This is a genomic window from Aliiglaciecola sp. M165, assembly GCF_007197995.1.
In the GTDB taxonomy this organism is placed as follows: domain Bacteria; phylum Pseudomonadota; class Gammaproteobacteria; order Enterobacterales; family Alteromonadaceae; genus Aliiglaciecola.
Genome location: NZ_VKKH01000010.1, coordinates 1 through 81,451, shown reverse-complemented (window position 1 = coordinate 81,451; position 81,451 = coordinate 1). Strand labels below are relative to the sequence as shown.

The 81,451-nt window shown below is 42.9% G+C and carries 73 protein-coding genes and 1 tRNA gene; 39 read left to right on the top strand and 35 right to left on the bottom strand.

The features are described 5' to 3' along the window. Positions 1-494 precede the first annotated feature (494 nt). Positions 495-938 carry an RNA-binding protein gene (locus tag FM019_RS20080; RefSeq protein WP_143837889.1) on the top strand — a complete coding sequence of 148 codons (444 nt, stop codon included), beginning with the start codon at positions 495-497 and terminating at the stop codon, positions 936-938. 198 nt (positions 939-1,136) lie between these two features. Here the strand turns inward: FM019_RS20080 and FM019_RS20075 are convergent, their stop codons facing one another. Next, on the bottom strand, positions 1,137-5,135 hold the full coding sequence (locus tag FM019_RS20075; RefSeq protein WP_143837888.1) for a hybrid sensor histidine kinase/response regulator transcription factor: 3,999 nt from the start codon (positions 5,133-5,135) through the stop codon (positions 1,137-1,139). A gap of 79 nt (positions 5,136-5,214) precedes the next feature. Here FM019_RS20075 and FM019_RS20880 point away from each other — a divergent pair, with 79 nt between their 5' ends. Beyond that, positions 5,215-5,379 (top strand): hypothetical protein, encoded by a 165-nt coding sequence (locus FM019_RS20880; RefSeq protein ID WP_185969359.1) that lies wholly within the window; start codon positions 5,215-5,217, stop codon positions 5,377-5,379. 619 nt (positions 5,380-5,998) lie between these two features. Here FM019_RS20880 and hslU read toward each other — a convergent pair. The 4 genes from hslU to priA all read right to left on the bottom strand — a co-directional run bounded on the left by hslU (position 5,999) and on the right by priA (position 10,923). After that, positions 5,999-7,327, bottom strand: coding sequence for an HslU--HslV peptidase ATPase subunit (gene hslU, locus FM019_RS20070; RefSeq protein ID WP_143837887.1), 1,329 nt, complete (start codon positions 7,325-7,327; stop codon positions 5,999-6,001). Positions 7,328-7,383: 56 nt separating this feature from the next. Beyond that, entirely contained in the window at positions 7,384-7,908 is a 525-nt protein-coding gene (gene hslV / locus FM019_RS20065; RefSeq protein WP_143837886.1) for an ATP-dependent protease subunit HslV, read from the bottom strand. A gap of 118 nt (positions 7,909-8,026) precedes the next feature. Further along, on the bottom strand, positions 8,027-8,590 hold the full coding sequence (locus FM019_RS20060) for an SPOR domain-containing protein (protein WP_143837885.1): 564 nt from the start codon (positions 8,588-8,590) through the stop codon (positions 8,027-8,029). A gap of 158 nt (positions 8,591-8,748) precedes the next feature. Then, positions 8,749-10,923 (bottom strand): primosomal protein N', encoded by a 2,175-nt coding sequence (priA, locus tag FM019_RS20055; protein ID WP_143837884.1) that lies wholly within the window; start codon positions 10,921-10,923, stop codon positions 8,749-8,751. Positions 10,924-11,125: 202 nt separating this feature from the next. Here priA and rpmE point away from each other — a divergent pair, with 202 nt between their 5' ends. The 3 genes from rpmE to FM019_RS20040 all read left to right on the top strand — a co-directional run bounded on the left by rpmE (position 11,126) and on the right by FM019_RS20040 (position 13,416). Then, on the top strand, positions 11,126-11,338 hold the full coding sequence (gene rpmE, locus FM019_RS20050; protein ID WP_143837883.1) for a 50S ribosomal protein L31: 213 nt from the start codon (positions 11,126-11,128) through the stop codon (positions 11,336-11,338). A 265-nt stretch (positions 11,339-11,603) separates the two neighbouring features. Further along, on the top strand, positions 11,604-12,851 hold the full coding sequence (locus FM019_RS20045) for a malic enzyme-like NAD(P)-binding protein (RefSeq protein WP_143837882.1): 1,248 nt from the start codon (positions 11,604-11,606) through the stop codon (positions 12,849-12,851). A gap of 55 nt (positions 12,852-12,906) precedes the next feature. Continuing rightward, positions 12,907-13,416 (top strand): GNAT family N-acetyltransferase, encoded by a 510-nt coding sequence (locus FM019_RS20040; RefSeq protein ID WP_143837881.1) that lies wholly within the window; start codon positions 12,907-12,909, stop codon positions 13,414-13,416. Here the strand turns inward: FM019_RS20040 and FM019_RS20035 are convergent. Then, on the bottom strand, positions 13,413-14,588 hold the full coding sequence (locus tag FM019_RS20035; RefSeq protein WP_143837880.1) for a hydroxymethylglutaryl-CoA reductase: 1,176 nt from the start codon (positions 14,586-14,588) through the stop codon (positions 13,413-13,415). The genes FM019_RS20040 and FM019_RS20035 overlap by 4 nt on opposite strands. Before the next feature lie 238 nt (positions 14,589-14,826). Beyond that, positions 14,827-15,144, bottom strand: coding sequence for a met regulon transcriptional regulator MetJ (gene metJ, locus FM019_RS20030; RefSeq protein WP_143837879.1), 318 nt, complete (start codon positions 15,142-15,144; stop codon positions 14,827-14,829). A 144-nt stretch (positions 15,145-15,288) separates the two neighbouring features. Between metJ and metF the strand changes: the two genes are divergently transcribed. Together metF and FM019_RS20020 are read left to right on the top strand one after the other, a co-directional pair. Then, entirely contained in the window at positions 15,289-16,179 is an 891-nt protein-coding gene (gene metF / locus FM019_RS20025) for a methylenetetrahydrofolate reductase (RefSeq protein ID WP_143837878.1), read from the top strand. 40 nt (positions 16,180-16,219) lie between these two features. Continuing rightward, positions 16,220-17,110 (top strand): virulence factor BrkB family protein, encoded by an 891-nt coding sequence (locus tag FM019_RS20020; RefSeq protein WP_143837877.1) that lies wholly within the window; start codon positions 16,220-16,222, stop codon positions 17,108-17,110. Between the two features lie 97 nt (positions 17,111-17,207). On the opposite strand, the gene FM019_RS20015 is transcribed toward FM019_RS20020, so the two are convergent. Next, entirely contained in the window at positions 17,208-17,843 is a 636-nt protein-coding gene (locus FM019_RS20015; RefSeq protein WP_143837876.1) for a DUF2959 domain-containing protein, read from the bottom strand. A 2-nt stretch (positions 17,844-17,845) separates the two neighbouring features. Beyond that, the gene (locus FM019_RS20010; protein ID WP_143837875.1) at positions 17,846-18,067 is read right to left on the bottom strand and encodes a hypothetical protein; all 222 of its coding nucleotides are present in this window, start codon (positions 18,065-18,067) and stop codon (positions 17,846-17,848) included. Positions 18,068-18,167: 100 nt separating this feature from the next. Between FM019_RS20010 and pip the strand changes: the two genes are divergently transcribed. The 3 genes from pip (at position 18,168) to FM019_RS19995 (ending at position 20,636) form a co-directional block, all read left to right on the top strand. Further along, positions 18,168-19,139 (top strand): prolyl aminopeptidase, encoded by a 972-nt coding sequence (gene pip / locus FM019_RS20005; protein WP_143837874.1) that lies wholly within the window; start codon positions 18,168-18,170, stop codon positions 19,137-19,139. Next, positions 19,136-19,576, top strand: coding sequence for a D-aminoacyl-tRNA deacylase (gene dtd / locus FM019_RS20000; RefSeq protein WP_143837873.1), 441 nt, complete (start codon positions 19,136-19,138; stop codon positions 19,574-19,576). The genes pip and dtd overlap by 4 nt, the downstream gene beginning before the upstream one ends. A gap of 142 nt (positions 19,577-19,718) precedes the next feature. Then, entirely contained in the window at positions 19,719-20,636 is a 918-nt protein-coding gene (locus FM019_RS19995) for a bifunctional GNAT family N-acetyltransferase/hotdog fold thioesterase (protein ID WP_143837872.1), read from the top strand. 71 nt (positions 20,637-20,707) lie between these two features. Here FM019_RS19995 and rpoH read toward each other — a convergent pair whose 3' ends face one another. Next, the gene (gene rpoH, locus FM019_RS19990; protein WP_143837871.1) at positions 20,708-21,562 is read right to left on the bottom strand and encodes an RNA polymerase sigma factor RpoH; all 855 of its coding nucleotides are present in this window, start codon (positions 21,560-21,562) and stop codon (positions 20,708-20,710) included. A gap of 227 nt (positions 21,563-21,789) precedes the next feature. Between rpoH and FM019_RS19985 the strand changes: the two genes are divergently transcribed. Beyond that, entirely contained in the window at positions 21,790-23,010 is a 1,221-nt protein-coding gene (locus FM019_RS19985) for an EAL and HDOD domain-containing protein (RefSeq protein ID WP_143837870.1), read from the top strand. A 62-nt stretch (positions 23,011-23,072) separates the two neighbouring features. Next, complete coding sequence (locus FM019_RS19980) at positions 23,073-24,314, top strand: EAL and HDOD domain-containing protein (RefSeq protein ID WP_143837869.1); 1,242 nt, start codon at positions 23,073-23,075, stop codon at positions 24,312-24,314. A 31-nt stretch (positions 24,315-24,345) separates the two neighbouring features. Here the strand turns inward: FM019_RS19980 and ftsX are convergent, their stop codons facing one another. From ftsX to ftsY, 3 genes are read right to left on the bottom strand one after another with little or no spacing between them, the layout of a single operon-like run. Then, complete coding sequence (ftsX, locus tag FM019_RS19975; RefSeq protein WP_143837868.1) at positions 24,346-25,326, bottom strand: permease-like cell division protein FtsX; 981 nt, start codon at positions 25,324-25,326, stop codon at positions 24,346-24,348. After that, on the bottom strand, positions 25,323-26,030 hold the full coding sequence (ftsE, locus tag FM019_RS19970; RefSeq protein WP_143837867.1) for a cell division ATP-binding protein FtsE: 708 nt from the start codon (positions 26,028-26,030) through the stop codon (positions 25,323-25,325). The genes ftsX and ftsE overlap by 4 nt, the downstream gene beginning before the upstream one ends. A 25-nt stretch (positions 26,031-26,055) precedes the next feature. Further along, on the bottom strand, positions 26,056-27,390 hold the full coding sequence (ftsY, locus tag FM019_RS19965; protein WP_143837866.1) for a signal recognition particle-docking protein FtsY: 1,335 nt from the start codon (positions 27,388-27,390) through the stop codon (positions 26,056-26,058). Positions 27,391-27,536: 146 nt separating this feature from the next. Here ftsY and rsmD point away from each other — a divergent pair, with 146 nt between their 5' ends. From rsmD to FM019_RS19930, 7 genes are all read left to right on the top strand, one after another. Next, entirely contained in the window at positions 27,537-28,124 is a 588-nt protein-coding gene (gene rsmD / locus FM019_RS19960; protein WP_143837865.1) for a 16S rRNA (guanine(966)-N(2))-methyltransferase RsmD, read from the top strand. A gap of 200 nt (positions 28,125-28,324) precedes the next feature. Next, the gene (locus tag FM019_RS19955; RefSeq protein ID WP_143837864.1) at positions 28,325-31,114 is read left to right on the top strand and encodes a monovalent cation/H+ antiporter subunit A; all 2,790 of its coding nucleotides are present in this window, start codon (positions 28,325-28,327) and stop codon (positions 31,112-31,114) included. Then, positions 31,114-31,479, top strand: a complete 366-nt coding sequence (locus FM019_RS19950) for a Na+/H+ antiporter subunit C (RefSeq protein ID WP_143837863.1) — start codon at positions 31,114-31,116, stop codon at positions 31,477-31,479. The genes FM019_RS19955 and FM019_RS19950 overlap by 1 nt, the downstream gene beginning before the upstream one ends. Then, positions 31,476-32,999 (top strand): monovalent cation/H+ antiporter subunit D, encoded by a 1,524-nt coding sequence (locus FM019_RS19945; protein ID WP_143837862.1) that lies wholly within the window; start codon positions 31,476-31,478, stop codon positions 32,997-32,999. The genes FM019_RS19950 and FM019_RS19945 overlap by 4 nt, the downstream gene beginning before the upstream one ends. Next, positions 32,999-33,499 carry a Na+/H+ antiporter subunit E gene (locus FM019_RS19940; protein WP_143837861.1) on the top strand — a complete coding sequence of 167 codons (501 nt, stop codon included), beginning with the start codon at positions 32,999-33,001 and terminating at the stop codon, positions 33,497-33,499. Before FM019_RS19945 ends, FM019_RS19940 begins: the two co-directional genes overlap by 1 nt. Beyond that, positions 33,493-33,762: a K+/H+ antiporter subunit F gene (locus tag FM019_RS19935; RefSeq protein ID WP_143837860.1), complete on the top strand. Its 270-nt coding sequence runs from the start codon at positions 33,493-33,495 to the stop codon at positions 33,760-33,762. Before FM019_RS19940 ends, FM019_RS19935 begins: the two co-directional genes overlap by 7 nt. 8 nt (positions 33,763-33,770) lie before the next feature. Continuing rightward, on the top strand, positions 33,771-34,157 hold the full coding sequence (locus tag FM019_RS19930; protein WP_143837859.1) for a Na+/H+ antiporter subunit G: 387 nt from the start codon (positions 33,771-33,773) through the stop codon (positions 34,155-34,157). A gap of 60 nt (positions 34,158-34,217) precedes the next feature. Here FM019_RS19930 and FM019_RS19925 read toward each other — a convergent pair whose 3' ends face one another. The 4 genes from FM019_RS19925 to purE all read right to left on the bottom strand — a co-directional run bounded on the left by FM019_RS19925 (position 34,218) and on the right by purE (position 36,777). Further along, positions 34,218-34,706 carry a GNAT family N-acetyltransferase gene (locus FM019_RS19925; protein ID WP_143837858.1) on the bottom strand — a complete coding sequence of 163 codons (489 nt, stop codon included), beginning with the start codon at positions 34,704-34,706 and terminating at the stop codon, positions 34,218-34,220. A 185-nt stretch (positions 34,707-34,891) separates the two neighbouring features. Then, positions 34,892-34,967: transfer RNA gene (locus FM019_RS19920), tRNA-Thr, on the bottom strand. Between the two features lie 179 nt (positions 34,968-35,146). Then, positions 35,147-36,289: a 5-(carboxyamino)imidazole ribonucleotide synthase gene (locus FM019_RS19915; RefSeq protein ID WP_143837857.1), complete on the bottom strand. Its 1,143-nt coding sequence runs from the start codon at positions 36,287-36,289 to the stop codon at positions 35,147-35,149. Then, a complete protein-coding gene (gene purE / locus FM019_RS19910) occupies positions 36,286-36,777 on the bottom strand; it encodes a 5-(carboxyamino)imidazole ribonucleotide mutase (RefSeq protein WP_143837856.1) in 492 nt (163 codons plus the stop codon). Before purE ends, FM019_RS19915 begins: the two co-directional genes overlap by 4 nt. A 269-nt stretch (positions 36,778-37,046) precedes the next feature. On the opposite strand from purE, the gene FM019_RS19905 reads away from it, so the two are divergent. After that, the gene (locus FM019_RS19905; RefSeq protein WP_143837855.1) at positions 37,047-37,934 is read left to right on the top strand and encodes a LysR family transcriptional regulator; all 888 of its coding nucleotides are present in this window, start codon (positions 37,047-37,049) and stop codon (positions 37,932-37,934) included. Between the two features lie 25 nt (positions 37,935-37,959). Here the strand turns inward: FM019_RS19905 and FM019_RS19900 are convergent, their stop codons facing one another. The 4 genes from FM019_RS19900 to trxA form a co-directional block, all read right to left on the bottom strand. Further along, entirely contained in the window at positions 37,960-40,725 is a 2,766-nt protein-coding gene (locus FM019_RS19900; RefSeq protein WP_143837854.1) for a response regulator, read from the bottom strand. A 9-nt stretch (positions 40,726-40,734) separates the two neighbouring features. Beyond that, positions 40,735-42,024 (bottom strand): amidohydrolase, encoded by a 1,290-nt coding sequence (locus FM019_RS19895; protein WP_143837853.1) that lies wholly within the window; start codon positions 42,022-42,024, stop codon positions 40,735-40,737. Positions 42,025-42,180: 156 nt separating this feature from the next. Continuing rightward, a complete protein-coding gene (gene rho, locus FM019_RS19890) occupies positions 42,181-43,446 on the bottom strand; it encodes a transcription termination factor Rho (protein WP_143837852.1) in 1,266 nt (421 codons plus the stop codon). A 308-nt stretch (positions 43,447-43,754) separates the two neighbouring features. Next, positions 43,755-44,081, bottom strand: a complete 327-nt coding sequence (trxA, locus tag FM019_RS19885) for a thioredoxin TrxA (protein ID WP_143837851.1) — start codon at positions 44,079-44,081, stop codon at positions 43,755-43,757. 99 nt (positions 44,082-44,180) lie between these two features. Between trxA and rhlB the strand changes: the two genes are divergently transcribed. Together rhlB and FM019_RS19875 are read left to right on the top strand one after the other, a co-directional pair. Further along, entirely contained in the window at positions 44,181-45,440 is a 1,260-nt protein-coding gene (gene rhlB / locus FM019_RS19880; protein ID WP_143837850.1) for an ATP-dependent RNA helicase RhlB, read from the top strand. Then, positions 45,440-46,951 carry a guanosine-5'-triphosphate,3'-diphosphate pyrophosphatase gene (locus tag FM019_RS19875; RefSeq protein WP_143837849.1) on the top strand — a complete coding sequence of 504 codons (1,512 nt, stop codon included), beginning with the start codon at positions 45,440-45,442 and terminating at the stop codon, positions 46,949-46,951. Before rhlB ends, FM019_RS19875 begins: the two co-directional genes overlap by 1 nt. A 61-nt stretch (positions 46,952-47,012) precedes the next feature. Here the strand turns inward: FM019_RS19875 and FM019_RS19870 are convergent, their stop codons facing one another. Next, positions 47,013-47,858 carry a thioredoxin family protein gene (locus FM019_RS19870; RefSeq protein ID WP_143837848.1) on the bottom strand — a complete coding sequence of 282 codons (846 nt, stop codon included), beginning with the start codon at positions 47,856-47,858 and terminating at the stop codon, positions 47,013-47,015. A 193-nt stretch (positions 47,859-48,051) separates the two neighbouring features. Here FM019_RS19870 and FM019_RS19865 point away from each other — a divergent pair, with 193 nt between their 5' ends. The 6 genes from FM019_RS19865 to FM019_RS19840 all read left to right on the top strand — a co-directional run bounded on the left by FM019_RS19865 (position 48,052) and on the right by FM019_RS19840 (position 54,033). Continuing rightward, a complete protein-coding gene (locus tag FM019_RS19865; RefSeq protein ID WP_143837847.1) occupies positions 48,052-48,360 on the top strand; it encodes a DUF962 domain-containing protein in 309 nt (102 codons plus the stop codon). A gap of 580 nt (positions 48,361-48,940) precedes the next feature. Continuing rightward, positions 48,941-50,197: an HlyD family secretion protein gene (locus FM019_RS19860; RefSeq protein ID WP_185969358.1), complete on the top strand. Its 1,257-nt coding sequence runs from the start codon at positions 48,941-48,943 to the stop codon at positions 50,195-50,197. Next, positions 50,194-52,377: a peptidase domain-containing ABC transporter gene (locus tag FM019_RS19855; RefSeq protein WP_143837845.1), complete on the top strand. Its 2,184-nt coding sequence runs from the start codon at positions 50,194-50,196 to the stop codon at positions 52,375-52,377. Before FM019_RS19860 ends, FM019_RS19855 begins: the two co-directional genes overlap by 4 nt. A gap of 11 nt (positions 52,378-52,388) precedes the next feature. Beyond that, positions 52,389-52,610, top strand: a complete 222-nt coding sequence (locus FM019_RS19850; protein WP_143837844.1) for a helix-turn-helix domain-containing protein — start codon at positions 52,389-52,391, stop codon at positions 52,608-52,610. A 139-nt stretch (positions 52,611-52,749) separates the two neighbouring features. After that, positions 52,750-52,932 carry a hypothetical protein gene (locus FM019_RS19845; RefSeq protein WP_143837843.1) on the top strand — a complete coding sequence of 61 codons (183 nt, stop codon included), beginning with the start codon at positions 52,750-52,752 and terminating at the stop codon, positions 52,930-52,932. Between the two features lie 201 nt (positions 52,933-53,133). Then, the gene (locus tag FM019_RS19840) at positions 53,134-54,033 is read left to right on the top strand and encodes a RimK family alpha-L-glutamate ligase (RefSeq protein ID WP_143837842.1); all 900 of its coding nucleotides are present in this window, start codon (positions 53,134-53,136) and stop codon (positions 54,031-54,033) included. A gap of 79 nt (positions 54,034-54,112) precedes the next feature. Here FM019_RS19840 and FM019_RS19835 read toward each other — a convergent pair whose 3' ends face one another. Continuing rightward, a complete protein-coding gene (locus tag FM019_RS19835; protein ID WP_143837841.1) occupies positions 54,113-54,742 on the bottom strand; it encodes a hypothetical protein in 630 nt (209 codons plus the stop codon). 300 nt (positions 54,743-55,042) lie between these two features. On the opposite strand from FM019_RS19835, the gene FM019_RS19830 reads away from it, so the two are divergent. The 4 genes from FM019_RS19830 to FM019_RS19815 all read left to right on the top strand — a co-directional run bounded on the left by FM019_RS19830 (position 55,043) and on the right by FM019_RS19815 (position 61,538). After that, entirely contained in the window at positions 55,043-58,387 is a 3,345-nt protein-coding gene (locus FM019_RS19830; protein ID WP_143837840.1) for an amidohydrolase family protein, read from the top strand. 195 nt (positions 58,388-58,582) lie between these two features. Continuing rightward, a complete protein-coding gene (locus tag FM019_RS19825; RefSeq protein ID WP_143837839.1) occupies positions 58,583-59,911 on the top strand; it encodes an NCS2 family permease in 1,329 nt (442 codons plus the stop codon). Between the two features lie 230 nt (positions 59,912-60,141). Beyond that, entirely contained in the window at positions 60,142-61,083 is a 942-nt protein-coding gene (locus tag FM019_RS19820; RefSeq protein WP_143837838.1) for an SPFH domain-containing protein, read from the top strand. Continuing rightward, positions 61,083-61,538: an NfeD family protein gene (locus tag FM019_RS19815; RefSeq protein WP_143837837.1), complete on the top strand. Its 456-nt coding sequence runs from the start codon at positions 61,083-61,085 to the stop codon at positions 61,536-61,538. The genes FM019_RS19820 and FM019_RS19815 overlap by 1 nt, the downstream gene beginning before the upstream one ends. A gap of 44 nt (positions 61,539-61,582) precedes the next feature. Here the strand turns inward: FM019_RS19815 and FM019_RS19810 are convergent, their stop codons facing one another. After that, positions 61,583-63,127, bottom strand: a complete 1,545-nt coding sequence (locus tag FM019_RS19810) for a hydroxymethylglutaryl-CoA reductase (RefSeq protein ID WP_143837836.1) — start codon at positions 63,125-63,127, stop codon at positions 61,583-61,585. 219 nt (positions 63,128-63,346) lie between these two features. Between FM019_RS19810 and FM019_RS19805 the strand changes: the two genes are divergently transcribed. From FM019_RS19805 to FM019_RS19790, 4 genes are all read left to right on the top strand, one after another. Next, complete coding sequence (locus FM019_RS19805) at positions 63,347-64,363, top strand: GGDEF domain-containing protein (protein ID WP_143837835.1); 1,017 nt, start codon at positions 63,347-63,349, stop codon at positions 64,361-64,363. A 238-nt stretch (positions 64,364-64,601) separates the two neighbouring features. Continuing rightward, positions 64,602-65,366: a PEP-CTERM sorting domain-containing protein gene (locus FM019_RS19800; RefSeq protein WP_143837890.1), complete on the top strand. Its 765-nt coding sequence runs from the start codon at positions 64,602-64,604 to the stop codon at positions 65,364-65,366. A 217-nt stretch (positions 65,367-65,583) separates the two neighbouring features. Continuing rightward, entirely contained in the window at positions 65,584-67,665 is a 2,082-nt protein-coding gene (gene fusA, locus FM019_RS19795) for an elongation factor G (protein WP_143837834.1), read from the top strand. A gap of 117 nt (positions 67,666-67,782) precedes the next feature. Beyond that, positions 67,783-68,721: a carbon-nitrogen hydrolase family protein gene (locus FM019_RS19790; RefSeq protein WP_143837833.1), complete on the top strand. Its 939-nt coding sequence runs from the start codon at positions 67,783-67,785 to the stop codon at positions 68,719-68,721. On the opposite strand, the gene FM019_RS19785 is transcribed toward FM019_RS19790, so the two are convergent. Continuing rightward, on the bottom strand, positions 68,718-69,764 hold the full coding sequence (locus FM019_RS19785; protein WP_143837832.1) for an aldo/keto reductase: 1,047 nt from the start codon (positions 69,762-69,764) through the stop codon (positions 68,718-68,720). The two genes, FM019_RS19790 and FM019_RS19785, sit on opposite strands and share 4 nt — an antisense overlap. An 18-nt stretch (positions 69,765-69,782) precedes the next feature. After that, positions 69,783-70,466: a type 1 glutamine amidotransferase domain-containing protein gene (locus FM019_RS19780; protein ID WP_143837831.1), complete on the bottom strand. Its 684-nt coding sequence runs from the start codon at positions 70,464-70,466 to the stop codon at positions 69,783-69,785. A gap of 98 nt (positions 70,467-70,564) precedes the next feature. On the opposite strand from FM019_RS19780, the gene FM019_RS19775 reads away from it, so the two are divergent. Then, positions 70,565-71,485, top strand: a complete 921-nt coding sequence (locus FM019_RS19775; RefSeq protein ID WP_143837830.1) for a LysR family transcriptional regulator — start codon at positions 70,565-70,567, stop codon at positions 71,483-71,485. Positions 71,486-71,498: 13 nt separating this feature from the next. On the opposite strand, the gene FM019_RS19770 is transcribed toward FM019_RS19775, so the two are convergent. Continuing rightward, entirely contained in the window at positions 71,499-72,149 is a 651-nt protein-coding gene (locus FM019_RS19770; protein ID WP_143837829.1) for a hypothetical protein, read from the bottom strand. Positions 72,150-72,185: 36 nt separating this feature from the next. Further along, positions 72,186-72,311: a hypothetical protein gene (locus tag FM019_RS21055; RefSeq protein WP_260681684.1), complete on the bottom strand. Its 126-nt coding sequence runs from the start codon at positions 72,309-72,311 to the stop codon at positions 72,186-72,188. 181 nt (positions 72,312-72,492) lie between these two features. Between FM019_RS21055 and FM019_RS19765 the strand changes: the two genes are divergently transcribed. Next, positions 72,493-72,693: a hypothetical protein gene (locus tag FM019_RS19765; protein WP_143837828.1), complete on the top strand. Its 201-nt coding sequence runs from the start codon at positions 72,493-72,495 to the stop codon at positions 72,691-72,693. A 55-nt stretch (positions 72,694-72,748) separates the two neighbouring features. Here the strand turns inward: FM019_RS19765 and FM019_RS19760 are convergent, their stop codons facing one another. Then, entirely contained in the window at positions 72,749-74,158 is a 1,410-nt protein-coding gene (locus FM019_RS19760) for an MATE family efflux transporter (protein ID WP_143837827.1), read from the bottom strand. A 354-nt stretch (positions 74,159-74,512) separates the two neighbouring features. Beyond that, entirely contained in the window at positions 74,513-75,565 is a 1,053-nt protein-coding gene (locus FM019_RS19755) for an aldo/keto reductase (RefSeq protein ID WP_143837826.1), read from the bottom strand. Positions 75,566-75,655: 90 nt separating this feature from the next. On the opposite strand from FM019_RS19755, the gene rluF reads away from it, so the two are divergent. Then, a complete protein-coding gene (gene rluF, locus FM019_RS19750; RefSeq protein ID WP_143837825.1) occupies positions 75,656-76,411 on the top strand; it encodes a 23S rRNA pseudouridine(2604) synthase RluF in 756 nt (251 codons plus the stop codon). Here rluF and FM019_RS19745 read toward each other — a convergent pair. From FM019_RS19745 to tuf, 5 genes are all read right to left on the bottom strand, one after another. Next, positions 76,408-77,196 (bottom strand): DUF4097 family beta strand repeat-containing protein, encoded by a 789-nt coding sequence (locus FM019_RS19745; protein ID WP_185969357.1) that lies wholly within the window; start codon positions 77,194-77,196, stop codon positions 76,408-76,410. The genes rluF and FM019_RS19745 overlap by 4 nt on opposite strands. A 79-nt stretch (positions 77,197-77,275) precedes the next feature. Then, positions 77,276-78,274: a hypothetical protein gene (locus FM019_RS19740; protein WP_143837823.1), complete on the bottom strand. Its 999-nt coding sequence runs from the start codon at positions 78,272-78,274 to the stop codon at positions 77,276-77,278. A gap of 187 nt (positions 78,275-78,461) precedes the next feature. Next, positions 78,462-78,947: a hypothetical protein gene (locus tag FM019_RS20930; protein ID WP_221934402.1), complete on the bottom strand. Its 486-nt coding sequence runs from the start codon at positions 78,945-78,947 to the stop codon at positions 78,462-78,464. A 323-nt stretch (positions 78,948-79,270) separates the two neighbouring features. Beyond that, positions 79,271-80,062 (bottom strand): DUF6671 family protein, encoded by a 792-nt coding sequence (locus tag FM019_RS19730; RefSeq protein WP_143837821.1) that lies wholly within the window; start codon positions 80,060-80,062, stop codon positions 79,271-79,273. 535 nt (positions 80,063-80,597) lie between these two features. Continuing rightward, positions 80,598-81,451: elongation factor Tu (gene tuf, locus FM019_RS19725; protein WP_143837820.1), on the bottom strand; the 854-nt coding region annotated here is incomplete at its 5' end.

Genomic DNA, 81,451 nt, shown 5'->3' with positions numbered 1-81,451 from the left:
TTTTTGAGGCGACGTTTGCGCAAGGTGACTGTCATAACATGACGTCGGTTGCGACAAACTTGGTTTTCACCTTTGCTTGATTTGGCCTAAGCCTCTCTCAAGCGGGACGCGAATTCTACACGCCCCTTGGATGTTGTCAATCATTTTGTGCTGTTTATTTGAAACTTTTTTCAAATCACCAACTGGCTGCATCCCGCTTCACACTTGCTTTACAGCAATGTCACAAAATGCTCATCTGAGCTTTTTGTGAATGAGTGTTCTTGTAAGAACTCCCTGAAGCGAGCGCGCATTCTACAGACCCTCTTTCTAAGATCAAGACTTTAATTAAAAAAATTGTTTAAGTGGTTATTATTTACACTAACTGCTGCTAATTGCCGCGACTTTTTGCTTATCGACAGCTATATGTATTATGAAAGTTGGATAAAATGGTTTTTATGAGTAACATAGCTGCGAATTTTTTCCTTAATAACAACAATTATACAAAAGGCAGTTTCATGAAATCCCTATCTTTTCTAAATGTCGTATTCGCACTCGCTATTGCAGTTATTGCATACTTCGCATTACCCGACGACTTTATCCCTGTTCAACTAGCATTTATTTTTGGTTTACTTATTGGTGCAGCCGTCATTCCACAACTCTCCAAAATTATCGCTGACACCCCTAAAGAATCACTCGTCTCCAAAGGCACGACAACATTATATGTTGGCAACCTTCCTTATAAGGTAAATGAACAGGCTGTATCTGATCATTTTTCAGTATATGGAAAAGTTGATTCTGTAAGGCTGATGAAAGACAGACGCACAGGTAAACGCAAGGGATATGGATTTGTTGAAGTTGATGGAAAAAGTGCGGACAAAATGATCAAAAAACTCAACGATACCGAGTTTCAAGAGCGCACGTTAAAAGTCCGATTGGCAAAAGAGAAGACTGAAGAGTAACGTCAAGCTTTTTTGCTTTATTATAGGATGGTTTTAATTAAAACCATCCTACTTTACTAAATTGCAACCACATCCTAATTACAAAGTCTCTTCCAGAGCTTCACAAATTAGCGATGGACATAAGAACGCAGCAAATCGCTGTAACTAATAACTACACAGTCTTTAAACCAAATAGAAGTGAATCCTTTTAAAAAGAGACTATTTACTTGGTTTTAAACTGTCCGAGTACTTTTCTAAAAACAGACTTGGCGACATTCCGTATTCCTCTTTGAATCGATTGCTGAAATAAGAAGGAGTAGCAAAGCCTGTCTCATAAGCGACAACGGAAATTGCTTTACCTGACTTAATTTCCGTTATCGCTTTACCCATTCTGAACTTTCGCAACAACTCGTTAAAACTGTAATTTGTCAATGCATTTAGTTTACGGTTAAGTTGCCTTTCACTCACAGCAAGCGCAGATGAAGCGTCTTTCCTAGAGACCGTCTCTTTTGAGTAGTTAGTTTCCAACCAACTGATAAACTTTTGGAAAAAACGTTTGTCTCTATCTGAGTGAAAGTTAGAGCTATTCAACCGAAAAATTTGATTTGTATTTTCGTCCGTATCTGTTTGCCCAAATTTCTGCGCAATACTTTTCCTTATCAGCAACAAATTGGCAATCCTAACTCTCAACGCTTTGGCATTAAAAGGTTTAGTCATGAATTCGTCAACCTGATGCTCCCAGCCAATCAATTTTGTGTTGTTATCTCCTTTCGCGGTCAACATAACGATTGGTATATGAGACGTGATTTCATTGGAACGGATCTTATCTGTAAATTCGAATCCATCACAGTTAGGCATCATTAGGTCAGTTATAATTAGATCGGGCACACATTCCATTGCTTTTTCAAACGCCTCAAAACCGTCCTTTGCACTGATACAATTATAACTTGGACTTAACACTCTGAATAAAAGACTCCTCATATCCTGATGATCTTCAACCAACAAAACTGTTGGCAGCTCGCCAGTATTCAGAATACAAGCGGCCTCTTCTTCAAAAAACGAATTAATGTCATTAGCAAGTTTCGTGGTAGGTTCACTAACAATTTCATCATCGACCTCTGATGCAGCTACGATAGGGATTACAATGCGAAACGTTGTGCCCACTTCTTCTGTACTTTCTACAGAAATTTCCCCGCCATTTGATCTTACTAGCTCTTGCACTACCGCTAAACCTAAACCAGAGCCGTTGTTTTCGGGCATATTGTCTAAACGGGTAAAACGATCAAATATCGTTTTTACGTATTCGCTTTTTATGCCAATTCCTTCATCCCTTACTTCTAAACAAAATTCACTATGAGTATTGCTAGCGTTAATATAAACGCTTTTGTTTGCCTGCGTATATTTGTAAGCATTTAATAGGAGGTTTGACAAAATCTTTTCCAGCGAATCTGAAACTAGCACCGCATGGCACGTAATTGTATTGTTTAAATGGAGCGATAAGTTTTTTATTTGTACCAGAGGTTGAAATGAAGTGACAATTACATCAATTGATTGCTTTATGTCGTAAGGTATTTTTTTGTTTAGCGTTTGGGCATCAGCACTTGATAGCTCTAATATTTGCTCTACAATTGTCATTAATCTTTGGGAATTTCTTTTTATTACCACCAGCTCTTGTTTGGCTTTGCCTGGAAGATCCATTTCATCTAAGTTATCGATAGGCCCAGAGATTAACGTTAGTGGTGTTTTTAGTTCATGTGAAGCATTGGCATACAGTTTTTCCTTCTGATTTAATAATCTTGCCAATTTGTTTTGACTTTTGGCTAAATCAACAGTGTTATCCGCTACGGTTTTCTCTAACCGTTTATTTAGTTTTTTCAGTTTGTAGGTTCTATATTTCGCGCCAAAAAATAATAGTATTGCTGTTCCCAATATATATAGGCTATACGCTTGCCAAGTCTGCCAAAAAGGTGGCATAACTCTTATCTTTAATGATGAAATTGGTTGTTCTGCTTTACTTTTAGGATCAAAAATCCTCAATTGAAAGCGATAGTCCCCAGTGGGGAGGGTAGAAAATGTAGCTGTATTTTCATGTGGTTTGGCGTCAGTCCATTGGTCATCTAAGCCTAACAACCTGTATTGATAACCAAGAATTTTTCTGTCAACAAAGTTGTCTGCCGCAAAAGTAATATTAAATAAAAACTCATCAGCTAAAAACTCCACAGGTCGATCATGCTTTACTGAATCCAACAATTTGTTTGTACTATGCTGCAACCCATGGAAATCTCTGCTTCGAACAGACAATTCAACAAAAATAGCTTTTGTTGTTTGTTCTAACCTCTTGTTCAAAAAAGCGTTTGCAAGTTTGGTATTGATTATATAATTTTTAGTATCACCTGCGACAAGGATTCGATCATTCGTTAATTTGATAGAAGCTGTAATTTCAAAATCTATATCTCTGATACCCTCCTCCTCTCCAACTTGGATAGACTGTGAACTATAGTGATCATAACGAACTAATCCGTTATTAGTCATAACCCAGAGGTAACCATCAGTATCTTCAACTAGATCCCTAACATGGCGAGAGTCAGCCGTATATTTGGGATCAATAAACAAGGTCGTTTTCAAGTTCTCATCATAGTACCCCAACCCTCCACCGTCAGTGCATATCCACAAAACACCTTTTGAGTCTTCTATCAAACAGTTCTGAATAAACCCTGAACTTTCACTTAACTTTATAGCTTCGGTTGCTCTTAGTTCGAATAGTCCTTTGTACCTCGAGGTGAAAAAGATTCTTTTTTCTTTATTTTTTAAAACAGAATCTACATGAATATCTGCCAAAATTTTTGTTGCTGCATTGTCTCCTGCAATAAACAATCCGGGATCTTTGCCACCAGCAATTCCAAAAACGATTTCAGTATCACGATCACCTACTACATCCGAAATGATTCCTTCATTGAATGTATATAACTCATCGATCTTTGAATCATCCAATTTGAATCTGTAAAGACCTTGATTTTCGATTCCAACTAACAATTCGTTGGAATTTGTATCGTGATGCAAAGCAGTATTGACTCCAAGACTATCAATTGATGAGGTAACAGTATTTGTTTCTAGATCAACGATGGATAAGTTTCGATTGTGCGCAATTAATAATTTTCCATTATTTTTTAAAAAACTACTTTGAATATTTAGCGAATGTGCATTTTTGGAAAGCAACTCCTCTGTATTTAAAGAAAACGCATTAAAAGTTGTTAATCCAACCAGCGGAGCATAGAAAACTATAGAGTTATTTTTAGTTTTAACAAGAGAGTAGACTTCTTCAATCTTAGTGTTTTGAATTTTAGAAATAGAGTTAAGCGGAATAAAAGTATCAGATTTAGTTTTATAGATATAAAACCGATCGGAAAATACTAGAAGGTCATGCTGACTATATTCTGCAATTATTGAAAATACTGAACTTCCTTCTGGATTTTCAATCTTGCTTACCGAACCACGCTCCTTTTTATACAGTCCGTTATTAGTCGTAAACCATATAGTGCTTTCGGAATCAAGAAAAAAGGTATGAATACTGTAGGACAAAAATTTATCGCCAAACAAATCTGTCTTATTGATAATCTCATTTTTAAGCTGAAAGAGGTCTCGAGAATTGTCTAAAAACCAGATATCACCATTATCTGCAATTTGGATATGGGAAATGTGTTTGAATTTTTCACCTTGAAAGTCTTCAAAATTAGAGATTTCAAAAGTATCGATATTTATTTTAGAGATTGCGTCAGCACAATTAATCGCTATAGTTTTTTGTCTTATAGCAATATCAAAGCAATGTTCTGAGAATAGTCCTGTATCGATACCGATACGTTCAATTTTCATTGAGAGTGGATTGAATACTGTAATTCCATTTCCAAAAGTAGTAACCCACACTCTGCCATATTGATCTTCTACTACACCCTCAATATCTAATTTTTCAGCAGTAAAGAATTCAGGAGGGAAAGCTACAACCTCATTTCCTCTTAATTGATAAAGCCCATTTTCTCCTGCCAACCAGAGAGAACTCTCACCTTGATAAATGGAATATATTAGGCCCGTAGATTTGGTTCCAATTTTATTGATCGATGTCGCAGAAAAGGTTGAGTTGCAACAAACAAAAAGGAAAAAAATAACAACTATTTTTTTGATAAAACCTTCAAAAAGTCCCGATATCAATATTTTTTGACCCATTTATTACAATCCTTTTTACTTGAGTGAGGTTAAAATAAGCGTCCCTGTTCGCGATAATAAGAATACACTGAGAAAAATTATGAAAGCAGAAAAAAACGCAAAATACAAAAAAACTGTACCAATGAAGGTACTTTTAGAGAATGACCTCATATTGGTAGCTGGAGGGCATGATATTCGCCCCGTAGAAGAGGTAGTTCCATTTTATGTTGATCCGATAAAACGAAAGCCAAAAATTAAAAAGTAAAACAATTCAAAAATCCGAATGACAATGTTTGCTATGCGGACGTGCTGGGTCACTTTGTTTATTGCTTCTTTAAAAAATCGATTTAAATTAGTAGACTGAAACAATTAACAATATAAGGGCTTCAACTTTACATATTGTCTTGTCAGATTTTCGGATAGTAAACTATGCTTTTAGTTAAACCTTTAGGTAGGTGAACTTTTTTATTGTCCTTTTAACCGATTCGGCGCTGCAACAAACGGGAGCAAGAAAAATATCTCAGTCAACTCATGGTTTCATGAGATGTTAGCGCGCCGCCCCTTAACAGCATCAAGTCACAAAAAATCTAGCTGCCGTTTTAAATGATTATTCAAATAAGCCTAAAAACGGCCGTATTTTTTATGTTTTGTTGTTTTCTTGCGCGGTCCCCCCGTCTTATATATGAATTTTCAAATTTTAATAGTGGAATAAATATCATTACTGGAATACTCGTGACTTAAAAATGCAACGCTCTATTGGCCAATGGATGATAGTTGAAAACGAATTGATGTGGGCGAATTCAATCTCGATTTATCCAAAGTAACATGAATTAAAAAAGCGCGCAGCCAAGGCAAACGCGCTTTGCTATTACACAGCTTTATAGCTACAAAATAAATCGGCTAAGATCTTCGTTGTCGACGAGTTTTTCCAAATGATCGTTGACGTAGGTCGCGTCTATCAGGATTTTTTCGCCGTGTTTTTCCGATGCATCGAAAGAGATGTCTTCCATCAAACGCTCCATCACTGTGTGCAGTCGGCGTGCGCCAATGTTTTCGGTTTTTTCGTTAACCTGCCAGGCGGCTTCGGCGATGCGGCGGATGCCATCTTCGGTGAAGCTTACGCTGACCCCTTCGGTGGCTAGCAAAGCAATGTATTGCTCTGTAAGTGACGCGTTGGGTTCGGTTAAGATGCGCACAAAGTCTTCTACGCTTAGGGCTGACAACTCAACACGAATAGGCAAACGGCCTTGCAATTCAGGGATCAGATCCGATGGTTTGCTCATTTGGAACGCACCCGATGCCACAAACAAAATATGGTCGGTTTTGATCATGCCGTGTTTGGTCGAAACGGTAGAGCCTTCTACCAATGGCAGTAAGTCTCGTTGCACGCCTTCACGCGACACATCAGCAGAACCTGTGCCTTCGCGCTTACAGATTTTGTCAATTTCATCGATAAACACAATGCCGTTTTGTTCTGCGTTGTAGAGTGCTTTTTCTTTTAGCTCTTCTTGATTGACCAGGCGCGAAGCTTCTTCTTCAACCAAAAGCTTGAAAGCGTCTTTGATTTTCAGTTTTTTCTTTTTCTTTTGCGAGCCAGATAAGTTTTGAAACATGCCTTGCAGCTGATTGGTCATCTCTTCCATGCCTGGAGGGGCCATGATTTCAACGCCTACTTGTGGCAAGGCCACATCAATTTCGATTTCTTTGTCATCAAGTTGGCCTTCGCGAAGCTTTTTGCGAAACGCCTGACGAGTGCCTTTGTTGTCAGCTTCTTCTTTTTCACCCCAGACGTTCTCTGGAGGTGGTAAAAGCGCATCAAGAATGCGTTCTTCAGCGGCTTCTTCGGCGCGGTATTTTACTTTTTCGGTTTCTTGTTCTTTGGTCATTTTCACCGAGATGTCTGCCAGATCACGAATGATCGACTCAACTTCCTTGCCCACGTAACCCACTTCGGTAAATTTAGTGGCTTCAACCTTGATAAAAGGTGCGTTAGCAAGCTTGGCCAAACGGCGGGCGATTTCAGTTTTACCTACCCCCGTAGGGCCGATCATTAAGATGTTTTTAGGCGTCACTTCCTGACGAAGTTCTGGTTGCAGTTGCATGCGACGCCAACGGTTGCGCAGTGCAATTGACACCGCGCGCTTTGCATCTTGTTGACCAATGATGTGACTGTCCAGCTCGTGGACAATTTCTCTAGGAGTCATTTCTGACATGTTTAACCCTTATGAATTAGAGACATCACGCCTTAAGGCATGATGTGGAAAATGAATTAATAATCGAGCGTTTCAACTGTCTGGCTATGGTTGGTGAATACACAGATGTCACCAGCAATGGTGAGACTTTTTTCTGCGATCTCTTGTGCACCTAGCTCTGTATTGGCAAGCAGTGCGGTGGCTGCCGCCTGTGCAAATGGGCCACCAGAACCAATGGCAATAAGGTCTTGTTCTGGTTGAACTACGTCGCCATTCCCGGTGATGATCAAAGAAGCGGTATGATCCGCGACGGCTAACAAGGCTTCGAGTTTGCGTAGCATCCGATCCGTTCGCCAATCTTTGGCAAGTTCGACCGCCGCTTTGGTTAAATGTCCCTGATGCTGTTCTAACTTGCTTTCAAAGCGTTCAAAAAGTGTGAAAGCATCGGCAGTGCCACCAGCAAACCCTGCTAACACTTGGTTGTTGTATAATCTGCGCACTTTCCGTGCATTACCTTTCATTACGGTATTACCTAATGAAACTTGTCCATCTCCTGCGATGACAACTTGATTGTTACGGCGTACAGATACAATTGTAGTCACGTCGGCTCCTTGAATTAGTCAATACAACTGGCAACAGCGCAAGGCCTTGCCAGCTTCAATGGAGTATATGTGGGGAGCCCCAGCAGATTTTCAAGACCGAGAAAGATTCTGTTTTGAATTACAAGTCCCAGAACCAGATCTGGCAGGTGCCAATACCAATTCGCTGGGCGACATGTCGATCTGCTTCTGCATCGCGCTTATAGTCGTATGGACCTAGCACAACACGGTACCATAGACCATTTTTACCATTGCTTGGTCGAACTTGAGATTCAATGCCTTGCATGGCAAGTTGGGCGCGCATTTCGTCGGCTCGGTCTTGTTGGCGGAATGAGCCACACTGCATTAAATAAGGACGCTCAGATTTTTGCTGTTCTTTGCGATCAATCTCTACTTGCCCGTCTTTTAAGGTATCTGGATAACCGTAGGTTTCCTTTGGCATTTCCGGTAAAGGGTCTTCACTAGCTTGTTGAGAAGATTCAGATGCGTTATTTCCAGCTTGATTGGGTTGGTTCTCTTCAGAGGTACTTGGTCCTTGGCTTATTGCCCACAGAAAATAAGCAAATGCAAAAACCAATGAAATGGTCACAACCAGTCTCAACCAAGGCAATTTTTTCGGTTCTGGGGGCGGAGTTTTGCTTTTTTGTGGTGCTCGACCACGCTTTACATAATCTTTTTGTGCCATAGGGATTTATTATTTTTCTGATGACTTACATCTGCGCACGGACCACGAAGTGTAGCGCGATTGAACGCACAAACCAATATCTACATTAGCCCAGGCCAAGATAAAAGAATTCGGCCAACAACAACTGCTTCGAGGGGTTCTACTATCGCGGCTTAAGGTTACATAAAATCTTGTGGGTCCACGTCCAGCGACCATCGCGCTTTACGAGCTAAGGGCATATTTTCAATGGTCTGAATATGTTGAGCGATAATTTGATTGAGCAAGGTTCGGTTAAAGCACTGCATTAGCAACTGCATTCGAAAACGGCCTTGGCGTTTTTCCATTATCGCCGGGATTGGGCCGATTATTTTTAACTGCGAATGTCTAACGAGACTGGCAACTTCAGATAGAAAATCAAAGGCATCTTGCGCACGAGTCGCCTCGGCTCGAAATAATGCGTGAAATAAATAAGGCGGCAGCTGTGCCTGTTTACGTTCCAACAATGCATATCGAGCAAAGTGTCCGTAACCATTGTGAATGAGATCTTGCAGTAATGGGTGTCCGGGTTGATGGCTTTGCAGCCACATTTCGCCCTGTTTTTCGGCTCTTCCAGCACGACCAGACAGTTGTGTAATCAATTGTGCCAAATGTTCAGGTGCTCGGTAGTCCGCGCTAAACAGCGCTCCATCAGCATCCAAGATCACCACTAAAGTAACATGAGGAAAATGATGCCCCTTAGAGAGAATCTGTGTTCCAATTAATAGTTGATGTTTACATTGATTGATCTCTTCCAAAACCGTGTGCAGCTTGCTTTTGCCTCGCACGCTATCACTATCAATCCGGATCGTACTATATTGAGGGAAACGTTCGTTTAGGGTTGCTTCTAACTGCTCAGTGCCAACTCCTTGGGTTACCATTTCTTGATGCCCACACACTTTACACTGATTTGGGATCGGTCGAGCTCCCCCACAATGATGGCATTGCATTTTGTTGAGACTTTTATGCACGGTATAAGGTTTATCACATCTTTGACATTGTTCAATGTGACCACAGTAATGGCATAGCAATGCTGGCGCATAGCCTCGGCGATTAACAAATAGCATCACCTGGCTGCCCGCTTTTAAATGTTGTTCAATGCGCTTGATCATTCCTTGTGCCAGACCGCTTTGTAGTGGTTGGTTGGTAATATCCAGTACGTTTTGCTTGGCCATTGTTGCCGCGCCTGCGCGCTGAGATAACGACAAATGGTGATACTTTAAAGAGATCGCATTATTGAGTGTTTCCAAACAAGGTGTTGCTGAGCCAAGCACCAGCGGAATATTTAACTCTTTAGCTCTGACGACTGCCAGGTCTCGCGCGTGATAACGCAAACCATCCTGCTGTTTATAGGACGCATCGTGCTCTTCATCAACAATGATCATTCCAGGTGATTTCATCGGTGTAAAAATGGCAGAGCGAGTGCCAATTACCATAGCTAATTCGCCGCGGCGGCATTTTTGCCAAACCATCAATCGTTCATTGTCTGTCAAATTAGAATGTAGAATGCCTACTTCAAGCCCAAATCGTTGTTCAAAACGAGTGACCGTCTGCGGTGTTAAACCAATTTCAGGAACAAGAATGAGTATCTGTTTTTTTTGTATCAAAACCTCCTCAATACTTTGCAAATACACTTCTGTTTTGCCACTTCCTGTTACACCGTCGAGTAAATAGCAGCCATATTGATCTAACTTGCCTGTGATTGTGCTAATGGCCAAAGCCTGTTCAACATTGGCTTTAGGTTTATCGAAGATAGCTTGAGTCGGCCATTTAACTGGCAAGAATTGAGGCTCTTTTGAGCATTTCTCAGCAAGGCCTTTGTTCTGCAGTGCATTGATAACGGCATCACTGAAATGCTGACGTATCGCCGACAGTGATATTGGACCTTCACTTAACATGCCGTAGAGTTCGATTTGCTTCTTAGCTCGTCCTAGAGCCGTAAGCGTATCGGCTGAATTTTTATCAACCAATTGAATATAGTCGATAGGCTTTGGTTGATCTGACTCTCCCTTGCGCAATGCAACGGGCAACGCGGTATGCAGCACTTCGCCAATGGGATGATGATAGTATTTGGCTAACCAACCGCAAATGGATAACAGGCTGCTGTCTAATACCGGAGTCGTGTCGATAATTTCAGAAACCGATTTGAGCTTGTCGAAATGCTCAGAATGGTCCGTATATCCAAGCACAATACCGACTAATTTTCGCGGACCAAAACCCACCCACACACGGCAGCCTGGCATCAAGTCAGCGCTTTGGCACAGGTAATCGAATAATTGCCGCTTGGGAATAGGCAGTGCAACTTGGATAATGTGCATGGGTTGAAATCAAAATTCCTGGCTGAAGGTCGTAATAAAAGTGCGCTTGGCGGTTATTAATCCAGCAAAACTGCTTGATCAAACCTCCCTGTTACATTAATATGCGCGCCTCTTTGCGGCAAGCCGCTATTTAAAATTAATTTGCGTATGGTGTGCGACTTCGGGTTGTATAGCGATACGGCCCAGAAATGAGGTAACCCCTATGAAACAAGATATTCATCCTGAATACACTGAAATGACTGCAACATGTTCATGTGGCAACAAAATTGTTGTTCGTTCAACGCTTGGTAAAGACATCAACCTAGACGTATGTTCTGCATGTCACCCTTTTTACACTGGTAAGCAACGTAACGTTGATACCGGCGGTCGTGTTGACAAATTCAAGAAACGTTTTGGTGCATTGGGCAAAAAATAAGCTCAATCAAACCGAATCACAAAAGGCGCTTAAACAAGCGCCTTTTTTTATGTTTGATCCACTCTATTTTTGCCTACGAGTATCACCCTCACTTTATATTTACTGGTAGCTACATAAATTTTATGAATAGCATTTATAGCCTCGTCTGATATGTGATCGACACAAGCCTATGTTACATTTGCCACTATCGGGTCTAAAAAAATAATATCACCGATAATATTAATAAAAATACCTCACCCTACAATTAGAAAGGAAGAAGACACATATGTCTGATTTTCGGCAAAAAGCATTGGATTATCATGCTAAGCCGGTACCTGGAAAAATCAGCGTAGAGCTGACCAAACCGGCTGAAAGCGTAACTGATCTTGCATTGGCGTATAGCCCTGGCGTAGCTGAACCAGTAAGAGAAATTGCAGCGGACCCCAACGCGGCATATCAATACACAGCGAAAGGCAATATGGTTGCCGTGATTTCAAACGGTACGGCAATTCTAGGACTGGGAAATCTTGGTCCATTGGCCTCAAAACCTGTTATGGAAGGCAAAGCCTTGTTGTTCAAACGTTTTGCAGGACTCGACTCGATTGATATCGAAGTCAAACACCGTACAACGGAAGAGTTTATCAACACAGTTGCCAATATTGCGGATACTTTTGGCGGCATCAATTTGGAAGACATTAAAGCCCCTGAATGTTTTGAAATAGAGCAAGAGCTTATTAAACGCTGTAAGGTGCCAGTGTTTCATGACGATCAGCATGGAACGGCCATTGTAACGGCTGCGGGTATGCTTAACGCTCTAGAAATACAGGGTAAAGCGATACACGATGTAACTATCGTGTGCATGGGAGCTGGCGCTGCTGCGGTTGCCTGTATGGAGTTATTGATCAAATGCGGAGCACAGCGCGAGAGAATCTATATGCTCGATAGAAAAGGCGTTATACACACCAGACGAGACGATCTGACCCCGCATAAAATGCTTTTTGCTAACAATACCGACAAACGCACACTGGAAGATGTTATGGAAGGTGCGGATGTTTTTGTTGGCGTATCTGGGCCTGATGTATTGCCACCAGAAGCACTAAAACTAATGGCTGACAATCCGGTTGTGTTTGCTTGCTCTAACCCTGATCCAGAGATTAAACCCGAGCTTGCGAATAAAGTACGCAGTGACTTGATCATGGCAACGGGACGTTCTGATTATCCCAACCAGGTCAACAACGTACTTTGCTTTCCGTTTATTTTCAGGGGCGCTTTAGACGTGCGTTCATCAACGATTAATGACGAAATGAAAGTAGCTGCAGTGGATGCGATACGCAGTATTGCTAAGGAAAAAGTCCCTCAAGAAGTGCTCGACGCGAGCAATGTCGACGCGTTGGAATTTGGTCGAGAATACATCATACCAAAACCCATGGATCCACGACTTTGCAAACGAGTTGCTACCGCCGTTGCAGAGGCAGCCATTGCTTCGGGTGTCGCTGGTCTAGAAGCGCTTCCTAAAAACTATTTGGAAAAATAATTCCTTGCAGGTAGTGTTGGCTACCTGCAATTTTTATTACCGGAGTATCATACACATGGACACACCATTTCATATTCGCCATAGTGAAAAAGCGGATATCGACAAAATAAGAGCTATTTACGAACAGACTCCAAACTACAGTAATACGCTGCAACTCCCATACCCATCACTCGATAATTGGCAGGCTTTTTTAGGCAATAAACCCGACAATTTTTATAGTCTAATAGCCGAAAGCGAGGATAATATTTTAGGCCAAATTGGCATGGAAGTGTTTACTCGCCCACGTCGCAAGCATGTGGCGAATATCGGTATGGCAGTAAGTACAAAACATACTGGTAAAGGTGTAGGTAAAGCATTGCTACTTGCGGCCATTGATTTAGCGGAAAAGTGGCTGGCGGTTAGCCGAATAGAACTTGAGGTATACACTGACAATGAAACCGCTATTTCCCTGTATAAAAAACAAGGTTTTTGCATAGAAGGCACAGCAAAAAACTATGCCTTTAGAGACGGCCAAATGGTAGATGTTTACCTTATGGCCAGAGTGACAAGTCTTCATACTGGCTAATCGCGGTTACGACCGAGTTTATCGTGGCTACTTACCCAGTGGCCACCAATCACCGCACAGGCCAAAGAGATATCACCGGCGAGTACGGTAGCGGCAACAATTTCGGCTAATTTATTTGCTTTACCTTGCCCATAGCACCCTAAAATTTGTAAACACTCCTTTTGAGTCGGTAACCCTGTTCCCCCACCGTAAGTTGCCACAATCAACGAGGGTAAAGTGACAGACAAATAAAAGTCGCCATTTTCCAGCAATTCGTGAGAAAGAAGTCCGGCATGAGATTCCACAACATTGGCTTCATCTTGACCGGTCGCAATAAACATTGACGCTATACCATTGGCAGAATGAGGACCATTGTAAGCTGCACCGGCCATCAAAGCACCAGTATTCGCCAGCACCGTAGCGCGAGCCAGCATCTTGGTATCCACTTTCATGATCTTTCTAAGCACATCTTTTTTTAACACAATCTCCGCGATCACGCGCTTACCTCTGGAATGAAGCATATTCAGATGAGAGTGTTTCTTATCGGTATCCATGTTGCCAGACAAAAGATATTCGCAGCCATCAGGGTAGTTTTCTTTGATCCACTCACAGGCAGCGAGTGTCGCTTTGCCTACCATATTTTGGCCTGCGGCATCGCCTGTCGTGTAATTGAACCTCAGGTAACGAGTTTTAGACACTGACCACTGCATGATGTGTTCGAGCTTGCCAATTCGTGTGGTTGATTCGGCCACTTCTTTAATTTCGAAAAAATGTGCATCAACCCACTTGCCAAACTCTCGCGCTTGGCGCGCATTGTCAAAGATAAATGCTGGCGCCCGCTGCATGTATTGTTCAACCACAGTAGTATGCACACCGCCACATTCATTCACTACGCGCATACCTCGACTATAACTGGCTACCAAGGTACCTTCAGTTGTAGCCAGGGGAACGTGAAAATACCCTTCAGCATGTTCGCCATGGATCAGTATCGGTCCCGCAATCCCAACGGGCATTTGCACAACACCTATAAAGTTTTCGATATTGCCTGGCAAGGCACTTGGGTCAATTGAATAATGTCCAGTGTGAGGCATAGATACGCCGGTTTGCTCGGTAAGGTATTCTCGTCTTTTTGTCGCCCATTCATGACTGTGATCGTTTAATGTATTGCGCGGTATTCGATGAGTTCTGCTCATATTTTGCCATCCTATGGATTAAATTCGGTTGCATGCAGCACTAGGTTTTGCGTAGTTGATTTAACAGAATGCAAACAGCCTGCCATAGAAAGATGCAGAGAAATCATTAAGAAATGATGAATTAGTAGAAAAGATCGCACATAACTGCACAATATTTGTGCAACAATTGACTATTGGTGCAATTTAATACCCGATTATGTGAGGGGGACTGACGAGCCGTTAAGCTCGCCCAGGTTGGTCACTCTTCGCTTTCCTTGACTTCTAATCCCATCGCTTCCATCAGCTCTCTTGCCTCTTTTGGGATTTTATTGGGATTATCTTTTTTCAAATCGTCATCATTGGGCAACGGCTGGCCCGTAAACGCATGTAAAAACGCTTCACACAACAACTCCGAGTTTGTTGCGTGGCGCAAATTATTAACTTGACGTCGGGTACGCTCGTCAGTCAAAACCTTTAACACTTTCAAAGGAATAGAGACGGTGACTTTTTTAACCAGCTCGCTCTTTTTACCATGTTCAGCGTAGGGGTGAATGTATTTTCCGTTCCACTTTGCCATACTGATGCTCAGTTTTATCTTACTTATAAGTGGAAAGTCTAACTATAAGTCAGTTAGATGTCTAAACATCTTGACGGCTTTGACAACACAGTTTAGTTTAGACGTCTAAACGGCTAATTGTTTTATCAAAAATTGGAGTGCAACATGGTGTCTTACGCACAGGGTATTGAATCACTGAATCAGTCATTGTCTGAATTGAGTGGTATCAATGTGTCTTTTGAGTTTTTTCCACCTAAAACCGAGCAAATGGAACAGACGCTTTGGAAGTCGGTGAACCGCCTTGCCCCGCTAAAGCCTGCGTACATGTCTGTTACCTATGGTGCGAACAGCGGAGAACGAGATAGAACCCATGATGTAGTGAAGCGCATCCAACAAGAAACCGGTGTGCCTGCTGTACCGCATTTGACCTGTGTTGATGCATCGCGTGAGGAACTGGTGCAAATTGCGCAAGATTATTGGAACAGTGGCATTCGGAAAATCGTAGCCTTGCGTGGGGATTTACCCGCTGGCATGGATAAAACAGAAATGTATGCCGCAGATTTAGTTTCTTTGTTGAAAGACGTAGCAGATTTTGACATTGCCGTAGCGGCGTACCCAGAAAAACACCCCGAAGCACCCAACGCACAATTTGATTTACTGAATTTAAAACGCAAAGCAGAGGCCGGTGCAACCGAAGCTATTAGTCAATTTTTCTTTGATGCTGAAGTCTTTTTACGTTACCGCGATCGCGCTGCTGCCGCTGGCATTGATTTAGACATAGTGCCGGGTATCTTACCAGTAACCAATTATCAAACGTTGCAACGATTCGCGGGTTTTACCAATGTGCATGTACCCAGTTGGTTACACAAAATGTACGACGGTTTAGAAAGTGAAGATCAAACAACTAGAAACCTTCTTGGTGCCAGCATCGCGATGGACATGGTAAAAGTGCTTGCGAAGGAAGGTATTAGAGATTTTCATTTTTACACGCTTAATCGTAGCGAATTGAGTTATGCAATTTGTCATCTACTAGGCGTGCGCGCTCAAAACGGATAGACTGTAAGTTATGGGTTAGATGTGAGGCACAATACATAAAATGAGCTTTAAAGAGCAAACACTAGAACTTTTAGGCCACAGTTGGTCGTTAATACGCAATGTTGCTCACCACTGCAAACAAGACAGGATCACCGTCACTGCAGGTCACTTAGCTTATGTCTCGCTGCTCTCGCTTGTGCCGTTTATCGTAGTTTTCTTCAGCATTATGTCTGCTTTTCCTGCGTTTTCTGAGGTCAGAGAACAACTTGAGCTGTACGTGTTCAATAATTTTATTCCGACCTCTGGCGATGTTCTGCAACAACATATGGCAAATTTTGTGGATAACGCTTCGCGAATGGGAGCGCTGAGTATCCTTTTCTTAGTAGCCGTGGCGTTGGCCTTGATTTCGAATGTAGACAAAACACTCAACCACATATGGCAGGCAAAAAGTGAGCGGCCTCGCATATACACCTTCTCAATTTATTGGATGGTACTAACGCTTGCACCGCTGTTGATTGGTGTAAGTGTACTGGTTAGTTCTTATTTGGTTGGCTTGGCAAACTATGCGGATGAATACACGCCAGGCCTATCAACAATGCTGCTAAAGACTGTGCCCTTCGTCACGGCTGTTATCGCATTTTTTATTTTGTATATGGTTGTACCTAATAAACGAATTAGTCCGAAACACGCCATATCCGGCGCTGTTCTAGCCGCGACGCTGTTTGAACTATCAAAAAAAATGTTTGCTTTGTACGTTGAAAACTTCCCTTCATATCAAGTCATCTATGGAGCGATTGCGGTCGTACCGATTTTATTTGTATGGGTGTATTTGAGCTGGATTTTAGTGCTTGTAGGGGCTGAGTTCACTAGAGGGCTTGAGCGATTAGTTCCTGAAGAAGATACGGGTGAAGAACGGAACAAAATGCCCGAAGACGATGAGGAAAAGGATTAGTCGGTTTCCCCCCCCCCGACTTTGCTACATAGAGATGCGAGGTGCCAATCAATTTATGCTGATTGACACTGCATCACGTTTATAACCAAAAAACAGGCTAGCTTTTGATGGTTGAAATGAACTCGTTGGATTCGGCAATCGCTGTGTTCATCTCTTTGATCATTTGATCAATATCTTTTTTGATTGCATTGAATTCACCCTGCAGCGCACCGACAGCATTCGCATTTAGATTATGCTTTAAATACAAAACATTGTCCTGCAGTGCTGACAGCACAGGAGCCATTTTCGACTCAGCCTTACGCATTGCACTGATCAGAGAGTTATAACGACGCTGAGTCTCTCGAAGTTGCTTTTGGCTGTCGCGACGCAAATTTGCATTGGAGTATTTATCCAATTCTGCGGTCCATTCATCAAACAAAGCTTCTGCGACGCTTTCCACTTTATCAATTCGATTGGTTACCGTGCTAGCAGCATCTTGACTGGCTTCAAACTGGCTACTTAAATCTTCATAAACCGCTTGCAATTCACCGCCATCGAAATTAATCAATTGGCTGAACTCATCTAGAGCAGAGGCAAACTGCTTCTGTGCATCTTCTTGAGAATCCTTAGCGTCTTCGACTCTATCGACCAAGATATCACGTTTTTCGACACCAAGTTTTTCCCATGCTGCATAGTAGGCACTTTGGCAAGCAAATAAGGTGAATGTCAAAACAACAACTATGAGCTTTTTCATTATCAGGCCCCTTTAAATGTAGCGGCATCGACTATGGCCCAAATATAGGCGATACCAGCAATAATGCCAGGAACAATCAAAAACCAAAGTGCTGCGCCCCCGAAAAAAAATATCGCAAATAGTAATGCTGCCAAGATTCGCCCCTGAACCAACTGCCCTAAGCCGGGAAAGAACACATTACAGATTGCGGCAAGTACGTTTCCGCCAGACCCTTGACCAGACATGGTAACCTCCAAAAAATTTATTTAATAAACAGATGTTATGTTCTTGTATTTAGATGCTAAATTAAAACAAACAAGCTAAATAAACAAACAAAAGTATTTTATGGGGCACATTTACCCGGTTATTAAACCTTTCGCATCGCAGATGATATCCGTTTCCAACGGACATGACGTCTATTTGGAACAATCCGGTAATCTAAAGGGAATTCCTGTTTTGTTTCTGCACGGAGGTCCTGGCGCTGGCCTTTCCCCCCTTTATCGGCGATTTTTTGATCCGAATCTTTTTCATATCATAGGTTTTGACCAACGGGGCTGTGGACGCTCAACCCCATTTGCTTCGATGCAAAACAACACAACCGAGGACTTATTAGAAGACATTGAACAAATCCGTCAGCATTTAGGTATTAATAAGTGGATGTTGCTTGGTGGCTCATGGGGGTCGACTTTGGCACTGTTAAATGCAATTAGAAGGCCGCAAACGGTGCTATCTATTGTACTACGAGGTGTATTTCTGGCACGTCAACAAGATTTGGACTGGTTTATTCAAGGCGATGGCGGAGCCGCCCAAGTATTTCCTGAGCACTATCAGGAATTCATAGATGTCATTAAAGATAAGTTGCCAGAAAAGTCCATAGTGGATAGCTTTTATAATATTTTTGTTAACGGAGATGAGTTAACCCGAGCTCATGCAGCAAAAAACTGGTGTATGTGGGAAGAGCGAATTTCACTGATGAATTCATCAGTCCAAGAACAAGATCTGTGTCAGAATCTGAACCGTGCTGCCAGCTTAGCCGCCTTGGAATGTCACTACATTAAACATAAATGTTTCATTGAAGAAGATTACATTCTCAACAATATCCACAAACTAAAGAATATCCCTGGAACAATTATCCATGGTCGGTATGACATGGTGTGTAAGTTGGAAAATGCTTACGCGTTAAGTAAGAAGTGGCGCGAAGGCCAACTACTCATCGTTCCCGAAGCAGCCCACAGCGCGTCTGATCCAAACATTTGTGATGCAATATGTCATGCTACCGATGCGATGGCTAAGTTTCTTAAGGAACGAGAACAATGATCGCATTAGTGCAACGAGTCACTGGTGCCAAAGTCGAAGTAGAGGGAAGCGTTACGGGTGAAATCGGTCAAGGCCTGCTATTGCTACTTGGCGTTGAAAAAAATGATAACGACGATGTATTAGCCAAACTTGCTGATAAGGTACTGAAACTTAGAGTGTTTAATGATGATATGGGTAAGATGAATCTTAACCTCGCTCAAATCGGAGGTGAGTTATTAGTGGTATCACAATTTACACTGGTTGCAGATACACGAAAAGGCAATCGCCCGGGATTTTCCGCTGCCGCAACGCCTGAAGTCAGTGAAAAGTTGTATGAAGCATTCGTCGAATACTGTAGAAACAGGGAAATAAAAACCGCAACAGGACGTTTTGGGGCAGATATGCAAGTCTCACTCATCAACGATGGTCCGGTCACGTTTCATATCCAAATGAACTAATTCATAGTTGTGCCAATCCTTAGATTGGGTTTTAATGATCGGCCTTTTTACCGCTTTTTAACGATTTTTGTTGTTAACGGCTAGTGAAACCGTCAGCACATATATCAGGTTATTGAGATGGGAAATACGAGAAAGTAAGTGTATGTACAGAATTGACACGCCAAAAACTGAAGAGCAATTAAACGCGTATTTTCAGTTTCGATGGGAAATGCTCAGAAAGCCCTGGAATCACCCACAGGGCTCTGAAAAAGACGAGTATGAGCAAGTTAGTGAGCATCGAATGGTCGTCGATGGTAGAGGGGATATTGTAGCGGTCGGTCGCGTACATATGAATATGTCAGAGGAAGCTCAAATACGGCATGTGGCTGTTTCTCCTGAACAACAAGGTAAAGGGTTAGGAAAGCTTATATTCTCAGCATTAGAAGAAGTTGCTCGTCAACAAGGTGCTAAACGACTGGTCACGAACAGCCGGCGAATATCTGTAGAGTTTTTTACTGCTTGTGGATTTGAGATTGAAAAAGAAGCCCCGACCGAAATGGGCAAACTCAAACGTTCGCAAATGATTAAAAAACTGTCTGATGTAAATCAAGTCATGTTGCATCCTAAATGGTGTCAAGAGCTCCAAAATACTTGGCACGAGACGATACCTATCAGTGAGCAAATGGGCATACAGCTACATCAATACAGCGGAAAAACCTTCGAAACTCGCGCCTCATTAAATAAAAATATTAATCTACACGGCACCATGTTTGCCGGAAGTATTTTTTCGCTGGCGACTTTAACTGGTTGGGGAATGATTTTTCTTAAGTTAAAGGAAAAAGGTTTATCAGGAGAAATCGTTTTGGGTGACGGTGATATCCATTACCACAAACCGATCACTATGCAACCTCGTGCTCTTTGCAACATAGAAACCCTAGATGGCAAGTTTGAACTCCTTGAACGCAACAAAAAAACCGCCATCAAGCTACAAGTTGACATTTTAGATGGCGAAAACCCTGTAGCAGAATTTAGAGGAGTATTTTGGGTTTTACCTGAGAAGTCCGAAAAAACAGATAGCTGAAGAAAACTATCGCGAGCCGATCAAAAAAGCCCCTGCTAGCAGGGGCTTTCGGGTTAACGCTAATAAAATCGTTAAGCGACCATCGCGTTTTGCAATTTCTTCATCGCGTTCTTTTCTATTTGACGAACACGTTCAGCGGAAACCTGATATTTTTCAGCCAGATCTTGCAGTGTCAACTTATCATCAGACAACCAACGTGTTTGAATAATATGCTGGCTACGTTCGTCAAGCGTTTTAATTGCGCTGTGTAGTCGTTTAGTAGCGTTAGCATCCCAATCTGAGTTAATGACATCACTTTCTACATCAGCGGTTTTGTCTTCTAAATATTGAACCGGTGCAAAGCTGCCACTTTCGTCATCATCCGCAGACAAATCAAATGCCTGGTCCTGACTACTCATGCGCGCTTCCATTTGCAGCACTTCTTTGGTACTGACACCTAACTCTTCTGCAACTTTTTGCACTTCAGCATGGGTAAACCAACCAAGGCGCTTTTTATTCTTGCGAAGATTAAAAAACAATTTGCGTTGTGCTTTGGTGGTCGCAACTTTTACGATGCGCCAGTTTTTAAGTACAAATTCATGAATTTCAGCTTTGATCCAATGTACAGCAAATGACACCAAGCGAACCCCCACAGTTGGGTCAAAACGCTTAACGGCTTTCATCAGGCCAATATTACCTTCTTGAATCAAATCAGCTTGCGGCAGTCCATAACCAGAATAGGATTTAGCAATATGGACAACAAAACGCAGGTGCGACATAACCAGCTTACGTGCTGCCTCAATGTCTTCATCACGTCGCAAACGTTCAGCAAGTTCGCGCTCTTCCTCTACAGACAACATATTAATGCTGCTAACAGCTTGAATGTAAGATTCAATACTGCCACTTTGAGGAACGCTCAATGCCATGGCTCGCATATTTGTGTTCATGTAAAACCTCGTAATTCGTTTCAGCCCACTAGTTTAACAAACTCATATGGGTGTTGCTACTTCTGTCTATACGACTAGACCGCGAAAAGGAGCAAAAAATTCATTTTTTTCTTCAATCAGAAGAGATGGGGACCATATTACAGATTAAAAGGTGTCAATTTGAAAAAAAATGCTACAGAATATTAAGATTAATAAATAAACAAATTAAAGCACGTAAAGGTTATTAGATGTTTGCATACGTTGCTAGACAAGCCATTTTTGATCGAGATAAGAATGTTCATGCCTACGAACTCTTATTCAGAGATGGAAAAAGTAATTGTTTTCCCGATATTGAACCTGATGAAGCAACCTCAAAGCTTATAACTGGCAGCCACCTAGCCTTAGGTGTTGAAGAAATAACCAGTGGAAAAACTGCATTCATTAATTTCCACAATGATACTTTACTTTACCGTTTTCCTACATCACTAGACCCGCATAGCATTGTCATAGAAATTGTCGAAACCGTGGATATTAGCGACCAACTCGTTAGCGCCTGCAAACATATCAAAAATCTGGGATACAAAATCGCTTTAGATGATCATGATTTTGACCCTAAATGGGATGTTTTAATCCCTTTTGTGCATACCGTGAAGGTAGATATAGTCGCTTGTGACTTTGACAAAATCAAACAAAACATTCAAAAATTCAAAGATGCGAAACTCAAGCTTGTAGCTGAACGTGTTGAAACCAAAGAGCAATTTGAGCGTTGTCTTGAATTGGGCTTTGACTCGTTTCAAGGCTACTTTTTTGCCAAACCCGAGGTGATGAAACAAAAAAACATTCCCTCTTCAAAATTAATTTTGCTGGATCTCATGCGAGTCAGCGCAAGTACAGATTTTGACTTTGAACGCATCAGCCAGATTATCGAAAAAGATGTTGCGCTTTCTTACATGCTATTGCGATTTATAAATAATCCAATAATGAATAAACGTAATAAAATCACGTCCTTGAATCATGCTTTAACCTACATGGGAGAAGTAGAAATCAAGAAATTCATTGCTTTGCTAGCCTTGGCAAATTTAGGTGACAATAAGCCGCCTGAACTTGTTCATTTATCTTTAGTTCGCGCTCGCTTTTGCGAATTAGTTGCTATCGCTAAAAAAGAAGCGAACAATCCACCAAAAGGATTTTTAGTTGGTTTATTTTCATTGCTTGACGCGTTACTAGACCAAAACATGGAACAACTTATGGAAAAGTTACCCTTATCGGATGACTTGAAAGGCGCGTTGTGCGGTATGCAAAGTCAGTTACGTGATTACCTGTCAATGGCCAGAGCGTTTGAATTTGGTGATTGGAGTGGAGTTAAACGACATGCTGCAAAACTTGCACTTGATCAACGCATGCTGCATAGTTTTTACAATGAGTCGATAAAGTGGGGAGCTTCGATGACAGGCTCCATCAGGCGGTAATTCAATTTTTTGATTGCAATCAACTTTAATAAACGTAAAAAAATAATTCTGAGGATTGATTGATGTTTGCTTTTGTCGCTAGGCAGCCAATACTGGATAGGGAAAAAGAAGTTTTTGCATATGAACTTCTGTTCCGCGATGGCAAAAAAAATTGCTTTCCTGAGAAGGAACTTGAGGATAAACCCGCTAATAAGGATGTGTCGAGCCAATTAAAATTGGAACTAGACGACATTTCCTGTCAAAAAATGTCGTTTATCAATTTTACTAACGAATCTTTACTTAAAGGCCTGCCCAATAGTCTGGATCCAAAAACAGTAGTTGTAGAAATCGGTGACGGCGAAGCAGGTGACCAAAGCCTCGTAACGGCTTGTGAAAGCATTCGTAATATGGGTTTTCAAATCGCCCTAAATGGTCCTAAATTAACCACAAGTAGCGAGCTTCTGGGCTTAGTAGATATTGTCAAAATTGACACCATGCAGCATGCCTACGGAACAATTGCTAAACAGATCCCTCGCTTTTCCACCGCCAAAGTAAAAATGGTCGCGGACAACGTTGATAGCCAGCAAGATTTTATTTCCTATAGCGATTTAGGATTTGACTATTTCCAAGGGTACTTTTTTGCGAAACCCGAATCTTTTTCTCAAGCCGCATTACCCGTAAACAAGCTTTCACTGGTTGAATTGATTGGTGAAACGACCAATGAGTCATTCGGAATAGCGCGGATCAACGAAATCATTGAACGCGATGTCGGCCTGTCATACATGTTATTGCGATTTATCAATAACCCTATGGTCAATAAGCGTTACAAAATTACGTCGCTAAAACACGCGTTGAATTACATGGGTGAGGTCGAAATTAAAAAATTCATCGCCTTGCTCGCACTGGCAAATTTGGCTGACGACAAGCCAATGGAGCTACTGCATATGTCATTGGTACGCGCCAAGTTTTGTGATCTGATTGCTAAACATCGCAAGGTAGGTGACAACCCTCCGACAGGTTTCATGGCAGGTCTGTTTTCGTTGCTCGATGCGTTGCTTGACCAAGAGATGAAAAGCCTAATAACCAAAATCCCTATTGTGGATGAAGTAAAATACGCATTGTGCGGTGGCGAAAACGACTTCTTCCTTTATATTATGCTAGCTCGAGCCTTTGAAAGTGCGACTTGGTTAAGAGTTAAGAAGATTGCTGATGAGTTGCATATGGACCAAAAGCTGCTGCACAGCATTTTTAATGAAGCGGTACTCTGGGGCAATAGTGTCCGTCAGTCCATTTCTCCACACTACCCTCGGGCTATCGCCAACTGAGTATACCCATATCGTTCATAAGGGTTTGACGTTACTTCGGTTCAATGCCTCGTACATGTTTGTGAACAGAAATCATTGAGCCGGTCAAACCAAGAAATACTGACACGCTGAGCATGATGATCAGCGCCTGAACGTCCATGCCTGTCAGGTCAAATTGTTTATCGTATTGCGCAGAAACCGTTTCAATACTTCCGCCCATCCACCACAAAAGAATCAGTACAGCAAACCAGGCCATTAAGCCACCTAACAACCCGTACCATATTCCCGTGTACATAAAGGGACGATGAATGAAGGCGTCGGTCGCACCAACCAGCTTCATTACCAAGATTTCCTCTTTGCGGCTCAAAATATTAAGTCTAATCGTGTTACCGATAATCAATACAACCGCCAAGAAGAGGAGTAGCGCCACCGCATAGATAAGCTCTTTGGCGATGTTAAGAAACCCATGAAGCCGCTCAAGCCACTTAATATCCAGTTTTCCTATCTCAACAAAACGCTCGCGTTGCAGTTTTTCGAGTAGCTGGGCAGCTGCTGTTGGGTGACTGTATTGTGAAGTTGGTTTGACCAAAACCACATCAGGAAGCGGGTTTTCATCAAGGTAAGATAGCGCTTCTCCCAATCCACTTTGTTGCTGAAATTCAACTAAACCTTGCTCTGCAGGAATAAATACAACTGAATCAATCTCTTCCCATAGCCCCAGTCGTGTCACCAGCTGATTCGCATCTTTCGATTGAGTAGACTTGCGTAAGAATAAAGTGATTTCTGATGCTTGCTGCCAGTTGTCGGCTATATTCTCAGCGTTTTTGACCAAAATAAAAAATGTACTGGGCAAAGTAATGCTTAACCCCAAAACGCCAATGGTCATAAAAGAGGCCAAAGGTGCACGCCAAAGCTCGCCTAAACTATTGATTGCTTGACGCATATGACTAACAAAGAACATTTGAAGACGTTGCAATGAACTAACTTTACTTGTTGATGCTCCCTGCATTCTGCCTTTAAACAAAATACTCATGACAGGTTTAGCTCCTCGCCATGGGATGTATCCCAATCCTCGGTTAGCCCATCTGTAATCATTTGTCCCTGCTTCAATGTCAAAGTGCGATACTTCATCCGCGCAATCAAGCCTAAGTCATGGGTTGCGATGAAAACCGATACGCCTGCCTGATTAAAATCTTCAAATAATCGAATGATTTCCATAGATAGCTTTGGATCAAGGTTTCCTGTTGGCTCATCTGCGAGCAAAAGGGGCGGCTTATTCACCACCGCACGAGCGATACCCACACGCTGCTGTTCCCCACCGGAAAGCATGATAGGTAGGTTCCGCACTTTGTCACGCAGCCCAACCATCTCTAATGCAGCGTGCACTCTTTTCGTTGTTTCTTTGTGAGAGTAACCTTCAATGATGAGCGGCAGTGCTACGTTGTCAAACACAGTTTTATCCATCAACAATTGATGGCTCTGAAAGATCATACCAATATCGCGCCGAATGTAGGCAATCTGGCGTCGTACAATGGTATTTAAGTCATGACCATTAATCAGTACTCTTCCTACCGTAGGCCTCTCCATAATACTGATCAGCTTGAGCAATGTACTTTTTCCTGCCCCCGAGTGCCCAGTTAAAAAGGCCATTTCCCCGGGTTCAATATGAAAACTGACTTTGCGTAAGGCTTGTTGCCCGCCAGGATAGGTTTTACTTACCTGCTCAAATTTAATCACTTAAACATTCTCAGTGTAATGTTAGTTAAGGCGTTTCATTGTCCTGAAACAAGGCTTCAACAAACTGTTCGCTTTGGAATGGGCGAAGATCGTCGATGCCCTCCCCGATGCCGATATAACGAATAGGAATTTCAAATTTGTCCGCAATGGCAAAGATGACTCCACCTTTGGCCGTGCCATCCAGCTTTGTTAACGTAATCCCCGTAAGCCCCACAGCTTCATTAAAAAGTTTTGTCTGGCTTATTGCATTTTGTCCTGTACCGGCATCCAAGGTCAACATGATCTCATGAGGTGCATCGGGATTAATTTTTTTCATCACGCGCACCACTTTTTTTAACTCTTCCATCAAGTGGTCTTTGTTTTGCAGCCGACCAGCTGTGTCTGCAATCAATACGTCGACATTTTTAGCTTTCGCTGACGCTAGCGCATCAAAAATAACCGAAGCACTGTCTGATCCCGTCTGTTGGGCCACAACAGGGATATCATTGCGCTCACCCCAAACCTGTAATTGCTCGACTGCCGCAGCTCTGAATGTATCACCCGCTGCAAGCATGACCTTTTTGCCTTGTTGTTGAAATTGCTTTGCCAATTTGCCAATCGTAGTGGTTTTACCCACACCATTGACACCAACCATAAGAATTACAAAAGGACCGTCGGATTTATTAAGATCCAAGGGAGCGCTTACTTTTTTTAGAATGTCTGACATTTGCTCTTTGAGCAGTTGATACAAGGCTTCACCATCTTTTAGTTGTGAACGGTCAGCCTTTTCTGTGAGCTCATTGATGACCTTAGTGGTTGTGTCCATGCCTAAATCAGCAACAAGGAGCTGCGTTTCTAGCTCTTCGAATAACTCATCGTCTATTTCCTTCCCTTTGAAAAGACTGACAAACCCACTGCCCAGGTTTTCTTTGGTTCGCGACAGACCTCGTTTGAGCTTTCTGAAAAAACCTTCTGGCTCTGGCTCTGGCTCTGGCTCTGGCTCTGGCTCTGGCTCTGGCTCTGGCTCTGGCTCTGGCTCTGGCTCTGGCTCTGGCTCTGGCTCTGGCTCTGGCTCTGGCTCTGGCTCTGGCTCTGCAATATGCTCTAATTCGATGCCAGACGAATCCAAATGTTCGTGCATTTTTTCCGGCTCGTTAGACGCATCGTCAGGCGGAGGATCGGCAATTATTGAATCGGTTTCCGGCGTATCATTTTGATCAAGTGGTGCAATATCTGCCGTGGAGTCTTGTTTTAGGGCATCATCTGCATCAGGAATTTTATGCGGATTTTCGGCTTCAATCCGATTTGATTGCTCATCTTCAGTGGACTGCGCGTCATTTTGGTTCTTATCTTTGTTGAACCACTTAAAAAATTTCGACATCTTGCTATTTTTTCTCTTACTTATGTTTGGTTAGCGTGTATTTTATCTCGCCATTTCTGCGTTAATTTCTAGATGGAATGTGCAGAATCTTTTGCGAAGGTTTACACTATCGGGCAATTCTCACCATCATAGCATTTCTTGGATTCATGAAGCGAGGCGTAAAAAAACAATCTGGTTCTACAGGATCTATTCGAGTGATCAGCGGAAAATGGCGAGGAAGAAAGCTTCCGGTACTCGATGCCGTAGGATTGCGTCCCACGACTGATCGAAATAAAGAAACTTTATTTAATTGGTTAATGTCTGATGTTCAAAGCAGCAAATGCCTGGATATGTTTTCAGGCAGTGGGGGGTTGGGCATAGAATGTCTTTCTCGGTATGCAGATTCTGTCACCTTCATCGAAAAAGATAAGATGGCTTTTGAAACAATTCGACGTAACCTTGAAACGCTAAATGTGGGCGCTGAACATGCCCGCTTGCACAAAGGAAACGCGCTAGAGGTTGCCCGTACGCTAAATTGTGTCTTTGATATTGTCTTTGTTGACCCACCGTTTAATCAACAGTTGGTACCAAAGTCTATTGAAATTATCGCGAAAATGAATCTGGTAAAAAGTGGTAGCAAAGTTTACATAGAATGTGAGCGTCAAAATCAGGACTATGCGGTACCATCTGATTGGCAGCTAAGCAAAGAAAAACAGACGCAGAATGTTTCTAGCCGACTATACACAGTAGTTTGAGTATTCGGTAAAGCAATACGTAAATAAAATGGAAAAGGTTAAGTTTTATATAACCTAAAACCAAATACATATTTCGGTCGATTTCTAGATCCCAAAACCTAGAATTAAAGTACTAAATACAGCGTATTATAACCCTAGTCTGACCAACCTATGCTACCTTGAACTAGGTCAGTAGAACAAAAATGGAGCTATCTGAATTCATGAGCCTATTTTGGATAACGGCAATCATGCTATTGGGTGTCACAGTGCCACTAGTCACCGAAAGGTTTGGCCGCACAGCGAATACTGTTTTCACAATGCTCCCACCCGCAATAGCTTTGGCATACATAGCGAGTTTAATTCCAACGGTATTGGCTGGCAATGTCATCACTGAGAGTCTGGAGTGGATACCCGCTGTTGGACTGACATTGTCAATGCGATTAGATGGTCTCGCCCTGATGTTTGCAATACTCATACTGGGTATTGGCTTGCTCATCATCCTTTATGCTCGCTATTACTTGTCCGAACGAGAAGCTGCAGGGCGATTTTTTGCTTATCTGCTTTTGTTTATGACAGCCATGTTGTCAATCGTGCTTTCGAACAATGTACTGCAACTTTGGATGGCTTGGGAAGTCACGAGTATTAGCTCATTCTTGTTGATTAGCTTTTGGTCATCAAAATCAGAATCTCGGAAAGGCGCGCGAATGGCCCTCACGGTAACAGGTGCTGGGGGTCTGGCCTTGCTTGCCGGGTTACTCATTATTGCCGACATTGCGGGAAGTTATGAACTAGGCGCTATTTTAGCAAGCGGAGACGCAATTCGAGATCATGCTTTGTATCCAATTGCTCTCATCTTGGTATTGCTTGGAGCGTTTACCAAGTCAGCCCAATTTCCCTTCCATTTTTGGCTACCCCATGCGATGGCGGCACCTACCCCGGTGAGTGCCTATTTGCACTCGGCGACAATGGTTAAAGCAGGAATATTCTTACTGGCTCGTTTTTATCCCATTTTATCCGGAACAGAGTTGTGGTTTTTAATCGTCACCATGACCGGCTTAATCACATTATTATTGGGTGCGTATGTTGCGCTGTTTAAACATGACCTAAAAGGATTGCTAGCGTATTCAACGGTCAGTCATTTGGGTCTCATAGTGCTGCTTTTAGGGCTTGATACCGAATTAGCCACTGTAGCCGCATTGTTCCATATTATGAATCACGCAGTGTTCAAGGCGTCACTGTTTATGGCAGCGGGTATTATCGACCATGAATCGGGCACTCGAGACATGCGTAAGCTAAACGGATTGTGGCGTTACATGCCCTACACTGCCACACTTGCGATGGTCGCAGCGGCATCAATGGCTGGAGTTCCGTTGTTCAACGGTTTCTTGTCTAAAGAAATGTTTTTTGCCGAATCTTTACACCAAGAAACATTAGGTTTCTTGTCGTGGATGATCCCCGTTCTAGCAACTCTAGCGGGAGTTTTTGCCGTGGCGTATTCCTTGCGCTTTATCCATGATGTATTTTTTAATGGTGAGCCGGTAAATCTACCAAAAATTCCTCATGAGCCACCGCGTTACATGAAAATCCCAGTAGAGGTGCTTGTAGCCCTATGTCTACTTGTTGGAATTTTCCCTGCATTTATGATCGGAAGCCTATTAGAGGCCGCAGCTACCTCCGTCTTAATGAAAGAATTACCTTATTACAGTTTGGCTATTTGGCATGGGTTTAATATACCACTGCTCATGAGTGTCATCGCGATAGTGGGCGGAGTTTTGGTGTATACCTATCGAAGGCACTTATACAGCTTCCAGGCACAATTCAAAGAAACCGACGCAAAACTTGTTTTCGAAGGCGTGATGCAGAAGATTGTCGCTTTCTCAGCAAAATTTGATGAAGGTTTAAACAACGGCTCCTTGCAAAGATATGTGGCGCTATTGCTATTGTTCACTATCGTTATTACTGCGATACCGCTAATCAACTTAGATGTTGCTGCTGCACATCTGCCCGACCAGCCTGTGACTTTTGTTGAGATCGTCGCTGGTGTCATTTTATGTTTAAGTGCAATAGCAACAGTTATCTATCATCGAAAACGTATGATTGCACTGATTACTCTATCGGTTGTGGGTTTGATTGTATCTGTCGCTTTTGCGCGTTTTTCTGCGCCTGATTTGGCCCTCACTCAGTTGGCCGTCGAAGTAGTTACTGTCATCTTGCTAATGTTAGCACTTTACTTCCTCCCGCAAAAAACGATTGCGGAATCTTCGCCTTCGCGAGTTGTAAGAGATCTTGGTATTGCCGCGGCTGTAGGTGGAGTTGTCGCGACAATCAATTATGCTTTTATCACCCAGCCGCTAGATAGTATTTCCGAATTTTTCCTGGCGAACAGTAAAACCGGTGGTGGTGGCACAAATGCCGTTAACGTGATCCTGGTTGATTTTAGAGGGTTAGACACCTTAGGCGAGATACTTGTTTTGGGTATCGCTGCGTTTGGTATCTTTAAACTGCTAACAGGCGTCAAATTGGCGATGCCTACTGCAAATTACAAAGGTATTCCTTGGTCAGAAGATCGTCATCCTCCTATTTTGACGGTGATTTCACAAAGCTTGTTGCCTCTAGCATTACTCGTATCGTTCTACATTTTTTTGCGAGGACATAACATGCCAGGTGGAGGCTTCATAGCCGGGTTAATTACGTCGGTAGCGTTAATCCAACAATATATTGCTCATGGTGTTGATTGGATCAAACCGCGTTTAAAAGTTAACTATCAGTCTCTCATCGCTTGGGGTGTGCTGATTGCGACTTTCACTGGCATTGGTAGCTGGTTCTTTGGACGGCCATTTATGACCACATGGTTTGATTATTTTGATATCCCATTTATTGGAGAAATAGAACTAGCAAGTGCGCTGGTATTCGACCTGGGGGTCTATTTGACAGTGGTAGGAGCGACATTACTTATTTTGGCGAGCCTGGGTAAGCTTACCTCAGTACACCGCCCTGTAGCGGAGGAATAATGGAAACTTTATACGTAGTGTGTGTCGGGGTGATGACGTTCTGTGGGGTTTTTCTTTGCTTAAGGGGACGAACCTTTTCGGTTGTAGTCGGATTAACCATGCTGTCTTATGCTGTGAATCTTTTTCTGTTTTCAAGCGGTCGGTTAAACCTAAATGGCGCTGCAATCCTAGGTATGTCTGAATCCTACGCCGATCCCTTACCTCAGGCCCTCGTCCTGACTGCAATTGTCATTGGATTTGCAATGATTGCATTTGTGGTCATTCTGTCTATCCGAGCGAGGGCTGATTTGGGTAACGATCTGGTCGATGGCAGAGATCCACCTGACACAGACAAATTGGTTAAGCCGATCAGGAGCAAACTATGATTGCGCATTTGCCAATATTGCCATTATTGATCCCTATGTTGGGTGGCCTGTTGATGTTGTTACCACCCTTTAATGGTAACGAAAAGTACCAATATCGCAGAGTGGCTTCATTGACCCTTATGTTGATCCAAGTCGCCTGTGCAATTTGGTTGATCCAAACGGTTACCCAAAATGGCCCATTGATGTATGCAGTGGGGGACTGGCAACCGCCATTTGGTATCATTCTCTATGCTGATCAGCTTTCAGCAATGTTAATTGCATTAACCAGCTTTTTAGGACTTGGCGTCACGCTCTATTCCTTTGCCGGAACAGACCGGGAAGGTAAATATTACCAGCCACTTATCCAATTCCAATTATTAGGGATCTACGGCGCTTTTTTGACCAACGATTTATTCAACCTCTTCGTATTCTTCGAAGTATTACTTATCGCGTCGTACACTTTGCTAATTCATGGCCCAGGAAAGCAAAAGACCGCGGCCAATGTTCACTATGTCATCCTAAACCTAATAGGCTCTAGCTTATTCTTGATTGCACTTGGAACACTGTACGGCACGACTGGCACGCTCAATATAACTGACATGTCTCAGCGTATTACGACTCTTCCGGAAGATCAGGCAATCATCGCTCAGGCAGGTGGTTCGTTATTACTGGTGGTATTTGGCTTAAAGGCTGCAATGCTACCTTTGCATTTTTGGTTGCCTCGCACTTATGCAGCGGCAAGCGCACCAGTAGCTGCACTTTTTGCCATCATGACAAAAGTCGGCGTTTATTGCATATTTAGAGTTTACACCGTGATTTTCGGCGAACAGGCGGGAGACTTAGCAAACATGGTTGAACCTTGGGTTTGGCCATTGGCTATCCTTTCAATCGCGATAGGTACCATAGGGGCATTGGCGAGCCCCAATTTGCGCACACTAGCCGGAAACCTAGTTGTCGTATCTATCGGGACCTTACTGATCGCTTTTGCGTTAAGAACGCCTGAAGCAACGGCTGCGGGTTTGCTTTACCTTGTACACAGTACGCTAATTACTGGCGCACTGTTCCTCATCGCAGATATGATTGGAAAGCAACGCGGAAAGGCATTCGATAGGTTTGTTGTTGCCCGTAAAATTAAACAACAATCCGTGCTGGGTATACTGTTTTTTGTCGCGGCGCTCTCAGTCGCTGGTTTGCCTCCATTTTCCGGTTTTCTTGGTAAACTTATGGTGTTACAAGCAGCAGTGGTGCCGGCAGAAAGAGTGTGGGTGTGGTCTTTAATTTTACTGTCGAGTCTGATGACGATTATTGCTTTATCCAGAGCTGGGACAACCTTATTTTGGCGATATGCCCCCAACAGCGACCCTGACGAGACAACGAATATTTCCAATTGGCAGCTATCTGGCACTATTCTGCTACTCGTTGCATCACCCGCAATCGTAATTTTTGGTGATGGTATGGTGCATTATACAAACGAAGCTGCCATGCAGTTGCACGATGTGAATAGTGTTGTTGAGATAATGAACTTAGAGGAAGCACCCTAATGAATTTTTTCTCCCGTGCGTTTCCCATGCCTTCACACAGCCTCATGTTGTTAATTGTGTGGTTGATGATTAACTCAACTGTTAGTCTTGGGCATATTCTTTTAGGGACGGTGCTCGCCATTGCCATTCCACTACTTTGTGCGCCGCTAAGGGTTCCGCAATCAGGTATTAAAAAACCGCTTAAAGCGCTGCTTTATGTCTTTGTTGTATTGAAAGACATTGTAGTTGCCAATTTGCAGGTCGCTTTATTGGTGCTTGGACCTTTGCGCAAGATTAAACCTGGGTTTGTTGCGGTTCCCCTGGATTTACCGGACACCTTACCCATCACCGTGCTTGCTAGCACTGTGACCATGACACCTGGCACAGTTAGCGCCGATGTGTCTAAAGATCAAAAATGGCTTTATGTGCATGTATTAGACATGCCTGACAATGAACAAGAAGTAATCGATTTAATTAAAAATCGCTATGAGTCTCGTATAAAGGAGATTTTCGAATGTTAGATATCTCTGTCATATTAGTGGCAATCATGTTGTGTATTGCATTGGTTTTCAACTTGTGGCGTCTGTTGATTGGCCCACACATTGTAGACCGCATTCTTGCGCTCGATACCATGTACATCAATAGCATTGCGCTGATCTTACTTTACGGCATTTATAATCGCACACCTTTGTACTTCGAAGCCGCATTACTTATTGCAATGCTTGGATTTGTCAGCAGTGTCGCCTTTGGCAAATACCTGCTTCGTGGCGATATCATTGAATAGGAGTTTTTATGAGTTTTGCAGTTGAATTGACGATATCAGTTTTATTGCTTATCGGCGGGCTATTCGTATTGGTAGGCTCTGTAGGATTACTTCGTTTACAAGATCTCTATGTGCGATTACATGCACCAACCAAGGCCACAACACTCGGCCTTGGCGGCATACTGATTGGATCAATGGTCTATATGTTCCACCTTCAAGGTCATGTGAGTATTAACGAACTACTTATCACCCTGTTTTTAGTGATTACTGCCCCGGTCACCGCTCACATTCTTGCCAAAGCAGCATTGCACAATCAGGTCGACACCATGGAACGCACGCGTAATAAACATCTTATTGCTACGGCACGTGAACAGTTGCCACCAGAAAAGAATGGGCAATCTAAAGAGAAAACTTGAGAGCTAAACAGCCTGAAAGATCTTCACAGTTGACGCTTGAAATCTATCAGAGACAAAACGCTATTTTGTCTCGAGTCTATATTTTAGAAATCTTTCACCTTCGTATTCTATCTCTGCTACAAAAATAGCGCCAAGCCTTTCAAGTGCTCTAAGTTTCTTTCGAGAAGGTGGCAGTAAGAAGGTAACAAACGGAATCCGCGGATCTAGCACAGCAAATTCAATCGCTTTTTTTGAAATGCGTGTACCCAACCCGAATGAATCTGTTTTCAGAACCAGACCAAAATCCCACTCATCTCCTTCTTTTTGAAAACCACCCCATCCGACATATTTGTCATCGAACAGTATAGCCCAATGTCCCAGACCATCCCTGCTCCAACATTTTTCTTTAGTCGTGATGAAGTTAACAACACTAGCTTCGTCCCATTTAAATTTCAAAAGTGGCATATGCTCAGAAATACGAGGTTCCGACATATGGGCAATGATTTCGCTTGATTCAATTTCTGACAATCTAGTGAAAGTTATCTCATGTTTCAATGTAGCTACCTTCATTTCGATTCTTGTTAAGTAACAAATGGACAATATTTCATTTTACAAACGACTGCAATTGGCGGCGAGTACACTTGGTCAAGACTAAGCGCAAAACCTAGTAAGTATTAAAAAGGTCATTGGTCGAAACAGCTTGTATTAGATGTTTAGGGAATTTATGACGTTCGCATTCGCGATGAAGGGAAAAATGGTGCCGACTGCCGGAGTCGAACTGGCGACCTACTGATTACAAGTCAGTTGCTCTACCAACTGAGCTAAGTCGGCACACTTAGAAACACGTTTTCGCGTGTTGAAGGGTTGGTGACCTTCAGCAAAAACGAGGCGCTATTTTAGTCACTAGATTATACATGTCAATAGTTGTTTGCATTGATAATGTATTTAACCCGTGATCTAACCATTGACGATTGAACTCTGCTTATTATTCAATCCACGTTCGATTAAATTTAGTTCAATTCGCTTAGCTTATCCGCTTCGTCGAGCAATTTGGGGAAATAAGCCATTGGCAAATATTTGGCTAAGGTAGTCATTAGCTCAGCGATCTCTGCGTAGCTCTCCCCGGTCAGATTAATATGACCCATCTTACGTTTTGGGCGTACGCTTTTTCCATACAGGTGCAAATGACATCGATTAATACTCAAAAGATCTGTTGAATAGTCATCACAACCAATAATATTAATCATCGCACTTTTGTACTTTGCATTGGCATTACCAAGGGGTAGCCCAGTGATTGCACGCATGTGATTCTCAAACTGGCTGGTATCAGCCCCTTGCATGCTCCAGTGACCAGAGTTGTGCACACGAGGTGCAATCTCGTTAACCAGCAATTCATCACCAACTTGGAAGAATTCAACGGCCATCACCCCAACATATTCAAATTTGTCAGCAAGTAACTTAAACGCACTTTGTGCCTGAACAATCAAGCTGCCTGTGACTTGGGGCGCAGGTGCTACAGACACGTGCAGTTGGCCTTGGTGATGTAGATTTTCAGCTAATGGGTAAAAAACAAATTCACCTTGAGAATTACGCGCTCCAAGTAAGGATAATTCACGATCGAACGGGACCATTTTCTCCGCAATTAAAGGGACTTTACTAAGATCAAGGCATGCAAGTTCCTGGCAAAGACTCGCCAGCTCGTTTTTGCTTTTTAGGCGCCACTGACCGTAACCATCATAGCCGTCTCGGCTGGCTTTGAGTATGAGTTTTTCACCCAATGAATCAATGGCTTCATGCAACTGCGACACATCTGTAATAATAAGGTGATCACTGTTTTTAACCGCAAGCTCTTCAAGTACTTGCTTCTCGCGCACTCTGTCAGCACCGGCTAATATGGCGTCAATGCCGGGATAAAGTTTTCCGCTTGAACTTGCTTGCTCTAGCAAATCTTCAGGTACGTGTTCGAACTCAACAGTCAGCGCATCGGATTCATTGATGGCATCGTCTAACGAGGTATCTAAAACTTCTTTGCTGATTGGGTCGACAACGTTACGAGTGGTCACATCAACTGCGCGAACTTGAATGCCAAGGGGTACAGCAGCTAAGCACATCATTTGTGCTAGCTGGCCCGAACCGTATACCAGTACCTTCATTCAGGCAGCTCCAATGGCTCCAATCCAAGAACAGTATTCGTTTGATTCTGACGAAAAGCGATTATAGCATCAGCAACATCTTCATCATGTAATGCTATAACCTGAGCCGCTAGAAGCCCCGCGTTAGCAGCGCCGGCCTCTCCGATTGCTGTTGTACCGACAGCCACACCCTTGGGCATCTGAACGATTGACAGCAACGAATCTAAACCATTTAGCTGGCTTGATCTTACGGGAACACCAAATACTGGTAGATGTGTATGAGCGGCGATCATACCTGGCAGATGCGCGGCACCGCCAGCACCACCAATGATCACATGAAAACCTTTTCGTGAAGCAGTCTTAGAAAATTCGGTCAATAAGTCAGGAGTTCTATGCGCAGACACTACTTTTGCTTCAAACTCTACACCCAATTTTTTTAACATCAATGCAGCATGTTGCATTGTTGGCCAATCTGAATTGGACCCCATTACGATTGCCACTTTTGGCATGGTCGCTCCCAAAATATATGGTTACCGGCATGTCATCTGTGCCGAGACAATAACGATTAGTCCTTCCTAACTCAAAGAAAAATTCTAATCTCGCTCCCAATAGCGTTCGATGCGCTTTTCAGGGCCGCAGATTGTAGCGTAAATAATCAAGAAGCCCAAATCAGGGAAGTAAAAATCCGGTATCAAGATGCTTTTTTGCGAATAAATGTGAACTAAAAACATTTATCATCGTAGATAACAGTATTAAACATGTTTACTAATATCTATTTATGCTTACGTTTAGGTTGTTAGAAGTCTACAGGCAAGTAGTTGACAGTGGCTCCATCACTGCGGCCTCAAACACACTGAGTTTGAGTCAACCTACAGTATCGTTGCAACTCAAAAAGTTGTCCGCTGAGGTTGGGTCACAATTAATCGAATCGCAGCACGGCAGACTCTATATGACCGAAGCCGGCAAAGCGGTGTATCAATGTGCCCAAGAGATAGCTGCTGCGCAGCACAAGTTGAATGCTCAGGTAGAAGCCATTAAAGGAATCGAAAAAGGGCGGCTGAGTATTGTTGTGGTCACCACAGCAAAATACGTGATTCCACCTGTACTCGCCGAATTTTGTAAACTCCATGAAGGACTAGACATCCTGTTTCAAGTCAGAAACCGTGCTCAGGTAATTGAAAGATTAGAAAACAATCAGGACGATATTTATATATTCAGTCATCCGCCGCAAGGTGATACCTACCATAAACAAGAATTCATGAGTAACCGTTTACAGGTCATAGCACCAAATAGCTACGACGGACCTGATCACTGCACCCTCAATGATCTCAAAGACAAGCGCTTTTTAATGCGTGAGGTCGGGTCTGGGACACGAATGACGATCGAGCAATATTGCCAACAAAATCAACTAACACTAACAAATACTATGCTGGTTGAAAGCAATGAAGCAATCAAACTCTCGGTTAAATCAGGACTCGGTCTGGCTATTCTCTCAGAACATACGCTCGCTCAAGGCGGGGACCAAGGAATAAAAGCCCTTGAAATCGAAGATTTTCCCATACACAGTCACTGGTATGCTGTTACCGCGATAGACCGTCCCAAAAACTTGGCTTGCGAAGCCTTCCTGTCTTTTTTGGAATCCTATAACGACCACGAGGTGTCTTAACGCTGGTTGTGTTGAGTTAAAATTTCTAATCCGTTAACCATTTTTCAATCGCCAGTAATAATTCAGTTTTATCAATTGGCTTTGCTAAATGATCATTCATTCCTGCGCTTAAACAGCGTTGGCGATCTTGTTTATAGGCGTTGGCTGTTAACGCAATAATTGGCGTTTTGTTGTTTTTACCTTGGCTACTTCGAATTGCTTGAGTAGCCTGATAACCATCTACACCAGGCATTTGACAATCCATTAAAATCAAATCGAAGTCATGATGCTCAGCAGCATCAATGGCCTTTTGACCGTCTTCGACTCTTATTATCCTTATATCTTCATTCGCCAGCATATCTAATACCACTTCTGCATTTATTTCATTGTCCTCGACAAGCAAAATCCTGCTGTTTTTTGGTATTGAAGTGCTGCTTATAGTGTTGGAAACTGGACCAACAGTCGATTCCAGTAAGGGCAAATAAACCAAGACTTTGGTTCCTACGCCTTCTTCGCTCTCAAGTATTAATTCTCCGCCCATCAATTTGGTTAGTTCTTGGCAAATACTCAAACCTAGCCCAGTACCGCCATACAGTCTCGATGTAGAAGAATCGGCCTGGGTAAATTGCTCCAAAACTTTTTTCTGTTTCGAATCTGCGATACCTATTCCACTATCAACAACGCTAAGCACTAATTTTTTGTCAATATAATCGGCTAACACCTCGATATAGCCCGTTTCGGTAAACTTGATAGCGTTATTAATAAGATTATTGAGTATTTGGCTAATTTTGACTTCATCTCCAATGAGCCACTGGGGTAAGAAATTAGACTTGCTACAACGAATATCAAGCGACTTTGACTTGGCAAGGGGCGCATTAAGTTCAGAGATGTTTTCAACTAATGCGGAAGGCGAAAAAATCACTTCCTCTATCATCATTTTTCCGGACTCGATTTTGGACCAATCAAGAACACTATTAAGCAACTCCAACAAGTTTAAAGCCGAATGATAAATCACGTCGAGTTTGCGCCGATTGAATTCGTCTAAATCTGCTGCTTTGAAGTTCTGACAAGAGCCAATAATACCATTCATTGGTGTGCGAATTTCGTGAGACAAATTGGCCAGAAATTGAGATTTTGCAGCGTTTGCAGATTCGGCTTCTAATACCGCTCGTTGCAACGAGTGGGTTTTTTCTTCTACTCGGCGTTCAAGAGTGGCGTTTAAAGATTTTAGTTCAACATTAAGTTGGCTTTGGCGTAATTTCGATGAGTTGAGCTGTTCAAACAAATTTGCCAGGCGTGTTGCTAACTCAGCAAAACCTTTATCCAGCTCTGCAATTTCCATAACTTGGCTTGCCTCCAAGGATTCGACTCGGGAGGTATCAGGATTACTTGGATCTAGGCGAGCGAAGTTTTGTAACAGCAAACTCAATGGATGAGAGAAGGCGTTTGACACAAAGAAGCTCACAAAATAAGAAAAAATGCTCAACATAATTGTCACAATCAAGGCGAGTACAATGTAGTCTGCCATCTCTTGGTAAAACGTTGATCGTGGATAAAATTTATATACGCTCCAACCGCTCAGCTCGCTGGTGACTTTCACTGCGATCATCTTTTGTGAATCAATGGTTTTCAATTCGCCAAACGCACAAAGCGGCTCAGAGCAAGGCAACTCAGAAACGACATCAAGCGGTTTATAGTCCAAAGTTTCACTGGCATAAATCACCGTCTGTTGATTATCAGTAATTAACATACTCACGGTGCTGTCTATTTCGTTGTCGTCATACAACTTGAAACTTGATAGGTTGAGAGAGCCTTCAACAATTCCGAAAAATTGTTCCTCTTCGTCATAGATAGGTGACGAAATAGCTACGATAGGATCATTGCCAAAGCCTTTACCACGAAAAGCGGGTGACAAATAAGCATCCCCCGTCTGTTTTGCCTGAATGAAATAGCTTCGTTCACTGACATCTAACTGCCCCGTCTCTTTGGCTTTTTGAAAAAGTGCTGTCGGATATGAATGGCTAATCATGCCGTCTTTGTCGGCGACAAGAAAAGTCAAAAAGTTTGGATAGTATTGTGAAATATCATTAAGTCTTTGTGCAATATTTTGTGGCTGATCTTCAATAGCTTCGGCACTTAGTACCAAAGCATTTCTGTGCGATTCTAAAAACGCATCAAGTTGATTTGTCACAACATTGGTTCGTTGGGAGAGATAGTCTTGAAGCTCTTCAAACTGTGTTTGTTGGTAATAATGGATAAATGTATATGCCAAAACCATCGTTGAGAAGAAAAACAAACCACTAAAAAAGTAGCGAAACATAAAGCCCATTTTAAATGGGATAGGCGTCGCGTTTTTGTTTACTAGACTAAACAAGCTGTAAGCTAAATGACCAAATAAGCTAACGGCGATACCATTAATTACATCCGTTAAGATAGGACCAATATGGCGCTGTTCAAAGCTTCCGAAAACAAACAATTGATAAAGGTAAAGTGCCGGGCCTGCGGCAAATAACCAAAATAATAACGTAACAGTAAAAGGTCGACTAGGCTCTTTTTGATAGCTCATAAGCAGTACAACAAAGACTTGTACACCGAGCAGTAAGACCGCTAAACTCGCCTGGTTTTGAAGCAGTACTACCGCCATGATTAAGCTGCTTACCAGGCCATAGAGGGGCCGGTATAAAAAACCTAAAAATATTGCAAATGAGAATCCAAAAGCGAAGGTTGCGCCATTCTCAAAGGGCGAGGGAGCATAATTCAACAAGATGCCGACTAACGTCAGCACCATTGTTGTAATAGAACGACTTAACATGGGAGTCGGTTATTTTGCGTGTTTTTCCATATAATCCAGCGTGAGATTGGTAAGAAGTTTGACACCCAGCTTCATTCCAGAGTCGTCCACATAAAACTCTGGAGTATGGTGAGCAGGCGCATCTTTTTCATCAACATCTAACGGCTTACCGCCAATCCACAAGTAAACCCCTGGTACTTCTTCCTGGAAAAACGAAAAGTCTTCAGCACCGGTAACGGGTTTGCTATAAAGTACGTTTTCCTGCCCTGCGGTTTCGACTAATGTTGGCAGCATTTTCGCCATTAAATCGTGATCGTTGAATGTGATCGGATAGTTGTAATCCAAAGGTAAAGTCAATTCCGCTTCCGCACGCATACTGTCAGCAATGCCCTTCATTTTTCGCGGTAAAGCTTCGTAAATATGTTCTCTGGCTTCTTTGTTGAGCGTTCTGATCGTTCCGACAAGCTCGACTTCATTTGGAATAATGTTTGAGCGAACGCCACCGTTAATTTTACCAAAGGTAATCACCGCAGCATCATCCAATAATCGAAGCTCCCGGCTTACAATAGTTTGCACACTCATAATCAATTGCGCAGCAGTGGTTATCGGATCGACACTTAACCATGGATACGCACCGTGAGCTTGTTTGCCCTTTATAACGATTTTAAATGGATCCACGGCAGCCATAACGCCACCCTCCCGATAACGGACTTTGCCGACATCAGTATTGGAACTGATATGTAAGCCAAAAATCGCGTCGACATCAGGGTTTTTTAACACCCCCTCTTCGACCATAACTTCTGCCCCACCTTTTTCACCTGCCGGTGCGCCTTCTTCTGCAGGTTGAAAAATAAATTTAACTTTCCCTGTGAGTTGGTCCTTCATGTCTACCAAAATTTCTGCCGCGCCCATCAGCATAGCAACGTGCGTATCGTGTCCGCAGGCGTGCATGACAGGAACATCATTACCATTAAAAACACCCCGTTGGGTAGACTTCCAAGGCAAATCATTTTGTTCTAACACTGGTAAGCCATCCATATCGGCGCGAAGCGCAACTGTTGGGCCCGGTTTGCCACTGTCTAAAACACCCACTACGCCCGTTATCGCGACTCCCGTTTGAACTTCAAGACCCAATGCTCTTAAGTGCTTTTCTACATATGCGGCGGTTTTAAATTCGCGATTAGAAAGCTCAGGATACTGGTGCAGATGATGGCGCCATTGAATGACTTTTTGTTCGATATTATCTGCCAAAATTTCAACTTGATTGGCAAACGCAATAGTTGGCGCTAGTGATAGAGCTAGAAGGATTTTTTTGATCATAGGAGTTCGGCTTTGTGGTTGATTGAAATCGAATCAGACTCAAAGTTATATCACAGTTGCGCAAAGCATTCTAAGTAAAAAAAAAACCGCAAAAGCGTTTGCTTTGGCGGTTCTCTTGAAAGTTAACGAGATGTGAGTTAATGCATATTACTGCGCTTAACTTTTCTGACGCTTCATCGCATCAAAAAATTCTTCATTGGTTTTTGTCATAGCAAGACGCCCAATCAAAAATTCAATTGCATCAATTTCTGACATTTCGTGAACGATTTTACGCAGTATCCACATTTTCTGTAATTCATCTTGGGTGGTCAGTAACTCTTCTCTACGTGTTCCTGAACGATTAAAATCTATAGCTGGGAAGACACGCTTCTCTGCGATTTTACGGTTCAAGTGCAACTCCATATTACCTGTGCCTTTAAATTCTTCGTAGATTACTTCATCCATTTTTGAACCGGTATCGATGAGTGCAGTAGCAATGATTGTCAAACTACCACCTTCTTCTACATTACGCGCTGCGCCGAAAAAGCGTTTAGGTTTATGTAAAGCATTGGCATCAACACCACCGGTTAGCACTTTACCTGACGATGGGATAACAGTGTTATATGCTCGCGCTAAACGCGTTATCGAATCGAGCAGGATGACAACATCTTTTTTATGCTCAACCAGGCGTTTGGCCTTCTCAATAACCATTTCTGCAACCTGAACGTGACGACTCGCTGGTTCGTCAAAGGTTGACGCAACAACTTCACCTTGCACCAATCGTTGCATCTCGGTGACTTCTTCAGGCCGTTCGTCAATCAGCAATACCATCAATTCACTTTCTGGGTGATTTGCCGCAATAGATTGAGCGATATTTTGTAAAAGTAATGTTTTACCTGCCTTTGGTGGTGCAACAATCAAACCCCTTTGACCGGCGCCGATGGGCGATGCCAAGTCTAAAATACGAGCGGTCAGATCTTCTGTACTACCATTACCCCGTTGCAGTGTGAAACGGCGGTTGGCGTGCAAGGGAGTGAGGTTTTCAAAAAGAATTTTATTACGGGAGTTTTCAGGTTTGTCAAAGTTTACTTGATTGATTTTTAGCAACGCAAAATAGCGCTCGCTGTCTTTTGGTGGCCTTATCTTCCCTGCGATAGTGTCACCCGTGCGCAAGTTGAAACGTCTTATCTGACTTGGCGAAACATAAATATCATCAGGCCCCGCCAAATATGAAGAATCCGAAGAACGCAAAAAGCCAAAGCCGTCTTGCAAAATTTCTAATACACCATCGCCAAAAATGTCTTCGCCACTTTTTGCATGGGCTTTGAGAATAGCAAAGATGATGTCTTGTTTACGTGCACGAGCCATGTTTTCCAAGCCCATTTTTTCGGCTAGGGCAACAAGTTCGCTGATCGGTTTATTCTTTAATTCTGTTAAATTCATATTGGTGGGTCTTTATGATTTGAATTGTGCCTTCAAGCACTTAATGTTGGTTGTTTTGATATTATCGGGTGTTAAAAATTATATTACTCTCTGGATTGAGTACGAAATTTGGTGAGTTCAAGACTTGAACAATCAAAAGTTAGCACCAAAAAACCGCCTCGTCCAGAGAAAAAGCAAGTTCAAGGTGAGTTATTATTTATTTTATTCTCTTAAACGATGTTTATTTGCGCTAGCGCAAGTGTTTTAATTGGTCCTAGATAAAACAAAAAAACCCGAGCATGCTCGGGTTTTTTAATGCAGAAAACGGATTAAACGTTTTCAGTCAGAAACTCAGTTAATTGTGTTTTAGACAATGCACCGACTTTGGTCGCAGCGACATTTCCGTCCTTAAACAACAATAAAGTAGGGATCCCACGGATACCATACTTAGGCGGTGTTTCATTATTTTCATCGACATTCAACTTGGCAACTGTTACCTTGCCGTCGAATTCGCCAGCAACTTCTTCCAAGATTGGCGCAATCATTTTACAAGGGCCGCACCATTCCGCCCAAAAATCAACTAGGACAGGACCAGCAGCATTGATAACATCGGCCTCGAAACTATCGTCAGACAACTGGATAATTTTGTCGCTCATATTTTTCTCCGTAATTGGTCTCTCGCTGACAAACTTCAGCGCGTAATGAGAGTTATATAGAAACTGTTTTTTAATGCAAGCACTGATAAGCTATAAGCTATGCAAACAACACATTTAACTGAAACACATTTTTCTGATTTGCCCATCCATGAGGATGTTTTAAAGGCATTGACAGAAGCGAATTTCATTCATTGCACACCAATTCAAGCGTTGAGTCTTCCACACCTTTTGCAGACCCAAGACATTGCTGGGCAAGCGCAAACAGGAACCGGAAAAACCATTGCCTTTTTAGTAGCAACTTTCCATCACCTGTTAACTCAGTCACAAAATGCAACATCACAACCCAGAGCCATTATTATGGCACCGACCCGTGAACTTGCAGTGCAAATTTATAACGACGCTGAATTGCTTAGTAAGCATACAGGGCTATCGCTTGGTTTGATCTATGGGGGCGAGGGTTACCAAAGTCAACGTGAATCTCTTCAATCTGGTGTTGATATCATTATTGGAACCACAGGCCGCATCATCGACTATTATAAACAGAACGTGTTTTCGCTTGAAAACATTCAAGTTGCTGTATTAGATGAAGCAGATCGTATGTTCGATTTGGGCTTTATCAAAGATATTCGATACATGTTCAGGCGCATGCCTAAGCCAACAGAGCGCCTCAGCATGCTATTTTCAGCTACGTTGTCTTATCGAGTTCAAGAACTTGCCTATGAGCATATGAATAACCCGACGCACGTAGAAGTGGCTCATGATAAAGTCACGGCAAGTCGCATCCAAGAAGAGCTATTTTACCCTTCCGATGATGACAAAATGCTGTTATTGCTTACGCTACTTGAAGATGAATGGCCTGAAAAAGCCATTGTTTTCGCTAATACCAAACATGTATGCGAAAAACTCAATGATTGGTTGGCCGCAGACGGCCACCGGGTCGGTTTGTTAAGTGGCGATGTTCCACAACGAAAACGATTAAAGATCCTTGAAGATTTCGGTAAAGACAAATTAGACATACTGGTAGCTACCGACGTCGCGGCACGTGGATTACACATTGAAAAAGTCAGCCATGTGTTTAATTATGATCTACCTGATGATGCAGAAGACTATGTGCATCGAATCGGTAGAACGGGGCGTGCAGGAAAAAGTGGTCATGCGATCAGTTTTGCCTGCGAGAAATACGCATTGAACTTGCCAGCTATTGAAAGCTATATCGGGCGAGCAGTGCCGGTAAGTAATTATGATGCTGATGCATTGCTTGACGATATAACGCCACCTAAACCGCAGTTTAAAAAACGCATGCAAAGTGGTAAAAACTATCAAAAAAGACCGCATGGCAACAAACATAAAAGGCGTTAATGGATAATCAAGCAGTTTCACCTGTCACCAATACGGATCAACTGTATGCAGCAGTTGATCTTGGTTCTAACAGCTTCCACTTAGTCATTGTTCGAGTCGTCTCGGGCAGCGTTCAAATCATTGGCAAAGTTAAACAAAAAGTTCGCCTCGCCGCTGGTCTTGATGACAATATGGTGCTCGATGAAGTGAGTATGGAGAGAGGCTGGCGTTGTTTAGAGACTTTCGCGGAAAGACTGCAAGACATTCCCCTATCAAATATTAAAGTCGTCGGTACTGCCACCTTAAGATTGGCCAAAAACGCAAACGTTTTTATTGAAAAAGCGCAATCAATCTTAAACCATAAACTCGAAGTTATTAGTGGTGAAGAAGAAGCGCGTCAAATTTATCTTGGTGTCGCCTACACCTCAGCTAATCATGGTAATACGCTTGTCATTGATATTGGCGGCGCGAGTACTGAGGTAATAATTGGCAATGACATGCAGCCGATCAATCTCGTCAGTTTAGACATGGGATGCGTCACATTTAAAGAGCGGTTCTTTGTAAACGGGGAGCTCACTCAGGAAAATGCTCAAGCAGCCATCGCCCAAGCCAAACGCAACTTGTTACCTGTTATTGATGACTTTGTTTGTTTCGATTGGGAACAATGTCTTGGTGCTTCCGGCACACCACAAGCAATTGTAGAAATTCTGGTCGAACAAGGGATCAGCGATGCCATAAGGCTTGACTATTTGTATATCTTGCTTCAACAGTGTATTGATTGCGTTAACATCGATTCTCTAGAGATCGACGGGCTAATCGAATCACGCCGCGCTATCTTCCCCAGCGGACTTTGCATCCTCATTGCCCTATTTGAACAACTAAAAATATCAGAAATGCAGATTTCTGGTGGAGCTTTACGCGAAGGTCTAATTTATGGAATGTTAGAGGACTGCGAAAAGAACGACCGCCGTAGCCATTCGTTAAAGGATTCCATAGAAAAGTTTCATATCGATGCGCAGCAAGCCCGTCGAGTGTGTGATGTTGCACAAGATCTCTACACGCAACTTTGCGCACAAACCAACATTTGCAATTTTGACGCGATGGCAGTTATCGAAGCAGCGGCGCTGTTGCACGAAATAGGTTTGCACATCGAATATAAGCATTACCACATGCATGGCGCTTATATTCTCAAACACCTTCCGTTAAATGGCTATTCTCAGATGCAACGAAAGAGTATCTGCCATTTAGTTCAAAGTCACCGCCAAGAACTAGACTTGGGGCTTTTTGACCAATATCACCCTGATCTACAGCCCTTGCTATTTGGTTTAGTCAGAATCATTCGACTTTCGTGTTTATTATCTATACGACGCAAAGACAATGTGTTGCCACCGATTAAATTAGTGACGCACGAAAGTCATTGGCAGCTTATTTTTCCTGAGGGTTGGTTGCGCGAGCATCCATTGATTGATGCGGAATTGGCAAATGAAAAATGGCTTCAACACAAAGTAGGTTGGCCACTTAGTTTTAGTTAAGTTAAAGAGTTTTCAGGTTGCGCTTACCCCTTGGTAATCACAACCTTACTTATTCAACAATTTAATACAGTAGACTGTACATTTTGCGCCGAGCTGCAGATTTTAAAGGGTCTCCATCTGGCATTGCATTAATGATGTCCAAAGTGAACTTTCGCGCGTCGCCAAAACCCAAGTCTTTTCGTAAAACACTAAATAACAAATCTAGTGCGTCTTCCGCTTTGTTAGCCTGGTGTAGTTGAATAGCCAAATCGACTTTAATTTGTAAATCATCTGGGTTCTGTACTAACTGCTCTTGTAACTGCTTGATTTCCGGGGATTCCGCAGCCTGTTCTGCCAATTCAATCTTACCTAATACACTGTGGTAGTACCCATTTTGGTCCACCAATGTAATGGGTTCTAGGAGCTCTTTGGCTTGATTGACATTCCCTAATTCAACATAACAATCGGCCAATACAAGTCTAATATCAACACGCTGTGCGTCTAAGTCATGGGCTTGTTTCGCAGTGGTAAAGGCGTTTTGGTAGTCTCCTTGATTAATATACGCCACAGCTTTCTCGTATAAGCCATCTTCAGCATTGGGCAGATGTTTTTCCAACAACTCTTGGATTTGCTCTTCCATCATTGGGCCAGCAAAACCATCTACCGGTTGTCCGTCTTTGACTAAAATGACCGTGGGCAAACTTTGAATACCAAATTGACCCGCTATTTGTTGTTCTTGTTCGCAATTAACGCGGGCGTAGATAAGGTGCTCGCTATGCTGTGCGGCTAATTTCTCCAGTATCGGCGATAATTGCTCGCACATTTCTAAATTGGGAGCCCAAAAATCAACTAAAATATGTTTGTGTTTTGACTGTTCAAGAATAACATCCTGAAAATTCTCAATATTCAGATTCACGGTGTTGTGCATTTATCACTCTTTTTGAATTCGGTTTAATGGCAATGATGTGGGGATACTACACAGAAAACCCAACACTACCAATGTCGATTTGTGCTTGTTATATTGGCGCAAATCCCAATTGTCAATTTCGCGACAATATCTATCGCTTTGATGTGTTAGCTTAATCAGTGAGTTACGCAAACTAATAAATTGTGAGTTCCCCATGAGTGAAAAACAATATAAAAGCTTTTCTGAATTTTACCCTTTTTATTTGCAGGAGCATCAAAACGTTACCTGTAGACGTCTGCACTTCATAGGTTCTTCGCTAATATTAGTCTTGCTAGGTTACATTTTATTCAGCCAACAATGGGTGTTGTTGTGGCTTCTTCCAATTTTAGGATATGGGTTTGCTTGGGTTGGACACTTTTTCTTTGAAAAGAATAGGCCTGCAACCTTTACCTACCCGCTCTATAGTTTTGTTGCCGACTGGATCATGTTCAAGGATATTTTAACCGGAAAACTGAAGTTTTAAATTGATCTAAGTCGCTCTATCCACCGATTTGGGACGGATGTCCCAAATGTGCTAATTATCTCCCCAAAATTGCTAGTCTTTGTTATTTATCCCCAATAATCTGCGTTTTAAGCACCCGTGTCCCATATGTGTATCTTCATGCCCCAAATTTGTAACGCGTTTTTCACACCCTTAGATATTCTCATTACGTCGTTAAGGAAAACGACCGACTTTTCAAGGATGTTAAGTCAACGTTTCTAAATGGAAATTAAAAAGGAACTTTTCCTGCGCTTAACGCGCTATGTCAAATATTTTGCTCGCCAGGACGGCACAGGATATCGACACAGGTACGCACGGAAGCAACACGGAAGAATGCCAATGTGGCAAAAAAGTAAGGAAGCTTACGCAAGAAAGCATAATGTCGACAATCTTTCAGACTTGCTCTGCATCGTCACGGAAGATCCGCTCACATGAAGAGGTGACGTCTACATGTATTTTTTGCAAATGGAGCAGTAAATCCATGGAAGGAATTATTCATAAGTAATGAGCCCAAAACCCGCTTTTTAGGAAGGGCTCTGTATAAAAATCGATAGGAAGTGACGTGCAACAGAGTTTATTTAGACAAAATGCTATCGAGCATCAAAAAGATCGGCTACACGGAGAGGTTTTGTTAACTCCCTCACTCCCGCATGTGGTGGCTGCGATTTTTGTTTTACTCTGGTTGGTTGCGGTTTTTGCCTGGTTGGTAAATAGCCAATATGCCCGACAAGAATCTGTAACGGGCTGGTTAGAGCCCACCAATGGTATCAGTAAAGTCTATGCTCACGATGCTTCTGGACACGTGAGTAAGTTGCTTGTTTCTGAAGGTCAAGAAGTGAAAGTTGGAGATCCTCTAGTAGTTGTTAATCGCGGCCGCACCATGGTTAACGGATATAGCGTGGAAAACACCTTGCTCGAAGAATACCAAAAGCAGGATGAACTTCTTAACGCGCAATTACTTAGGATGCAATCCAAAAACAGCATAGAAATAGCAAACACACAACAAGAACTGCACGCGATAGAGGCCGAACTTGAAGGGATAAGCGAACAAATTGCAACGCTCAAAGCAAGGCAGGATTTGGTTGTGACTCGCTTAAAAAACTTTCAGCTGATGAATCAGCGTGGTCATATTACAGATGTTGAAATGGACAATTTGCTAGAACAACAATTGGCTTTGGAAAATGATGAACAACGCCTAGTTCGAGAACAAATCAATCGTCAAAATCAATTAGATTTGCTCAGTAGCAGATTAAAAGTATTGCCATACAGTCAGAAGGATAACGAGGCACAATTGAGAGTAAAACTCAGTGATCTGGCGTTACAAATCGCCCAGATGCGCGGTCAGAAGGAATACGTTTTAAAAGCCAACAATGACGGTGTAGTGAGTAACCTTCATGCCAAAGAAGGGCAGCAAGTCAACGCTTCAATGCCGCTATTGTCAATCATGCCTAACAACAGCCAAATCATTGCCAAACTGCTGATCCCGGTCAAAGCAGCTGGGTTCATTGAGGCGGGTCAAGAAATTGAAGTTCGCTATGATGCCTTTCCTTATCAGAAGTTTGGTTTGTATCAAGCCGAAGTGATTCAGGTATCTACAACAGTGTTGCTTCCGAACGAAGTTAATTCTGTGCCAATACAATTCAACGAACCTGTTTACCTCGTACACGCCAATCTCAACTCCGCATCGGTTGAAGCTTACGGCAAGACCTTACAGCTAAAATCGGGGATGACTCTGACTGGCAATATCAAATTGAGTGAGCGCAGTTTATTGGAATGGATTTTAGAACCACTGATGAGTTTGCGAGGTAGACTGCAATGAGTGCAACCCATATCCAATCTGAAGATAAAGAGTCGCATCCCGAACAACTACTTAAATTTGACCGCGCCAGTTCGCTGCCGATTATTTTACAATCCGAAGCTGCGGAATGCGGATTAGCTTGCCTTGCAATGGTAAGCGCCTACTATGGCTATCAAATCGACTTGTCGTCGTTAAGGAGACGCTTTTCGATATCTGCCCATGGCACAACGCTCAAGCAAATCATGAAAATTGCCTCGAGAATGTCATTAGCATCCAGGGCATTACGACTCGAAATTGACCAACTATCACAACTTCAGACACCTTGTATTTTACACTGGGAAATGAAACATTTTGTTGTTCTTAAACGGGTTTTCAAAGACAAGATCGTAGTACACGATCCTGCGTTGGGAGAGCGCAGTTTTACTTTCGAACAAGTAGATAAATTGTTTACTGGTGTGGCGTTAGAACTAACTCCAACCTCAGAATTCGAACCCGGCGAGCAAAAAAGTCAGCTTAAACTTAAACATTTTTGGTCCAAAATTATTGGTATCAAACGCAGTTTAATATTGATATTTGTCCTGTCCATTTTTTTACAAGTGTTCGCGATCGTGCACCCCTATTACATGCAGACAGTCGTCGACGATGTAATTTTACGCTCTGATACCAACCTACTCACTGTATTGGCTCTGGGCTTTGGTCTACTTCTAATTTTAGATACCGGAACGACCCTTTTGCGTCAAACTGTAATATTGGGGCTGTCCAGTCGGCTCAATATTCAAATGGCTGCCAATGTCTATCGTCATCTAATCCGCTTACCCATGGACTATTTTACCAAGCGACATATGGGCGATATTGTCTCTCGATTTGGTTCTCTACAAAACATCAGAGACTTGCTGACCACGGGCTTAGTAACTGTGTTTGTCGATGGGATTATGGCTATTCTGACGTTGTTAGTGATGTTTTATTATGACGTCAAGCTCACCTTTATTGCTTTGGCGGTTGTCGCCATGTATGCATTTCTTAGATACAGCTTTTACGTGCCGCTTCGCCGATTGAGCGAAGAAAGCATCATGGCACAAGCCAAAGAGAATACCCATTTTATGGAGTCTGTGAGAGCCATACAAACCATAAAGTTATTTGGTAAAGAATCCGAGCGGCAAAGTCAGTGGCAAAACAGACTTGCCGACGCGATGAATAAAAACATTCGATTGAGTAAATGGAATATTGGTTTTGATACGGCGAACAAGTTTCTATTTGGAGTCGAGAACATACTTATCATCTACTTTGCAGCAATCGCTGTGACCAATAACCTATTTAGTGTCGGTATGTTATACGCTTATGTCAGCTACAAAGGTCGGTTCATCTCTTCCATGGATAGCTTGATTGAAAAATGGATTGAATTTCGGATGCTTGAACTGCATTTCAACCGGCTTGCCGACATTGTTCATACACCTAAAGATTTGCTAGTCGAATCTGAATCCCTGTCTTATGAAGAATTTAATTGCGATGAAAAAATACGAGGCCGGATAGATGTCAATGGTATTGGGTTTGCTTACAGTGAACTCGATGAACCTGTCTTTTCAAACCTCAACTTAATCATCCCTCAGGGAAAAACCATTGCCATCACAGGCCCTAGCGGATGCGGTAAAACCACATTACTTAAATGCCTTATGGGCTTATTACAACCCAATACAGGCCAAATAATGATTGATGAAGTGTTGTTGAATCATCGGCCCAATTATCGGCAGTCTATCGCTGGCGTGTTGCAAGAAGACCAATTGCTCAATGGCACCATTGCCGACAATATCGCCTGCTTTGATAACAAAATTGATATGCAGAGGATCGTATTTTGCGCCAACCTCGCCTGCATTCACGACGATATTATGCAAATGGGAATGCAATACAACACACTTGTCGGAGACATGGGTGCGTCTCTAAGTGGCGGACAAAAACAACGGATAGTGCTAGCACGGGCTCTATACAGAGAACCCTCTATTCTATTTATGGATGAAGCCACCAGCCATTTAGATGTCGAAAACGAAATGGCTATTAACAATCACATTAAACAGTTATCGATGACCCGAGTAATTGTTGCTCACCGTCCTCAAACCATTAGCAACGCAGACATAGTGTTGCATATGGAGCATGGGCAGTTAGTTGATATTACTGAGTCGATAAAAACCACCAAAACCAATATTTAAGGAAAAATACTATGGATAATTTACTTGGAATGTATCAAAACAAACTTTCGAAACGTGAAAAACAGGTTGCTGATAAAGTATGTCAGGGTTTGAGTAATCGTTCGATTGCTGATCAGCTATTTATTAGCGAGAGGACGGTTAAGTTTCACTGCACAAACATCTTTAAGAAGTTATCAGTGAACAATCGGAAAATGTTGAGAACGCTTTTTCCGCAACTGTACGAAACAACATAGTCCCGTGTTAGAACAATACAATTCTAGACCTGAAACTGGACGTTCTTAAGCGGAAAAAACTAACAATTTGTCGCATAATTACGTCAACTACACAAGGTGTGTAGTGTAAACAAAATGCAGCAATGCAAAGGAGAATGAAATGGAACATCCGTTCACACATAAAATGGAATTAACCGAGAACACGGTTGAAAAAGTTAGCGCAGGAACAGTCGTAGACATCATCCTTATCGAATGCAAAGAAGGCGGCCCCGTGCCTACAAAACGTCCTCCGATGGGCACAACCATGGCAATAGGCGAAGAAGGCGGCGGTTTTTGCTACTAACTGGCGTTTTGGCTACTTTCTTCTGAGAGTAGCCAATATTAATTAACCCGAATCCTGCATAAGAAATCTCGGCATCGCTTATTTTTACGCTTTATTAACCAGATAGAAGCTATGGTCATATTGAAAATGGTCTTTTATAGGTAGGAGCCGTGATTTATTCCCTTTCAAGGCGAGAGTTATGTTGCAAGGAGGCAGCACAGCATGATTATTATTCTTGGTGCGAAAAACGATTGTCACGCATTGCATATGCTTAACACCTGTCATGAACAAGGTGAGCAGGCTGTGCTGTTTGATTCATCGCAGTATCCTGCCTCATCGAGCATTTCCTGGAACCCATCTAGTTCACAGGGGAGCCTACTGTTACATGATCAGGCCATCAGATTTGATGAGATCAAAAGTGTGTTTTGGAGCAGCATTTCTCAACCTCTTTTGGGTAACGGAACCCATACGCCAATCAACCAAATTGCAATGAGTGATAGTTGCAGCGTTCTACGTACTTTTTTGGACGAAGATAAAATACATTGGGTGAACTCATGGAAAGTGTTCGACCAACATAAAGTAAAGCCTAGACAGTTGGCTCATGCAAAACGTTTGGGTGCGCAGATCCCAGACACCTATATCGGTAATAATGCTGAGGATATCCTCGCTTTCACACTGCGACACGACAGATGTATTTTCAAGCCCGTTTATGGCGGCGCACATGCTACTTTAGTTGGCCCAGAAATGTTGGAAACAACGCGACTCAACGCAGTGTTAAAGTATGCTCCTGTTACCATACAATCCTTTGTCTCGGGCACCAACATTCGTACGTTCGTTATTGGTGATGAGATTTTCAGTGCACAAATTTTGAGCGAAAAAGTAGATTTTAGACTTGAAGATGATCCACAGCACATACCTATTCAATTACCAGACTCAGTGTGTGCATTAGCAAAACAAATTTGTCGAAGCTTTGGCATGGCATGGACAGCCATCGATTGGCGTTTGAACGAAGATGGCGAATACGTATTTTTGGAAGCAAACCCAAGCCCGATGTTCATCCATTTTGAGCGCGTCACGGGGTATCCGCTAACTCAGAGTTTACTCAAGTTATTAACACATTAAAAAATGTGTAATTCTCGTCAATAAAGTATCAGGAGCTGTGCGCTGCTCCTGACCTTAGTTTTCTATTTAGATACTTAGATTAATGGTTTCGTACGATATTAAAAACATGTTCTTCTGAATCAACATACATAGAAACTTGAAGCTCTTTGACGTCGTCCAAGTTTTCTCTGTCCAGGGTGACATATCCAGAGTAAGTATGCATGGGCTTTACAACAGTGTCTGTTAACTGTTGACTAATAAACTCCTTATAATTGACATCTTTACTTAAACCAACAGAATACGCAGTAGAATTGTTTGCTAAAGGAGCAAAGCCTGCGTTTGGCCCCCTGTTGACTGAACGAGTCCCCCGATTTCCTGCATTAGACGTCATGAGTTTAACCATTCGTTCCCTATCAGCTTTAGCTAACTTCGGGTCCAGAATTGTCACTTCCTGTCCATCCGCTAAAACTTTAATATCAGCTAAATTCAAAGCAACGGGTTGTTGGTCTTGATTGACGATGACAACTTTAAAAGCTGGTTTATCAAATTTTGCATTAATGTACTTATCTACTTCAACTATGGCGATCTGGGATTGAGTTGATTGAACAGCACTAAACTTTTTACTCGTGGAGGATTGTTGTGTGCTGTCTGCCTTGGCCTGAAAATCAGGCGTTAAATAACAACCTTGTAATAGAAGAAGAGCACTGACACTTACTGCTAATAATTTCATAAATATATCCTTATTCCTTTGCTATTTTTGCCCCAACTCGGGCCTATAGACAACCTGAAAGTTTCGCCAGATTGACTTAATGACTGTAAACCACTTTTTATTCCGTTGCTAAATAACTGATTGGAATAATAAATTGAACAAAATACAGCATGTGGGCAAAGTCTATGCTAGAGCGTGTTCATAAAAGTTGCCTTTAGAGCTCTTAATTAAAATGAAAATCACTGGGTAATTGGATCTCATTCGACGCTTTTTAACGTATAGTATTCTCACAAAAATAATAGTGACTACCGGGAACCTATCATGAAAAAACACTTGGCTTGGTCACAAGCCCGTTCTGTCTTGCTTAGTTTTAGCTTAATACTTTTTACTTCCAATTTGGCAGCGCAAGAAAGCGAAACCTCAGCCGATACCAATAGTGAAGAAAAAGAAAAGTGGGATGTACTCAATCCTCCTTTTGAATTATCTACCCTTGATATCAATTCAGATGAAGTAACCTGGGCGAGTCTAGACGTCAGTCCCGATGGCGATAGTATGGTGTTCGACACCCTTGGCGACATTTTTATCGTCGACGCTAAAGGAGGCCAAGCCAAGCCGCTCACTCAAGATTTTGCCTGGAATATTCATCCTGCCGTTAGCCCCGATGGTAAAAAAGTCGCCTTCAGTTCTGATCGCGGTGGACTATCAAATATTTGGACGATGAATATTGATGGCAGCGAATTGAAACAGGTTTCTAAAGAAAAAAACAACATCATGCATTCGCCCAAATGGAGTCCAGATGGTGAATATATCATTGCGACCAAGGGCATCATGTCGAGTCGTAGTATCCCGGCAGGTGAAGTGTGGATGTACCACAAATCCGGTGGCGACGGGATTAAGCTAAAAGCACGAGTCAATGGTAAACGCGACCAAAAGAACATTGCTGATCCTGCTTTCTCACCTGATGGCAAATATGTCTATTTCACTCAAGACATCACTTCAGGCACGACATTTAGCTATAACCGTGATCCGTTAAAATCTGTTTTTGCTATCACTCGTTATGAGATGGAAACAGGTGAAGAGGAACGTTTTGTATCTGGCACTGGTGGTGCGATAGTTCCAACACCATCTCCCAATAGTGAACACCTCGCTTTTGTACGCCGAATAAAGAACAAAACCGCACTGTTCGTTAAAAATTTGCGCGACGGCAGCGAAAACGCACTTTATCAGGATCTCGAGCGTGATATGCAAGAAGGTTTTGGTACAGAAGGTTATTTCGCTTATTTTGATTGGACCCCAGATTCAAAACACATCGTTTTTTGGACCGGAGGAAAATTTCATAAAATAAGCGTTGCAGATGGCAAAATCGATACTATCCCTGTATCCGTTTCTACTCAACTCAAGTATGCAGACGCCGTCCGCTTTGATGTAGATGTCGCACCGGATGAATTTGACGTCAAAATGATCCGTTGGGCACAAAAATCACCAGATGGTAAAAATATCCTGTTTCAAGCACTGGGCAAACTTTATGTGAAAAACGTAAAAACCGGCAAAATGAAACGATTAACCAAACAAAATGACCATGATGAGTATTACCCGAGATATTCAAACGACGGTAAAAAGATTGTTTACACCACTTGGAATGACCAATCTTTAGGTTCAATCAGAATAGTCTCTGCCAGAGGTGGTAAAGGAAAAGTAATTAGCAAAGACCCTGGTCATTACGTTGAGCCGAGCTTCTCTGTTGATGGTGAATTAGTCACCTATCGTAAAATCACTGGTGGTTATCTCTTATCGCCCAAATGGTCGGTTGAACCGGGTATATATGTGACGAATCTCGACGATGAAACACACACTCGCGTTGCCAAACGTGGAGTTTCGCCACACTTTTCTGGCAACAACGAGCGCGTATATTTCACTACTGTAGTTGGTGGCACTCCCTTTACCGAAACACAGTTGGTCAGTGTTGACCTAAATGGCGAAGATAAGCGTGAACATTTATACGGTGCAGATAAAATAAGTGAATATCGCCTGTCTCATGACGGTAAATGGATTGCATTTGTTCACCAATACAATGCGTATGTAGCACCATTTAAACAAATGGGTAAACGCCAAAGCATTGGTCCTAAATCGACCTCAATTCCGGTCACTCAGGTGTCCAGTCGTGCAGGAGAATATTTGACATGGCATGCCGATAACCAAGCGGTTAGTTGGTATCACGGTCCATTCTATTTTGAACGTGAATTAAAAGATGCTTTTGCTTTTGTGGATGGTGCGCCAGAAGAGTTACCAGAGCCTGTTGCCGAAGGTTACAACCTTTCGTTTAAGCAAGCTTCTTACAAACCCAATGGCTATAAAGCAATCGTTGGCGGAAATGTGGTGACCATGCGTGATGCAAATAACCAACAGGAAGTCATCGAAAATGGTGTTGTGCTGATTAAGGACAATCGCATTGAAGCCGTTGGCAGTGCTGACGAAGTTAGTGTGCCAGACGATGCCATGGTAATCGACGCAAAAGGCAAGACTGTCATCCCAGGATTGATAGATACTCACGCCCACGGATCACAAGGTACAAGCGAAATCATCCCTCAACAAAACTGGAGTCAGTACTCCAACCTGGCATTTGGTGTGACCACAATTCACGATCCATCAAATGACACCACTGAGATTTTTTCAGCGGCAGAATTACAAAAAGCGGGGAAAATTGTCGCTCCTCGAATTTATTCAACAGGAACCATCCTTTATGGTGCCGAAGCGATAGGCTACAAAGCCATTATCAAGAGCTTTGATGATGCCAAATATCATTTGCAAAGACTCAAGGACGTCGGTGCGATCTCTGTAAAAAGTTACAATCAGCCTCGTCGAGATCAACGCCAACAAGTTCTTGCTGCTGCAAAGGAATTAGGCTTGATGGTTGTGCCTGAAGGTGGCGGTAAATTCCAGCAAAACCTGTCGATGCTTGTAGATGGGCATACAGGCTTGGAGCACTCTTTACCTATTGCTAACGGTTACAACGATTTGACTAAATTGTGGTCGGCGACTAAGTTCGGTTACACACCGACCTTTGTTGTGTCATATGGTGGGTTGATGGGTGAAGAGTATTGGTATGATCGCACTGAAGTGTGGAAAAACGAGCGCCTAATGCGTTATACCCCACATTTCTTGGTCGATCGTCGCTCGATTCGTCGACCTGCCGCTCCTGACAATCAATATAACCATATAGATGTGGCCAAATATGCAAAAGTCTTGCGTGACAATGGCGTTGGTGTACACATCGGCGCACACGGTCAGCGTGAAGGTCTAGCTGCCCATTGGGAGTTGTGGATCATGCACCAGGGTGGTTTTACTGCCTGGGAAGCAATACGAGGTGGCACAATTGATGGCGCAGTTCACTTAGGCATGGACAAACAAATCGGTAGTATTGAAGTCGGTAAAGTGGCTGATTTAGTCGTTATTGATGGAGATGTATTGAGCGACCTGCGTCGAAGTGAATTTGTTGATTATACCGTAATCAATGGACGAGTATTTGAAGCGGCCACAATGAACGAAGTGGGAAGCAAGAAAAAACGCCAACCCTTCTTCTTCGAAATGGACAATCAAAGCTTTATGCCAAAAGAGACTGAAGCCGCTATCCATGAAAAAGGCAAGCGCCATAAGTGGGTGCACTAATTTAACGATCAATGACCTAAGATTCTATGCCTGACATTGAATCTTAGGTCTTATACCAACCCGCATATTTGTTTGCCCTCTCAGTGAACAAAAAATCATGCGGATTGGTATTACTTCTTTCAGCTCCCATAAATGCCCCTGTCAATTCAACCCTTGGAACTGCATAATGCTTTAAAAAACAAAAGGGATTGATTTATGGCAGCCTTTTTAGAGCGTCTGTTTCGTCTACAAGAACATAAAACCACAGCCAAAACTGAAATCATCGCAGGGTTAACGACCTTTGCAGCAATGTCGTACATCTTGGTGGTCAACCCCAGCATATTATCTGCCAGCGGAATGCCGATTGAAGGACTCATCACTGTCACTGCCCTAGCGGCTTGCGTAGGCACCCTGCTAATGGCGTTTATGACCAACTACCCAATCGCCTTGGCTCCTGGCATGGGATTGAATGCATTTTTTGCTTTTACAATATGTATAACCCGTGAAATTCCCTGGGATGCAGCCTTAGGCATTGTGTTCTGGAATGGCATTTTGTTCTTGCTGTTGTCGCTCATGGGAATAAGAAAGAAGATCGCCCAATCTATACCTCACGCGCTTAAAATCGGTGTGCAATGTGGTATTGGCCTGTTTATCGCTTTTATTGGTCTAAAAAATGCCGGCGTTATAATCGATAACCCTGCCACATTAGTCTCCTTGGGAGATCTATCAAGCCCAGTACCCTTATTAGCTTTGATTGGCATCGTCGTGACTATCATATTGGTGGCCCGCAATATTACTGGCGCAATATTGTTGTCTGTTATTCTACTCACAGTCATTGGCATTTTTATTCCTGTCGCAGACGGCAGCCTTACGCCCATACCAGAAGCCATACTCGGCGCACCTGAAAGTATCTCGACGACTTTTTTTGCTATGGATATCATGTATCCATTAACCCATTTTGCGACAACCTGGGATCTTATTTTCGCCCTTTTATTCGTGAATATGTTCGACACCATCGGTACGTTAATTGGTGTTTCGCGAAAGGCTAATTTGCTAGATAAGAACGACGAACTACCCAAGATGGGACAGGCAATGACAGCCGATGCTACAGCAAGTGTTGCGGGAGCCGTATTGGGAACGTCACCTGTTACGTCCTATGTGGAATCTGCGTCTGGCGTCTCTGCAGGTGGGCGAACCGGAATGACTTCCGTTGTTGTGGGTCTGTGTTTTATTTTGGCTTTATTTTTAACGCCGGTGATGAAAATCATACCTATTGTGGCCACAACGCCGGCACTGGTCATGGTAGGAATATTCATGATGGAATCTTTTCGCCAATTAGATTTTGATGATCTTCCTTCTGTTGCAACCGCTACGGTTGCCCTGCTTGCTATGCCTTTGACTTTCAGTATCAGCGAGGGCATAGCGTTGGGCTTTATAACCTATGTTGGCGTGAGCCTAGGAATGGGTAAATATAAACAGATCTCGATAGTCACCTACTTAATGGCCTTAGTATTTTTATTGCGATACCTCTTAGATTTAAAATAATCTGTCAATGAAGCGAAGTAAAATCTACTTCATAGCTCACTCGCACCTTCAGTCGTAGTCGGTTTGAGCAATGCAATGGTTACTGCTCGTCGCTGGATAGGCAATGATCTATGAGGATAGGCATAATGTGGTAAAGTGGTCAACTCAGCGGACTTATCCGCAAAGTATTCATAGCATCAAATGCGTTAGAACGAATTCAACGCTTTGTAACAACTCGGAGAATTAATAATATGGAATTTGTGTTTGACTACATTTTAACAGTACAAACTGCGATATTGGTTTTTGTCGTTGTTCTTTTAAAGTCTTCGGTGAAATTTGTACCGCAAAACCGTGCATTTTTGATTGAACGTTTTGGCAAGTTTCAGTCGACAAAAGAAGCTGGTTTGAATTTTATTGTTCCTTTTATTGATACGGTCGCAGCAGATCGTTCGTTGAAAGAACAAGCTGTCGACGTACCTGAGCAAAGCGCAATTACCAAAGATAACATTTCATTGAGTGTTGATGGGGTGCTGTATTTCAGAGTTCTTGACCCTTACAAAGCGACCTACGGCGTTGACAATTATGTGTTCGCTGTCACCCAACTTGCACAAACCACAATGCGTTCAGAACTGGGTAAGATGGAGCTGGATAAAACCTTTGAAGAACGAGACATGTTAAATACAAATATTGTGTCATCCATCAATGATGCAGCAGGGCCATGGGGTATTCAGGTTCTTCGTTACGAAATTAAAGATATTGTGCCGCCTCAATCGGTAATGGAAGCGATGGAAGCACAAATGAAGGCGGAACGTGTTAAGCGTGCTCAAATCCTCGAATCAGAAGGTGACCGTCAAGCGGCCATTAACCGAGCAGAAGGTGACAAAGCTGCAGTCGTATTAGCGGCAGAGGCCGATAAAGCGGAACAAGTGTTGCGCGCTGAAGGTGAGGCTAAAGCCATAGTCGCGGTAGCTGAAGCCCAAGCAGAAGCTATCCGCAAAGTCGGTGTTGCAGCAAATACTGAAGAAGGCCAAAAAGCAATACAACTCGACTTGGCAACAAAAGCCATCGAAGCCAAACAGGCTATTGCCAAAGAGTCATCGGTAGTCCTATTACCCGACGGCAACACAGAGACCGCTTCTGTCGTTGCTCAAGCCATGACTGTTATTAATTCGATGAATCAAGGCAAAGCATAATGGAGTGGTTTACACAGAATCTTGCCCAGAGTCTGATCGTCATTGGACTGGTTTTGTTGGCTGTTGAAATTGCTATCCTTGGGTTTTCAACCTTCATACTGTTTTTTGTCGGCTTAGCGGCAGTGTTTGCGGGCGTGTTGATGTTTGTTGGCGTGATCCCAGAAACCTTGATGAGTGCTGCACTTGCGGTTGGGCTTATCACAGCAATGGACGCTGCTCTATTGTGGAAGCCGCTTAAAAACCTGCAATCGAAAGTCGATAAGCAACCTGCGCAAAATGATCTAATCGGACATACGTTTATGTTGGATGAAGATCTTAATCCTGCGTCTAACATCGAATACCACTATTCAGGTATTCAGTGGAAATTAAAAAGCTCTAAATGTATCCCTGCGGGCACCATGGTAAAGGTGGTTAAAAACGCCGTAGGAATATTCTACGTCGAACCAGAAGAATAAAAAAAGCGCGCACCTTGATGTGTGCGCTTTTTTAAGTCTGTAGATTAGCGATTGCGACCATAAGCTTCGTGAGACGATACCCAGTCAGAGGATGATATCGCTGAAGCTAGGGATATCTCTCCTGCTAAAGCAACCGCACCAATTATCTCCGCAAGCTTGTATACGCGATCGCGCCCATAGCAATCCATCAATTGTAGACACTCTTTTTGAGTTCCAATACCCGTTCCACCGCCATAGGTTGCAACGATTAGCGAAGGTATCGTCAAGGAAAGATATAAATCGCCCTCGTCGGTTAATTCAGAGTACAGTATCCCAGCGGAGGATTCAGACACATTCGCCACATCTTGACCGGTCGCAATAAACATGGCTGTTATGCCATTGGGCGAATGTAGACCGGTATTATTCACTCCTGACAAAAACGAACCCACTGCAGCAACACGACCGTGATAATCAATTTGTTTGGGCTCAACCCGCATCACTTTTAATAAATGTTCTCGTTTTATCGTGGCCTCAGCGACAACCCGTTTGCCACGGGTACGCATGATGTTTATTTGTGAGGCCTTTTTGTCTGTGGCAAAGTTTGATTCCAAGTAAAAATCAGTGATCCCAGGGTAGTGGTCGAGGATCCAGCCGCAGGCGGCAAAGGTCGCCCTACCAACCATATTCTGCCCTGCGGCATCGCCGGTTTTGTAATTAAACCGCAAAAACGCAAATTTATTCGACAAAATGTGGTCGATATAAGTCAGATTCGCCACACTTGAAGTGGCCTCGGCTTCATGCTTGATGGTATCAAAATTATTTTTTACCCAGCCAACAAAATCACGCGCTCCCCGGGCATTTTGGAAGACAAATACTGGGGCGCGCTGCATCGCATCGTCAACCACAGTGGAAGTTATTCCGCCACTCATGTTCAACAACTTCATCCCCCGAGTGTAAGACGCAACCAAGGTGCCTTCTGTCGTAGCTAAAGGAACTATAAACTCTCCTTTAGCGTGCTCTCCATTGATCAATACCGGCCCAGCCAATCCAATAGGTACCTGGGCGACACCAACAAAGCTTTCGACGTTGCCAGCCAATTCTGAAGGGTCAATAGAATATTTAGCAATATGGTTAACTTTGCCACCGGCAAAGTTTTCAAAAAACTTCTGTCTGGATTCAATGATATCTGGACCATAATCATTGTGTTCGTCGCGAGGTATTTTTTTCGGATCATGTTTGATTTCAGTCACCACGTCTTCGACGTCAAATTTAAGCGTTCCAAAAGGAGAGGCTTTAAATGAGATCCCCAATTTGTACTTTTCACTGTGTAATGACTGATCAAATTCAATCATCACAGTAATTACACTTTTTAGGGGAAAATCGACTTCACCATGCTCATTCATTTGTTCGAACGACAATCTAGTGTCTGCGCCCACCTGAAATGAAATTTGTTTAGGATCGACTTTATTGCCATCAATACTAATCCACAACAGTTCATTCAATTTGGCGTCTTTAAGTCTATTTTTGAGTTTAAACGACACGCCATCATCGGTTTTGACTAAACTACCGTGGGTGTAGAGCTGCTTTAAAAGGATACTGGGAATGAACACGTTTTATTCTCCGTTTTTTAGTGCCTAAACGAGAGCGAGTGGGTTGTAGTTACATGATTTGGCAGCAACAACCATCACGACCTATCATTCAGGATAGTGCAAATAGCCAATTTAGTAAGAATCGATACGAGTTGAATTGACACAGATCAGTGAGATGGCATTTAATGGACTTTACCATTTCGAGTACGAACAATTATTTATTCACCAAAAGGCTAGGTTATGTCGTCAAAAGAAGAAATCGAACAATCCTTTGTTACGCTTAAACAAACCGTACCTTTGTTAGTGAAACACAAAATTTCGGCCGTCCCTTCCAATTACGCCCTCTGGTACACCTATGTCAGTAATGAATCACCCAAATTGAACGAAGAATTAGATGCTGCAGTTGAAAGTGAGCTTCCCATATCGGAATTGCGCGCCAAAGATCTATATCGCAGTTATGTGAGCGATACCGAAGAGGTAAATGCTTGGGACTTACGCCAGTCACTTGAAGGGATGATGATTGAACTGTCTCAATCGCTCAAAGACACCAAATCTGACACCCAGGATTACAAAAAAGTCATGGACGTATGCATTGATGATTTAAGTAAAGTAGAGAAAGAGGGCTGGTCAGTCGAAGAAGTTCTTGGGTTGGTGCGAAATATGGTTAAAGAAGCACAAACCATTAGGCAAAGCACCATGAGCTTTAATGGCGCATTAGCAAGTGCTGAAAAGGAAATTGCCAGATTAAAAGCGCAACTAGAAGCTAGTCAGCAAGAAGCCTTATACGATGCGTTGACTGGATTGTGTAATCGGCGCTATTTTGATTCTGAGATAGCTAGCAAAATGGTCCTGGAAAAAGTCAGCCTGGGACTTATCGATATCGACCATTTTAAGAAGATTAATGACAATTACGGGCATCAGATGGGTGACTTGGTATTAAAAGCCGTTGCTAAGAAATTGCAGTCTTGCTGTCGTGATAATGCTCAGGTGTTTCGCTATGGCGGTGAAGAATTTGCGGTATTGATGCCTGGTTTTGACGAAAAACGCGCCAGACATATGGCTGATGTGATGCGCCGAAGCATTGAAAAAATCACCGTGAAGGACCGCCGCTCTGGCCAATCCTTAGGTGATATCACAGTCTCTGCAGGGGTCGCGCAATTGAAATCTAAAGAACAACAAAGCGAATTAATCGAGCGCGCAGACAAACTATTGTATGAAGCTAAACGGTTAGGCAGAAATAGGGTGATGCCAATTTAACTAGCCTAGATCTGTTGGTGGTCATTGCGCGGCCGACAGTGGCTGCGCGTATCTCAATAAATCTAAATTCTCAGCGGCAAACGCGTCAAGCATAATCGTCCCGCCAAATCCGATAGCTACTCACTCCTCGCAACTTTTTGCTGTTCTGTAGTGAGAGAATCTCTGATCTTTTAACACATATTCTAAAGCTACCTATCACGTAGCAATTTTTAATTAATGTATTAAAAGGAAAAACAAGATGAACAATAAGGTGATTAGTAAGGTGCTGAGGCTGTCTCTCCTGTCAACTTTGATTGTCAGTGCAGCTAGCCACAGCGCGCTCATAAATCGCGGAAATGGTCTCATTTATGATGACGTATTGAATATTACCTGGATGCAAGATGCCGGTTACATTCAAACTTCCGGCTTCGATGCAGACGGTTTAGTTAACTATAATTCAGCTGCAAATTGGGTAGACAATCTGGTATTTAGCGGATACGACGACTGGCGTTTACCAACCATTTCTCCAGGAGATGGCGTCAGCTTTAATGTCGCATTCTCGTTTGATGGTTCAACGGACAGAGGTTTCAATAACGACGGTACAAATAATGAAATGGGCTACATGTTCGCCAACAACTTAAACAATACCTCATTTTTCAACAGCTTTGGTGTGGGTTCACAATCTGGACCAGGGGATTTCAGTAGTAGTTTCTTTGACGGTGAGACGGGAGAGCTGTTTAGTTTTACAAACGTTGGATTGAGTTATTGGATGGACCCTGCAAATAACCCAATTAACAATGCGGCTTGGGGTTTCAATTTGAGAAATTTTACTGACACCCCAACAGGCGAATCACAATTACTGGGTCTCCCCTCTGGTTTGGGTGTTTGGGCCGTGCGTGATGGTGATGTGGTACAGGTCAATGATCCGGATCCCAATCAAGATATTCCAGAGCCTGGTACATTCGCCCTGTTCGGCTTTGGGCTTGCTGGATTATTGTCAGCAAGACGGCAAATGCTTGGCTAGAATTCTTTATTCCCTAAAACCGTCGGTGACTTGCCGACGGCTATCACTTGAAATGTGCCTAAGAAATCAGAGCTAATAGCTTGATTTCAATGTTTTTTCTTGCTGCTTTAACCTCCAAAACTTAAGTTGCTGAATTTTAAAGCAAATGAAACAATGTAACCTGTCGAAATATCTTGTATAATGCCGCGCAATTTTTTATTAGACACAGAGTGGACCAATGTCAGACTTATCGCATTACAGAAATATCGGTATTTTTGCCCACGTTGACGCGGGTAAAACGACCACCACAGAACGAATTTTGAAGCTTACTGGTAAAATTCATAAAACCGGTGAAGTACACGATGGTGAATCTACTACAGATTTCATGGAACAAGAAGCTGAGCGCGGTATTACTATTCAGTCTGCTGCGACAACCTGTTTTTGGAAAGATCACCGTTTCAACATCATTGATACCCCTGGACACGTTGACTTCACAGTTGAAGTATATCGTTCATTGAAAGTACTTGATGGTGGTGTAGGTGTATTCTGTGGATCTGGTGGTGTTGAACCGCAGTCAGAAACTAACTGGCGCTATGCGAACGACTCAGAAGTTGCTCGTGTCATTTTCGTTAACAAACTTGACCGTATGGGTGCTGATTTCTACCGCGTTGTTAAGCAAGTGAAAGACGTACTTGGCGCTAACCCTCTTGTGATGACATTGCCTATCGGTATCGAAGATGACTTCGTGGGTGTTGTTGACGTTCTTGAGCAGAAAGCGTACGTATGGGACGACTCTGGTCTGCCAGAGAATTTTGAAGTGCAAGATGTTCCTGCTGATATGGTAGATAAAGTAGCAGAATACCGCGAAATGTTGGTCGAAACGGCAGTTGAACAAGACGACGATCTAATGATGGCTTACATGGATGGCGAAGAGCCTTCTATCGAAGATCTAAAGCGCTGCATCCGCAAGGGTACTATCGCACTTGATTTCTTCCCTACACTTTGTGGCTCAGCGTTCAAAAACAAAGGTGTGCAAAACGTACTTAACGCAGTAGTTGATTATTTGCCTAGCCCAACTGAAGTTGAAGCTCAACCATTGACTGACGAAGTTGGTGAGCCTACGGGCGAAGTGGCAACGGTTTCTGTTGACGAGCCTTTCCGCGCATTGGCATTTAAAATTATGGATGACCGCTTTGGTGCCTTGACCTTCGTACGTATTTACTCAGGTCAGTTAAACAAAGGCGATACTATCCTCAACAGCTTTACAGGTAAAACTGAGCGTGTTGGCCGTATGGTTGAAATGCACGCCGATGACCGTACTGAACTAAGTTCAGCTAAAGCTGGCGATATCATTGCAATCGTTGGTATGAAGGCAGTTAAAACGGGTCATACACTTTGTGATCCTAAGCACCCTTGTACACTAGAACCAATGATCTTCCCTGAGCCTGTAATCTCTATTGCCGTGTCACCTAAAGACAAAGGTTCAACTGAAAAAATGGGTATTGCTATCGGTAAAATGGTCGCAGAAGATCCTACGTTCCAAGTTGAAACTGACGAAGATTCTGGTGAAACCATCCTTAAAGGAATGGGTGAACTTCACTTAGATATCAAAGTTGATATCTTGAAGCGTACTTACGGCGTTGAGCTAGAAGTGGGTCAGCCACAGGTTGCATATCGTGAAACGATCACCCAGCCTGTTGAAGATTCTTATACGCATAAGAAACAGTCTGGTGGTTCTGGTCAGTTCGGTAAAATTGACTACCGTATTCGCCCTGGTGAGCCAGGTTCTGGTTTTGTCTTTAAGTCTGTGGTTGTTGGCGGAAACGTTCCTAAAGAATTCTTCCCAGCGATCGAAAAAGGCTTCAAAGGTATGATGGATACCGGTGTTCTTGCTGGTTTCCCTGTTCTTGACGTTGAAGTTGAATTGTACGACGGTGGATTCCACGCGGTCGATTCTTCTGCTGTAGCATTTGAAATCGCTGCAAAAGGCGCTTTCCGTCAATCAATTCCAAAGGCAGGTGCACAACTTATTGAGCCAATCATGAAAGTTGATGTATTCACGCCAGAAGATCACGTGGGTGACGTAATTGGTGACTTGAACCGTCGTCGCGGAATGATCAAGGATCAGGAAGCTGGTGTAACTGGCGTACGCATTAAAGCTGACGTACCACTATCAGAAATGTTCGGTTACATAGGATCGCTTCGTACAATGACATCAGGCCGTGGTCAATTCTCTATGGAATTCAGCCACTATATGCCTTGTCCTACAAGCGTTTCAGAAAAAGTTATCGCTGAAGTTAAAGAGCGTAACGCTAAGTAAATCTGTTACTGAGTTATAAAAAAACCCTGGCTTCGGTCAGGGTTTTTTATTGCCTATTGAAAAGTAGCGTCGGTCGTTTAACACTAACGTTTTAGCTTATCACCGTGGAATGCCAAGATGACAATCTCAACAGTTGCAGCACTACAATTAGGCTCTACAGATACAACAAGTACAGTTCAAAAAATAATGAGCTACGAGCAAGAAATTATTCAATTAGGCTGTGATTTGGTTGTACTCCCTGAAGCAATTTTGGGCGGATACCCAAAAGGAGAATCCTTTGGAACCCAGCTAGGATATAGACTACCTACTGGTAGAGAGACATTTTTAAACTATTTTGATCAAGCTATCGAAGTGCCGGGAGAAGAAACCCTTGCTCTAGCTGAATTTTCTGCCAGGTGCAAAATTCATTTGGTCATTGGCGTCATAGAAAAGAGTGGCAGCAGCTTATACTGTACAGCGTTATTTTTCGATCCAAAACACGGCTTGGTTGGAAAACACCGAAAGCTAATGCCAACCGGCACTGAACGGCTGATTTGGGGAATGGGAGACGGCTCTACTCTACCCGTCTTTGATACTACTTTGGGAAAAATAGGTGCAGCCATATGCTGGGAAAATCACATGCCTTTATTACGAACTGCCATGTATGCAAAGGGCATTGAGATTTGGTGCGCTCCCACAGTGGATGAACGAGACATATGGCAGGCAAGTATGCGGCATATTGCTCACGAAGGCCGCAATTTTGTCATAAGCGCTTGTCAGTATCAGCCCTCGCCAAAAGCTTCGGGTCGTCAGCTTGAGGGCTGGGACGAAGATCGAGCGATGATACGTGGTGGTTCAGTGATTGTTGACCCAATGGGCGAAGTACTTGCCGGGCCTCTTTATAATCAAGAAGGTCTTATCACTGCTCAAATCAATATCAAAGATATTGTCAAAGCCCGTTATGACTTTGATGTTGTAGGCCACTATGCGCGGCCGGATGTTTTTAGTCTAAACGTTGATGAAGCTCAAAAGAACTCCGTAAATTTTATTGATTCGACAAAACTAAAAGTTGATTAATATCGTGGTCGAGATTTGATTAAATGTCTGGCGACCTCGCCTTTAACCATTTCCTGAATATGCTCAGAGGCGAGGAAATCGTGAGGGAAACCCAAATTAATCTGCGTTGCGTTGCTTAAGGCACGTAAATCCTCTTCGCCAAGCCTCAAGGTTGCCGCAGCAATGCTGTCTTGAATTTGCTCAACTTTGCGCGCACCAACAACTGGGATAAAACGGTAGCCCTGCGACCAAATCCAAGCCAAGGCAACCTGAGTAGAAGTAACCTGATACTTATCGGCAATCGCGTCTACTTGGCGGGCAACCGCCAGATTTGCTTCAGATGATCTGCCCTTTTCAGCATTGCCAGCTGTGCGCTTACTGTCTAACTCAGCAACCCGAGTATATTTGCCTGTTAATACGCCACCGGCCAATGGCGCCCAGGCTGTCACACCCAAATCAAAATGCTGCGCCATCGGAATGAGATCTCGTTCTACGTCTCGTTGAAGCAAGTTATACTCTGCTTGCAAGCCAATAAACTGTGTCCATCCTCTAAGCTCTGCCATGACGTTAGACGCACTCACTACCCAAGCAGGCGTATCACTGATACCGATATAGTTGATCTTGCCTTGGCGAACCAAATCATCCAACGCGCGGATAGTTTCTTCAAAAGGCGTGTCGTCATCATAAGCATGTACCCAAAGCATATCGATATAATCGGTGTTTAGCCTTTTTAAACTGCCTTCTACAGCGCGCATCATGTGCTTGCGTTGATTACCAGAACGGTTAGGGTCGGTATGATCCATCGACAACGTGTACTTGGTGGCTAAGACCATGCGATCACGATCTCTCTTCAACCAATTACCGATATATTCCTCGGTCTGCCCATTGTGATATTTGTCAGCTGTATCAATAAAGTTTCCACCCGCTTCGGCATAGGCACTTAATATGTTATGACTGGTTTTCTCGTCTGCACCAAACCCCCAATCCTGGCCAAAACTCATTGTCCCCAAACACAACTCGGACACCCGCAGACCAGACTTCCCTAGCAATTTGTAATTAAGCACGGTAAATCTCCGCAGTCGTTATTTAAGTAGACTTAGCAATTCAGAGGCAACACCCTCGGAAGATGCGGGATTCTGGCCTGTTATTAAGTTCCCATCACGCACTACAAATGACGTCCAGTCTTCTCCGCATTGAAAATCTGCGTTAGCGTCGCACAACATGTCTTCAACCAAATATGGAACCACATCAGTCAATTCCACAGCATCCTCTTCAGAGTTAGTAAATCCTGTCACTGTTTTACCATTAACTAAGGACAAGCCATCTTGCCTTTTCACATCCTTAAAAACGCCAGGAGCATGGCACACTGCTGCAACAGGTTTGCTTGCGTCGAAAAACTCAGAAATCAGTCTGATGGAATCTGCATCATTGGTTAGATCCCATAGCGGTCCATGGCCGCCTGGATAAAAGACAGCATCATAGTCAGCGCTATTTATTTCCGCTAATTTGACCGTATTTGCAAGTTGTTTCTGTGCGTCTTCATCTTGCTTGAAGCGATCTGTTGCAGCCGTTTGAAAATCAGTCTCATCACTTTTGGGATCAATCGGAGGTTGGCCGCCTTTTGGCGAGGCTAAGGTGACCTCAGCGCCATTATCGATTAGCTCATAATATGGGCTGGCAAATTCTTCCAACCAAAACCCTGTTTTGAGGCCGGTATCGCCTAGTTGGTCATGTGAAGTGAGGACTATTAAAACGTGCATTTGCATTTCCTTTTTGTGTTTTATGATTGATTAATAGTCTAATTGTCATTTTCAATATAGACTAGTGGGTAATTTCCATTCTCTTTGTTAGCTTATATTTGACAATGAATGACCCACTTTTAAATGAAATTCGTGGAATGTTGGTGTTTGCTAGAGTTGTTGATGCTGGGAGTTTTTCTTCTGCCGCTAAGCGTATTGGTATCAGCCGTGCTGTAGTGAGTTATCAAATTAAACAGCTAGAACAGCGCCTAGGCGTTCGTTTATTAAATCGAAGCACGAGAACAACAAGCACCACTACCGCTGGTCGAACTTACTATGAGCGTTGTAAGATCATCTTAGAACAGGCAGAGCGAGCCCATAGTGATATTCAAAATTTACGCGAAGAAGCGGTTGGTAGAGTGTCTTTAGCATGCCCGGTTAATTTGGGTTTACGCTGGATTGTACCTTTAGCCAATGCATTCAGAAGGCGCTACCCCAATATTGAATTGGATATTAACTTTTCAGAAAATATTACGGATTTGATCCAAAGCGGAACAGATATCGCGGTGCGTTCTGGACCGCTTCAAGACAGTGAACTACATGCGGTAAAACTCACCGATTTAACGCGGCATATCTGCGCATCTCCTGAATATTTTACATCCCGATCTATCCCTCAAACTATTGAGCAGTTGCAACACCACCAATGGATTGTTTATAGCAGAACGTCAAACAAACTTTCGTTAAACAAGGGAAATGCGTCATTTACTTTTGAAATAAAAGGAAGCCTAAACACTAACGATGCAGCTGCACGCCTGCAATTTGCATTGGCTGGACAGGGGCTAGCGGTTATACCTTTTTACGATGCAGAACAGGTGCTCGCGAACGGAGAGCTCATCGAAATAATGCGTGACTATCAGTTACCCAAGCTCGAATTGTTTGCTGTTTTTCCACAAGGGGCAACGCAGGCAAAGGCCGTCGAGCTCATGTTGGATATGCTAAAAAAATATCCGCCACACAAGGTGGCGGATATAAATTTATTTACATAAATAACGTTAAGCGTTACTCAACCGTATCAACAAACTCTTTAGTGTCTGCAACGACGGTGCTGTGCTGATCACCCGACAAGTCACCAAATGTTTCTAGGTGCTTCTTGTTGAAAGAGTACTTTGCTTTGTTTACGTTAAGTAGCATTTGTTGTAATTCTGGACTGTTCTCTACATGCTTGCGAACGGCCGCCAGATGTTGTTTACGAGCCTTAGCAAAGCGGTTCTGTAACGCTGCGCGGGTTGGCAATTTGTACAATTGATTCTGGAATCGATTGGCAAGTTGCGCTCGTCCTCGCAATGCTGTTTGCGTCAATAAATATTTTATTTCGCTCACATATTTAGGCTCGCACACGCGTTTATCCGTGATATGGCTGAATGAGTTCTTTTTCGTTTTACAGTCTATTTTAAATGACTCATCGTCCATCATTTCATTTAGGGCAGCGTAGAAGTTATCTTCGGCAAATTCCAGCTGTTCTCTGAAAAAGTGCAAAGGCTGAGAGCCTGTAATAGTAATAATCTCTATTTCCTTTTCAGTCTGGCTTTGCTGAGCATCGGCTTCGCTAGTATTAATCGCCGAAGCTGAATACGTGACAACAGAAAGTCCAATTATTGCACCTAGGCGAACGATGTTACTGAAGAGATTGTTTGTACGATTTTTTTCCATTTTACTTTTCCTTTATTGTCTAGATAAGAATTGCTATTAAGGGTTGTCTTTGAAGGCTTCACGGGTATTTACTGTTTGGCTAACGGAGGCGCAACAGAACAGTACCGCGACACAAAAATGTGGGAATACTCTTAGGAAAAAGTGCATTGCTTTGCTTTCCATGTTGCCGTTCCATCTTAGCTACTTAATTTAAGCTTTGTTCAAAAAGCCTTATAAGTCAAATGATTGCATATTGCTAAAAGCCATAAGTAATTCTAGACCTCATGAAGACTGACAAAATAATGCCTTTGAGCTATCGTTAAAAAGCCTGCAGGACGTTGGTAAATTTATTCAAGGAGAAGATATGAAACACATGACACAAATCGGCGTTAGCCAAGTTAGCGGCGGACAAGGTTTAAGCCAATTTCACATTGAAGAAATCCAAGCTTCAAATTGGTCGGGGGGCTACGATTCAGGACAGCACTCAAAAGGTGGAGAGAGGCTAAGCTGGTATTTAGCGAGCCGTCGATTTATGGATCATTTTGACCCAATATCGGTAAGATAAGAAAGAATAGCTTGGGCTTCAGGCCCAAGCTAAACCAAATTAACTGTATGTAGATTTAAACTTGGCGATGTTTCCACGAGCCTCGCTTAAACACTGCAACACCAACGACAGTCATCAGTGATTGTGCAAAGACAATAGCCCAAAACACCCCAGAGGGTCCCCAGTTTATTCCGACAGCTAACGCATAGGCCAGTGGAATTTGAACGACCCAGAAGCACAACAAATTAATCTTTGTTGGTGTCATCGTATCGCCGGCACCGTTAAATGCTTGCACAACCACCATGCCCAAACCATAAAAGCCAAACCCCACACTGATGCAGCGAAGGCACCTTACTCCATACTCCGCGACTATGGGATCCGAGCTAAAGGCAGACACTATCAACGGCGCAAACACAAAAAGTATCGCCGCTACAATCAGCATAAATCCAACATTGTAGCGTGCGACTTTCCAAACTGACTTTTCTGCTCTTTCAGATTGTTTTGCTCCCAGGTTTTGCCCCACGAGAGTAGCCACAGCATTGCTCAATCCCCACGCAGGTAAAAGGGTGAACATGACAACTCGAATGGCGATGGTATAACCCGCGACCGCTGCACTACCGTATGTCGCAACGATTCTCACCAATACAACCCAACTAGCCGTTGCCACCAAGAATTGCAAAATGCCCCCAGTTGACACTTTCACTAAGCTCCACATTTGAGCAACCTTTGGTGTCAGTGCATGCAAGGACATACTTATCCTGCCCACATGTCCTCTGAGGTGATATAGCTGATAAATAACGCCGACGCCACGACCAATGGTGGTTGCCACCGCAGCGCCAGTGACTCCCATTTCAGGAAACGGGCCCCAGCCAAATATCAAAATTGGATCCAGTACGATATTAATGCCATTTGCTAACCAAAGTGAGCGCATCGCAACCGAGGCATCACCGGCACCGCGAAAAATCGCATTGATCAGAAATAGGTAGAATATGGTAATTGACCCACACAACATGATGGTTGTGTAACTAGTTCCGATAGCTAACACCGAAGCGTCGGCGCCCATGAACAACAAAATGTCCTCAGCGAACAAAAGTCCAACCATGCCAACAATGGAAGCAACTATTAGTCCCAACCACAGGGCTTGCCCAGCAATTTCGTTCGCTTGTTGAATATCTTTTTCGCCGACCCGTCTGGCAACCATTGCGGTTACCCCCATGCTCAATCCGATAGCAAGCGCATACAACAATGTCAGCACTGCCTCAGTCAGCCCAACAACGGTAACGGCTTCAAACCCTAAGAAGGAAACGTAAAAGATATCTACAAGGGCAAAAATAGCTTCCATGGACATTTCCAACACCATAGGCACCGCAAGCAAAAAGGCTGCGACACCGATTGATCCCTTGGTAAAATCGTGAGGAACTTTGCCCGATACGGCTTGTTTAAATAGTGGCCACAAGGCAACTTTATGTTGATTATTTTCAGTCATTTGTATGTCCAACGACAACGCCTCGACAGGGCATTTTTAGATGCATTCAACGCGTTTTGTAATAAATTAAGGTGGCGAGAGTTATCGCCGAATAAAATTGTCAGAAAGTCTGACGGGCTTGCGCCTCGGAGATATGTCTAATTAACAACAGAGTCGTGAACAGATAACCGAGGTGCTAGCGGCAATATCAGCAAAGGGAGTGCTGTTGGAATTGTTCATTTACCTGTCCTCGGTTATTAGATGTTTTCTAAGATAAATGTGTGAACCAGAAGTGTCAACCTATCAACCCCACTTTTTTTGTGTGTATTGTGTATCGGACCGGACACCGATTTTCAACATTTGAGTTTTCAGCGCCTAAAAAGGCGCTGGAAATTGTTTTATTACCTCATCGATGTCTTTAAATGCCTCGGAGGAGAGTGAAATGTCGAAGACCTCTATGTTCTCTTTCAATTGCTGCATCGACGTTGCCCCTATGATGGTAGAGGTGACACCATCGACCTTGTCACACCAAGCCAACGCAAGTTGGGAGGGTGTCAAATCATACTGTTTGGCGATCCTAACGTAGCGTTCAATCGCTTGTTCAGAATTTTGCGTATCTCTAAACAACCCCATCCGTTGGGTAATTGTCCAACGACTGCCTTCTGGGCGCTGCCCATTCAAATATTTTCCACTCAACATTCCGCCCGCCAAAGGAGACCAAGGTAAATAGGCGACATCCTCGTGCCAGCAATTTTCTATAAGGTATGGCCAGTCTTTGCTGTGCAGCAAATTGAATTCGTTTTGGATAGAGACCATTTTAGGCAGACTGTGTTGCTCTGCTAACTTTAAATACTGGTTGATTCCCCATGTAGTATCATCTGATAAGCCACAAAAACGAATTTTTCCTGCCTTAACACAATCATCTAATGCCTGAAGGATCTCTAACATTCCATCAATCTGCGTGGCTTTGTCCACGTTTGAAAAACGGATTTGGTTAGGGAAATGTTTCCCGAAATGTGGAGAATTTCGATTTGGCCAATGCAATTGGTACAAATCGACGTAATCGGTCTGTAATCTACTTAAAGATGCATCGATAGACTGTTTTATTGCTTCCCCATCTATGATTTTACCCTCACGAATAAAACTTAGACCAGGGCCTGCTATCTTGGTTGCTAACACTATATCACCGCGCTTATGCGCATTTTTATTTAACCAGTTACCAATAATGGTCTCGGTGCCACCATAGGTATCTGCTGATGGCGGAACGGGATACATTTCGGCGGTATCAATAAAATTAACACCTTCAGAGAGGGCAAATTCGATTTGTTGGTCCGCTTCGGCCTGGGTGTTTTGCACGCCCCATGTCATCGATCCCAAACATACTCTCGAAACCTCGACTCCACTGCTACCTAACTTGGCGTATTTCATTTACTACCCTACTGTCAGTTTGATTACAAAAAGCATACACTAGCATTGCTGCAAGTCTACTGACAACAACCTAGAGAATTCGTAAATTAGATGACTACAATCGACGGTAAACGGCTCAATAAATTTATAAGCGAAACCGGCATATGCTCGCGTCGAGAGGCCGACAAACTAATTGAACAGAACCGCGTTACCATCAATGGCAGGCTACCTGAGCTTGGCACAAAAGTAATGCCGGGAGATACGGTAAAAGTCGATAAAAAAGTCATTGGCGGTGCGGCGAAGAATAAATCTGACCGAGTTTACATCGCTTACAACAAGCCTATTGGTATTACTTGTACGACCGAGCGTCATGTTAAGGGCAATATCATCGATGCCATTGGCCATAAAAAACGAATTTTTCCCATTGGCCGATTAGACAAACCTTCCGAAGGTCTCATTTTGTTGACCAGTGACGGCGATATCGTCAATAAAATATTACGTGCAGAAAATGCGCATGATAAAGAATATGAGGTTACCGTCAATCAACCTATCAGTGAGCGGTTTTTAAAGCGCATGGCTGCGGGGGTGCCAATCCTAGGTACGGTAACTAAACCTTGTAAAATCAATGCAATAGGAAAATTTCGTTTTAATATTGTGCTTACCCAAGGTCTAAATCGCCAGATTAGGCGCATGTGTGAATTTTTAGGCTACGAAGTCACCAAACTTAAACGGACGCGTATCATGCACATTGACTTAGCAAAATTGCGCCCTGGACAGTGGCGCAATCTTACCGATGAAGAAATGCAGCAGTTAAATGCTGCACTTGTACACTCGAAAAAGACTGCCCCAGAGGCCGATGAAAATTAACCTTTGCCACCTATATTTCGTGAGTCGACGTCGCCACTTCCACTTTTATTGATGTGGAAGTCTAAGGCTCCATCTACGTCTACATCTCCTCTGGTGTCCGTCACATCAACAATACCTTGAGCATCTCTCACGTCAATATCACCCGACGAATCTCTAACATTGATATTTCCACCGATGTCACGAAGGGTGATGTCGCCAGAATTGTCTTCTACCTTTACCGCTCCCGTCACTTTGACAATTACGACGTCACCAGACTTATCCTCAACGTTAACTGCACCATTAATATTACGTAAGCTCAGATCCCCTGAGTTGTCCTCGATGGTCAAATTGCCGTTAACATTCTCTACCGAAACGTCTCCAGAGCGATCGTCAATCTCTACCGAGTTGTTTACATTGGCAACAGAAATGTCACCCGAACGATCATTAATTTCCAGCATCATTTCTTTTGGAAAATGCACTTCTATGTCGATGTATGTATTGGAGTTCCAACCCGAATCAACAAACACAGAAATCTGTGCCGAGTTTCGCCGAGACTCTAAGGTTAAGGTGTAATCAGATTTCTCAACCTCTGAGCCACCAAATCGAGCGATAACTCGCACTTCGTCTAAATCATCAATACCAGTGACGTCGATGTCCCCTGCACCAGCATCTATCTGCAGTGTTTGCAGGTCGCTCGCATCCAATTCAAGGGTCTCGGTCTTCCAGGTATCGTCATATGCCATGACGTTAGCGCCTGTAACCAATGTGGTTGCTAATAGTAGCCCTAATGCAAATTTTTGATTCATGATTGTCTCCATCTTCTTTACCTATTTGTAATAAGTCGTAGGGCTTACCAAAAAGGTTTAAATCAACAATTAAATAAATTTAAGCTTGCACACTAGGCAGTGTTTGCTTCACATGAGCTGGTAGTAGCCGCAACACTGTCTTACGGCTTGATTGCCAAAAGGCAGATAACAGCAACAAAGAGCCACCGATACAAACACCGGTAATTGCAAAGCTGTAACTCACCATGCCATAAGTTTGTAAGAGTGTTGAAAATGCATACACAACATAAACTAATGCTGAAATCATTATGGCTCGTCTATCCACGGCAATAGACACCATAGCGAGTAAGATATAAAGAGCAACGACCGCTAGAGACGAATACAATCCACCCACCCCATCGAGGATCCCCATAGACGAGAAGATTGGATGCACTATCATGGGTGCGGATGCGAGATGCAACCAAAACGCAACATCAGATGAGCGTGTTTTTCTTTCTTTGTCTGAGGCGTCCCAGTACATGGCCAAACCAAAAATGAACAATCCAGCTGTAAGCATTAAGGTATTCACCCAAGCCAATGCAAAGGGAAAAATAGTGATAATGGCGGCACCAACGCTGACACTCAACGCGACTACACTCGCAGCCACCGTGATCGGCACTCTAAATCGACGCCAGTGAATCAAAGCTGCAAACAAAGTTAAAGCGCCAGCTATCATAAAGGCATACTCGTTAGGCTGCTCGCTCCACACAATTGGCGTGGCAAAGACTCCTCCAAGGAAACTCAAAAGTAGCACAATGGCAGGTAATGCCATTCTTCTGCGATAAACAAAAAACTCAGCCAACAACCAAGAAACAAAGGCAACACAAGCTGTTCCTAACATAGGAGTAATTTGGAACCCAATCCAAGCTACGGATGCCAAAAGCAAGCCACTGGCAATCACAACAAATACGTCGTTAAAACCAGTTATGAGCCGGAAGTTCTCTTCATCCTGAAGAGATGTTTGTCTTTGTGTGGCAATACCAGAGCGAAATTGCTCCACCGAATTTTGAGTAAAAAAGCCTTCCTTTACTCCATAATCTAGATCTTCATCTGTGTACATTGTATGTACTCCGTTATTATTGAACTCAGCTGAAGTTGTAAAGCAAATGTTAAGCCAGCATAAAATATATATATATTTCATGTGGTTAGAGGACTCGAATTTAAGATTGGCGAAAAACATCCCAGCTGAATGGGAAATAAAGTAAAAAAGTGGTCATTTTCACCACTTTGAATTCGTGCTTTCCCGTTTATTTCTCTATACCAAACTCGATGAAGTAATTAAGTTTTTCTTTTTGCGCAAAATCATCGAGTGACGATTTTAGCATTTCAAAATATGGCGAATTCTTATTTATGGCGTAAAACGTATCTAAGGTTAGTAATGTTTCAACAACAACACTATCTCCGAGCTCTATGTTTTTAAGAGCAAGGTAATACTCCATAGGGGTTTGATAAGAAAGTAACGCATCACTGCGTTTTCGGGCAAACATTTGAATGGCCGAGATTGTATTGGGCAGGTCCAAAAACTCAACGTCTTTGTTTAGGTAAACTTGACGAAAGCCGTTGTAGTCAAAGCCTCTAACCGCAGCTATTGAACCAATTACAGGTATTTCTTTGTATCGATATATATTTAATATTATTTTTCTGAAAGGTTTGTTGGTGAACTCTACATGTGGCGCCAATGCACTGGTAGATTTGATATTGATAGTGAAGTCCAGTTCATTGTTTTCAATCATACGATAAATACGTATTGGAGAAGTGCATACTATATTTATATCAATGTTCAAATGGAGCAATATCTGCCGGGTTTTGTCGATATTGTTTCCAATGCATCTCCCTGATTCTTTTTCGATATTGGTCCCTGGAGGAAACAAAATGGTGCCGAGAGTAACCGTCTCCCTTTCCTGTATTTCGTCTGAGTAAACGCTGATACTTGTCAGACAAAATATGACATACAACATCATTTTCTTAATCAAGTACAAATCTGATTGACCAATATTTAAACACCAACTGCTTGTGATGTTAGCGGTCAATTTAGGTTTTTAAAAGGATTAAAATGTTAAGGGTTACAGTAATCGCAATAGGTTGGGTCGCCCGCTCTAGAATCTACGTTTTTGTATTCTTCATAATTGCATTGGTCACATTTACTCAAATATCCTTTAATTTGCTTTGTTGGCAAACCGCACAATCCGCAAGTCAGTCCGGGCTTAGCTTCTTTTACGACAAAGTTGACCGCGCCACATTTAGGACACAGAGATTCTAATCTTGAAACAAGATCCTGTGCGGCTTTTTGGATCATTTTTTGTCGCGGAGGACACAGATGTGCTCGCAGATCAGGTTCAATTTCAAATGTTGATTCAGAGTTGTGTTTCTCAAACAAGTCGAGTACTTGATCTTGTGACAGCTCTTTTTGAATTTTATCCTGTTCACGGTAGATCCAAAATTGTCCTCCTTGCTCAGTTAACGCTGCCAGCAAGTCTTCTCTTGAATCTGCTTTTACATTGTTTGCCGAACATGGACCTTCAGCATGGGCATACACAACGACTTCTGGAGTTCGTTGGTAGAAACAAAGAATCTCTTGATCCCAATTTATAAAACCAGGTGCAGGACCGCCACCGAAACTCCCTTCACTACCAATACCGATATTTGAACCTGATTTCTGGCAGGCCTTTTTGGCTTTATATAGCGCACACTCTGAAGGAGTCATAGTGCGTTCTACTTCGCCTGAAAACGTGCCTAATTTATCTGTATCAAAACTGTCAATTTCTACTACATCGATAGAGATGTCCGCCAGAATAGGAGCGATAAATTTGGCTTTTTGGTGTTTTGATAGAAGATAGACCGTTTTCAAATGTTTCTCCTTGTTAATTCTTTTACTATGTTACTACTTGAAATCAATTACGGACCATTTTTTTGACTTCATTTGCCTAAGTCACCTTCGCGCTTACTTCACGTCATCCTCGCGATACTCATACGTCTTCCTCGCGAATGCGGGGATCTCTTTAACAAGCCACCATTTTTTAACTACAAACAGGATTGGGGTAGATCTCCGACAAAGAGCACCTCGGGGACGACGTCGCCTTTTTTGGGGATGGCGTCGCTGTTCTATTTTCGGGGACGACGTTTTTTCTGCAGGCATAAAAAAAGCTGCACTAGGCAGCTTTTTTCAATAACGCTTAGTTGTTATGCAATGATTTTTGCTACAACACCAGCGCCAACAGTTCTTCCACGTTACTCCGGGCATCCTGCCCTTCGCCCTTCGGGCCATGCTTCGCATGTTCTAATTTGCTCCAGGCAAATTAGTCACGGAAATCCGTTTCGGTGGAAGAACTCTTGACGCATAAAAAAAGCTGCACTAGGCAGCTTTTTTCAATAACGCTTAGTTGTTATGCAATGATTTTTGCTACAACACCAGCGCCAACAGTTCTTCCACCTTCACGGATTGCGAATCGTAGACCTTCGTCCATCGCAATCGGAGCAATCAACTCTACTTTGAATTTCAAGTTGTCACCAGGCATTACCATTTCTACGCCTTCTGGAAGCTCTACCGCACCTGTTACGTCTGTTGTGCGGAAGTAGAACTGTGGACGATAGCCTTTGAAGAATGGAGTATGACGGCCACCTTCATCTTTAGACAATACGTATACTTCTGCTTCAAACTGTGTGTGTGGGTTGATTGAACCAGGCGCTGCCAATACTTGACCACGCTCTACTTCGTCACGCTTAGTTCCTCGTAGTAGGACACCAACGTTTTCACCTGCACGACCTTCGTCAAGCAACTTACGGAACATCTCTACACCAGTACAAGTCGTCTTCGTAGTCTCTTTGATTCCTACGATTTCTACTTCTTCACCTACCTTGATGATACCTTGCTCTACACGACCTGTTACTACTGTACCACGGCCTGAAATTGAGAATACATCTTCAATTGGAAGGATGAACGGCTTGTCGATTGCACGCTCTGGCTCTGGGATGTAAGTATCTAGTGCTTCGCCTAGCTCTACAATTTTCTTTTCCCACTCTTCGTCGCCTTCTAGCGCTTTCAAAGCTGAACCTTGGATTACTGGCAAATCATCACCTGGGAATTCGTATTCTGTTAAAAGTTCACGTACTTCCATTTCTACCAATTCTAGTAACTCTTCGTCATCAACCATGTCACATTTGTTCATGAATACGATCATGTAAGGTACGCCAACCTGACGACCCAACAAGATGTGCTCACGTGTTTGTGGCATAGGAC

Excerpts from the sequence above, each read along its gene's own strand:
- FM019_RS19940 (WP_143837861.1), top strand. The coding sequence starts at position 32,999 with ATGAATTTTTTCTCCCGTGCGTTTCCCATGCCTTCACACAGCCTCATG.
- pip (WP_143837874.1), top strand. The coding sequence starts at position 18,168 with ATGGGGCACATTTACCCGGTTATTAAACCTTTCGCATCGCAGATGATA.
- FM019_RS20040 (WP_143837881.1), top strand. The coding sequence starts at position 12,907 with ATGGACACACCATTTCATATTCGCCATAGTGAAAAAGCGGATATCGAC.
- FM019_RS19800 (WP_143837890.1), top strand. The coding sequence starts at position 64,602 with ATGAACAATAAGGTGATTAGTAAGGTGCTGAGGCTGTCTCTCCTGTCA.
- FM019_RS19845 (WP_143837843.1), top strand. The coding sequence starts at position 52,750 with ATGGAACATCCGTTCACACATAAAATGGAATTAACCGAGAACACGGTT.
- FM019_RS19865 (WP_143837847.1), top strand. The coding sequence starts at position 48,052 with ATGAGTGAAAAACAATATAAAAGCTTTTCTGAATTTTACCCTTTTTAT.
- FM019_RS19900 (WP_143837854.1), bottom strand. The coding sequence starts at position 40,725 with ATGTTAAGTCGTTCTATTACAACAATGGTGCTGACGTTAGTCGGCATC.
- FM019_RS19780 (WP_143837831.1), bottom strand. The coding sequence starts at position 70,466 with ATGCAAATGCACGTTTTAATAGTCCTCACTTCACATGACCAACTAGGC.
- hslU (WP_143837887.1), bottom strand. The coding sequence starts at position 7,327 with ATGTCAGAAATGACTCCTAGAGAAATTGTCCACGAGCTGGACAGTCAC.
- FM019_RS19770 (WP_143837829.1), bottom strand. The coding sequence starts at position 72,149 with ATGGAAAAAAATCGTACAAACAATCTCTTCAGTAACATCGTTCGCCTA.
- FM019_RS19790 (WP_143837833.1), top strand. The coding sequence starts at position 67,783 with ATGACAATCTCAACAGTTGCAGCACTACAATTAGGCTCTACAGATACA.
- FM019_RS19905 (WP_143837855.1), top strand. The coding sequence starts at position 37,047 with ATGCTTACGTTTAGGTTGTTAGAAGTCTACAGGCAAGTAGTTGACAGT.
- FM019_RS19820 (WP_143837838.1), top strand. The coding sequence starts at position 60,142 with ATGGAATTTGTGTTTGACTACATTTTAACAGTACAAACTGCGATATTG.
- FM019_RS19835 (WP_143837841.1), bottom strand. The coding sequence starts at position 54,742 with ATGAAATTATTAGCAGTAAGTGTCAGTGCTCTTCTTCTATTACAAGGT.
- FM019_RS19930 (WP_143837859.1), top strand. The coding sequence starts at position 33,771 with ATGAGTTTTGCAGTTGAATTGACGATATCAGTTTTATTGCTTATCGGC.
- FM019_RS20075 (WP_143837888.1), bottom strand. The coding sequence starts at position 5,135 with ATGGGTCAAAAAATATTGATATCGGGACTTTTTGAAGGTTTTATCAAA.
- FM019_RS20080 (WP_143837889.1), top strand. The coding sequence starts at position 495 with ATGAAATCCCTATCTTTTCTAAATGTCGTATTCGCACTCGCTATTGCA.
- FM019_RS19840 (WP_143837842.1), top strand. The coding sequence starts at position 53,134 with ATGATTATTATTCTTGGTGCGAAAAACGATTGTCACGCATTGCATATG.
- FM019_RS19950 (WP_143837863.1), top strand. The coding sequence starts at position 31,114 with ATGGAAACTTTATACGTAGTGTGTGTCGGGGTGATGACGTTCTGTGGG.
- rluF (WP_143837825.1), top strand. The coding sequence starts at position 75,656 with ATGACTACAATCGACGGTAAACGGCTCAATAAATTTATAAGCGAAACC.
- FM019_RS19955 (WP_143837864.1), top strand. The coding sequence starts at position 28,325 with ATGAGCCTATTTTGGATAACGGCAATCATGCTATTGGGTGTCACAGTG.
- ftsY (WP_143837866.1), bottom strand. The coding sequence starts at position 27,390 with ATGTCGAAATTTTTTAAGTGGTTCAACAAAGATAAGAACCAAAATGAC.
- purE (WP_143837856.1), bottom strand. The coding sequence starts at position 36,777 with ATGCCAAAAGTGGCAATCGTAATGGGGTCCAATTCAGATTGGCCAACA.
- FM019_RS20060 (WP_143837885.1), bottom strand. The coding sequence starts at position 8,590 with ATGGCACAAAAAGATTATGTAAAGCGTGGTCGAGCACCACAAAAAAGC.
- FM019_RS20010 (WP_143837875.1), bottom strand. The coding sequence starts at position 18,067 with ATGTCTGGTCAAGGGTCTGGCGGAAACGTACTTGCCGCAATCTGTAAT.
- FM019_RS19740 (WP_143837823.1), bottom strand. The coding sequence starts at position 78,274 with ATGTACACAGATGAAGATCTAGATTATGGAGTAAAGGAAGGCTTTTTT.
- metF (WP_143837878.1), top strand. The coding sequence starts at position 15,289 with ATGGTGTCTTACGCACAGGGTATTGAATCACTGAATCAGTCATTGTCT.
- FM019_RS19995 (WP_143837872.1), top strand. The coding sequence starts at position 19,719 with ATGTACAGAATTGACACGCCAAAAACTGAAGAGCAATTAAACGCGTAT.
- FM019_RS21055 (WP_260681684.1), bottom strand. The coding sequence starts at position 72,311 with ATGGAAAGCAAAGCAATGCACTTTTTCCTAAGAGTATTCCCACATTTT.
- FM019_RS19805 (WP_143837835.1), top strand. The coding sequence starts at position 63,347 with ATGTCGTCAAAAGAAGAAATCGAACAATCCTTTGTTACGCTTAAACAA.
- FM019_RS19895 (WP_143837853.1), bottom strand. The coding sequence starts at position 42,024 with ATGATCAAAAAAATCCTTCTAGCTCTATCACTAGCGCCAACTATTGCG.
- rho (WP_143837852.1), bottom strand. The coding sequence starts at position 43,446 with ATGAATTTAACAGAATTAAAGAATAAACCGATCAGCGAACTTGTTGCC.
- rhlB (WP_143837850.1), top strand. The coding sequence starts at position 44,181 with ATGCAAACAACACATTTAACTGAAACACATTTTTCTGATTTGCCCATC.
- FM019_RS20015 (WP_143837876.1), bottom strand. The coding sequence starts at position 17,843 with ATGAAAAAGCTCATAGTTGTTGTTTTGACATTCACCTTATTTGCTTGC.
- FM019_RS19915 (WP_143837857.1), bottom strand. The coding sequence starts at position 36,289 with ATGAAGGTACTGGTATACGGTTCGGGCCAGCTAGCACAAATGATGTGC.
- FM019_RS19945 (WP_143837862.1), top strand. The coding sequence starts at position 31,476 with ATGATTGCGCATTTGCCAATATTGCCATTATTGATCCCTATGTTGGGT.
- FM019_RS19935 (WP_143837860.1), top strand. The coding sequence starts at position 33,493 with ATGTTAGATATCTCTGTCATATTAGTGGCAATCATGTTGTGTATTGCA.
- FM019_RS20020 (WP_143837877.1), top strand. The coding sequence starts at position 16,220 with ATGAGCTTTAAAGAGCAAACACTAGAACTTTTAGGCCACAGTTGGTCG.
- ftsX (WP_143837868.1), bottom strand. The coding sequence starts at position 25,326 with ATGAGTATTTTGTTTAAAGGCAGAATGCAGGGAGCATCAACAAGTAAA.
- rpoH (WP_143837871.1), bottom strand. The coding sequence starts at position 21,562 with ATGAACACAAATATGCGAGCCATGGCATTGAGCGTTCCTCAAAGTGGC.
- fusA (WP_143837834.1), top strand. The coding sequence starts at position 65,584 with ATGTCAGACTTATCGCATTACAGAAATATCGGTATTTTTGCCCACGTT.
- FM019_RS20035 (WP_143837880.1), bottom strand. The coding sequence starts at position 14,588 with ATGAGCAGAACTCATCGAATACCGCGCAATACATTAAACGATCACAGT.
- FM019_RS19815 (WP_143837837.1), top strand. The coding sequence starts at position 61,083 with ATGGAGTGGTTTACACAGAATCTTGCCCAGAGTCTGATCGTCATTGGA.
- FM019_RS19850 (WP_143837844.1), top strand. The coding sequence starts at position 52,389 with ATGGATAATTTACTTGGAATGTATCAAAACAAACTTTCGAAACGTGAA.
- FM019_RS19870 (WP_143837848.1), bottom strand. The coding sequence starts at position 47,858 with ATGCACAACACCGTGAATCTGAATATTGAGAATTTTCAGGATGTTATT.
- priA (WP_143837884.1), bottom strand. The coding sequence starts at position 10,923 with ATGCACATTATCCAAGTTGCACTGCCTATTCCCAAGCGGCAATTATTC.
- FM019_RS19830 (WP_143837840.1), top strand. The coding sequence starts at position 55,043 with ATGAAAAAACACTTGGCTTGGTCACAAGCCCGTTCTGTCTTGCTTAGT.
- FM019_RS19980 (WP_143837869.1), top strand. The coding sequence starts at position 23,073 with ATGTTTGCTTTTGTCGCTAGGCAGCCAATACTGGATAGGGAAAAAGAA.
- FM019_RS19825 (WP_143837839.1), top strand. The coding sequence starts at position 58,583 with ATGGCAGCCTTTTTAGAGCGTCTGTTTCGTCTACAAGAACATAAAACC.
- metJ (WP_143837879.1), bottom strand. The coding sequence starts at position 15,144 with ATGGCAAAGTGGAACGGAAAATACATTCACCCCTACGCTGAACATGGT.
- FM019_RS19775 (WP_143837830.1), top strand. The coding sequence starts at position 70,565 with ATGAATGACCCACTTTTAAATGAAATTCGTGGAATGTTGGTGTTTGCT.
- rsmD (WP_143837865.1), top strand. The coding sequence starts at position 27,537 with ATGAAGCGAGGCGTAAAAAAACAATCTGGTTCTACAGGATCTATTCGA.
- dtd (WP_143837873.1), top strand. The coding sequence starts at position 19,136 with ATGATCGCATTAGTGCAACGAGTCACTGGTGCCAAAGTCGAAGTAGAG.
- FM019_RS19760 (WP_143837827.1), bottom strand. The coding sequence starts at position 74,158 with ATGACTGAAAATAATCAACATAAAGTTGCCTTGTGGCCACTATTTAAA.
- FM019_RS20045 (WP_143837882.1), top strand. The coding sequence starts at position 11,604 with ATGTCTGATTTTCGGCAAAAAGCATTGGATTATCATGCTAAGCCGGTA.
- trxA (WP_143837851.1), bottom strand. The coding sequence starts at position 44,081 with ATGAGCGACAAAATTATCCAGTTGTCTGACGATAGTTTCGAGGCCGAT.
- FM019_RS19985 (WP_143837870.1), top strand. The coding sequence starts at position 21,790 with ATGTTTGCATACGTTGCTAGACAAGCCATTTTTGATCGAGATAAGAAT.
- rpmE (WP_143837883.1), top strand. The coding sequence starts at position 11,126 with ATGAAACAAGATATTCATCCTGAATACACTGAAATGACTGCAACATGT.
- FM019_RS19745 (WP_185969357.1), bottom strand. The coding sequence starts at position 77,196 with ATGAATCAAAAATTTGCATTAGGGCTACTATTAGCAACCACATTGGTT.
- FM019_RS19755 (WP_143837826.1), bottom strand. The coding sequence starts at position 75,565 with ATGAAATACGCCAAGTTAGGTAGCAGTGGAGTCGAGGTTTCGAGAGTA.
- FM019_RS19765 (WP_143837828.1), top strand. The coding sequence starts at position 72,493 with ATGAAACACATGACACAAATCGGCGTTAGCCAAGTTAGCGGCGGACAA.
- FM019_RS20930 (WP_221934402.1), bottom strand. The coding sequence starts at position 78,947 with ATGATTGAAAACAATGAACTGGACTTCACTATCAATATCAAATCTACC.
- FM019_RS20880 (WP_185969359.1), top strand. The coding sequence starts at position 5,215 with ATGAAAGCAGAAAAAAACGCAAAATACAAAAAAACTGTACCAATGAAG.
- FM019_RS19925 (WP_143837858.1), bottom strand. The coding sequence starts at position 34,706 with ATGAAGGTAGCTACATTGAAACATGAGATAACTTTCACTAGATTGTCA.
- FM019_RS19875 (WP_143837849.1), top strand. The coding sequence starts at position 45,440 with ATGGATAATCAAGCAGTTTCACCTGTCACCAATACGGATCAACTGTAT.
- FM019_RS19855 (WP_143837845.1), top strand. The coding sequence starts at position 50,194 with ATGAGTGCAACCCATATCCAATCTGAAGATAAAGAGTCGCATCCCGAA.